The organism is Burkholderia sp. Ax-1719 (assembly GCF_011753055.1).
In the GTDB taxonomy this organism is placed as follows: Bacteria; Pseudomonadota; Gammaproteobacteria; order Burkholderiales; family Burkholderiaceae; genus Paraburkholderia.
In genome coordinates this window covers 458,832-574,174 of the sequence record NZ_VWWJ01000001.1, presented here as the reverse complement: position 1 = coordinate 574,174, position 115,343 = coordinate 458,832, and the positions used below count along the sequence as shown (strand labels likewise).

The window sequence follows — 115,343 nt, the reverse complement described above, 5'->3', positions numbered from 1 at the left end:
CTGGTGACGAAATGCAGTGAAGGCCATCTTTGGCCGACGCCGCTCAGGCATGGCCTTCAGGCTGAGTGGCCGCCGTCGCCAGTTGCGCCAGTTCTCCGCGCAGTTTGTCGGACAGACGCTTGTCTTTCAGGACCTTCTCGAACTCGCGGCGGAAAGTGGCGTTATCGAGAAGGTTGGATTTCAGGTCGCGCAGCAGGTTGCGCATCGCGAGCAGCGCCTGGAGCTCTGGAATCTGGCGGGCGACCTGCTCCGGCTCGAAGTCCTTCATCGAACGGAACGAGAGATTCACCGGCAGTTCGGAGCCGTCGGCGGCCAGCGTATTCTCCGCCGCGAACTTCAGGTCCGGCGCGTAGTCCGCGAGCACTGAATCGAAGTTGTTCTTGTCGATATTGACCTTCCTTCGCTCAGCGAGCGGCGCCTGCTCACGGCCTGCGCTGAAGTCGCCCGCGACCAGCAGCTTGAGCGGCAACTCAACCTTTTTCTGCGCTCCGCCGGTGTGCAGATCGAGCGTTATCGAGACACGACTTTTAGGAATTTCTCTCTGAAAGCTATCCATCAGTTATCCTTACAAATAACGTTGAAACTCTCCGCAGAAATCAACCGTAGCGACAGAAAAGCATTCCGCATACGCACTGCGAATGCTCATCCAGAGTGCTCTTCGTGACCGGGTTTCATTCATGCGACCCTATTGGCGGATCCTATTAAACAGGTTTACCAGCACTCCGTCAAAGCCTTCTCGCAGAGAACGATAAAAATATAATCTTGAATTAAAGCGAGCAGCATCTTCAATTAGATTCTTTGCGACAACGCACAATTTTCAGAGATTTCTTTTAATTCCGCAGATGCCTTAGACATTTCACGTAAGTGCAAAAACTCGTCATACAGCGAAACGCCATCCAGATTCATCGATAAATTATTGACAATTCTCAATATAAACAACGAGGCTCATGCGCAATGAGCCACAAAAATTCAATCAATATTTTGATATAGCTATCTTTGAATAATTAATCTGATAAGACGTCAGATAATTCACTACATCTAGTCGAAAATTGGCATATAGAATCTTCCGCGTAACGGAAAAAATAACCCAAACCTGCACCAGACGTTGGCGCGCATGATCACATTGACCTTGGGCCGCAACAGGCTCCCACTTACGAACCCTGTCTCCGGCATAGCACGCCCCGAAGGCGTCGGCATGCGCGATCTGCTGCACGGTACCGCGCTGCTAGTGACCTCGCTGAGTGCAGGGGGAACCGTCCAGAATGCCGCACGATTTCGCGAGCGCTGCGCACAGCTCGTCTCTCAGTTCGCAGATGCGCTTGCGCGGGGGGACTACCCCGAGAACGTCCAGCACGAAGCGTTGTTAGCCCAGTGTGGGCTGCTCGACGAAGTGGCGCTGCGCAACCTTCCCGCTGACACACGGACAGCGTGGGAGCTGCAACCAATGCAGGTTGAACGCTTCTCCATCCATGACGCCGGCAGACGCGTCATTGACGCCATCGAAATGCAGTTGCATACCCCATCGCCGCACGTCGGATTGCTTGAATGTTATGCCGCGATTCTCAGCCTGGGATTTATGGGTCGTTATGCGCGCGAGGGCGAGACCAGGCGCGCGGCGCTGATAGCGGCGCTCGATGCGCGGCTTCAGTCGCTTCGCACTACCGTTGACACCCCCTTTGTAGTCGATGCGGCTGAGTTGCGGCTTCCCGGCAAACTCCGCCAGTCTGCACCGTGGATATCAGTGGCATTCGGATTCCTGGTTGTACTGACCGTATGGGTGATCGGAAGCAGGATGCTGGATACGCAGCTCGCTCAGATCATCCCAGCGAAGGTCAAGACTGGAAGCATCCGGTCATGAGATCGGATCTATCGATGCTGACGGCCGGAACCCATGCAGCACCGGCGACGGGCCATGATGGCTTGGGATATCCCCTGCGCGCTATGGTTTTGTTTGCCGTCGCACTCGCACTCGCCGTCATCTGGCTGGTGAGCCGATTGCCTGCCGGACTGTCAGCCGCGCTGGCCGGCGCTATCCTGCTCGCCGGATCAGCGCTGATGTTCTGGCGTACGCGGCTCGTAACGGTGGCACGTCGGGACTACGCACACGTGCTGGCCGCACTGGGTTCGGCAACTGCCGACATTCCGCTGCGCCTGCGTACCCGTATGCCGCTCGTGCTAGTCACCGGCGACGATCTACCCGCGCTGTTCGACCGGCACAACGGAGCGCGCTTTGCGTATGTCGGCGATGGCGCGATCTGGCTGCGCGTGGACCGCTCCCAGGATCTCCCACGCATTGCTACGGCGGTCAGGCAATGGCGCGACGGGCGGGTGCCAGACGGAATCGTGCTGGTGGTCTCCCCCGCCCGCTATACGGACGAGGACACGCTCTCGCAGTCGCTGCGCGTGGTGCGGCAAGCCACTGCGGACGCAGCACGCATGCTGGGCTCGCGCCCGCTTCCAGGCTATGTCGCGGTCTATCAACGCCTCTCGTCCGGCGGCCTGCGGGGTTTGACGCAGGGACTTGTTCACGGGCACAGCGCCACGCCGTCGGCAGATGCTCCCACACCGCAGTGGTATGGCGTGTCGTCCGGCACCCAAGGTCTGGATACGCAACATTTTACGACGGTGATTCGTGCTGCTAACAATGAAGCCATCCGTGACGCGGACGGTATCGTGTCGGCGACTCGCGCGGCCGCCCTCGCGTCTATTATGGGCTGGACGCAGCGCGTCGTGATCCACGCACTCGTTGACACGCGGCAACCCGCTGCGCCCTGGGCGCTGTATGGCGTTGGCTGGATTGACTGTGGACCGGCGTGCGGACCTGGCCGTCCCTGGGAAAGCGACGTCCAGAGGCACACCGAAGTCTCGCGCGTGCCCGCCTGCGCATCGCCCATGCCATGGCCACTCCCTCAGCCGTTGATCCGGGCGATGCCCCGACGATTCTGGATGTCGCCACGCGTGCTCGCGCTCGCTCACGCACTGGTGCTAGTGACCTGCGCTGCGGCCGCCGCCTGCCTCCTCTCGACGCAGCACAACCAGACGCTGCTTGCACGCATCGCAGCGGATCTAAACCGCTACGCGGCGATTCCTGCCAGTCACGACGCGGCGAAGCGCGACGCGTTGCAGGCGCTCGTTGCCGACCGCAATGAGCTTCAGCGTTACGCAAGCACCGGCACGCCCTTGCCCCTCTCATTCGGTCTGTACCGGGGCGCCAGGCTTATCCCTCCGCTCAACGAAGCGATTACCTCGTATCAGCCGCCACCGCCGCCGCCCCAGATCGTGACGCTCGACAGCATGTCGCTCTTCGACAGCGGCAAGGCTCAACTCAAGGACGGCTCGACCCGGGTCATGGTGAGCGCGCTCGAAATGATCAAGGCGCATCCGGGCAAGCGGATCCTCGTGGCAGGCCATACCGACAACGTCGGCGACCCCGGCAGCAATCTGAAGCTCTCGACAGCTCGCGCCGAAGCCGTGCGCAACTGGCTTATCGAGGCCTCCGGGCTGGTGGCTACCCAGTTTGCAATCCAGGGCTATGGCGATACCCGCCCGCTTGCGGATAACAGCACGGAAGCCGGCCGGACAAAAAATCGCCGCGTGGAAATCACACTCGTCCCTGATGCGCAAGCAGTAGCCACGCCGGTCGCCCCGGCATCAGGTGCACCCCATTCAGCCGGATAACACGGTTTAGTCCCCGAAGCATGGGCTTCGGGATTGTGTAGCCCAGCGGATGACGCCGGGCGATTGTCGCAGCAAGAAGAGGAAGTGAAAATGGCAATTCCGTCATACATGTGGCTCAAGGACGATGGTGGCGCAGACATCAAAGGCTCAGTCACGGTCCAGGGTCGCGAAGGCAGCATCGAAATCACGAAATTCGATCACAGCCTGCACATTCCAACCGACGGTAACACGGGCAAGCTGACGGGTACGCGTGTGCACGCGCCGATCACGCTGATCAAAGAAACCGATGCGTCGACGCCGTATCTGTACAAGGCCGTGACCAGCGGCCAGACGCTGAAGTCGGCCGAGATCAAGTGGTACAAGATTGACGACGCGGGCAAAGAGAAGGAGTACTTCAACACCAAACTCGAGAACGTGAAGGTCGTGGCAGTGCGTCCGAAGATGCTCGACATCAAGATCCCCGACTACGAGAAACACAACCACCTCGAGGAAGTCGAACTGCGCTACGAGACGATCACCTGGTCGTACAAGGACGGCAACATCATCCACAAGGATACCTGGAACGAGCGTTCCTGATTTCCGGTGGTCTGAGGGTCGGTCCGCGGATCTTTTTCCCTGGTAATGCCGGCCCTCCCTTGCCGGTCCGCTGATGTTGCGGGCTGGCCTTTATATACACAGGTCAAGGGGTGGTGACTACTATCTTTTCGCCTGCGCGAGTGGCCCGAACATGAACGTGCACTACGACCGAAGCCCTTCCTTCCGTGATACGAACCAGCTTCTTCAGCGACTCAATCCTCACTGCGCTAGGGCGCTTGAGGCTGCGGCAAGCCTGTGCCAGGGGCGTCTGGCGGACGAAATTTCAGTCGAGCACTGGCTGCTCAAACTGATCGAGTCTGGGGACGGCGATATCCCGGCCATCATGAACCATTACGAACTGGACGTCGATGCCATATGGGACGTGCTGCTAAGGGCGATCGATCACAGGCCGCGTAACCTGCGCGGGCGCCCGAGCCTCTCCCCGCAACTGGCCGCTGTGCTCCACGACGCCTGGTTTCATGCGTCGGCTGGGAACACGACAGGCGACCCGATGATCCGCTCCGGCCACGTCCTGCAAGCAATCATCGAGGCGCCGCACGTCTTGCGTGCAAATAACGCATGGCCACTACTCTCCATCAGCAGCGCGCAGATCCAGCGCCTGCTACCGCGCCTCGGAAACCGGACCTGCGAGAACCCGGTGGACAATCTAGAAGCGCTGCCTGAATCATCCTCGGGGGGGACGGCCGGCGCAGATCAAGCGCCACAGGAAGCCGCAGTAGCCGCCGCACTCGCAAACCGGCGCCAGGCGGAAGGCGACGCGCTTGAGCGCTTTGCGATCGACATTACGGCCAAAGCGCGCGATGGCAAAATCGACCCGGTCTTCGGACGCGACCGCGAAATCCAGCAGATGGTCGACGTGCTCGCGCGCCGGCGCAAGAACAACCCGATCCTCGTCGGTGAGCCCGGCGTAGGGAAGACCGCACTCGTCGAGGGTCTCGCGCTGCGTGTGGCCGACGGCACGGTGCCGAACGTGATCCGCAATGTGCGCATTCTTACGCTCGACTTGGGGCTGCTCCAGGCGGGTGCGGGGGTAAAGGGCGAATTCGAGCAACGCCTCAAAACCGTGATCGAGGAGGTTCAGGCTTCAAATGTGCCGATCCTGCTCTTTATCGACGAGGCGCACACGCTAATCGGTGCGGGTAACGCTGCGGGTGGCGCCGATGCTGCGAACCTGCTAAAGCCCGCGCTCGCCCGCGGCGAACTGCGCACTATCGCCGCGACAACCTGGTCGGAGTACAAGGAATACTTCGAGCGCGATGCCGCACTGGAACGGCGCTTCCAGATGATCAAGGTCGACGAGCCCGACGACACGGCCGCCTGCCTGATGTTGCGCGGTCTGAAGGAGCGCTATGCGAATTTCCACAACGTGCATATCCGCGACGAAGCACTGGTCGCCGCAGTCCGGCTCTCGCGCCGCTACATTCCCGCCCGGCAACTGCCCGACAAGGCCGTCGATCTGATCGATACGGCGGCCGCTCGTGTGCGTATGGGCCGCGAATCGCCCCCGGCAGAACTGCAACGTGCGCAAGCTGAAGTCGCTGCGCTTGAGTTGGAACTTGCGATGATCGAGGATGACGAGCGCGCGGGTATCGAGATCGTTGAGGGGCAGCACGGCTCATTGGACACCGCGCTCACCGAGGCAAAGACCCGGCTGGACGGTCTCCAGCAACGCTACAGCCAGGAACTGGAACTTGTCCAGGCGCTGCTTGAACAGCGCGAAGCTGTCGCTTCCGGCAACCATGCATCACTCACGCCCACGCGCGAGGCACTCGCACTCGCACAAGGCAAAACGCCGCTGATCTTTGCAGACGTGGACGCCCATGCAATCGCGCGCGTAGTAGCCGAATGGACGGGTGTGCCAGTCGGCAACCTCCTCGAAGACGAACTGATAGGACTTCTGACGCTGGAAGCACAGCTCGCGAAGCGCGTCGTCGCCCAGGACGAGGCCTTGGCGGCCCTTGCGGAAAGCCTGCGCACAGCGAAGGCCGGACTGAAAAGCGAGCACGCGCCGCTCGGTGTCTTTCTGCTCGTTGGTCCATCTGGTGTCGGCAAGACCGAAACCGGACTGGCACTGGCCGACCTGCTCTTTGGGGGTGAAGCCGCGTTAACCACGATTAATATGTCGGAGTACCAGGAATCGCATACTGTCTCGCAGCTAAAGGGGTCACCGCCTGGCTATGTGGGTTACGGCCGCGGGGGTGTGCTAACCGAAGCGGTACGCCAGCGCCCGTACAGCGTCGTGCTGCTCGACGAAGTCGAAAAGGCTCATCGCGACGTACTTGATATCTTCTATCAGGTGTTTGACCGAGGAACAATGCGCGATGGCGAAGGACGCGAGATCGATTTCCGCAACTGCGTCATCCTCATGACGTCCAATCTGGGCAGTGCGCAGATCGACGAGGCGACAACCGACAGGCCGGAGATGGCGCAGGCCGCGCTCCTCGAAACCATTCACCCGCAACTCGTAGAGCACTTTACGCCAGCGCTGCTCGCGCGCTTCCAGACGCTCGTTTACCGTCCTCTCGGCGTCAACGCGCTTGCCACCATTGTCCGTCTCAAGCTCGCGAAGGTAGCTGAGCGCCTACGCCGACAGCACCATGTCGAACTCGTCTGCGACGACACGCTGATCGCAGCAATGGCCGAACTGTGTCTCGCGCGCGAATCGGGGGCACGCAACGTCGACGCGTTCCTCAATCAGCGAATCCTGCCTTCCGTGTCGCGCGAGTTGCTCACACGCATGGCGAGCGGTGGTGCACCCGCGACCATCACCCTCTCAAGTTCACCCGATGGCAATCTGACCATCGACTTCGTAGACCACGAGGACAATCAGGCACCCGCTGCCTAATCCGTTCGAGCAGCCATGGCCGGACGCAAAAATCAGTCGATTGCGTCCGGCCATGGAGAAGTCATCAGAGTCGGCTATTAGATTCTGCGAAGAACTGAAAAGGCGCTGCGTGCCTCTTCCACCTCACCCCCTCAAATATCCGCTCACCCTCCCCTCCTCAAACGGCCGCGCCTGAATCTCCATCCGCGCAATACTTTGCAGATGCACTTCATCCGGACCATCTGCGAAGCGCAGCGCGCGCCCCCACGTCCAGCTATCGGCCAACGGTGTATCCGGGCTCAACCCCATCGCGCCAAACACCTGCATCGCACGCTCGCAAACCGCGGTATGCACAGTCGGCACTAGCGCCTTGATCATCGAAATCTCCTTGCGCGCGGTCTTCGCGCCCACGGTATCGATCATCCACGCTGCCTTCAACACGAACAGACGCGCCTGATCGATTTCAATGCGCGACTTCGCGATCCACTCCGCCACGGATCCATGTTCATGCAGACGCTTGCCGAACGCCGTACGCGCCTGCGCGCGCTCGATCATCAACTCCAGGGCCAGTTCCGCCGCGCCAATCGAGCGCATGCAGTGATGGATACGCCCCGGTCCCAGCCGCGCCTGTGCGAGCGCGAATCCACTGCCTTCCGCTCCCAGCAGATTCTCCTTCGGCACCCGCACGCCCTTGAACTCGATTTCGCAATGCCCCTCAGGCGCCGTGTGATTCACCACCGTGATATTGCGGATGAGGGTGACGCCCGGCGTATCGCGCGGCACGAGGATCATGCTTTGCTGGCTGTGGCTCGACGCATCGGGATCGGTCTTGCCCATCACGATGAAAATCTGGCAGTTCGGATGCGCGGCATTCGTGATGAACCATTTACGCCCGTCGATCACGTAGTCGTCGCCATCGCGGCGAATACGCGTCGTGATATTCGTCGCATCCGAAGAAGCCACCGCCGGCTCCGTCATCGCGAAGGCCGACCGGATCTTCCCATCGAGCAGCGGTTCGAGCCATTGCTTGCGTTGCTCGGGTGTAGCGAACATATGGAGCAATTCCATATTGCCCGTGTCCGGTGCATTGCAGTTAAATACTTCGGATGCCCAGGGAACGCGTCCCATGATTTCGGCGAGCGGAGCATATTCCAGGTTACTCAAGCGCATGCCCGGCTCGTCGTCACGCAGATGCGGCAGGAAAAGATTCCACAGTCCTTCCGAGCGCGCCTTGTCCTTCAACGCTTCCATGAATGACACAGGATACTGTCCTGCATTGACTTCTTCATGCCATTGATGAATGCGCGGCACGATGTGCTTGTCCATGAACGCGTTCAACTGGGCGCGCAGCGCCTCGACTTTCGGGCTATAAGCGAAGTCCATACTGCTCTCCTCTATCGGGTTGATTGCCGCTAATGGCAACGTTCAAATCGTCAAACCGCCATCCACGACGATGCACTCGCCGTTGGTATAGCTCGACGCATCGGAGACGAGATACAACACCGTGCCGGCCATTTCGCGCGGCTCGGCGTGGCGGCGCATCGGAATCTTGCTGATCGCATGTTCATAGAGCGCTTCGTCCGCAAACAATGCACCCGCGAAGCGCGTTTTGGTGAGGCCCGGCAACAGTGCATTCACGCGGATGCCCAGCGGACCGCATTCCTTTGCGAATGCGCGCGTCATGTTCACCACACCAGCCTTGGTGATCGAATAGATGCCTTGCCGGTCGCCCGGTTGCAGCGCGTTGACGGATGCGGTGTTGACGATCGCGCCGCCGCCATGTTCGCGCATCAGCTTGCCCGCTTCCACTGACATGAAGAAATAACCGCGCAGATTGACTTCAACGGTCTTCTCGAACGACGCAAGATCAGTGTCCAGAATATGGCCGAAATACGGATTTGCCGCAGCGTTATTGACCAGGATATCGAGCCGACCATGACGCTCACGAATATGGCTGAAAATCGCGTGGATATCCTCGATGCGACCTACGTGGCAAGCAAAGGCCTCGGCGCTGCCGCCACTTTCGCGAATGCTTCGCGCCACGGCCTCGCAATCGTCGATCTTGCGGCTCGATACGATCACATGCGCGCCCTGCTCCGCCAGCAGTTTCGCAATTTCTTCACCGATACCGCGGCTAGCACCCGTCACCAGTGCGATTTTCGATTTCAGATCGAACAGATTAGTCATCTTAATTAACCTCGATATTGCTTGTTCGGATTGAATAGTGATTTGCTTTTAAATCAACGCAACGCCCATTTGCGCCAGCGCGCCCGCCATTTCGCCGACCTGCCGTGCCTTGTCGTTCGATGCGTTGCCGCCCAGTGCGCGCTTTTTCACCCCTTGTGCAATCGAGGCGAGGCGGAAGAAGCTGAAGGCCAGATAGAAATTCCAGTTCCCGATCGCGTCGATACCACGCAACTTGCAGTACTGCGCGACGATCGCCTCTTCGTCGGGCACACCCAGCGCCGCGCGATCCAATCCCGCCAGCCCCGCGATATGGCCGTGACGCGGCAAGCGCAGGCACATGCAGAAGTACGCCAGATCGGCGAGCGGATTGCCTAGCGTAGACAGTTCCCAGTCGAGTACCGCGCGCACACGTGGCGTGCCGCGCTCAAAGATAAAGTTGTCGATACGGAAGTCGCCATGCACGAGCGTGGGCTTGCCGGATTCCGCCGGACAATGTGCTGGCAGCCAGGCGATCAGCGCTTCCATGGCCTCAAGCTCACCCGTCTGCGCGGCGCGATATTGTGTGGTCCAGAGATCGATCTGGCGTGCGAAATAATTTCCTGCACGTCCATAATCCGCCAGACCAACGGCATCGACGTTCACATCGTGCAGCACCGCCATGGTTTCGATCAAGGCATCGTAATACGCGCCACGGCGTTCGACGCCTACTTCGGGCAACGCCGGGTCCCAGAATGTCTCGCCATCCTCGAAACTCATTACGTAAAACAGGCTGCCGATAACGTCGCGATCCTCGCACAGATGCAGCGCTCGCGCGACCGGAACTGGCGTCTCATGCAGCGCTTTCAGCACCCGGTATTCGCGGTCCACTGCATGCGCGGATTTGAGCAGCGCGCCTGGCGGCTGGCGTCGCAGGACGTAGCGCCCACCAGGCGTTGTCAGCAAAAAGGTGGGATTGGATTGGCCTCCCGCGAACTTCTCGAAAGTCACCGGTTCCTGAAACCCCGGCACGTGCGCCACCAGATAGCGCGTGAGTGTGTCGATGTCGAATTGAATTGGGCTATTCATGCGTGAAGTGCAAATCAACCATAAGTGACGAGCTTGCGGCGCTCGGTGCGTTCGAGATGGGGCAGCGCGTTGAAGCCAACCAGCGACATCGCGCTTTCGTTGAAGACGTACTGGCTCACGCTGCTGTTGCGAATCTGCATATTGAGCGCGATAGCAGCAGAAGCCGGCGCCTCCAGAATCTGTTGCGTGAATACGGCGATGGCGCCGCCCGAGCTGACCGCCAGCACGCGCTTGCCGCCCATGCGCTGGATCGCCTCGCGAGCACGCGCCACGCGCGCCTGAAACTGATGCCAGGTTTCAGGCAGCGCGCCCGGCAAGCGGTCTTCCGACCACAGCAGCAGCGCGTGTTTGAGGGCTTTATAGAAGTGCTTGAGGTTGCCGTCGGCGGGCGCGGGCGGCATCAGGCCGCTCGATTCGAGCGCTTTGAACAGCGCGTGAAAATCGTATTCGTTGAGATCGGCGTCCTGCACGACGTCGACCCTCGGCGCACGCATGCCTTCGAGCAGCGCTTCGGCGGTCTGCTCATGGCGACGCATCGTGCCGGTGACGATGCGGTCGAACTGCATGTCCGCCTGCGAAAAATATTCGCCGAGCCACGTCGACTGAATGCGCCCGGAGGGCGACAACGCGTCGTAATTCTGGGCGCCCAGCGACGCCTGCCCGTGCCGTACCAGATAGAGATCCGCCATGCCGTCCTCGCGTGAAGATTGCTGAGACGATAACGGGCCCCGCGGCATTCAGGAAGTTTATTCTATTTATACGCCACCATAACTAACGGTGATGGTCGAACGGCTGAAGGTTCTTCTTGCGCATCAGGCTGGCGATCTGCTCGCGCAGCCAGCGATGCGCGGGATCGCCAGCCACGCTGCGGTGCCAGTAGCCGTGCGACTCAAGGCCCGGCAGGTCGAACGGCAGTTTCAGAATGCGCGCGTCATAGCGTTGCAGCAGCGTGAGCGGCGCGGTCAGCGCGAGGTCGGTGCGCATGGCGATCAGCGGCGCGACCAGATAGTGCTGCACGCGCGTGAGAATGTTGCGGCGAAGCCCGAGCCTCGTCAGTTCGGAATCGACCAGGCCCGGCCCCTGGCGGCGGCTGGAAATGTGGATATGGCCCAGGCTCAGATAATCGTCGAGCGTGAGCTTTTTCTTCGCGAAGGGATGATCCTGGCGCACGAGACACGCATAGTGGTCGCTGCCCAGCGGCGCCTGTTCCAGTTGCGGATCGTCGATCAGCGGAGCGTCGATCGCCAGTTGGACCTCGCCGCTCGCCAGCGCCTCCGGCACTTCACGGCGCGTCGTGAAATAGCTCTCGATGCGGATGCCGGGCGCAAGACGCTGCAACACCTCTTCGAGCGCGGGCAGCAACATCGCCTCGGTGAGGTCGTTCATGCTCAGGCGGAACGTGCGCTGCGAGGTCGCCGGATCGAAGCGCTCGCCCGCATGCGTGCTCGAATCGAGCAACTGCAACGCTTCGCGCACCCGGCCGATGATGTTCTCCGAAACGGGCGTGGGCACCATGCCCGCCGGCGTGCTCACGAAGAGCGGATCGTCGAAGGTCTTGCGCATGCGCGCCAGCGCATTGCTCACGGCGGGCTGGGTGATGAACAGCAGTTCCGCGGCGCGCGTGAGGTTGCGCGTGCGATAGACCGCTTCGAAAACGATGAAGAGATTCAGGTCGATCCTGGAGAGCGGCATGCGGGGTTCTTCCGGCGCGGGGCGGGTGAGCAGGCAAGTTGAGCGCGACTATACCGCGCGCCGGATCACGGCATTTGACTTCTATTTTTACCCGGGTAAAAATAGGCCCATGACTCCGGAATGAGTTGACGATGATGACGGACAGAATTCAGGCCAATGGCGTCGACCTCGGCTACGACACGTTTGGTGATGAGCATAGCGAGGCGATGCTGCTGATATCGGGGCTCGGCACCCAGCGGCTGCGCTGGAGCGTGCCGTTCTGCGAAGCGCTGGCCGCGCGCGGCTATCGCGTGATCCGCTTCGACAATCGCGACGCGGGCGCATCGACGCATTTAAGCCACGCCACCGCGCCCGATATCGGCAGCCTGGTCGCGATGCTGACTAGCGGCCAGCGTCCGGCGTTGCCCTACACCCTCTACGACATGGCCGCCGACGCCGTGGCGCTGCTCGACGCGCTCGGCATCGAGCACGCACATTGTGTCGGCCGCTCGATGGGCGGCATGATCGCCCAGATTCTCGCCAGCGAGCATCGTGCGCGCGTGCGTTCACTCGTATCGATCATGTCGGGCACCGGCAATCCCGCGCTGCCGCAGGCCGCGCCCGACGTCATGGCGCTGATGATGCGGCCCGCACCCGATCCGCGCCCGGCGGGATTGCCGGCCGACGCCGCGTTCGTCGAACACAGCCTGACGTTCGCGCGCCGCATCGCCGGTACGGCCTTCCCCTTCGACGAGCAACGCCATCGCGACCTGCTGCGTGAAGAGCGCCGATACGCGCACGATCCCGGCGCGTTCGGCAGGCAGCTTGCAGCGCTGGTTGCCGCGGGCGACCGGCGTTCGCAACTTGCAACCATCGATGCACCCACGCTCGTCATCCACGGCGCGGACGATCCGCTCATCTTGCCAGCATGCGGCTCGGACACGGCCAATACGATCCCAGACGCCGATTTCCTGCTGATCGACGGCATGGGTCACGACCTGCCCGAAGCGCTGAACGATACGCTCATCGACGCCATCGACCACAACGCGCGCCGTACACGGTCGCGCTAGCATTTTCGCGCGCCCGGTATCCTATGCGCCGTCCGGTCGCGCGGCGATGCGCGCCGCTCTACCAGGATCTCCCAGAATTCCCAGGAGCCACGCGATGCAAATGGAAACCGGGTTTATCGGGCTGGGCGTGATGGGCACGCCGATGGCCCTCAATCTCGCGCGCGCGGGCACGCCGCTCGCGGTCTGGAGCCGTTCGAAGGAGCACTACGACGCCCTGCGCGAGGCCGGCGCGCGCACCGCCGAACATGCGGACGCCGTGTTCGCCACCTGCAGCACCGTCATCCTCATGCTGGCCAACGATCAGGCCATCGACACGGTGCTCGGGCGTGGCACGCCCGCGTTCGGCGCGCGCGTGCGCGGCCACGTGATCGTGAATATGGGAACGAATTCGGCGGACTATTCGCGCACGCTGGGCGGGGCCATCGAAGCCGCAGGCGGCCGCTATGTCGAAGCGCCGGTTTCCGGTTCGCGCAAGCCTGCCGAGGCGGGGCAGCTCGTCGTCATGCTCGCCGGCGCAAACGACGATGTGCAAGCGGTGCGCGCGCTGGTCCGGCCGCTGTGCCGCGAAAGCTTCGTGTGCGGCGCCGTGCCCGCCGCGCTGACCATGAAACTCGCTGTCAACCTGTACCTCATCACGATGGTCACGGGTCTGAGCGAAGCGACGCATTTCGCGCAAAAGCACGGCATCGATCTCGCCTTGTTTGCGAACGTGCTCAATGCGGGTCCCATGGCCAGCGACGTTTCGCGCATCAAGATCGACAAACTCGCCGCACAGAACTTCTCCGTGCAGGCCGCCATCACCGACGTACTGAAAAACGCGCGCCTCGTGGCTGAAGCGGCGCGCAGCGCGAACATCGCCTCGCCGCTCCTCGATATCTGTCACGCGCTTTACGGTGAAACGGAAGCGCTGGGTCTCGGCCAGCAGGACATGGTCGCAGTCGTACGCGCGATCGAGCAACGCACGGCGGCCGTCGATCCTCATGCGCGATCCTGACAGCTACAGTCTCACCGCTTCATCCCACACTCCATGATTACCCTTCGCCCCTCCACACCCGCCGACGGCGCACGCGTGCTGCAAATCTGGCGCGACGCCGTCGATGCGACCCATCATTTCCTGTCGCCCGAAGACCGGCTCGCCATCGACGCCGAAGTTGCGACGTTTCTGCCTTCTGCGCCGCTCGAGCTTGCAGTCGATCAGGATAACCAGGCAATCGGCTTCATGCTTTTGAATGGTAGCCACATGGAAGCGCTCTTTGTCGACCCGGCGCATCATGGCGCTGGCGCTGGGCGGAAGCTAGTAGCGTCCGCGCTCGCCCGTCATCCCACGCTGACCACCGACGTCAACGAGCAGAACCATCAGGCGACGGCTTTTTACGAGCGGCTCGGCTTTGTGCGCCGCGGCCGCTCGGAGCGCGACGGCCAGGGCCGCGCCTATCCGCTGGTGCATCTGCGCTTTTCTGCGAATCCCGCGCCTGCTTCATCAACCAGTCGCGAAACGCAATGAGTCTGGGCAAGCTCGCACATTCGGGCCGATACACCACGTAGTAAGCCAGCGAAGAACCGTACGCAATCTGCGGAAACAGACGCACGAGGCGCCCGGCGGCCAGATCGTCACGCGCCATCACGCTGCGCGCGAGCGCAATGCCCTGCCCGTCGATAGCGGCCTGCAATACCGCCGCAGAGTTGTTGATCTTCATTCCGCGCCGTGTGGCCGCGTCCTGCACGCCCGCAGCCTCGAACCACGCGTCCCACGTTGCAAAGCCCGCATGGCTGTCCACCGAAAGATCGTGGATCAAGGTCTCGCGCGCCAGGTCGCGCGGCGCGCGCCATTTGCCTTGCCTGGCCAGCGCTGGCGAGCACACGGGATAGATCTCCTCCTCCATCAGCTTTTCCGCCGTCAGTCCGGCCCACGAACCCGCCCCATAGCGCACGCCAATATCGATTCCTTGAGCGGCGAAATCCATCAGCTTCAGGCTGGTATCGAGCCGTACGTCCGTGTCCGGATACTGCGCATGAAAACCCTCGATACGCGGCAACAGCCATTTCGCCGCGAACGCCGGGCTGACCGTCACCGTCAGCACGCCGTTCGCCGCGCCTTCTTTCAAGCGCTCCAGACCCAAGGTCAGGCGATCGAAACCCGCGCGGATATCGGGTAACGCACGCTCGGCAACTTCGGTGGCGACGAGTCGCGCGCGGCCACCTGTGCCCCGCGCAAACAGCGGCGTGCCGAGCCACTCCTCCAGACTGCGCACGAGTTGTCCAACGGCAGCAGGCGTGACATGGAGTTCTGCCGCCGCGGCGGAAAAACTCTGGTGGCGCGCGCTCGCCTCGAAGGCGCGCAACGCATTGAGATAGACCGGCGTCGCCATGTTTGAAAGATTTTCTATCAGATAAGCGCAGATTATCTCATTTGAGTCTCGTCGTGCAGCCGCCCAGAATACGCTCAATGCAGAGATCAAATCTTTCCTCTCTGCCCCCTGAAAAAATTCGAGGAGTTGGTCATGAGCAACAGTTTTTCTAATCAGGTCGCTATTGTCACGGGCGGCGGATCGGGCATTGGCAAGGAAGTCGCGGCGCGACTCGTGAAAGCAGGCGCGAACGTGGTGATCGGCGGACGCGACGAAGGCAAGCTCAAGGTCGCTGCCGCGCAGATCGACCCGAGTGGCGCACACGTGCGCTATCTGGCCGGCGATATCGCGCTGCCCGCAACGGCCGGCGCGCTGGTCGCGCTCGCCACGCAGGCGTTCGGCGGCGTGGATATTCTCGTCAACAACGCGGGCATTTTCCGGCCCAAGGCCTTTCTCGACGTGACCGAGACCGAATACGACGGCTTTCTCGACACGATTCTCAAGGGCAAGTTCTTCATGGCTCAGGCGGCAGCCAGGGCGATGCAACTGCGCGGCGGCGGCGCGATCGTGCAGACCGGTTCCCTGTGGGCCTTGCAGGCGATTGGCGCGACACCTTCAGCGGCCTATTCCGCCGCCAATGCGGGCGTTCATGCGCTCACGCGCAATCTGGCGATCGAGCTTGCGGCATCCCATATCCGCATCAATACCGTCGCGCCGGGCGTGGTGGAAACGCCGGTCTACAACACCTTTATGAGCGACGACGAGGTGAAGGCCACCCTGCCCGCGTTCAACGCGTTCCATCCGCTCGGGCGCAACGGCCAGCCCGCCGACGTCGCCGAAGCCATCCTGTTCCTCGCCTCGCCGCAGGCTTCGTGGATCACGGGGACCGTGCTGCCGGTGGACGGCGGCGTCATGGCAGGACGCCACGCGTAAGCGCTTCTTTGAAGCCCTTTAATCACCTACTGGATTCGACCATCATGATGCAGGACTGGAATAGCTACCGCGACGCATTGCTCGAACGCGTTGGCGACTACGCGAAGATTTCTCCCGATGTGGTGCGCGGCCTGATGACCATCGACAACGCCGCAGCCAAAACCGCAAAGCTCGAACCGAAGATCCACGAGTTGATCGCGCTGGCCGTCGCCGTGACCACGCGTTGCGACGGCTGCATCGCCGTGCACACAAAAAAGGCCGTCGAACACGGCGCAACGCTGGAGGAAATTTCCGAAGCGCTTGGCGTAGCCATTGCATTGAACGCGGGCGCTGCGCTGACCTACTCCGCACGCGTGCTTGACGCGCACGCTGCGCTTCCTGCTAATTGATCGACATCCGGCGTCGGCACACTCGCTGCCGGCGCTGCGCCCTGGAATACGCTCATGCTTGTCAACGCCGACTTTGCGCGCCGCGCGATTATCGCGGGAGACCGCTACGAATGGGTACGCTCGCCGCAAACTGGCGTCGAGCGCGTGATGCTCGATCGCGTCAGTGCATCAGGCAATCACGAAAAAGCACGCGCCACGAGTATCGTGCGCTATGCGCGCGGCTCGCACTTTCCACGCCATACGCACGATGGCGGCGAGGAAATTCTCGTGTTATCCGGCTGCCTTTCCGAAGGCGACCAGCACTATCCCGCCGGATGGTATCTGCGCAATCCGCCGGGTTCCTCTCATCAGCCCGCCAGCGAGGCCGGAGCCGTTATCTTCGTCAAACTCAGGCAGATGGCGGCCACTGAAGCACAGAGCGTGCGTATCGACACGCACGCGCCCAACGCATGGATACACGAACACGGCCGTGCGATATGCCCGCTCTTTGAAGACGCGGAGGAGCGCGTTGCGCTCGTGCGGATATCTGCTCATGAACGGATATTTGCCGATGCTGTGAAAGGCGCTGAATTGTTGGTGCTCGACGGTGAAGTTTCCGTTCGCGATATCACGCGCCTTGCGCAAGGCAGCTGGCTGCGTCTGCCCGCAGGTGTGCATCGCGATGTGAAGGCTGGCGCTGAAGGCGCGACGCTATATCTGAAAACGGGCGCGTTTCGCGGACTGCCGGAAGGAGGCGCGCAATGAACGCACGTATTGGCATCATCGGCGGCGGGCTTGCGGGACTCTATGCGGCGCTGCGTCTGCAAGCGCGCGGCATCGAGGACTTCGTGCTACTCGAAGCGGCTGGGCGATTCGGCGGACGCATTGAAACCGTAACGGCGGGTCATGATGACGCCCGCTTCGATCTGGGTCCGACCTGGTTCTGGCCTGAAATCCAGCCAGAACTCGATCATCAGGTGTGTGAACTCGGGCTGGAGCGCTTCGCACAGCACGAGACCGGCGATACCTTGATCGAACGCTCGCCTGACATACCGCCCACGCGCACGCGAGGCTATCCGGGCGCGCCTACGGCGATGCGACTCGTGGGCGGCATGTCTGCGCTCACCGAAGCGATACAAGCGCGGCTCGCACCTCAACGCTTGCATGGCGAGCAGCGCGTCACGCGCATCGCCGCGCAGCGCGATGGCATCGACATCCACGCAGCGAATCCGCAAGGTCGAGTAACGACATACCGTGTCGACCGTGTAATGCTGGCCTTGCCGCCCCGTCTTGCTGTGGCGTCGATCGAGTTCAGCCCGGCGCTGCCCGATGCCCTGACAAACGCATGGCGCGAGACGCCAACATGGATGGCGCCGCATGCGAAGTATCTCGCGGTCTACCCGCGCGCGTTCTGGCGCGAGCGCGGCCTGTCTGGCGAAGCGCGCAGCGCGAGCGGCCCGCTCGCCGAGATTCACGACGCTGCTACAGTCAAGGGCGACGCCGCGCTGTTTGGCTTTATCGGTCTTCCCACCGATTTGCGCGCCAGAGTGGGCGAAGCAGCGCTTCTGGCCGCTTGCCGTGCGCAACTGGTGCGGCTGTTTGGCAAGGAAGCCGCCGAGCCGCGCCTGGAAGTTATCAAGGACTGGGCGGCGGCCAATCTCACCGCAACGGCGGCGGATCGATCCGCTACGCCCCATCATTGGGGTGCGCCGGAAAGCGCCCCGATCAGCGGCGCATGGCGCGGACGCCTGGCAGGAATCGGTAGTGAATGGTCAACGCGATATCCAGGCTATCTCGCCGGAGCCATCGACGCCGCCGAAGCAGCGATCGGTACGATGTTCATGGAAAGCGCATCATAAAATCCGCTTACCGCGCGACGCAGATCGCATAACCCGGCGTTCTCGAACGCGTCGAGCGTCACAAGCCCCGTGCCCTGCGACGGCGAAGTGCTGATGTCGATTGACAACACAAGTCGGCGATTTAAAAGCCGCCCTCATGGCGGCCTTTAAATCGCGTTGAACGCCTTACTTCTGGATCAGCCGCCCAAGCGGCGCAAGCGGACCCACCGGCGTCATTTCGAAAGTCATGAAGCCGCCTGCTGCGAGCGGCAACGCCTGCACGGCGGCGCGCGCCTCCTCAACGCTTTGCGCATCCATCAGAAAGAACACCCCCGGACGATCCTGGCGAAACCAGAACTGTTCGATTTTTCCGTCGAGATAAAGCTGCAAGGTGGCAGGGACCTCTTTCGCCATGACCTGCGGTTGCTGCTCCGGCGAGGGCGGCTTGGTGATCGAGCCAATCGCGAATACCTTCATGAGTCTTCTCCGTTGTTTATCGGCGTTGCGGCATGCAACGGGAAGCAATGTAGCTTTCGGACCGGGAAAGAGGTATCGTCGCAAATGACAACTTTGTGGTCATTTACGCCATGAAAATCTGTGTACTCGCGCTGGAAGGATTGTTCGATACGGGCCTGGCCGTCACGCTCGACGCGCTGCGCGCGGCCAATGGCCTCTCGGCACGCGCGCTGGGCGGCACGCCGCGTTTCGACGTGATGGTAGTGGGTGTGCGCAAAAGGGTCCGTTCGGGCCACGGTTTCACGATTCCCGTGCAGGCCATCACGCCCGCGCTCAAACCGGATTGGGTGGTCGTGCCGGCGCTCAACGCCACGACGCCCGAATTGCTGCTCCCAGCGCTCGCAAGACCCGATGTCATCGATGCGCAGGCGCAATTGCTCCAGTGGCGCGAGCAAGGCGCGCGCATCGCCGCTTCATGCATTGGCACCTTCGTGCTGGCCGAAGCGGGTCTGCTCGACGGACGCGAAGCCACCAGCACCTGGTCGCTCGCGCCGCTGTTCCGCCAGCGTTATCCGCTCGTCAAGCTCGACGAATCGCGCATGCTCGTTGTCAGCGATATCGGCGTGACGGCGGGCGCGGCGATGGGCCATCTCGATCTCGCGCTCTGGCTGATCCGCCAGGCCAGCCCGGAACTGGCTGCGCTCGTTTCGCGCTACTTGCTGGCGGATATCCGTAGCTCGCAAGCGCCGTACATCATCCCCAATCATCTCGCGCAGCACGATCCGTTGATCCAGCGCTTCGAGCAATGGGCGCGCAAGGCGTTACGCAATGGCTTTTCGCTCCAGGACGCGGCCGAAGCGCTGGCGACAAGCCCTCGTTCGTTGCAGCGACGCTGCCAGGAAGTGCTGGGTAAATCACCGCTCGCGTACTTTCAGGATCTGCGCGTCGAGCGCGCGCAATCGCTGCTGCATGGCAGCGGGCTGGATATCGAAGCGATCGCCACCGAAGTGGGTTATGCAGACGGCGCAACCCTGCGCACGCTGTTGCGCCAACGGCTGGGACGCGGCGTGCGCGACCTTCGGGCGGATCTGCTTTGAGTCAGCCTCAGTAAAGACCTGTTGCGCTATCTGGCTCGAACACGGGCGTCTGATTGGCGACGATCATGTTGTAGCTCAACATGAACGGCACGCCGCCATCGGACTTCAAGACCTGATCGACCCAGCCGACAGGATTGGTAAACAGAGAGTTGTCGTGATTGAGCACGCCAATCGCACCGTTCTGCTCGTCGAAATCCCAGACCACCGATCCCCAATGCCACTGCAGACCGCGAACATACTGGCTGCCCAGGAGCGCGCCCAGCGCAAATACTTCGTCATCCGGAATAGGTGAACGCTTGTCTTTGCAGTCGCGCACAAAATCGGTAATCGCGGCAACGACGGCTTCCGGCTGGCTCGCACTGTCCAGTTTCAGCAACGTGAGCGCGATGCTGGCGAGTTCCGCGATCTCGTTGTTGACATCGGCGGGGATGGGTTTGATTTCGGCCATGATGGGATTTCCTGTCGATCTAAACGGCTCGATTCTGCTATTGCACTAAGGCAGCAATACGACACGGCGACGTCACCGCGCGCCCAATTTCCAGACCGTCGTTTCATGCAACGTCTCGCCTGCTTTCAATTCAGTCGTCGGAAATGCAGGATGATTCGGCGAATCGGGGAAATGCTGCGCCTCCAGCGCAAATGCATCGGTTTGCCGGTAACTCACGCCTGAACGCCCCACCGCGCCGCCATTCAGGCTGTTCGACGTATAAAACTGCAAACCGGGCTGCGTCGTGTACAGGTCGAGCATGCGTCCTGATGCCGGATCATACGCGCGCGCAGCGAAGCCCGGCTGCGCCCGAGCACCGTGGTCGAGCACCCAGTTCTGATCGTAGCCGCGCGCAATGCGCATCTGCTCGAACGACGAGCGCAGTTGCGCGCCAATCGGCGTAAGCTCGCGCAAATCCAGCGGCGTGCCTTGCACCGGACTGATCTCGCCGGTCGGAATGGAGGTCGAATCCGTGGGCGTATAGCGTTGCGCGGCGATCTGGATCATCTGATGCTCGACGCTGCCCGATCCCTCGCCCGCGAGATTGAAATAGCTGTGATTGGTGAGATTGACGACGGTGTCCTTGTCGGTTTGCGCGCGATAGTCGATGCGCACCGTATCGTCGTTGCCCAGCGTATAGGTCACATCCACCGTCAACGTGCCGGGGAAGCCGTTCTCGCCATCGGGACTCACGTAGCGCAGCGTCACGCTTGCGTGCTGGCCATCGCCGCCGGATTGCATCGTCCTCCACAGTTTCGTATCAAAGCTGTCAGGTCCGCCGTGCAACGTGTTCGGCCCATCGTTGACGGGAAGCGTCCATTCGCGTCCGTCGAGCGTGAAACGCCCCTTCGCGATGCGGTTCGCATAGCGGCCGATGGTCGCGCCGAAATGAATGTCGCCGTTATGCGCTTCGTAATCGGCGAGCGAACCGAAACCCAGCACGATATCGGCAACCTGGCCGTGACGGTCGGGCGTATCGAGTTCAGTGACGATTGCGCCGTAATTGATGACCTTGAGCTTGATGCCGTGGGCGTTGCTCAAGGTGTATTGCGTGACGGCCTGGCCGCTTTTCGTGGAGCCGTAAGGCGCCTGGGTCAGCGCGACGCTGGAAGCGGCTGCGGCAGCGTCGGCAGCGAATGCCGCACCGCATGAGGCGCAGGACAGCAGCGCAGCGGCACACGCGCGACGCATGAGAGCGCAAGAATGCTCCATCGATGTTCTCCGGGGTTAGTCCCGCGATGAAGCAAGCGCCACGCCTGACCGGGAAACTACGACTTTGCGTTACGCGCCCGAAGATTTCCCGGCCCAAGCGCATCAGGCCGTGTCACCCCGAGCAGCGCCATATTCCGCCGCATTTCCGCCGCCACGATCGCGAACGCATGCAGCACTCCGGCATCTCCTGCCACCGCGCCCGCGTAATTGAACGGCCTGCCGATAAACACCGCCCGCGCCCCTAGCGCCAACGCCATCAGCACATCGCCGCCGCGCCGGAATCCGCTGTCGATCATCACCGGACAATCAGCGTCCACGGCGTTGACGACCGCAGGCAGCGCGCGCAGTGGCGCAATCGACCCGTCGAGCTGACGTCCGCCGTGATTCGACACGATCAGCCCATCCGCGCCGAGTTCGCGCGCGCGGCGTGCATCGTCGGGATGAAGAATGCCTTTTACCACTAGCGTGCCTCGCCAGCGCTTGCGGATCAGTTGCAGATGCTCCCAGCTCAGATGATCGCGCGCGCCAAAGTCGCGCAACACGCTCGATGAGAGAATCGGCGCGCCGCGTCCCACGCGCGAGTTTTCGAAATGCGGCATACCGTGTCGCCACAACGTGCGCAGCGCCGTGCCAAACAGCCAGCGCGGGTGCGTCAGCCCATCCCACGCGAGCCGTGGACCCGGACGCAACGGCGTCGAAAAGCCCGCGCGCAGATTGTTCTCGCGATTACCCGAGACAGGCACATCGGCGGTCAACACCAGCGTGCCGAAGCCCGCCTGCGCAACACGGTCCACCAGCGCCGCGATGGTCTCAGCGTCGCCCGGCACGTACATCTGGAACCATGCCTGGGGGTTGACGGCTGCAATGTCTTCCATGCGGATCAGCGAAGACCCGCTCATGATCATCGGCACATTGGCGAGCGCGCTCGCCTGCGCCTGGATCAAATCGCCGCGATACGCCGAAAGCGCGCTGATCCCCATCGGCGCAATGCCGAACGGCGCGGCATAGGTATGACCGAACAACGTCGTATCCAGCGTGCGGCGCGACGTATCCACGAGCACGCGCGTCACCCAGTCATAGTCCTCGAACGCCGCGCGGTTCTGGCGCAGCGAGCGATCGGTTTCGCAGCCGCCGCTCACATAGGCGAAAATCGGCCGTGGTAGATGGCGGCGCGCGGCCACTTCGAAATCGGCGAGCGAAAGCACGCTTGCAAGGCGGCGCGGAATGCGAGCAGACGTCCCCGTGCGCGGCGCGGAGTGATTCGCGAGCGGATAGTCGCTCAGGCTGAAGGCGGCAGTCATGGCACACCCGTTCAAGGCAGACGAGGCAACGCGATACCCGGGTGCTCCACGTCGGCGACGAGGACACAACCGCTCTTCGATTCGGTGATGAATATCTGCCGACGCTGCGGGCCACCGAACGCGAGATTGGTCACCGTTTCGCCCGCGCACGATTTCACGCGCGCGATGCACACACCGTTGGGCGCGAAAACGAACACCTGCCCAAGCGAAGCGTGCGCAACATACAGATTGCCCGCTTCATCCATCGCCAGGCCGTCCGGGCCGCTCGTGCCGAACAGCGAGCAGAAGCGCCCCACTTTCGCAGTCCCGCCGCTATCGAGCAGCGGCACGCGCCAGACTGCGTTGTCACGGGTCATCGCCACGAACAGCGTGCGCCCCGACGGATCGAGCACGAGACCATTCGGACTCACGCCGTTCGATATCAGGCAATCGAGCCGCCCATCGGCGCGCAGGCGATAGACGCGGCCTGTCGGGTCCTGAAGACCCGTTTGCCCTTGATCGGTGAAATAGATATCGCCGTTGGCCGCGATCGCGAGGTCATTACAGCCCTTGAACGACTCGCCATTGCGTGAGACCAGCAACGGCTCCACGGTTCCGTTTTGTGCATCGAGCTGCATGATGCCGTTGCGATAGTCGGCGATCAGAATGCGGCCGTCAGGATGAAACTTCAGACCGTTCGGCTCGCCATCGTATTGCGCCACGAGTGCCCATTCGCCTTCTCGGTCGATGCGGAAGATACGGCCAAACGGAATATCCACCACATACAGCCGGCCCTGCGCGTCGAACGCCGGGCCTTCAAGGAAGCTATCGACGCTCTGCCCCGCCTTGTTGGCGTTGGCCCAGGCCGAGCCGACGCCGTTCTGGCGAAAACTGCCGGGCATCGAGGAAAATACGCGCGTTTCGATAACGCGCGGCGGTTGATCGAGATAGAACATGCAGTGCCCTCAAACGCGGCGATATCAAGCGGAAATCTGTTCGAGACTGAGACCACGCGAGCGTGGCCCGAACAGTCCAATCGTCAGGACTACGACAAACATCGACCCGGCGATCAGCGAGAACACGCCGCCCACGCCCAGGTGACGCAGGAAGAAGCCAATCAGAAAACCCGAGAGCATCGCGCTGATACGGCTCGCCGAATAAACCAGGCCGATGGCGCGCGCACGCATGCGCGTCGGGAACAATTCGGCCTGATAGGTGCGGTACGAAAACGTCATGCAGTTGCCCGCGAGCGTCATCAGCAGCCCCATGGCGACCAGCAGCATAGGCGCGCGCTGCTGTGCGAAGACGATGCCGAGCACCGCCATCGCCACGGCCGAACCGACAATCAGCCATTTGCGCTCCACGCGGTCGGCGATCAGCATCGAAAGCAGCGGCCCGATTGGACTTGCGATTGCGATCAGGAACGAGTACCAGAGACTATGCGTGAGCGTGACGCCTTTTTCTGCGAGCAGCGTCGGCACCCAACTGGCAAAACCGTAATAGCCGATCGACTGGAAGAAGTTGAACACCAGCAGCATGATCGTGCGGCGGCGAAAGCGCGCGCTCCACGGGCTGTCGTCGGTCGAAGCCACTGGCTGTGCAGATTCCGTTGCGCTCGCAACCTTGACCGCTTGCAACGGCTTGCCGGTGGCGCGCTCGATGCGTTTTTCGAGCCGCGCGACGATTGCTTCGGCTTCCGTCGTGCGGCCGTGCTGGATCAGCCAGCGCGGGCTTTCCGGCAAGCCCAGACGAATCAACCAGACGAACACCGCGCCCGAGCAACCGATCCACACCACCCAACGCCAGCCGTCCTGACCGAATGGCGCAATCGGCACGAGTTGCCACGAGAGGAAAGCGATGGTCGGAATCGAGGTGTACTGGATCGCCTGCACGAAGGCAAACGCGCGGCCCCGCAGACGCGCGGGCACGAACTCGGAGACATAGGCGTCAATTGTCACCAGTTCCGCCCCCACGCCAATGCCCGCCACCACCCGCCAGAACACGACCCAGCCCGGCTCGCTTTGCAGCGACATCATGACGGCGGCGAAGGTGTAGCACAGCAGCGCGCCGACAAAGACGCGGCGGCGTCCGAGTTTGTCGGCAATAAAGGCCACGCCAATCGTGCCGATAAAGAGCCCCAGAAACAGCGCCGCGACAAATGCCCCCAGGCCGCCGAGATCGAACAGCGAAGCGGTCGTCTTCGTGAAGATGCCCGCTTTGACAAGCCCTGGGCCGATATAGGCCGTGAGGAACATGTCGTAGATCTCAAACCAGCCGCCGAGCGCCAGCGCGCCGATCAACAGCCACACAGGCGCACTCGGCGGCAGCCGATCAAGGCGCGCCGAAATCTGGCGAGCGTGGACCTCAGGCGTCAGATAAGCCGCTGGTGCGGCGACGCGGCGTGTATCGTTTGAATCAAGCGATGTATCCGGCTCACACGCGCCCGCGACGGGGGTGCTCGATTGCATAGCCTTGTCTCCTGTTTTGTATTTTGCCGACGCTCTGGCTGCAGTTCTCACCTCAACCGCATCTAGACCGGACAGCCCTTCTTGCGCAGCAGCGCATTGAAGCGCTCGGGGTCAGCCGTGCCGGCAGCATTGGTCGCGCGGATGGTGTCTTCCTTGTCCGCGTGCGCGCGCACTAGCGGCAGCAGCGCATCCAGGCGATCAACCGGCACGGCGATCACGCCATCCGCATCGCCCAGGATCAGATCGCCCGGATTCACCACCATGCCCGCGCAGGCGATCGGCACGTTCACCTCGCCTGGGCCTTCCTTGCTCGGCCCGCGAAACGTGTGGCCGCGCGCGTAGACCGGCATGCCGCCCTCGGCCCACTCGGCCAGATCGCGGATCGCGCCGTCGATCACGAAGCCGCCGATCTTCTTCGCAAGCGCCGATGTGCGCATCAGGCCGCCAATCAACGCCTGGGTCAGATCGCCTCCGCCATCGACGACGATCACATCGCCTGGCTGCGCCAGTTCGATCGCCTTGTGGATCATCATGTTGTCGCCGGGACGCACGCGTACCGTGATGGCCGGCCCGCACATCGTCAGCGTGACCGAATGGTGGTAGGCGTTCAGTCCATATGCGCCCGTGCTGCGGCCCATGCAGTCGCCCGCATGCGCGACTGGCACGCTGCGGAAGGCCTCAATCTGCGCAGCGGCCGGCAGCGACGTGCGTTGACCAACAAAGAAGCCTGCGGGCCAGCCGGCCCGGTCCTGCGATGCGTTCGTATCGTGGTTCATGCGATGACCTTTGAATCAACTGGGGAAACATGGAAGACGGCGGGATTGACGCAGGCGGCCGCGTCGACAGGCTCGCCGCGCAAAAATCGCAGACAGGTCTCAGCCGCGGACACGGCGACGGCATCGAGCGCATCGGGCGTCGATCCGCCCACGTGCGGTGTGAGCACGACGTTGGGCAGCGTGGCGAGCGGATCGGTGGCAGGGACCGGTTCATTGCGGAAGGTGTCGAGACCCGCCGCCGCCAGCTTGCCGCTGCGAAGGGCGGCCACAAGGGCCGCTTCGTCGATCAGTTCGCCGCGCGCCGTGTTGATCACGATCGCGCCATCCGGCAACCGCGCGATGGCGTGTTCGTCGAGCAGGTTGCGCGTGTGCGCGTTCACGGGGCAATGCAGGCTCAGCACATCGGCGTGTGCGAACAGATCGTCCAGCGCGCGTTCGAGCGTGACGAAGGACTGCGCATCGGCCTGCTTCGCCACGGGATCGAACGCGCGCACCTTCATGCCGAGCGCGTGCGCAATCGCCGCGACCCGCTTGCCGATCTGCCCATAGCCGACAAGTCCGAGCGTGCGCCCATGAAGTTGCCGACCATCGCCGGTGCGCGTCCAGCGACCGGCACGCAGTTCGCTATCGTAGAAGGGGATCTTGCGCGCTGCCGCCAGCATCAGACCAATGGCGAGTTCGGCCACCGAATGCGTGTTGGTGCCGGGCGTGGTGAAGACGGGAATGCCGCGCTGCGAGGCGGCATCGACATCGATATTCGTCACGCCCACGCCGTGCTTGCAGATCACGCGCAACGTCGGGCAGGCGGCAATCGCCGCGCCGGAAAGTTCGACCGTGCGCGAAATAACCGCGTCGATGGGCTGCGTAGCGAGCATGCGCGCGACCTGCGCGGCGTCCTGGGCGTCGTCGATATAGACGGTCTCGCACTGCGCGGCCGCCAGCACGCGCTGGCCAGCCGGCGCGAGGCGCGGCGCGGTGACGAGGATGCGGTAGGACATGGGGTGTCTCCTTGTTGATCTCTTGGGCTTCGTGCTGCCTGACGTCATTGTTGACACCGCGACTCATAATGTCTATTTTCGATTTTTCATCTTTTCATTCCTGTTAGCTATGGATTCGTCATGGTCATGAATCTGCAGGTGCGCGATCTGATGTATTTCGCGAAAGTCGCTGAACTGGGGCATCTGGGACGTGCGGCCGAGGCGCTGCATGTGACGCAGCCTGCGCTGTCCAAATGCATTGATCGGCTGGAAGAGACCTACGGGGCGGCGCTGTTCGAACGCAGCGGACGCGGAATCCGTCTGACCGATGCGGGGCGTTTGCTGCAGGAGCGTGTGCGGCTTGTCGAGCGCACGCTAGATGAGACGCAGCGCGAGATTGCTTCGCTTGGAGCGGGATTGTCGGGGCTGGTGAAAGTCGGTGCGGCCGCAACCATCGCCGAATTCATCATGCCAACGGCTTGCCGCGTACTGCATGAGGAAGCGCCCGCCGTGGTAGTGGAATTGCAGATCGGGATGAATGACGTGCTGCAGGAGGCCTTGCGCAAGCGCTTGCTGGACGTGGTGATTGGGCCGCTTGGGGCGCACGACGAGACGCTGGTGCAGATTCCGATTCTTGCTGACGATGTGGTGGTCGCAGCGAGCGCTTCGCATCCGCTTGCGGGGAAGAAGGCAACGCTGGAAGCGATGGCAAAGTGCGGCTGGGTACTGCCTGCGCAGTCGGTGGCTACGAGGCAGTGGCTTGAGGCAGTGTTTGCGACTCACGGCCTGCCCGCGCCGAAGGCCGCGGTGATGACGAGTTCGATTGCGGCTGTGCCGCGATTGATTGCCGAGACCGGGCTTTTGAGCTTTATTTCAAGGCGCAATCTGGAGGCGGGGAGGTTTACGCCTGCGTTAGTAGAACTGCCCAATCCCGCCACGACGATGACACGCGAGTTTGGCGTCGTGCATCGCAATGATGGATATCTTTCGGCGGCGGCGCAGCGATTGATCGAGATCGTGCGCCAACAGAATCAAGCTGTGCCGATAATTGCGCCCAGACGCAGCGGATCGCAGCGACGCCCGGCCTGAGCAAGCTAACGTCCTTGGATTAGCTGGCCGCCGGTCGGACTGTCATTGCAGGCCGCACTCGCGAGTGCAATCGCAGCCAGTAGCGCTAAGCAGGGGAATCGAAAGACGATCCACCCCAAAATACAAAAGCCCGCTCCGGCACAAACCGAAGCGGGCTTTCCAGACTCAAACCAGCCAACTACCGAAAACTTATTCCTTATCCGTCTTCAGCAGCGGCAGCGCCGAATTATCACCACCCTTCAGCAGGCCCACCTGCGAGTACACACGCAGCTTGTCGCGCGTATCGGTGATGTCCAGGTTACGCATCGTCAGCTGACCAATACGGTCGCGCGGCGAGAACGTCGACGCCACCTTCTCCATCGACAGGCGTTCCGGCTGATACGTCAGGTTCGGCGACTTCGTGCTCAGCAGCGAATAATCGTTGCCGCGGCGCAGTTCGATCGTCACTTCGCCCGTGATCGCGCGCGCAACCCAGCGTTGCGCCGTTTCGCGCAGCATGATGGCTTGCGGATCGAACCAGCGGCCTTGATACAGCAGACGGCCGAGGCGGCGGCCGTTTTCGCGGTATTGCTCGATGGTGTCTTCGTTATGGATACCCGTAACGAGACGCTCATACGCGATGTACAGCAGCGCCAGACCCGGGGCTTCGTAGATGCCGCGGCTCTTCGCTTCGATGATGCGGTTTTCGATCTGGTCGCTCATGCCCAGACCGTGACGGCCACCAATGCGGTTCGCTTCGAGCAGCAGTTCCACGGCGTTCGGGAAGGTCTTGCCGTTCAGTGCGACCGGCTGGCCTTCTTCGAAGCGGATCGTCACTTCTTCGCGCTCGACCTTGACGTCGTCGCGCCAGAACGCCACGCCCATGATCGGGTTGACGATCTTGATGCCGCTTTCCAGGCTTTCCAGATCCTTGGCTTCGTGGGTCGCGCCGAGCAGGTTCGAGTCCGTCGAGTAGGCCTTCTCAGCCGACATCTTGTACGCAAAGCCTTGCTGGTTCATGAACTCCGACATTTCGGCACGGCCGCCGAGTTCGTCGATGAAGGTCTGGTCGAGCCACGGCTTGTAGATCTTCAGATCCGGATTGACGAGCAGGCCATAGCGATAGAAGCGCTCGATGTCGTTGCCCTTGTAGGTCGAACCGTCGCCCCAGATGTTCACGCCGTCGTCCTTCATCGCGGCGACGAGCATCGTGCCCGTCACGGCGCGGCCCAGCGGCGTGGTGTTGAAGTACGTGACGCCGGCCGTCGAGACGTGGAATGCACCGCTTTGCAGCGCAGCGATACCTTCGGCGACGAGCTGCGCGCGGCAGTCGATCAGACGCGCGCCTTCTGCGCCGTATTCGGTCGCGCGGCGCGGGATCGCGTCGTAATCTTCTTCGTCGGGCTGGCCGAGGTTAGCGGTGTAGGCGTAGGGCACGGCGCCCTTCTTGCGCATCCAGACCAGCGCGGCGCTGGTGTCAAGGCCGCCGGAAAACGCGATGCCGACTTTCTGGCCGGTCGGAAGAGATTCGAGAATCGTGCTCATGGTTGTTCATCCAGTCTATGCATTGACCCGCCGCCGCGAGTGCCGCAACGGGTGTGAAAGTGGTCGGACAGACCGTGTCGGACTGACCGTGTCGGACTGACCTCATAGTGCCGTCGGTGCCGTCGAATCCGGTCGCGCAAGCCCTACAGTTTAGCCGATCGCGCCCCGCCCTCCGGCGCTGCAACGGCGCTTCGCGCCGCGTCCGACGGTTCCGGCAGCCGCCTCGATACGTCCCCATCAAACCTTTCGCGTCCTGACGGGCAGAAGAAAAAGGCCGGGATCAGTACGGCGATCCTGCGCGGAACGGGAGATTTTAAGGCCTTTCGGCCGTTTCCCGAACCATTTCAACGTTTTCGGGCAAATCGGGCAGTTTGGGGCGCGTTTTTGAGCGCAAAAGCGCGTTATCCCCAACCGATAGAGAAAGGTCGCAATCGCGGCGCAAACAAAAACGGCCGACGCTACACGCGCCGGCCGTTCGTTCTCCGCAATCCATCCGGATGCTTATTCAGCATACTCCCGCACGCGCTGCACCGGGCGCATGCCTGCCGTTTCCTGCTCGTCGCGCTTGCGGGCCGGTGCGGCCGCAGCCCGTGCCGTCACCGGCGCGGGAGTCGCCGCAGCCGCCGCCCGGCCGCCGCGCACGAAACGGCGTCCTTGCGGACCGTACACGCCGTCCGGTTCCGGAGCCAGCCACAGCAGCGCCAGATACAGCATGCCGCCCACGATGAACGACACCGGCACGCTCAGATCGCAGCCGCCTGCAAGGTTGCCCAGCGGCCCGACGAACTGGTCCGGCAGATTCACGAAGGACAGGCCGAGGAACGCCGCCGGCAGCCACGCGCCCATTGCGCGCAGGTTCCAGCCATGCGTGAACCAGTAGTGACCGCCGCGACCGCCGCGATTGAAGACCTGAAGGTCGTCGGCGAGATAGAAGCCGCGGCGCTGCATGTAGCCGATCACCATGATCGCCATCCACGGGCAGCTAAACGTGCAGATCAGCGTCGAGAACGTCGACACGCTCTCCACCAGATTGAATGCGAAGCGGCCGATAAAGATAAAGGCAATCGCCAGCGTACCGATCAGCAGCGTGGCGCCCACGCGGTTGAGGTACTTGGGGAACATGCTCGACATGTCGAGGCCCGTGCCATACAGCGCGGTCGTGCCCGTCGACATCCCGCCAATGATGGCGATCAGGCACATCGGCAGCAGGAACCAGCGCGGCGACACCGCCAGCAGACCACCCACGTAATCGTTCGAGGTGATGAAGCTCGGTGCGTGCGTGGCGATGATGGTCGCCGTCGCGAGGCCGAAGAAGAACGGCACGAAGGTGGCGATCTGCGCGGCGTACACCGCGCCCATGACGCGATAACGCGGCGTGGTTTGCGGGATGTAGCGCGCCCAGTCGCCCAGCGTCGAGGCGAACGACACCGGATTGCTCAGCGCCACCAGCGTCGCGCCGATAAACGCGGCCCAGAAGCCCGCACCACCGTGGTGCAAGGTGCCAGCGTAGTGGATATCGAAGGTGCCCTTGAACGCAAACGCGCCGACCACGAACATCAGGCTCGCGGCCCACACGGCGATCTTGTTCACCCACAGCATGAAGCGAAAGCCATAGATGCAGACGACCAGCACCAGCACGGCGAACACCATGTAAGCCGAGCCCAGCGTCCAGCCGTTTTGCGGCATGCCGATCATGTTGTGCGCGCCGCCCACCAGCGCGTCGCCCGAACTCCACACCGCGAGCGAGAAAAACGCGATGGACGTCAGCAGCGCGAGGAAGGAACCGACGATCCGGCCATGAATGCCGAAGTGCGCGCCCGACGAAACCGGGTCGCTCGTGCCGTTGCGCGGGCCGAACGAACTCATCGGCGCGAGGATGAACGTGCCGGCAAGCACGCCGATCACGATCGACCACAAACTCGCCTCGAACGACAGGCCGACGAGCACCGGGAACGCGCCCAGCACGGAAGTCGAAAAGGTATTGCAGCCGCCGAACAGCAGCCGGAAAAGATCGATGGGCCGCGCATAACGCGACTTGTCGGGGATACGTTCGAAACCGAAGGTTTCAATCTGGGTGATGCTGGTGTTGTCTGCCATGGTGTCTCACTCCTTGGGGCTTGGGCGTGGCCTACGTATGTACTGCGCCTTGCCGTTATCCCGTCACGCGGTCAGAGCCGCGCACTGTCCTCAACTCTGGCGGTCACTCTAAAGCACTCGAATGCACGCCATATTGCGTATTTCAAACGTTCACTTCATGCGCGGCCAATGTATGTTTGTGCGGATATTTTTCGTTGCGCGCGCATCGACATCGGTTACTTTTCCTTGCTGTTCTTTTATGTCTCTCAGGCGCACACGCGCTCTTCCTCCATGCTTTGCGCGCCATACACGTTGAGCAGGTCTTCGCAGAAAGCGCGCACGATGGGTTTATCGCCAGCGCCGCGTTTGGTGGCCAGATGCAGCGGTACGTCAAAGCCAAAAGCCGTGCGCCCCAGCACGCGAATCAATCCGCGTTGCTCGAATGGCTGCGCATGATGTTCGGGTAGATAGCCGATATGGCTGCCGGACAGAATCAGCACAGTGGCCGCGTCGATGCTGTCCGCGATCGCCGTGACCTGGCGCTCGCCGATGCTCGCCAATTCCTCGGGCACCGGGTAGCTGCGCCAGATCCAGTCGTGCGCGCGCAGATCGTCCAGCGTGACGTGCGGCCCTTCGTGAAAGAGCGGATGACCGCGTCCGCAGCAGATTACCTGGCGCTCGCTGAACAGCTCGGTATACGACAGTCCCGCCACGCGATGCCAGAAATAGCCGATGGCCAGATCGAGCTGCTGGTTGACGAGGCTTTCCTCAAGCTCCTGTGGCGGCGCTACGCGCATGGCGAAACGCACCGCCTCGTCGCGCTTGCGAAACGCGCCGATCGCTTCCGCCAGGCGGGCGTTTTCGACATGCGAAGCCTGCCCGATCAAGCCGATCGAAAGCGTGCCCACGAGCTTGCGGTCGATATCGCGCACCTGGGCGACGAACTGCGAAGTCGCGGCCACCAGCGCACGCGCCGAGCTGACGAAACGCTCGCCTTTCGAGGTGAGGCGAAAGCCGCCGCGCCCGCGCTCACATAGCGTAAAACCCACACGCGCTTCCAGTGCGGAAAGCTGCGAGCTGATGGTGGACTGGCGCACGCCGAGCGTCGCTTCGGCGGCGGTGATGCCGCGCGCGTCCACCACGGCGAGGAAGACCCGCACGAGGCGCAGGTCGAGATCGGAGGTATTGGAGAACATGCCGCTTCTTCTGACTGCGGCGGCGTCTGGCCGATGCGAGACGCCGCCTGGCGCTCACATCACATCGGGAAACCCAGGGCCTTGATGCCCTTGATCCACGCCCGCTTCCAGCCGCCTTCGGCATCCGCGCCGTCGAAGGCGTGAAAGGTCACCTTGGCCGCCAGCCAGCGCACCGGCTCGGGCGGAATATAGGTCGGGCTGAGTTTGGCGATATCGAGTTCGCGCTCGGGACTATCGCGATCGAACAGCAGGTTCAGGCCCATGAAGGCGCCGAAGCGGCTCGCCGCCACGCCAAAGCCCGTATAACCCGCGACAAACACGGCCTTCTCGCCGAGATAACGCTTTGCGAACACGGAGCCGCGCGAGCAGTAATCGATCGGACCGCCCCACGCGTGCGAGAAACGCACGTCTGCGAGTTGTGGGAACGTGTTGTAGAACGCCTGCGCGAGACGGTAATAGGTTTCGCGCTTTTCATCCTGCGGCGGATTGGGATCGCCGTCGAAGTGATAGCTCACCAGACCGCCGAAGATAATATTGTTGTTCTTCGTGAGGCGGAAATAGTTGAGCTGCGTGCGCGTATCGTAAATGCCCTGGCGGTTCTTCCAGCCAATGCGCGCGAGTTGCTCTTCAGTGAGCGGTTCGGTGGCGAGCACGTGATCGCGCACCTGCAACACGCGACGGTTGATATCGGCAATACCCACTTTCGCGGTGCCGCTGCCGAACAGCACGCGCGGCGCGCGCACGCTGCCTTCCGGCGTCTTGACGAACACGGTCTCGCCTTCGTCCTTGACTTCGATCAGCGGGGTGTATTCGTAGAGCCGCACGCCCAGCGAAAGCGCCGCACGCTTGAGGCCCCAGGCAAGCTTGGCCGGATGCACGATACCGCTACGGTTACGCGACCAGAGCGCGCCCGCGAACAGCGGCGAATCCAGTTGCTCGCGCGTGGCTTTTGCGTCGAGCAGTTGCACGTTGTGGCCGTATTCCGTGTGCAGATCGTAGTCGGCCTGCAGATGCTCGACGTGGTCCGGGTCCACTGCTACCGTCATCTCGCCGTTCCATTCGATATCGGCGTCGATGTTGTAGCGCTTGAGCGTCTCTTCGAAACCATCCAGATTGCGGTGGCCGAATTCTTCCAGTTGCGCGATGTCGTTCGGGAACACGCGCACGGCGTTCGGCAGACCGTGCATCACCGAAGTCGAAATGATGCCGCCCGCGCGGCCCGACGCGCCATGCGCCACGCGCCCGGCTTCGATCACCACGACGTCGAGATCGGGCATCTGTTCCTTGGCCTGCACGGCAGCCCACAGGCCCGTGAAGCCGCCGCCCACGATCAGCAGATCGGCGCGGGTGTCTTGCGTGAGTTTCGGCTCGGCGGGCGGTTGCGCCGGATTGTCGAGCCAGTAGGGAGAAAGCTTGGTGCGCGAAAGCGCTTCTTCCACGCCCAAGGCAGCAGGATTACGCGTCGATTCGCGTTTGGCGGCCGGTGCGGAGGCACCCATGCCGGCTTCGTAGAGTTGCGCGCTATCGCTCATGATGGCTTCACTGCATAAAGCGGGGGGACGGCGCCGCGCTGTTCGCCCGAGGCGGGCAGCGCGGCTTGCGACGAGGAATCGCTGCGGGTATTACTGTTGCGGTTCGAGCAGGACGTAGAACTTCTTCGCATCGGCGATGGTTTCCCACTTGCCTGCGAAGCCCTTCGGCAGCAGGTAGCCCTGGCCAGCCGAGAATTCCTTGCGCGCGCCGTTCACATCGGTCAGCGCAACCTTGCCTTCGACCAGCCAGCAGGCTTCGTCCGCGCCCGTTTCCGGAAATTCGACCGAGCCGACCTTGCCTTCCCAAAAGCCGATTACGTAGTTGCCGTTCGTGCCTTCCGCCGCGCGCCAGTCGCCTTCGTCCATGCCGTATTCCAGCTTGGTGAATTCGCCCAGACCTGCGCCCAGTTCCTTGATGTCCTGAATCAGCTTGCTCATGGTTGTTCCTGTGTCAGACGTCGTTTTGACGTGTTCATTGAATCGGTGCGGCCATGTTGCCGGGTCGCGCTGCCCCGGTATGCCCCCCCTCAAGGGGGGCAAGATGCGTTTTGTGTGTGTTTTGCGCTCGTCTGGCGCGCGTCTGGCTTGATCCCGCCGATTCGATCTGACGCTTTTTGGTGCATGCATGGCCGAGCCAGCGCGTGGCGCGCGCCCGGCGGATAAAACCCCTGAAAACCCCGTCTAACGGGGCATGCGGCCCTTCGGCTATAATCGTTTAGCCTTCAAATCTGGGGCACGCCATGCTGATTCCCGTACCCCCTCAAGAACAATCCAATTTCCCGCTGTCGTTCAAAACGCTCGGCAATGTCATCGAAGCCGTCGGCACGCCCGATTTCGTGCCGCGCCTCACGCTGCTGCTCAACGAAGTCGTGCCGCTGAACGTCGTCCATATCGAACGCTCGCGCGCGGACAGCAACATGCCCAACGGCTTTCGTTGCGAGTGGGTAGGCAGCGGCGGCGTAGGCATGGACTCGGGCACGATTTCAGACGTCATGACGCTCTACTACGACCGCTTTTACGAAAGCGATCCGTTGTTTGCGGGCATACGCGGCAAGATCGGCACGATGCTGGTGGTGCGCGACATCGGCGCAATACCACCCGGCGAATTCCGCCAACGCCTTTTCGACGAAGCGCTCATTGCACACGAATGCGTGCTCGCACGCGGCACGCGCCACGCCCAGCATTCCATCGCACTCGAACGCGCGCTGCACGCACCGCCGTTCTCGCTCGCGGAAATGAACCGCTTTCGCCACGTGAGCGACTTCCTGTTTCCGCTGCTCGAACTGCACGCTTCCACCAGCGCGGCGCGGCGCGTGGCGCATCCCACCTCGTACCTGCATCCGCTTGCGCAGTTCGACGCGCGCATCGCGGCGGACGGCGTGAAGCTGTCCAAACGCGAATACGAAATCTGCGCTCACCTCATCACCGGCAAGACCGTGCCCGAAGCCGCGGAGATCCTGGGCGTGCGCACCGCCACGGCGGAGTCGTACGTGAAGCGTGCATTCGCGAAGCTCGGCGTGCGCACCAAGCGCGAACTGATTGGCTGGGGCCATGCGTCCCCACGTCTCGCAGCGTTGTAAACCCGCCTCTTGCATCGATTACCGTCGATGTGAACATCTCAACTTCGTAATTCGCGCAGCGCCCGCCTCGCCTACCATCGGCCGATCGCTTCACCAGCATCACTGGAAAGCACCCAACGATCGGAGACACCCCACATGGAACGCGAACTCAACCAGCCGCTCGGCGGCAACGACATGCCGCGCTTTGGCGGCATTGCGACGATGATGCGCCTGCCGCAGGCCGACACAACCGAAGGCCTCGATGCCTGCTTCGTGGGCGTGCCGCTCGACCTGGGCACCTCGAACCGCTCGGGCGCGCGCTTCGGGCCGCGCCAGATCCGCTCGGAATCGGTGCTGCTGCGTCCGTACAACATGGCGACGCGCGCTGCGCCGTTTGATTCGCTGCAAGTGGCGGATATTGGTGACGTCGCAACCAATCCGTACGATTTGAAGGATTCGATCCGGCTGATCGAAGAGGCTTACGACGCGATCGTGGCCAATGGCTGCCGGCCGATTACGCTGGGTGGCGATCACACGATTGCGTGGCCGATTCTGCGTGCCCTGCACAAGAAGTACGGCAAGGTGGCCGTGGTGCATATCGATGCGCACGCTGATGTGAACGACACCATGTTCGGCGAAAAAATCGCTCATGGGACGCCGTTCCGACGTGCTGTTGAAGATGGGCTGCTTCAGTGCGATAAGGTCACGCAGATTGGCTTGCGCGGTACGGGTTATCACGCGGATGATTTTGATTGGTGCCGGCAGCAGGGTTTTACGGTCGTTCAGGCTGAGGAGTGCTGGAACAAGTCGCTCGCGCCGTTGATGGCTCAGGTGCGTGAGCGTGTGGGCGATACGCCGGTTTATCTGAGCTTTGATATCGATGGGTTGGATCCGGCTTTTGCGCCGGGAACGGGGACGCCGGAAGTTGGTGGGCTGACCGTGCAGCAAGGGCTTGAGATTATTCGCGGGATGAAGGGGCTTAATGTTGTGGGCGCTGATCTTGTTGAGGTGTCGCCGCCTTATGATCAGGCTGGGACTACTGCGCTTGTGGGCGCTAATCTGGCGTTTGAGATGCTTTGTGTTATGCCTGGGGTTAAGTATCGGTAAGCCTTGGTTTTAGGCTTTTTTAGGCTTTTTTTGGCATTTCCTTGACTTCTTGTCGGTCTATTAGCGTTGCCCCTGTGCGGGGCGGCACCTACTTTTCTTTGCCGCGGCAAAGAAAAGTAGGCAAAAGAAAGCCGCTCACACCGCTAATTTGACACCGTCCACCACTCGCCCATCAACAGAGTGGTAACTGGGCATTGCTCGCGCCACGCGCCCAATAACGAAGTGACAAGGCAGTCATTCATCCCGTTGCTCGCTGCGCTCGCAACGGTTGGGTTTGCAAAGGAAGGCGCAAACCACCGGTTTTGAATATACCCCACGGGGCGCGTAGCGTCCCCGGATGTGCGGATGGCACCACTCCGAAATTCGGCGAGTGGTGCGGGCGCTGCCCGGGCGCCACTCCGTTTTATAGGCTGTGGGTGTACGGCGAAGCACTGGCGGTTTGAGCGGCTTTCTTTTCCCCCCTTTTCTTTGCCGCTGCAAAGAAAAGGGGGTGCCGCCCCGCACAGGGGCAACGCGTGCTTACCGACACGAAATCAGGCAATTCACGAAAGAATCACAAAGGAGACACCCTCAATGTCAACCGCAGAACTCGATCAAAAAATCCTCACATTCCCTGCAGCAACAATTGCAGGCCAACCGCACCACAGCGCGACGCCCCAAACCTCAACCCCGATCCACAACGCCTCAACAGGCGAGCAAATCGGCTGGCAAGAACAAGCAACGCCAGAGCAAATCGACAAAGCAGTAAAAACAGCGCACAGCGCCCTCGCATCATGGCGCGCCACCGCGCCCACCGCCCGCGCGAAGCTACTCAAAAAAATCGCAGAACTAATCGAAGCCGACCGTACCAGCCTCGCATCAATGCAAATGCAGGTCAGCGGCAAGCCTCCCTTCGAAGCAAACCTCGACGTCAGTGACGCCGCCGCAACCTTCGACTACTACGCCGGCCTGTGCGAGCAAGCCAGCACCTTCGCCCCCGAAACCCTCACACTTCCGGACAACACCGTCACCGGCGAGCGCTTCTACGAAGCCGTAGGCGTAGCCGCCCTGATCGTGCCGTGGAACTTCCCGATGGTCACCACCGCCTGGAAGATCGCCCCCGCGCTCGCAGCAGGCTGCACCGTCGTCCTCAAGCCATCGGAATTGACCTCGCCGGTTGAGCACATGCTGGCCGCGATCATCGCCGAAGCGGGCGTGCCCGATGGCGTCGTCAACCTCGTCAACGGCGGCGGCGCAGTCGGCGCGCAACTCACCGCGCATCCGCTGATCGACAAGATTTCGTTTACCGGCAGCACCGCATCGGGCAAGAAAGTGATGCAGGCCGCCGCGCAGGACATGAAGCGCGTGACGCTCGAACTCGGCGGCAAATCCGCGCTGATCGTGCGCGCCGACGCCGATATCGAACGCGCAGTCTCGCTAGCCGTAGGCGGCGCATTCACGAACGCCGGCCAGATGTGCTCGGCAACGGCGCGCATCCTCGTACACGACGAGGTCTACCGCAAATTCATGGCCGCGTTCGAAACCGCTGTGCGCGCAATCCATGTTGCCCCTCCCGCCGAAAACGTGGCAATGGGTCCGCTGGTCTCGGCAGCGCAGCGCGAACGTGTGCAGGCGCTGGTCGCGCAAGGCGTCGAAGCGGGCGCATCGGTGGCGTTTTCCGGTCAACTCGATACAGCCTGCGCCGAGGGCTTTTTCATGGCCCCCGTCGTGGTCGCGGAACCGTCCGTGGACAACGTGCTATGGAACGACGAAGTGTTCGGCCCCGTGGCCTGCGTGAAGTCGTTCCGCACCGACGATGAAGCCATCGCCCTGGCCAACGACACACGCTATGGCCTGGTCGCCACCGTCGTGACCGCCGATAACGACGCCGCGCGCCGCTACAAGGCGCAACTGCGCGCGGGCCTCGTGTGGATCAACACGCCGCAACTGATCTTCCCGCAAGTCTGCTGGGGCGGCCTGGGTCTGAGCGGTATCGGCCGTGAACTGGGGCTGGCCGGCCTGCGCAGCTATCAGGAACTGCGCCACGCGCTGACCGATGCGGCTTGACGCGCGCGTGTCCTGACGACGACGCGTTAATCCCGCGCCAGACCGGCTTGCCGTTCCGGCGCGGGCGTCACCAGCGTCGCGCAGCACGGTACGATGCAAAGCAGTCCTAGCAGCATCCAGAACGAGGTGTCCAGACCCACCGCCCTGGCGACGAATCCAACGGCGGCAGGGCCGACCAGCACGCCCGCATAGCCCGTTGTCGTGATCGCCGCGATGGCGAGCGCAGCGGGCATCGTCTGCTGCGCGCCCGCACGGCGGAACAGCACCGGCACGATGTTCGACGCGCCCAGCCCGATCAGCAGGAAACCCGCGAGCGCCAGCATGGCTACGGGTGCAACCAGCACCACCGCAAAGCCCGCCACGGCCACCACGCCACCCCAGGTCAACGTTGCACGATCTCCAATGCGCGCCGTCACGGCGTCGCCGGTCAGTCGCCCAAACGTCATCGCAATGGCGAACAACATATAGCCCAGACCGCCCTGCGCCGCGCCCACCAGCCCTTTGCCCGTAATCAGCAGCGCACTCCAGTCGAGCAACGCACCTTCCGCCAGAAACGCGATGCAGGTCAGCGCCGCGATCAGCAGCACGATCCCGCGCGGCACGACGAAGAGCGGTCCCTTTGTGGCCTGCGCGGCGCGCATCAGCCGAGGCCGCGCGAGAAGCATCGCCATCAGCATGAGCACCGCGCAGAGCGTCGTGCTTGCAAACGCGCCGAGATGCAGCGATAGCAGAAACGTCATGAAGGTCGATCCCGCGAAGCCGCCCACGCTAAACAGCGCGTGAAATCCCGACATCAGCGGCTTGCGCGCTGCACGCTCCACCTCGACCGCATGCACGTTCATGGCGACGTCGAGCGAACCGAGCGCCGCGCCGAACGCGAGCAGCGCGATCCCAAGTGCGACCGGCGTGGCGGCCACGGTGAGCAGCGGCAGGATCAGTGCAAGCGCAATGCCGCTCGTGACGATAATCGGCTTGCTGCCATAGCGCGCGCTGAGCGCCCCCGTGACCAGCATGGCAACCACCGAACCCAGACCGATACACAGCAAAAGCACGCCGAGCGTGCCGTCATCCACGGCAAGACGTTGCTTGGCGAAGGGCACCAGCGGCGCCCAGCAGGCGATGCCGAAGCCGGCCACCAGAAAGGCAAGACGGGTCGCGAGGCGCGTGGCGGGACGATCAACGGATTCCATCGGCGTGGGCTCCTGAGTCAAGTTTAGTTGGGCGCGCTTTCAGCGTTCGCAGGACGCTGCGCCTGCAGGACGGTGGTCCCCGCCTTCTTGAGCGCGGCAAGCTGCGCGCGCGGCGCATCGTGCTCGACGACCACGCAGGCGACGGCATCCAGCGTCGCGACGCGATGCGATGCGCGGGCATCGAGTTTGTCAGTGGTACTGAGGATCAATGTGTGACGGCTACACGAGACCAGCGCGCGCTTGAAGGAGGCATCGGCGAATTCATAGGCGCTCACGCCCTCGCGCGCCGACAACGCGCATGCGCCCAGAAAGCAGCGATCGATATGCAGATTCAGCACGCTCGCGACGGCGGCGGCATCGACGCTGCCGCCCACCACCGGGTCGACCTGGCCGCCCACCATGATGAGGCGGATATCGGCGCGCCGCAAAAGCGCGGCGGCAATGTCGATGGAATTGGTCGCAACGGTCAGTTCGAACTCTTCGGGCAGTGTTTCGACCAAGGCAAGATTGGTGCTGCCACTGTCGAGAAACAGCAGTTCGCCGCGCTGCACCTGAGTAGCGGCGGCGATGGCAAGGGCCTGCTTGCGCTCGCGCGCCTCGTCCATGCGCGCGGCCATGGGTGCCGACGCCGCAGAAATGGGCAGCGCGCCGCCGTAGACGCGCCGGCAGCGCCCTTCGGCGGCGAGCGCGCGCAGGTCGCGGCGGATCGCGTCTTCCGATACCTCGAATTCGACGGCGAGCGTGGCCGCCACGACGGCGTGCCCAGCGGCAAGGCGTGAAGCGATCAGTTCGCGACGGGCGATAGGAATGTCATCGGTCATGGCCCATCATAACGTGCACGAACAAGAATGTAAACGTGCACAAACGTGCATTCAGGGAACGCACGTTTGCTAGCGGCGGGCGTGGCCGTCACGCACTATTGCCGCCATTGCCCCGTCAGCATGAGATCCAGGTTCTGAACCGCAGCCCCGGATGCACCTTTGCCAAGGTTGTCCAAAACTGCAGCCAGCAGGACCTGCTCGTTGTCCGGGTCGTGAAATACGCTCAAGTGCATGTCGTTGGTACCGTTGAGCACTTGCGGATCCAGCGTTTTCGGCGCACTGGATTCGCCCAGCGGCAAGACCCGTACGTGAGTGGTTCCCGCATAGTGGCGTGCGAGGCATGCATGCAACGCGGCGCCATTCACGCCAGGCGCCAGCAGCCTCAACGCCAGCGGCACGGTCAGCACGATCCCCTGGCGGAACGATCCGTACGCTGGGACAAAAATGGGGCGCAGTGCAAGCGCGGCGTGCCGCTGGATCTCCGGCGTGTGCTTATGCGCGAGTTCCAGACCATAGACCTGATATGAAGGCGCATTGGCTGCGTTCGTTCCCTCATGCTCTTCCACGCCGGCACGCCCGCGTCCCGAGTAGCCGGATACCGCGTGAATGCTGATCGGGTAGTCGTCCGCTATCAGTCCGGCCTGCACCAGTGGACGCAGCAGGCCGACTGCGCCCGTCGGATAGCAGCCGGGATTGGTGACCCGACGCGCGTTCGCAATCTGCTCTGCCTGCCCCGGCGCCATTTCCGGAAAGCCATAAGTCCAGTCCGGCTGTGTGCGGTGCGCGGAACTAGCGTCGATCACGCGCACAGCGGGATTGACGATGGCGCTCACCGCCTCACGCGCGGCGGCATCGGGCAAACAGAGGATGGCGATATCGCAGGCATTGATGGCTTCGGCGCGACGCCGCGGATCTTTACGGTCCGCAGCGGTAAGTGTGAACAGTCTGATGTCCGTCCGGTTACGGAGCCGATCGTGGATCTGCAGTCCGGTGGTGCCTTGGTCGCCGTCGATAAACACTACGGGAGAGTTCATACGTGGATGACTCCGCTGACTGGGGGGTTGTATCAAGCAAAGAGGGATCAGGTAAAACGAGTCGCCATAATGCGCGGATGGCTAGAATAGGAAAAGTTGAATTTCATAACGACCACCTTCAGTTTTTCTGAATCAGGATTCGGACATGCGAGAGATCAGCCTGGACCGCCTGCGCACTCTGGTCGCCGTTGCCGATCACCGGTCATTTGCGGAAGCTTCTCGTTCATTGCACCTGGCGCCGCCAACGGTCAGCCTCCACATCGCAGAGCTCGAAGCACGCATTGGGGCTCCGCTCCTGTTGCGCAAGCGTGGACACGTAGGGCCGACGTCCATAGGCGCATTGCTGGTGGAGCGCGCGCGTCGACTGCTGGCCGACGCCGAGCAGGCGTTAGACGATATTCAACGCCAGGTAGAAGGGCTCGAAGGGCGGGCGCGTCTTGGTGCGTCCACGGGGGTGATTGCGCACCTGCTGCCTCAGGCGCTCGAGGTCCTGCGCGAGCACCATCCCGCCATCGACATTCAGATCGCAGTCCTGACGTCGCAGGAAACCTTGTCCCGGCTGGTGGATGGCACGCTGGATGTCGGGCTGATCGCGCTGCCGCAGCCACCGGTGGCCGGACTGGTGATCAAGCCCTGGCGTCGCGACCCTGTCATGGCCTTCGTACCGGCGCATTGGCGGTGTCCCGCCCGTGTGACGCCTGAATGGCTCGCCGCCCAACCGCTTATTCTCAATGACGCAAGCACGCGTCTTTCGCGCCTGACTGCGGAATGGTTCGCGACGGGTGGACAACACCCCGCACCGCGCATTCAGCTCAATTACAACGACGCGATCAAGAGTCTGGTAGCGGCAGGATACGGGGCAACGCTTTTGCCCCACGAAGCCACGACGCCGTCCCCCGACAGTCGTATCGTCATGCGTGCGCTGCGCCCGGCGTTGTGGCGGCGCCTGGGTATTGCATATCGCGCGGGGTATGTCGAACGTTCGACGCAACACGTACTCGATGTGCTGTGGGATTTGCGATTGGCGTAGGCGTGCCGCGGGAGTATTTCATTTCACTTCCTTACTCAATCCGGTCGCGGTAAGCCTTCGGGTACGAGCGATGCGATAAAGTCGCAGCTCTGCGCCACCCGCTCAATATCGATGCCATCGCAATCACTCAAACCCGAAACGTCCGCCCCAACACCACTGGACGAAGCGCCGACCTTGCCGGACGCCAGGCGTCGGCGCGTGTTCATTGGCCTGCTGCTCGCCATGTTTCTCGGCGCACTCGATCAAAGCATCGTCGCCACGGCGTTACCCGTCATCACGACGGAACTCGGCGGACTTGACCATCTCACCTGGGTCGTCACGGCGTTCATGCTGACCTCGACAATCAGCGCCCCGATGCTGGGCAAACTGTCGGACCTGTACGGCCGCAAGCCTTTCTTCGCGTTGAGCGTGGTGATATTCGTAGGCGCATCGCTGCTATGCGGCCTGGCGCATTCGATGATCGCCGTGGTGCTTGCGCGTGGCTTGCAAGGCATCGGCGCGGGCGGCCTGATGACGCTGTCGCAGACGCTCGTTTCCAGCATCGTTCCGGCGCGCGACCGGCCGCGTTATCAAGGCTTTTTCACCGGCACGTTTGCGGTCAGCAGCGTGGCGGGCCCGCTTCTCGGTGGGGCGATCACGACGCATCTGTCGTGGCGCTGGATCTTTCTGATGAATCTCCCGCTGGGCATCGCGTCGCTGTTGCTGGTGCTCGGCGCATTGCCACGCACGCCGCGCGCGGGCGAGGCCAGCGTCGACTATGTCGGCGCGGCGCTCATCACAGCCGGTACGTCCGCCCTGCTGCTGCTCTTCAACGCGGCGGATATTCCCGCCGTCGCCAGCCCGCTGGCGCGCACGATGCTGGGTGTGTCCGCCATCGGCGCGTTCGCACTGCTTTACTTCGTCGAACGCCGCGTGCGGCAGCCCATCATCGACCTCAAGCTCTTTCGCATCGTGCCGTATGCGGCCTGTGTTTCGGCCTCCGGCATCATGTCGTTCGCGATGATGGGCTCGCTGGTCTTCATGCCGCTTTATTACCAGCTCGTGCTGGGCGAAAGCCCCACGCAATCCGGCGCCATGACGCTGCCCCAGGTGGCGATGATGATGCTGACGTCGATTGTCGGCGGTCGTTTCGCCAGCAACGGTCGGCGTCTCAACACGATTCTCGTGCTCGGCGTAGGCCTCGAATGCGCGGGACTGGTGCTGCTGGCCTGGTTCGCGCATCGCGGCGCAAGCGCGGGCGCCTTCCTCCTGACGATGGGTGTGCTCGGGTCGGGGATGGGCATGGGCATGTCCACCGCGACCGTCATCGTGCAGAACTCGGTCACCGACGCCGTGCGCGGCTCCGCAACCGCCACGATGTCGTTCGTGCGCTCGCTGGGCGGCTCGCTTGGCGCCGCCGTATCGGGCGGCGTGATGGCGTTCGTGCTGAACGCGCAGCTGGCCACGCTGGGCACGCAATTCGACGTGCGCGCCTTTCTCGATCACGGCCTGAGCGCAATCTCTGCATTGCCGCACGCCCAGCAGTCCTTGATCGTCGAGGTCTATCGGGCGGCGATCGGCGCGAGCCTCGTGGCGGGCGGCGTCATGATGTTCCTCGGGTTCCTGATTGTCCTGCGTCTGGCCTCATTGACAGCGCGGGCAAAAGATCGCGCCTGACATTTAAAAAGTAATCCGAACTAATTAAACTGGCTTTGTCGACCGTTTGCCCGCGCATGACTTAAAACGTGTAGCGCAATGAAGCCGATCCGGCGAGCGAAGCCGCGCCGTGATGCCCCGCGGTACCCGATACGCGGATTTCTGCGCTGGTCGGGCCTTTGCTGGCCGCAAGTCTGAGCGCCGCCACGCCCAGATAGCGCGTGTCGTAGGCGGCGATCTGACTGATGCCATAGCCTTCGATCGAACCGTTGCTAGTGACGGTCGGCGAATTCAGCGCTTCTTCGTAGCCGAGCGTCATACCCGGCGTAAGCGTCCACTTGCCCAGTTCCAGAGCGTTGATATCCAGATCGACAAGCGCCCGCGCGGTTAGTTGATCGTGCTTGACGGCCTGCATGTCGAGCGCGAGTTCGCTGCCGGTTTCCTGGAAGCCGTTGATGCGCGCCTGGGTATAACGCAGCCCGATCTGTGGCGTAACGGTCAGCGACCTAAGCTTGAAACTCTTGCCGAGCATGCCCGTGGCGCTGTAGAGCCATTGATGCGAACCGCCCGTTGCGGTGCCGAGATTGTCGCCCAGCGCGCGCGACGAATCGTAGGTGCCTTCGCTCGCCATCAACATGCCGCTGACGAACGTACCGCTGTTGAGCGCGCCGATTGCGAGCCGCGCGCCGCCGGCGATCTGAACGCTGTCGAGCGTCGCCGTCGCGCCAGCGCTTTCGACCCGCTGGTTTTCGCTGCCGATCGCGCCGTACACGGTGAGCCGCGGCGAAACGCGATGCGTCGTGCCAATCAAAATGCCGCTGTCTTCCGATTTGCTGTTCGCGCTGCCGGTGGCGCCCGAGGCCGAGGTGATGTCGCTCCACACCGACACCCAGACCGGATGCGCAGGCTTGCCTTCGGCACTCAGCGAACCGAAATCGCGGATCGCGGATTCCACCGCGAGCGGCTGGTTCATCAGATATGCCAGCGCGTCGGCATGAACCTGCCCGCCGATGCGATTCTCCATGCCGTCCAGCGTGCCCGCGTCGATGGCGGACTGCAGGAAATAGTTGAATGCGGTGTAATTTCCGGACAACGAACTATTTTGCAGATTCTGCAGAAGCGCCGCACCCGCTGCCGCATTGCCGTGCATCGCCGCCTGACCCGGCAGCGAGTTGTAATAGACCATCTTCGCGCGCAGCACGTAGATATCGGCCATCGAAAGGCCCAGACCTTCGGTCAGATAGTTCGTCATCGACCCATATTCGGCAATGACCTCACTGAGCGCCGAAGTGAGCCAGCTCGAATTGACGCTGTAGATTTCCTTGATCGCCTCTGCCATTTGCTCGCCGACGGTCGCGCCGTACAGCGCGGTGTAGGTCTTGAGTGCCGCTTCGTAATACGCCTCGATGGTCGCGGCGGAATAGGAATTGGTGGCCAGATAGTCGGTCATGATCTGGCTCGACGACACGCCCGCGATGCTCTCCAGCAACACCGCCGCCCAGCCCGTGCGGTCCTTGCCCGAGGTGCAGTGGATCAGCGCGGCGCTGTCGCCATGCGCGAGCGCGAGCAGCAGTTGCGCGAATTCGCTGCGCTCGCTCGCATCGGTCACGAAGCTGTCGTACATCGACGTCATGTACGCATCGGCGCCCGTCACCGAGGTGTAGGCGCTGCTCGTCGCCGTGACCGTGGTTGAGGCCAGGATATTGATGTTGGTGTCAGTCGCGCCGGAAACGCTCGCATCGGGCGCGGCAGCGATTTCGCTGGTGGTGCGCAAATCGTAGATGCTGGTGATGCCGAGTTCGGCGAGCGTGGCGGCGTCGGCGGCGCTCAGGCTCGATAGCGCGCTGGAGCGATAGAACACGCCCGTACGCATGACGCCGTCATAGGCGACGCTGTTGCTATAGCCCGTGCCGCCGTACAGCGTAGAGATACCCGCGATGTCGCGAAAGTTGGCAAGCGTCGAGAGAATCGGTGTGTCGATCACGTAAGTGACGTCGGTCGCATGAGCGCCTTCGATCGACAGACATAGGGTGGTCACCGCGCACGCCATGGCGTTTCGTAGTTGCATATTGTTGTTGTTCCTGTCTCTTGAAATGTTCCGCGCACCGCTATCGCCCTGCTGCCACGGCGATCCGCTCGATACGCGGCCGCCATAAAAACATACAGATATGTATGTTTCATGAAAAAATACAGTGTTGTATTTTTCGGGCGAGGAATTCGTGGTATCGGCGGCGGCCTGAGGCGCGAAAGAATCGGCAAGAACTGGAAAGAAAGCCGGGCCGCTGCGGCGGGATAAGGCTTGCGCTCTAGTAGAATCGGGCTTTCCGCTTGATGTTCCATAAGTGGAACCAGCCCATATCGACATGCCCGATCACGAGTCTTCAGAGCCCAGACCACTCAGCCCGAAAGCCCAACGCACCCGAGCCCGGATGTTTCAGATCACCGCGGAAATCATCGGCCGTCAGGGGTATAGCGCGTGGAGCGAGGAATATCTCTGTGAGTTGTGCGAGTGCACGCGGGGGGCGTTGCGCTATCAGTTTCCGCAGGGCCGATACGATCTGCTGCCGGCATTCATCGCGTCCGCGCTCGACCACGATGCCGCGATGATGAGCGCGATGAGTGCGCTAACCACCAGGGAGCGGCTCTATCTGATCCTCAGCAGTCTGCGCGAGCGGCCGCCGTCCGAGATGACGGTGGCGATGCTCGAAATCTGGATGGCCGCGCGCGGCGATGCGCGCTTGCAGGAGAAAATCCAGCCGATGATGTCGGGCGCGGACGGCCGCTTGCTGGGCCTGCCCGATGGCGAGCGCGATCCTGAAGTGCTGGCGCTCTTCAATATCCTGTTTGGCATCAGCCTGAGCAGCGTGCGCGACGATTTCGATCCCGCCGCATTGCGGGCATCGCTTGACTGGCTGCTGGCGCAATTGCCCGTGCCGCCGTCGCTGGCTGAAAAACGCGCGGCGCTCACGAGGGCGCGCGAGGCGAAGCGGTTTGAATCGGCGAAATAAAGGCGCGTACGGTACGGTAGTGCTGGCTTCTGGTCGGTTAGGTGGCGGCCCTGCCTACGCGTAGCACAGAGGTGCGGTGCGTAGGTGCGATCTGTAGAACCTGAAACGCTGCATCAGCAACCGACCACAGACCGCCTGGCTACTCAGTCGGAGGTTTTCTCCCTGACCGCGTTGTGCAAGTGCAGCTTCATGAAATCGGCTGCCGCCTCTCTCTGATCAGACAGCAGCAAGTCGATCAGCGTAAGGTGTTCGCGACACCTGCGCTCCGCCTGATCACGATCCACCGCTTTGCGGTACTCCATCAATCTGCGCAGCCGGTCGAGCCTGCGCAGGCCATCGAGAATAAATACGTTGCCCGAGCACGCCGCAATGGTCTCGTGCAGGCGGCTGTTCGCATCGAATAACGCCGCGGGCGACGCCGTTCTCGCGCCACCGTTGGCGAGCACTTCCTGTTCGGCCCGGCAGCGCAGCAGCGCCTCACGCTGGAGCTGGAAGGTCGGCTCCAGAATCCCCGCAGCTTCGATCAACAGTCGATATCGATAACCCTGTCGATACGTCTCCGACGACGTGAGCACCGACTGGAACTGCCAGCCGTGACCAGGCCGACGCTCGATCCATCCTTCCTGCACCATGCGCCGAAGAACCGCGTTGAGTTGTGCGCGCGTGATGCCATAGCGCCGCATCAACTCGTTTTCGGTGATGCGGTCTTCCAGCCTGCCCGCGAGCCGGTCTTCGGCGATGGCCAGATAGGTCTGCTCGCCCGCATCGGCATTTTCCACTTCGCTGACTTCGGCCTCTGAAACCGGTTCGACGCCTTCCGCGACCGCGTAGCCGCCATCCGGATGCGGGGCGACCACCGCCTGTCCCGCCAGACGCTTGAGCGCCTCGCGCACGGGCGAGCGCGAAACATTGAACCGCTCGGCGAGCAGACGCTCCGGCAAACGCGTACCGGGCGGCATGCAGGACTGGGTGATGTGCTGGTGAATATTGGTCGCGAGCACATCGGCTAAGGCGCGGGGCATGGCAGTCGGAATGAGGGGAATTTGCCTCAATCGTATCACATGCACGCAAATGGACTTTTAAAACATCATAAGACCATTCGTAATTCGCTATTGGTATGAGTCATACACGCGGCCCCCCGTCACTCAATTTGCCGCCAAAACTCGCCTGACTCGGGCTTTCACACCTCTTCGCTGCCGTTTTCTATCACCTGTCGTTTACCCTGGATGGCCTTTTAAAACCACAAAAAACCCTTTACTTGGTTTCGTGCATGCATAAAATACCAACCAACGCAGCCTCTAAGCATCGGGAGACACATGTATCGCAGGAACCTTCTCGGCGCGAGCCTCGCAGCAGTCGGCGGCCTTGCGCTGTCGGGCGCATGCTCCGGCGCCAGCGCATCCGGCGCGCTTGCAGCGTCGACATCCGCCGCCGACGCCAAGGCCACGCCGCACGACCATCCCAGCGCACTCGCCTCCGCGCTCCCGCCCGGCAGTTGCGACTGCCACGTCCACATCTTCGACGCCGCACGTTATCCGTTCGCTGAGAACCGCTCATACACACCGGGTCGCGCACTGGTTTCCGACCTGCTCGACTTCGAAGCGCGGCTTGGTATCGAACGAGTGGTGATCGTGCAGCCCAGCGTCTACGGCACCGATAACGCCGCCATGCTGGCCGCGCTGCGCGATCTCGGCACCTTGCGCGCACGCGGCATCGCCGTGATCGATCCGCAAACCGTGACACAAGCCGAACTGCACGCCATGCACGACCAGGGCGTGCGCGGCGTGCGTCTCAATCTCGAAGTGAAGGGGCAGCGCGACCTGAGCGTGGCGCTCGCTCAGCTTCAACGCGCTGCCGAAACGGTCGCACCGCTTGGCTGGGCGATCCAGATTTACGCCGATGTCGATATCGTTGCCGCACTCGCGCCCACGATTGGCGCGCTGCCGGTCCATGTCGTGCTCGATCACTTCGCGGGCGTGCGTGTGCCGAAGCAGCCCGAGCAGAAAGAGGCTTTCGATACCGTGCTCGCGCTCGTGAAGGGCGGCAACGTCTACGTCAAGCTTTCCGCGCCCTATCGCGCTTCGCGCCAGGCCCCCGACTACGCCGATATCGCGCCCTTCGCGCAAGCGCTCATTCAAGCGCGTCCGGATCGCATGCTGTGGGCGTCGGACTGGCCGCATACGGGCAGCGCCAGCCATCGCGACGGCGATCTCTCGCGCGTCGAGCCGTTCCGCAACGAAGACGCGGGCCGCGCGATCAACCACGTACTCGCATGGGCCGACACGGCCGCCGTGCGTCAACAGATTCTGGTCGAGAACCCTGCTCGACTGTATGGCTTCGCCGCCCAGACGAGCTAATTCAAATTCTGATTAATAAGGATACCTTTATGTTTCGCACCCTGAACCCCGCCACCGAAACGGTCGTGGCCAGCTTCGATGCCGCCACGCCCGACCAGATCGAGCAGGCGCTCGCCAACGCGCACGTCGCCCAGCGCGCCTGGGCAAAGCAGCCGCTGAGCGTGCGTACCGCAGCGGTCGCACGCCTCGGCGAAGTCCTGCTGCGCCGCAAGGCTGAAATCGCTGCGCTCATCACGCTGGAAATGGGCAAGCCCATCGCCGAAGCCGAAGCGGAAGTCGAAAAATCCGCATGGACTTGCCGCTTCTACGCTGAGAACGCGAGCCAATACCTGGGCGACGAAACCGTCTCCAGCAACGCCAGCGAAAGCTACATCGCCTATGACCCGCTCGGCGTGGTGCTGGCGATCATGCCGTGGAACTACCCGCTGTGGCAGTTCATCCGCTTCGCCGCACCCGCGCTGTGCGCCGGCAATGGTTCGATCCTCAAGCACGCGGGCAACGTGCCGCAATGCGCGCTCGTCATCAACTCGGTGTTCGCGGAAGCCGAAGTGCCTGACGGCCTGATGACCTCGCTGCTCATCGAGCCGGAAAACGTCGCCGCCCTCATCGACGATCCGCGTATCGCCGCCGTCACGCTGACGGGCTCGACGGCCGTCGGCAAGCTGGTCGCCGCGCAGGCGGGCCGCGCCATGAAGAAGCAGGTGCTCGAACTCGGCGGCTCGGATCCGTTCATCGTGCTCGCCGACGCCGACGTCGAAGCCGCCGCGAAGGCCGCAGTCAAGGCGCGTTTCTCGAACACGGGCCAAAGCTGCATTTCGTCGAAGCGCTTCATCGTCGATGAAAAAGTCGCAGACCGTTTTGTCGAACTGTTCTGCGCAGGCGTCGCGAAGCTCAAGGTCGGCGACCCGACGCAGCGCGATACGACGATTGGCCCGATGGCGCGCGGCAATCTGCGCGACGAACTGCATCGCCAGGTCGAACGCACGGTCGAAGCCGGCGCGGTGCTGAAGACCGGCGGTCACGCGATCGAAGGCGCGGGCTTCTTCTACGCGCCCACGGTGCTGGACCACGTCGCGCCGCATATGGCGGCGGCGGTCGAAGAGACTTTCGGCCCGGTCGCTGCCGTTCTGCGCATCACGAATACGGAAGAAGCCGTGGCCCTCGCCAACGCAACCGAATTCGGTCTGGGCGCGGCGCTGTGGACCGGCGACCTGCAACGCGCAAAGACGCTCGTGCGCCAGATCGAAGCGGGCGCGGTGTTCGTCAACGGCCTCGTGGCCTCGGACGCGCGCCTGCCGTTCGGCGGCATCAAGCAGTCCGGCTATGGCCGCGAACTCGGCGCCGCCGGCATCCGCGAATTCACCAACGTCAAGACCGTCTGGATCGGGCCGTCCGCCTGAGCCGTCGCCCACGACCGTCCCCACAGGAAACCATCATGACCATCAAGACTCCCTCGGGCGCAGCCCTTCTGAAGCCCGACCAGATGCCCGTGTACGACCGTGGCGGCGGCGCGAGCACCACGCCGCTGGTCGGCAAGTCGCTCGGCTCGGACAGCTTCATCACGGGCTACACCTCGTTCGCGCCTGGCGTGAAGATCCCGTTCCACAGCCACAACTGCCAGGAAAGCGTGGTGCTGGTAGAAGGTCACGCGATTCTCGACATCGACGGCCTTGAATTCGAGCTTCAGCCACTTGATACGACCTTCATTCCGCCGAACGTGCCGCACCGCTTCCGAAACATTTCGGATACCGAATCGATGAAGATCCTCTGGATCTACGCGAACCAGGACGCCACGCGCACGCTGTCCGATAGCGGCGAAACGCGCCCCGTGTCGGCTGAACACCAAACCCCTGCGAATTAAAGCGAGTTCATCATCATGCGTATTCTTGTTTGCCCCGGCGACGGCATTGGTCCCGAAATCATCGCTGCATCCATCGACGTGTTCGGCAAGGCCGACCAGGTCTTCGATCTCGGTCTTCAGTACGATTACGAAGACATCGGCTTCGCAAGCCTCGAAAAATACGGCACGACGCTGCGCCCGGAAGTGCTCGAAAAGGCCCCGACGTATGACGGCCTGATTCTCGGCACCGTCTCGCACGCCGACTATCCGCCGCCGGAAAAAGGCGGCCGCAACGTGTCCGCCGCATTCCGCTGCGATCTCGACCTGTACGCCAACGTGCGCCCGTCGCGCACCCGCTCGTTCCTCACGTCGAACATGCGCGAAGGCAAGAGCATGGATCTCGTCATCATGCGCGAGGCGACCGAAGGCTTCTATCCCGACCGCAACATGCATCTGGGCTGGGGCGAGATGATGCCGTCGCCGGACATGGCGCTTTCCGTGCGCAAGATCACGCGTCATTGCAGCGAACGCATCGCGCGCCGCGCTTTTGAGCTGGCGATGAAGCGCAAGAAGAAGGTCACGGCCATCCACAAATCGAACAGCTTCCATATGACGGACGGCCTGTTCCTCGAATGCGTGCGCCACGTCGCGAAAGACTTCCCTGAAGTCGAACTGAACGACCTGCTCGTCGATGCGTCGACCGCTCACCTCGTGCGCAATCCGGAGAAGTTCGACGTGCTGGTCGCGACTAACTTCTACGGCGACATCATCAGCGACCTCGCCGCAGAACTCTCGGGCAGTCTGGGCCTCGGCGGATCGGTGATGGCAGGCGACAAGCTCTGTTGCGCCCAGGCGCAACACGGCTCGGCGCCCGATATCCAGAATCAGGACAAGGCCAATCCCACGTCCATGATTCTCTCGGTCAGCATGCTGCTGCGCTGGATCGGCGAGCATCGTCAGAAGCCGAATTTCAGCGCCGCGGCAGACGCCATCGACACCGCAGTCGATGCCGTGCTGGCAAACCCGGAAAGCCGTACGGCCGACCTGGGCGGCACGATGGGTTGCAAGGCCTTCGGTCTGAAAGTCGCGGAATCGGTACAGAAGTCCTGATGCACTACGCCGGCGGAGATCCAACCTCCGTCGGCCTACAAGAACAATGAAGGAGACATTCGATGATCGCCAGGCGTGCGCTGGCGAATACCGTTCGTTCTCCTCATGGTGAAAATGGCATGCGGGACGCTTGATCGTTCCACGCATCGGTCACTCCATCAGGACACCCACGGCTTCGACCTGTCGAGGCAATCATCGAAGGATTTAACATGCATTCCGAATCTTTGGCCATGGAAGCACAGCCAGAGGAACATCCTGGCAAAATCGCAATCCAGAAGCGCGCGCTGCGAAAAAATGCCTGGCGCCTGCTTCCGCTGCTCACGCTCGCCTTCGTCTTCAACTACATCGACCGCACCAGCGTAGGCTTCGCCGCGCTGACGATGAATCAGGATATCGGCCTCACGCCCGCGCAATTTGGCTGGGGCGCGGGCGTGCTATTCGCAGGCTACTGTCTCTGCGAAATCCCGAGCAACCTGGCGCTTTACAAATACGGTGCGCGGCGCTGGCTCGCGCGCATCATGATCACCTGGGGCCTTGCATCGGCGGCCACGGCAGTCGTGCAGGGGCCGACGAGTTTCTACATCCTGCGACTGCTGCTCGGCGTCGCCGAAGCGGGCTTCTTTCCCGGCGTAACGTTCTTTCTGGCGTGCTGGTTTCCGGCGCAATATCGCGTGCGAGTGCTCGCGTTCTTCATGCTCGGGGTGCCGCTGTCTTCGATTCTCGGCGGCCCGATGTCGGCGTTGCTTTTGCAGATGGAAGGTCTCGGCGGCTTGCACGGCTGGCAGTGGATGTTCCTCGTGCAAGGACTGCCCGCAGTCGTGATCGGATTCGCCGTGTTCGCCCTGCTGCGCGACGATCCCAAAGACGCGTACTGGCTCACGCAAGAGGAGCGCACCGAACTCATCCACATGCTGGAAAGCGAACCACGCCAGAAGCCGAAGAAGGCGCTCTTTTCTGCGCTCAAGGACGGCCGCGTGCTGCTACTTGCCGCGGTCCAGTTTGGCTTCATTCTCGGTTCGTATGGCATTGGCATCTGGCTGCCGCTCATTCTCAAGGGCCACGGCTTCAGCCTCGTCAACGTCGGACTGCTCTCCACTATTCCGTACATCGCAGCGGTAATCGGCATGCTGATCTGGGCCCGCGCCGTGGACCGCAGCGGCAAACGTATCTTCCATCTCGTCGCGTCGTGCCTCGCAGGCGGCTTAGGACTTGCGCTCTCCGGACTGTCGAACGGCATCGTGCTCGAACTCGTGGGCTTGAGCCTCGCGGTTGTCGCAGTGAGTTCGGCCCGCGCGATCTTCTGGACCATTCCTACGCGCTTTTTAACCGGCATCGCGGCGGCGGGTGGACTGGCGTTCATCAACTCCATCGGCACGCTTGGCGGCTTTGCAGGCCCTTATCTCGTCGGTCTGCTCAAGCAGACGACAGGGACCTTCTCTGCAGGCATCTGGGCGATGGCAGCGATTCTAGGCGTCTCTGCCGCGCTCGCCTCCGCCCTGCCGCTTCTGGTGCGCCGCGACTGAACCGGCCTCCCTTTCGCTTTGCCATCCTTCGACACTGGAGAATCCATGATTTTTGAACTGGCAGATATCGAAGTCCTCCCCGGCCACGAAGCCGAATTCGAAGCGGGCGTTCGTACGGCTCTTCCGCTATTCGCGCGCGCAACCGGATGTCACGGCGCGGCCTTGCATCGCGTCATCGAAAAGGAACGCCACTACGTGCTGCAAGTGGGCTGGGAGACAGTCGACGACCATATGGTTCACTTCCGCGAATCCGCTGATTTCCAGACGTGGCGGGCGCTGGTCGGACCGCACTTCGCGCGTGCGCCACAAGTCGTTCATGCGACGGTTGTTATCGAATAAGCCACGACTTTGCGGAGGTCTCGTGAGCCGAGACCTCCTGTTCATGCCGCCAGATTATCGGCGCCCGGTAGTTCGCCCGAACTGCACCGGGAACCACGATGCGCCATTCCAGCCATCGACAATAAACATCATAATCAGGAGACTTAATCATGTGGAAAGCGACCGCAGCGTTGCTGGCTTTGCCGTGCTCGTGTGCTTTGGCGCAAAGCAGCGTCACGCTCTATGGAATCGTCGATGCCGGCGTGAATTACGTGAGCAATGCGCAGACCGGGCGCACGACGACCGGACTCAAAGGCGCTAGCCAATGGTCTGTCATGGATGGCGCAAGCGGCGGCATTCAGGGCAGCCGCTGGGGCCTCAAGGGCGCTGAAGATCTGGGCGGCGGCTACAAAGCGGTCTTCCTGCTCGAGAACGGCTTCTTCGTGAACAACGGCACGGCTGCCCAGGGCGGCTCGCTGTTCGGGCGCCAGGCCTGGGTTGGTCTGGCGACGCCCTACGGCCGTGTGACGATGGGGCGCCAGTACGATGAAGTCGTCGATTTTTTTGCGCCGTTACTGGCCGCGCCTCAGTGGGGTGGCTATATGGTCGAGCACCCCAGCGACCTCGACAATGCCTCGAACACACGGCGCAGCAACAATTCCATCAAGTACACGTCGCCCACGCTTTCCGGCTTCAAGTTCGGTGCGCTGTACAGCTTTGGCGGAACGGCTGGATCGTTCGGAAAGAATAGCATCTGGTCTGCAGGCGCAGGCTATTCGTACGGACCGCTGAGCCTGGGCGCAGGCTATCTGAACGCGCGCAACCCGAATACTTCGTTTTTCGGCAATAACCCCAATTCGGGTGCGGCCACCACCAATAATCTCGGCGGCATTGGTTCGGCCACCTCCGCGCAGAGCAATCCGATTTTCGCCGGATTTGCCTCCGCTCAATCGCTGCAAATCATGGGTATTGCCGGAAACTGGAATTCTGGAAAAGCCACGGTCGGCGTCGGCTACTCGAATACGCAATTCCAGGATCTGGGTTCGTCTTCAGGCCCAAACCCCTTCCACTACACGGGCACTGCGACTTTCCACAACGCCGAATTGAACGGTCACTACCAGTTCACGCCTGCGTGCTCAGCGGGTCTCGCGTTTGACTATACGACGGGCGGCGGAACTGCACAAAAATCCAGTGCAAAGTACGAACTTGCGAGTATAGGCCTTGATTACGCGCTCTCCGCGCGAACCGATGTCTATTCGCTCGTCGTCTATGAGCACGCGAGCGGGACGGATTCTCTGAACCAGTCCGCTGTTGCGACCATCACCGGCATGACGCCTTCCGCCAACAGTTCTCAGGTTGCAGTTCGATTGGGGGTTCGGCATAAGTTCTAGCATTTAGCGCTGCGTCACGGTGTCGTCAAAGAAGTCACTACGACCGAAACGATGGCAACCGTAGATAAGCGCGGGCTGCCTGACGTTGCCGCGGGACACGCCGCTACGCCTAGAAACTATGTCGCATCCCCACAGTAACCGCGACTTGCGTGGAACCCGACGAAGGCGAAAAACCATTCAACATCGCGTGTGCGAGCACTGAATCTGCGGGTGCACCGTGCACGTTCTGATACACGCCTTCCACATAGAAGTCCGTGCGCTTGCTCAATGCGTAGTTGGTCTGGATCATCGCCGTATTCCACCCCGGCGATGATCCGTTGTAAGCACCATGCGTATAGGTATAAGCACCAGAAACGCTCAATGCTGGAGTCAACGTGTACTTCACGTTGGCTTCGTAATTGTCGAACCGTAGCGAACCTTGCAACGTGCCGCTCGATGCATCGGAACTTCCCAGATATGTACCGGTGCCGAATGAAAGCACACCCGTCGATTCGTCGAGCTGCGTGTGGCTCCAGACCAGCCCAAGCGTCAGCGAACCCAACGCGAAATTGCCACCGAGCGACCAGATGCGCTGGCGCTCAGCCAGGAAGTTCGCGCTACCATCATTAGTCGTCACCGCACCAGCGCCCAGGCCCGGATTGTTGAACTGAAGATAGCCGGCCGCCAGACTGAGCGGCCCATGTTCGTAGGCCAGTGCGAAGCCGTAAGCGCGATTCTGCCCGAACCGTCCCGGGGCGTTACCAAACGCATACATCCCCTCCAATGTCGCGCCACGATATGTCTGACTCGTGAATTTGACGGTGTTGTTGACGATCGCGGAATTCGCGGCCAGGTTGTCGTTCTCAAACGGATGCGCAGCAATGCTTCCACCCCATGCATTCCATTCGGCTGTCAGCGGACCCACCAGGTCGTTGACCACGTCGAACTGACGCCCGAACGTCATCGTGCCGAAGGCATCGCTCTGCAAGCCGAGCCACGCCTGCGAGCCGAAGGCGTCGCCAGACAGCGCCTGCGCGCCGTTGTTGAGTACAAAGGCCTGTTCGAGCTTGAACACGGCAGACAGGCCGCCACCAAGATCCTCCGTACCTTTAAGCCCGAATACGGTGTTCTGCGTTGCACTACTGGTCGTCTGCCAGGCGGTATGGCCAAGTTGATTATTCGTGTATGCAATACCTGCGTCGACATATCCGTAGAGCGTGACGCTGGATTGCGCGTGTGCAACCATGGCAAACGGCGCAAGCGAGATCACAACGGCTAATTTTCTTTTCACATCTCTCTCCAAATTATATTTATTAATTAGTTATCCGATTTAATAAAAATACGCGAAAGCAAACGACGCAATCCGGGGAACCCGTTACGCCGTCATCTCACTGGAACGAAATAGATGTCGAATTTGAAAACAGCTTGCCAGGTTTCCGCCGGCGAACAACATCGCTCACTGCCGCGCCTGGCATGTCTGCAGATCGACGGCCGCCCTGGATCGCGCGGCCGTCACACAAGATCAAATTGGACGCGAGGGCATATCGCCTGCGAGAGGAACCTGACTATTCGACTTCTTGAACAACGGATGACGGCGGGCAAGCAAGAAGTAAGTCACGCCGGCGAGCAGCAATCCGGCTTCGAAGCTCAGATCACCCCAGCCCAGATAGTTATGCATCAACGGGCTGACATAGGTTGGCGAATTGGAGAACGCAATACATGCCAGCGTGCCTAACACCAACGCCACCACGCCGGGCCAGAAAATCCCGCCGTCGTACCAGTAGGCGCCACTTCCCCACTTCATCCAGTCCTCCGTGCGATATCGGCCATTGCGCATGAAGTAGTCGATTACGACGATCGCGGCCCACGGGGCGGTCCAGAACACCATATAGTTCAAGAATACCTGGTACATATCGAAGAACTGGCCGTAGAACACCGTCACCACCCGAAATCCCAGCGTAAAGAGCGCGATGATGGTGAGCGAAGTCACGCGATTGATCGGAATGCGTAGCGCCAGCAGACCAAGGCCGGCGGTATAGCCATTCGGCACGTTGGCCGCGATTCCGCCAAGAATAATGGCGAACAGCAACGGCACGATAAACCACGTCGGCAGGAAGCGGCCAAGCTGGCTCACAGGATCATCACCCAGCGTGCCACCCAGCGCCGTGGCGAACAGCACGCCAATGACCTCGCAAAATACCAGCGCAACGAACTGACCGCCCCCCGCTGCGAGCGCGATTTTTTTCCAGCTCGTCTCGGCCGGAAAATAGCGGCTATAGTCCGACGCGAAATTCGCCCAGCCAATCGGGTATGAGAAGACGATACCCAGCGCGATCAACCACGTGCTGAACGAACCGCCGCCATGATTGATGGCGCTCGCCGCCGCGAAGCTGGTGTGCGGCAGCACGAACGCCGCGAGTCCGCCAAACAGGATTGCCAGCGCAAGTGCGATCCACTTCTCCGCTGCGATGATGGTCGCGTGGCCGAAAATCGCGAGCAGGATTTCCGCCGCAAGAATGATGGCCAGCGAAACCCACACCACCGCATGGCTTTGAAAGCCGCCCATTTTGAGCAGCGTTTCGAGCGCCTGGGTTGCCACCACCGAATTGATGGAGAACCAGCTCAGTGCGGAAACCAGACTCACTGCCTTGGGTAGAAACGAGCCGAGCTGCCCGAAAGAACTGCGCGAAGTCATGATGCCGGACGTGCCTGTGCGCGGTCCCATAATCGTCGTGAGACCGAGTACGAAGCAACCGAACAGATTGCCGAGCAGAATTGCGCCCAACGCCTGCCACAGGGACAACCCTTGCGAGAGCGCGAGCGCCCCCGTTACCACAACAACGTAATTGGTATTTGCGCCAATCCACATCTTGAACAACTCGGCGGGCGTGCCGTGACGGTCGCGCAACGGAATCGGATCGATGCCATGCTGCTCTACGCTCCACGCCTTATCGGCCGCCACCGCGCCGTGCGGCGCGTTCTGCTTGTCATTCGCCATATCGCTCTCCGGTTATCGGGCCGCCTTTTCGCGGGCGTCGAATGCCTCACCCATCGCGCTCGTAATGCCCGCCACGCAGACTTCGTGCAGCAACGCGCCCTTTTCCGCCGAAGCCGCCGCCGCGGAGGATAGACAACCCGAAGCGGGCGTCCATTCTGGAATCGGCGGAAAGACGTCATACGGTGCAAACGTCGCGGCGGCGTGTTGCGGCACGCAAGACATATCGACGAGATGCGGATGCAGATGCAGCATCAACGATGTCTCCAGCACGCCGCCATGTTCGACCGCCCAGCCGGGAAAGCCTTCCGGATAGATCTTCGCGATGGTCTCCTCGGTCACGAAGTCCCAGTACGACAACATCACGACCTGGAAGTCGTGAATGCCTTCCCAGCGCAGTTCACGCAGTGCGAGATCCACACCCTCGACCGCGAACATCGAGTTTTCGAAATGCCCGTTCACAAGACAAAGTTTGCGCGCGCCGTGACGCGCAAACTCCTTAAGCACGTCCTTGACCGTGAGCGACAGCGTGTTTCCATCGAGACTCGTGGTGCCGCAAAGATGATTACCGCCGCCGCTCTTTTGCTGCGACTTGTAGCCGTAGGCGATGGCAGGCGCCACCATTGCGCCGATCCTGCGCGCGACGGCTTCCGAAATCGCCGTGGGCAGCAGCACGTCCGGGTTCATCGACATATGCGGACCGTGCTGTTCGAGCGCGCCGATCGGAATCAGGATAATCTGCGCCTCTTCTTTCACGCGCCGCGAGTATTCAGGCCACGCTAGCTCGCCAATGCTTACCTTCGCTTCCATCTGCCCATCTCCTTGTCGTAATCGTCGTTGGTTTTCGTCAAAGCGGGCCCTTCGTCGCAGTTGCGCTCAGTCGTCGGCCAGCGGTCTGCGAGAGGTCTCCGCGCTCGCCAGCATGGCAACGAGAGCAACGCCCGCCGCACCCACCAGATACCATGCCGGCGCGAGTTTGTTGCCGGTTGCGCCAATGAGCCAGGTCGCAACGAGCGGCGCCGTGCCGCCGAACAGCGCGTTGGCAGCGTTAAAGCAGAAGGCAAAGCCGCTGTAGCGCACCCGCGTAGGAAAGATTTCAGCCAGAAAGCACGGCAACGTCCCGTCGTTGAGCGTGAGTAGCGCGCCGAAAGCAATCTGGATCAGCACGATTGTTGCGAAGCCCGATCCCGGTAACGCCTTGAAAAGCGGCACCGTGAGCAGCGCGAACAGCACCGACGCGGCAATCAGCATGGTCTTGCGGCCCACGCGATCTGACAACGCCCCCATCAGGAAGATCAGGCCAATGTAAGCGGCCAGCGAGATCGTCGCCGCCACGAACGATTCGGTTTCGCCCATGCCCAGTTCGGTCGAGAGATACGTCGGCATGTAGCTGAGGACCAGATAGAACGCCACGGCATTCAGGCACGTCACGCCAAACGCAATGAGCATCCTCCCACGATAGCGGGTCAGGAGTTCCGCCGCCGGAGCCTTCGCAACATGCTGTGCGCCTTCTAGCGCCTTGAACTTCGGCGTGTCTTCCAGACGCAGGCGGATGTAGCGTCCGACCAGCCCGAAGGGCGCAGCCAGCAAAAACGGCAGGCGCCAGCCGAAGTCGTGCAGCTGCTGCGTGCTCAGCACCGCGTGCATGACGGCGACGAACACCGATCCGAACAATAAGCCCGCCGCCGTGCTGGCCGGCACGATACTCGTGTAGACCCCGCGCTTGCCCTGGGGCGCGTATTCGGCGAGAAACGCCGATGCGCCAGCATATTCGCCAGATGCCGAAAACCCCTGCACCACCCGCACCAACAACAGCAGTACCGGCGCAAGCATGCCAACCTGCGCGTAGGTGGGCAAAAATGCGATCAGGAAAGTCGAGCACGACATGATCAGGATCGACAGCGACAGTGCCGCGCGACGGCCATGCTTGTCGCCAAAATGCCCCCAGATCACGCCGCCGAGCGGCCGCACGATAAACGAAATCGCGAACACGCCATAGGCCGCCAGTAACCCGCTGGCCGCATCGGTCTTCGGGAAAAAAATCACCGCGATAACGGTGGCGAGATAGCCATAAGAAGCGTAATCGAACCACTCGACGAAATTGCCAATGAAGCTCGCCATTGCTGCGCGTTTGAGCAATCCGGCGGCGTCCGCTCGCGAGTGCGTTGCGTCTTCTACCTGCCGCCATTCACCGGCCGTCGTCATGCCGCCCGGCACTCCTTTTCTGGTACTCATGCGATTCTCCAAAGGTGCTGCTGGTTCACGCTGACGTCATCGAAATTCCGCGGGTTCAAGCGAATGGTAGAAGTTGCAGCCCGCGGAAAATTTCAGTTTCCGACATGCGACTTTCTCGATTCGACATCGAGGGTAAACACCTTCAACGCGCATTTCGCGCGCAATAGCGCCTGCATCGCCAGTGGGCATGGACGCAAAAAAAGCGCACCGACAAAGGGCGCGCCACGCTGCTGAACCGTGCACAGGAAAAGCGTCAGGAATGGGGATTAAGCGCAGGTGTGGGCCGTCAAACGCCGGTCGCATGCGCATGCGCGCGAACTAGACGTGCGGCGAGAGAGGACGCTGTGCCGCTGCAAACAGCGCACCCGCAAGCAGGACCGCTGCAGAATAGCCAAGCCCGCGCGTGAGGCTGGTGGTGTCGGAGACCCAGCCAATTGCAATCGGCCCCGCGATCTGGCCGAGTGCGAACACGATGGTGAACGCGCTGATGCCGCGCGTCCATTCGTCGGAGGGAAGATTGTGGCGCACAAATGCCGTCGTGGAGGCGACTGCCGAAAGAAAGGTCGCGCCAAAGATAATGCCGGACACCGCTGCCGCCAAAGGATGCGCCATCACGGCGGGCATCGTCGTGGCGAGCGCAAGCAGCGCGTTGAAGGTCGCGAGCGCCATGCCGCCGCGCGCGCGATCGAGAAAGCCGGACCACAGGCGCGCCGACCCGATCGTTGCGACACCGAGCGCGAGATAGAACACGCACACGACACGCTGGCTCAAGCCTTCCTCGCGCAACAACGCCACGATGAAGGTCATATAGCCGATATAGCCCACGCCGAATAGCCCGTACCCCGCGAGCGCAAGACCGATGCGACGCCACGCCGTAGCATGTCCGGGCCCGGTAGAACGCGGGCGCATCATGGCCACACAGGCCGCCTCGATACGCCGGGCCGCGCCGCGCGCGATCAACGCGCAAACGGCACATGCCGCTGCCAGGGCGAGCCACGCAGGTTGCCAGCCATGCGGCGCGGCGCTCGCGACGGCGGGCACGAGCAGCGACGACACCACAATGCCGTAACCGGTCCCGCCGTAGTAAAGCCCGAGAATCAGTCCGCCCTGACGCGGCGCGGCCGTTGCCAGCCGCGCAGCCAGCAGGCCGCCGCTCACGAACACCAGCGCGCTGCCGACACCCGCCACAAGACGTTGCGTCAGCAGCACGGGCGTATTGGAGACGAGTCCGCACAACGCCATCAGGACGATCGTGACATACGCCCCCGTCGCAAAGAGCGCAGACGGCGTATAGCGTCGGGCCAACAAAGGAAAGATTGCCGCGCCGATCAGATAGCCAACGGCGTTTGCCGTATTCATCGCGCCGGCCTGGGCGAAACTCCAGCCAAGATCGGCCTTCATCGCGGGCAACAATAACGCATACGAAAAGCGCACAAAGCCGAGCGCAATCGCGCTGCCTAGTGACAAACGCACAGCAAGAGACAAGGCGCGAATCGGCCCGTCGTCGGCAGACGGCTGGGCCGGAGCAACAGGACCGGCTCGGTCGACAGAATCGACGCTCCGTCTTTTTGTATTCGCCTCCATGCCTCGCGCAGTCTCCCTGTTATATTCGCGCCGTCAGCCGCGGCGCGTACCAGCTCCCGTTGCCAGCCGCCACAATCGCGATACTGCCAGAAAAGCGCTCATCGTTGGCGACTAGCACAACACCACGCGCACCGCGTCAGTTCGCGCGAACCATGGCTGCTCGCGCAAACGGGCAGCAAAGCGGCACGCGGCGATCATCGGGATCACGGTGTGCGAACTGGACGGTCCAATACCGATCTTGAACAGATCGAAAGCACTCACGTTCATCGCGACCTCACAAATCCCGGTAGACCGGATAACGGGCGCACAAACGCCCGACCTCTTCGAGCACGCGTGCCTGCACCTGCGAGTCGTCCGGATGGTCAAGCACGTCGCAGATCAAACTCGCAGTGGCTGCTGCGTCGTCGCAATCGAAACCGCGTGTGGTGATCGCCGGCGTGCCGATGCGGATTCCGCTCGTGACGAATGGCGATTGCGGATCGTTCGGCACCGCGTTCTTGTTCACGGTGATATGCACGCGATCGAGCGCCGCATCGGCGTCCTTGCCTGTCATGCCCTTTGCAACCAGGCTGACGAGAAACAGATGATCGTCGGTGCCGCCGGACACGATCTCATAGCCGCGCATTTTGAACACTTCAACCATCGCGCGTGCGTTGGCGAGCGTGCGCTCCTGATAGGCCTTGAATTCCGGACTTTGAGCCTCTCTGAACGCAACCGCCTTCGCCGCGATCACATGCATCAGCGGGCCACCCTGTGTGCCAGGAAATACCGCTGCGTTGAGTTTCTTTTCGATGTCCTCATTGGCACGCGCCAGAATCAGGCCGCCGCGAGGACCGCGCAGCGTCTTGTGCGTCGTGGTCGTGACGACGTCCGCGAAGGGTACGGGGTTCGGATACAGCCCCGCTGCCACCAGCCCGGCAACGTGCGCCATATCGACGAACAACCATGCGCCAACCTGATCGGAAATCGCACGAAAGCGCGCGAAATCCAGTACCCGCGAATACGCCGAAAAACCCGCCACGATCATACGCGGCCTATGTTCAAGCGCAAGGCGCTCGACTTCTTCATAGTCGATCAGGCCGCTTTGCGCATCCACGCCGTACTGCACGGCCTGAAAAATCTTGCCGGAGAAAGACACCTTCGCGCCGTGCGTCAGATGGCCGCCATGCGCAAGGCTCATGCCGAGAATCGTGTCGCCGGGCGAAAGCAACGCCAGATAGACAGCCGCGTTCGCCTGCGAGCCGCTATGCGGCTGCACGTTCGCATAATCGGCGCCGAACAGCGCCCTGGCGCGTGCGATGGCCAGCCGCTCGACCGTATCGACGTGCTCACAGCCGCCGTAATAGCGCTTGCCGGGATAGCCCTCGGCATACTTGTTGGTCAACACCGAACCTTGCGCTTCGAGCACGCGCGGACTCGCGTAGTTTTCCGAAGCAATCAGCTCGATATGCGCTTCCTGTCGTGCGCGTTCCTGGCGCATGGCATCGGCGAGATCCGCATCGAATCCGGCAATGGTTTGTTCTCTGGAAAACACAGTAGCGTCTCCTGCCACAGCGAATGAGACCCGCGGCGCACGCCGCGGGACTGCGTTATCCGGATCAGCCCTTGATGATGTTGTGTTCGGGGCCGAACGGGAATGCGGTGATGTTGGTTGCGCCGCTCTGGCCGACGACGAGAATGTCGTGCTCGCGATAGCCGCCTGCGCCGGGCTGGCCTTCCGGCAGCATGATCATCGGTTCCATCGAAACGACCATGTTCGGCTCCAGAATCGTGTCGATATCTTCACGCAGTTCGAGCCCCGCCTCGCGGCCGTAGTAGTGCGACAACACGCCGAACGAGTGGCCATAGCCAAACGTGCGGTACTGAAGCAGCCCATATTCCGCGTAAATCTTGTTGAGTTCGAGCGCGATATCTCCGCAGCGCATGCCCGGCTTGATGAGTTTGAGCCCGGCCTCGTGCACTTCGACGTTCACCTTCCACAGACGCAGATGCTCGTCCGGGCAATGATCGAAGAACATCGTGCGTTCCAGCGCCGTGTAGTAACCGGCAATCATCGAGAAGCAGTTCAGGCTGAGAATGTCGCCCTTTTGCACCTTGCGCGTCGTGACCGGATTGTGCGCGCCGTCGGTATTGATGCCGGACTGAAACCACGTCCACGTGTCCATCAATTCCGAATCGGGAAAGCGGCGAGCGATTTCCCGCACCATGGCCTGGGTCGAGGCAAGCGCCACTTCGTGCTCGGGAACGCCTTCGCGAACGGCGGCCGCCAGCGCCGCGCCGCCGATATCGCACACATTCGCACCATGCTTGATCAGCGCGATCTCTTCGTCGGACTTGATCATGCGCATGCGCATCGTTTGTGCGCCGATATCGACGAACTCCACCGAAGGAAGTGCCGCCTTGAGTTTCGAAAGCACTTCGATGGGCACGTGATCGAACTCGATACCCACGCGTCCCTTGTTGTCGATCTCCGCCTGCACCGCACGGAAGTAGTTATCACGCTGCCAGTCCGTATAGACGACGTTGTAGTCGCCAACGGTACGGCGCCACGGCTGGCCGCCGTCGATATTGGCCGAAATCGACACGACCTTCGACGGCGTGACCACGAGACCGTACTTTCTGCCAAACGAGCAATAGAGAAAATCTGCGTAGTAATTGATGTTGTGATACGACGTGAAGAGCACCGCGTCGATGTTTTCGCGTGCCATCAGCTCGCGCAATTTGTGCTGACGTGCCGCGTATTCCGCGTCGGAGAAGGTGTGCTTAACCTTCTCGCCGTTTTCGATTCGAATCAGGTTTTCCATCTTCATCAGCTCGCTCCTGGTTGAAAAAAACAGGGTGGGTGTGAGCAAATGGTAAAAGTTCGACGTTTTTGAGAATTTTAGAAATGGACAGCGTATTCTCTGATTTGGCCAAATCGGGTTAACCATGAATCTGTTCAGAATTCGACTCGCAGGATCGCGCGATGTGCCCGGCGCTGGGACACTGAATCAGTGAATAGGGACTTTGCCGAAGCGAAGCGGCGGTTGATGTCGCGCTTACAGCGCGTTTTGATAGCGACGCCGATCGGCCATCGGCGTGATCTGGAAATGGGCCTTATATCGCGTGGAAAAGTGCGTGGTAGAAACAAAGCCGGTGCGCACACATACTTCTTCGAGCGGGGTCGCCGTTCGATAGAGCAACTGGCGCGCGCGCAGAAGGCGGATCTCAAGATACGCTTCGGCGGGCGATTTGCCTAACCGTTCGAGAAACCAGCGCTGGAGTTGTCGCTGTGAAACGCGCAGATGAGACGCGATTTCCGGCACGGAAAGCGGCTCCTCGACATTGCTCTCCATGATCTGCAACGCCTCGTCCAGCTTGGCATGATCCGCGCCGATGTACTGCCGCAACGAAGTCTGCTGACGATAGTCGCGGCTGCGCGGTTCGGCGAGCAGTAGTTCAAGCACGCGGGCCGCCAGTGCCTGACTGCCCGGCGGACTGGCCAGCAAATGCACGATCAGGTCGAGCGGCGCCACGCCGCCGCTGCACGTATAGCGGTTCCGGTCTATTTCGAACAGTCGCGTGGACACAGTGAGCCTGGGAAACTGCTCGGTGAGCACATCCTGATCTTCCCAATGAATCGTGCACCGATAACCGTTCAGCAATCCAGCGCGCGCCAGAAAATAGCTGCCGGTATCGAGTCCGCCAAGCGCCGCGCCCTCGCCTGCCTGGCGGCGCAGCCAGTCCACGACCGCGCCAATGCCCCGGCGCGGAATGGGATTCGGCCCGACAACGAACACCACGTCAAAGCGTTCCGTGTCGGCCATCGCGACATCAGGAACCACGCGAATACCATCGCTCGAACACACAACCTCGCTACCCGGCCCAATCAGCTTGTAGTCGTACACGCGCCGACCGACCACCATATTGGCGATCCGTAACGGGTCGATGGCCGCGCTCAGCGCGATCAGGGAGAAATTATCGAGCAGCAAAAAGCCGTAGCGCGTGACGCGCAGATCATGCAGACCGTCGCGCGAATTCGACGCCTGGAGCGGTTTTGGCGAAAGCATGGGTACGGAAATCCTGCTGCAAGCGAAGGCATGGCCGATGGGTTATCGCATCATATCGTCGCCGCCTGGGCGAGGCAATTCGCATTGCCCGACCAGGCGCGCCGCTCACCGGCCATCGACGCTGTGCGCCCAACCGCTCTAGCAGTCCGCCTAGATCGCCTGCTGGGCCACGGAACGCGGAGCATGATCCGAACGCCGCGACGGCAGCACCAGCCACACAATGATCGCACCAAGCACATCGAACAACGCCAGACACACGAACAAGGGGTTGTACCCGATCGTGGTCGCAACTGCGCCGATGATCAAGGAAAACGTCAGGCTGCCAAGCCATGCCGCCGTCCCTGTCAGACCGTTTGCAGTGGCGACCTCATTTTTACCGAACACATCCGAGGCGAGCGTAATCAGCGCACCGCTTAGCGCCTGGTGAGCGAAGCCGCCGATGCAAAACAGAAGCACCGCCGTATGTGCATCGGCAGCGAGCCCGATGCAGGCGGGACCGAACATCAGCAACGCACCCGTGGTCACCACAAGTTTGCGCGAAGATACCACCGACACGCCAAACCAGCGCATGAAGAGCGGCGACAGATAACCGCCGACGATGCTGCCCAGATCCGCCGCAAGAAACGGCAGCCACGCGAACATCGCAATCTCTTTCAGGCTCATATGCCGGACCGTCGAGAGATACAGAGGAATCCAGAAGTTGAACGTTGCCCACGCAGGATCGGCAAGGAAGCGAGGAATGGCGATACCCCAGAATTGGCGCGAAGCCAGGATCGATTTCCACGACGCCTTGTCAAGCCGCGTATTATCCTGCCCTTGTTCGATGTACTGACGTTCCTGCGGTGCCAGACGTGCGTGTTGGCGTGGACTGCGATACGCCAGCAACCACACCGAAACCCACACGACGCTCAGGCCGCCCGTCACGACGAAAGCGACCTGCCATGTCGTGTGAAGGATGCACCAGACGACCAGCGGCGGCGCAATCATCGCGCCAATTGCCGTACCGGCATTGAACCAGCCGGTTGCGACTGAACGCTCCTTGTCGGGAAACCATTCCGACACCGTCTTCAAGCCCGCGGGAATCACCGCTGCTTCGGTCAAGCCGAGCAAACCGCGGAAGATGGCGAGTGACAGCCACCCCGATGCGAAGCCGTGCAGCATGTTGGCCAGCGCCCAACCGAGCGCGAAAATCGCGAAGCCGATCTTCGTGCCCAGCATATCCAGCACATAGCCGGCCATCGGCTGCATGATGGTGTAGGCGCCCTGGAACGCCGCGACGACGTACGAATATTGCCGCGTGGAGATATCCAGTTCTTTTGTCAACGTCGGCATGGCGACCGAAAGCGAACTGCGGGAGAGGTAATTCAACGCCACCCCGCACATCACTAATGCGATGATCCACCACCGCAAACCCCTGATGTATTTTCTTTGCATGAAACTGTCTCCTGTTGATTTGTTCCGCGCAGGCCTAGCGCGCGATCGTTCCCGCCAGCGTGAGATTGCGCGATGAATTCCCCACATAGACCGAATACGAGCCTGCGGGAACCGTCCATTGCTGCGCGTTGGTGTCCCAGACGCCTAGCGGATGATTCATCGCCGCTGGATCGATGGTGAGGTTGACGGTCTGGGAAGCGCCAGGGGCGAGCGTCACTTTCTGGAAGCCGACGAGACGCTTCGGCGGCTCTCCGGCGGACGACGGCAGCGCGATATAGACCTGAGCGACCTCCGCTCCCGCCACGCGGCCCGTATTGGTCACCACGACATTTACGATGTAAGTGCCGCCCGATCCCGACGTCACGCTCGCGCCTGTCAGTTTGAACGTGGCATAGGAAAGCCCGTACCCAAACGGAAAGGCAGGCGCTTTAGCCATCGCGTCATACCAGCGATAGCCGATATTCAAACCCTCGGTATAAGTTACGGTTGGCTTGCCGTCGACCGATACGCCGGGATACTGGTATGGCGTGATCGCATCCATAAAGCCCTCGCCCGCCAGAGGGAAGGTCACGGGCAGTTTCCCCGACGGATTGGTCACGCCGAACAGCAGATCGCCAACAATGTGCCCATCCTCTTCGCCCGGAAACCATGCTTCGAGAATTGCGCCGGGCGCCGATGCAGCACCGCTCATCAGGGCTGCGTCGAATGGTTCGGCTGCGCTGTCCTTGAGAACGAGCACGGTGTTGCTGTTGGCGGCGACGACGCTCTTGATCATCGAAAGCGTATTGCTATTCTTCGCGATATTGCTCGTCGTAATCAGGCTCGATTTCGGGGAATACCAGTCGAGCGTGTTGAGGAATTTGCCGGTATCGAGCGTGAGACCCGTTGAGTCCGCGAATGTGGCCTGATCCGCGCCTTCCTCCGACATCGACCCGGCCATGACGATGACCGCATCCGCGCTGGCGGCCGCAGTGGTGACATCGCTGAATTTCGCCGCGACGCCGTCGATGGTGGCAGTTGAATTGGCGTCATCGACCAGCGCAAGATGGACCTGCGCCGACGTATTGCCGAAACTCGTCAGCACGTCCTTGATACCCTGCACCGGCGTCACCGTGTAGAGCGCCGCGACGTCCGAACTACCGCCGCCCGAACCCATTGGATTGCCCACGGAACTGCCGCCTGCAACGGCCTGCTGTGCATAGACCTGGGTTGTCTTGCCGATCACCAGCACGTTGTGCACATTCCGGCCAAGCGGCAATACACCATTGTTCTGCAGCAGCACCGCCGCCTGTTCGCCGATCTGCCTTGCCGCCGATCCGCCCGCATTCGCATCAATGCTCTTTTGTACGAGTGGCCGGTCGAAAATGCCCGCGCGGAACATCTGCGTATATCGACGCTCAAGCGCCTGATCGATATTCGAGGTCTGGATTTGCCCGGCAGCGACAGCTGCGTCAAGATTCGCCGGCGACCAGTTCACCGGTGTCGGCATCTCGTTGTCCATGCCTGCCAGAAGCGTCGGCGCGACGCTGTGGGCCGCGAAGAAGTCCGATTGGACGTAGCCGGTGAATCCCCATTGGCCACGCAATATGTCATTCAGGATGTGCTGGTTCTCGCACATCGAAGCGCCGTTCACAGAGTTATACGAACACATCATCGCGCCGACGCCGCCCGATCTCGCGGCCATTTCGAATGGCAACAAATAGAGTTCATGCAACGTGCGATCGTCCACATTCTCCTGAATCGTCATGCGGTTCGTTTCCTGCTCATTGGCCACGAGATGCTTCGCCATCGCGATCATGCCGTGTGCCTGTACCGCCTGCAGTTCCGCGATGCCCATCGTGCCAGTCAGGTAAGGGTCTTCGCCCATGTATTCGAAATTGCGTCCGCCAACGGGAAGACGCGCGAGATTCAGTCCGGGCGCCTCGAAAACGTGCAAGGCGAGATTACTGCCTTCCGTACCGACGACATTACCGAACTGCGTTGCAACCGCCGGATCGAACGACGCTGCAACTGCGATCGCCGAAGGCAACGCCGTCGCTTTGGCCGAACTGGAATCGGAATACACCGCGTTGCCGCTGGCCGAAGGCGACACGCAATCGTTCTGCCCGATCCCGACAGGACCGTTGGTCACGCGCAAGGTCGGAATGCCGTATTTCGACAAACCTGTGACATGGCGCCCGCCGAAGCATTGGGGAAGTTCGGGAACGATGCCGGGATTCGCGCCTGCCAGTTGCTCCTTCTTGTCGGCGAGCGTCATCGCGGGAACGAGTTTCGCCGCTCGCTCGACAGCGGTCAGAGCGGTATCCATCCAGGGCATGGCAGACGCCGCGGTCTGACCGGCTGAGCTGTTCGCGTTTGTTCCGCCGCAGGCGGCCAGCAGGAACAACACGCTCGCGGCAACGGCGGTCTGCCGGGCAACACATCTTGCATGCATTTCTCTCTCTCCGGATATTATTTGTTGTGGACGCAACGTTTTTTTCGCGGAATTTCGCCTTGTTGCGTAGCTTCAATTGTCAGAAACGGTGGATGATGCCGGCCCCTACGGCGACCATGCTGCGCGATGAGGAAGGTGACGTCTGGAAACCATCGCCAATCGTGGCAGTTGCGTCGATGATGTGAGCGCCGCTCGAGCTGGGCGCGAGCGTCTGGCCGTTGGCGCGCTGATACGCCTGAAGCGCATACAGGCCAGTACGCTTGGAGAGCGCGTAATACTCGGAGAGATTGACTTGCTGATATTGAGCGCTGCTGGCGATGCCGTTGGCTTTCGTCGCGCGCGTGTAGCTATAGCCGGTTGCGAAGTCCCACGCCGCGGCGGGCTTCCAGTGCAACACGATGCCACCGGTGTTGAAGATAGCGGCATCACGAAACGCCGATCCACTGCCGGGCAAATACTGCACGTTTGAGTACGTCGCCGAAATATCGAATTGACTGTTGAACGTATAACCGAATCCCACAGCAAAGCGCTGTTGCGCCCTGGCCGTTTGATAGCCGTTTGTCACGGCCGAAACACCGGCTTGAGCACCCGCGCTGGACGTGGTCGAATCGGCGCCGAAGGCACCGCCATTCACAGTCGAATTATTGATGCGCGAGAAACCCACCGCCACCCCTACCGGACCCATTGCATATTGGACGGCGGTCGACCACGTCGAGCCCTGATTGACGCTGCCGGGCACTCCGGCAAACGAATAGGAACCACTGAAAGTAAAGCCATGGATCTTCGGCGACATATACAACAGCGTATTGTTTGCCCGATAGATGGTGTCCAGCCCATCCAGATCGCCTGGGTGCGCGCCATAAAAGCCGGTTAGCCAGTTGGTCGGACTATAAGGCGCCAGCAACTGGTAATAGGAGGCGTATTGCCGCCCTGCCGTAAGCGAACCATAGACAGGGTTGGTTACGCCCACGAAGGCCTGCCGGTTGAACATGAGCCCGTTGGTGGACTGCGCGCCGGTCGCGCTATTGAAGCCCTCTTCAAGCTGAAAGATGGCCCGGGTATTGCCGCCCAGATCCTCGCCGCCTTTCAGCCCGAAGCGGCTGCCTGCCCAGACGCCGTTGACCATCTTGACCGCAGAATGGCCACCCGAGACAGAGCCCAGCGTGGTTTGACTCGATTGATAGCCTATGCCGGTATCGACGATACCGTACAGCGTCACACTGCTTTGCGCGAACGCAGGCGTGATTCCCGTCATCGCCATGCCAATCACGATGGCTTTCAGCCGGGATGTTTCTGTGTGCATTCTCCGATCTCCTGTTGTTATTCGTAGGTCATGTTCTGGAAAACGTTTTCCTAAATCTAAACAGTTCTTCCCACGGTGCCTAGTAGGTAATTACGCGAACGCGCGAGCCGCGATCGGCCTTAAAGCCCGCAGATCGGGGCGTCAAACGTTTCCGGAGGCTTTAAGGGAATTGCCCCGCCAGGAACGCGCGTGTCGGGCAAGAACAACAGGAGGCACGCAAAAAAGCGCACAGAGTGTCGTCGTCGCCATCAGGCGAGGAGAACCGTCAAACCAGGGAAAGAGGAAGTAATGCGGAATTCAGGCGCAACGCGCAGTCGAATCGCGGACGACGAGGCGCGGCTCCAGGGTCACATGTGCATCACCCGCGCGCCCGTCGAGCACGTCGATGATCTTTTGCATCGCAAGCTCACCCATTTTCTCGCCTTGCGTGTCGATGGTGGTCAAACGCGGCTCAACATACTCGCCGTAGGGGACATTGTCGATGCCAGCCACGGAAACGTCTTGCGGCAGACGAAAGCCCAATGACTTCGCCTCTTTCATGAAGCCAAGCGCGAGCAGGTCGTTGTAGCAGATAACTGCCTGCGGGCGCTTCGGTCCAAGCAGGATGCGCGAGCAGGCAAGCTCGCCCGCCAGCGCGGTTGGCTCCCTGGTGTCGAACACATCAAGCGTGAGGCCGGCTTCGGCAAGCGCGTCGCGCGCGCCGCCGATACGCTCTTCGTCGATAGTCGCGCCGCCAAAGCCGAGATAGGCGATATGACGATGCCCGAGATTCAGCAGATGCCGCGCGAGCATATAGGTGGCGAGCCGGTTATCGAAACCAATGTTGGGTATCGCGAGGCCTTGCACGCGCCTGAGCAGGACAACCGGCTTGTCCAGTTCGTGCATCCACGTCGCCGCATCTTCGGAAGCGCGCGAGCTGATGATGAGCCCGTCCACGCGGGGCGCGAGAGCCTGGATCAGTGAGCGTTCGCGCGCGGGATTTTCCTCTGTATCCACCAGCAGCAAGGTGTAATCGTGCGCTAGCGCAACGCGATTCGCGCCTTTGACTACGTTCGTGAAATGCGGATTCGCAATGTCGAGAATGACCACGCCAATTGTCCGTGTGCGCCCCGTAATCATCGAGCGCGCCAGCGGATTGGAACGGTAGCCAAGTTCGTCGATTGCGCCTTTCAGACGCGCCTCGACCGCTGGCGAAAAGCGCTGTGTGCCGTTGACGTATTTCGATACCGTTGCGACCGAGACGCCTGCCAGCGCCGCAACATCGCGAATCGTAATCGTAGGAGAGCCGCTTTTCATGACAAGTAAGGAATGGACGGGCCGACGGCGGGAATTGTCGCAGAAAAAGCCGGCTGCCGGACTCTCTCAATAGCACCCGCTTCCCGATTGACGCTGGGCCGTCCAATCGCTATATTAGGTAAACGTTTTCCTTAGATAACAGGCGCTTTCCATGTCTCAACATCCACTTCCCCGCAAGCCATTCGGCCGCCTCCTTATCACGGGTGCGGGCGGCAATCTGGGACACCAATTGCGCAGCCATGTCGCGAATTGGGCCGACATCGTGCGGATTAGCGACGTGGTTGCGCTACGCGAGGTCGCTGCGCATGAAGAGGCCCGCGAACTCGATCTGTCGAATCGCGAAGCTGTCATGCAGCTGGTGGAGGGAGTTGACGCGATCGTGCATCTGGGCGGCATCTCTGTTGATGCGCCGTTCGACGATCTGCTGGATGCAAATATTCGAGGGACCTATAACCTGTATGAAGCGGCGCGCAAACACGACGTAAAACGCATCGTATTCGCCAGCAGCAATCACGTGACCGGTTTTCATCCCGTCACGGAGGTGCTCGACGCAGATGCCCTGCTCCGCCCGGACAGCCTGTATGGCGTCACAAAATGTTTTGGCGAGTCTTTGTCGCGATACTATTTCGACCGTTTTGGCATCGAGACAGTGTGCCTGCGCATTGGCTCATCGTTCGCGGAGCCCAAAAATCCGCGCATGCTCAAAACATTCCTAAGCTATCGGGACTTCGTCGAACTCGTACGCTGCTCGCTATTCACGGAGCGAGTCGGTCACGCAATCGCCTATGGCGTTTCGGACAACCCAGTCACGTGGTGGAGCAACCACAAGACTAACTTCCTGGGCTATCGTCCGCGCGATACATCAATAGCCTTTGCCGACCGGTTTCCCGTTAGCCGCCCCGAGTTCAAACACGACGATCCATCGCTGTTGTTTCAAGGGGGAACGTTCGTGCTGGGCGAGCCGATGGAAAGTGCCGACCGGTAATTTCTGAACCTGGTTAGTGGTGGAGTCCTGATATTCCTGAACGCAGTGCTGCTGACGCGGTTCGGGGTGCCTGGTCACGGGCTCTCCCGCAAGCGCGACTTGACTGAGATCCGGGTGGTTGATAGGATGGATCCACTTTCAAAACGCCCTCCCGGTTCGCCGGGAGGGCGTTTCGTTTTGGTTCCCCTAGTCACGATGGAACCCTGGAATGAAAGTACCCGCTCAAAACCGCCCCGGATCTAAAGAGATCCTGGGATATGCGCAGTATGGCAATGGCCCCGTCCGTGTGCTGGTCATGCATGACTGGCTAGGCGACCACTCCAGCTACGATGCAGTCACGCCCTGGCTTGATGGCCACGCGTTCACGTATGTCTTTGTCGATTTGCGTGGCTACGGGCAGTCCATTGAATTGGCCGGTGAATACACAGTAGAAGAGATCGCCGCCGATTGCCTCACGCTCGCGGACCACCTCGGTTGGGAACATTTCCACGTAGTGGGTCACTCGATGACCGGGATGATCACTCAACGCATCGCTGCAGACGCTCCGTCTCGCATCACGAGCGCGATCGCCATATGTCCCGTTTCGGCTGCTGGTAATCGGCTGAGTCCGGATGCCCGCGCTTTCTTTGAAAGCACGATAGAAAGCGATGAGGCACTAATGCGTCTGTTCAAATACGTCGCCGGCGGCCTTTCCGATGCGTGGGCGGATCGCAAGGTGCGACAAAGCCGCGACACAGTCGCCTTGGCCTGCCGGGTGAGATACCTTGAAATGCTGACTACGGCCGACTTCGTCGATGATATCCGGGGGCTTGAAACGCCCTTTTTGGTGATTGTCGGTAATAAGGATCCCGGACTCGATCCGGAAGCAATGAAGCGAACCTTTCTCGCGTGGCATCCAAACGCGGAACTACACGTCATCCCCAACTGCGGTCACTACCCAATGCAGGAGTGCCCGCCTTATTTCGCAACCACTATCGAGGGCTTCCTGAAACGCAAACTCCCTTGAGCTGATCGCTGAAGAAAAACTGAAAGCGGACATTTTTGAGCGCGGGCTCGGATTGTCCGCTTCGGGACGCAAGACGACCGTCCACTTTGCGATCGATCGCCGCATCATTGATGTGCGATTGGCCTAATCAGCCAAAGCCAGACGCATCCGTTCGATCGCGGCAGCAACCAAACCAGCGGCATCATCGATGTTGTCGGTGACCTGCGCGACACCGTCGAGACGACCATCAATCAGCAACGTGGCCAGGCCATGTACGTAGGCCCAGCCCGCCGTCATCTCGACCGCCCGCGCAGTGTCGATGCTCGCTCCGGCACTCGTCGGCGCACTCTCTCGACCGATCGTGCCGGCAAGTGCGCGAATCGACATCCGCCTTGCAAGGCCGAGCGCCTCATTCGACTGGTCGAGCAACTCGTTGCGAGACATCAGCCTGAAGAGATCTGGCTGCTCCACGGCGAAGCTGATATAGCCCCGCGCAATCGCCTTGCGACGTTCCAGCTCGTTCCCGATCCCTTCGGCCTGCCTGGCCATCGATGCCGCGAGTCGATGGTGCCCGATCGCTGCAAGCTCACTCAGCACGCCGGCCGTGTCGTTGAAATGGCGTTGAGGCGCCGTGTGTGACACGCCCACCTCCCGGGAAATCGCCCGCAGCGTTAAACCGCGCAGACCGTCCCGGCGCAAAACCAGTTCAGCCGCTTCAAGCAGCGCCTCGCGCAAGGCGCCGTGATGGTATGGCCGCGCCAGTGCTGCCTCGTCAGTACCGGCGGGTGACTGCATCTGTTCCCCCGGCTCTCGCCGCAATTTGCGATTTGTTGTTCGCGCTTCATTCATTCGGACGATCTTTCTTTTAAGTGTTTCCAGTGCAAACACATGTTGACGCTTCGGAGGAACAAAGTCAAAATGTTTCCACTGGACACATATCACGGATGGGCAGGAGGCAACATGGACGTGCAGGTGCTGTCACCTTATCGGGCGAATCTCGCGCCGATCGATTTCGAAACGAAGATCGAATCGCTCCCGGTACACGGCGTGATGCCTGCTGGACTCCAGGGCGCACTGGTACGCAACGGTCCCAACCCGCTCCACGCTGATCCCGCTAAGCATTGGTTCGCCGGTCACGGCATGGTGCATCGCCTGACTATTGCGGATGGCCGCGTGAGCTACGCGAACCGCTGGATACGCACCCAGCGCTGGATCGACGAGCGCACGGGTAGCGCTCCAAGTGCTGCATCCAGTCGCGATGGTTTGAGCCGCATGACGTCTCATCCAGGGCTCGACGACGGCGTGGCGAACACAAATGTGCTGGCTCACGCCGGGCATCTGCTTGCGCTGGAAGAACTGCATCTGCCGATCGAACTCGATGGCCACACGCTCGGCACGCGCGGTACATGGAACGCAGGCGGCGCGCTCACCGGCGCGTTCACAGCACATCCGAAGCTCGACCCGCGTACCGGGGAGTTGATCTTCTTCGGCTACGGTGGCCCGGATGGGCTTGGTGCGCAGATGAGCGCAGGCAGTCTCGACGTGCATGGACGCCTCGCGCATATATCGCGATTTAAGGCGCCGTACGCAAGCATGGTCCACGACTTTGCAGTGACGCCGGACTACCTGCTGTTCCCGGTGTTCCCGCTGACCGCAAGCGCAGCACGCGCGCAGGCAGGTCTCCCCGCTTATGCATGGGAGCCGTCATTTGGTGCATTTGTTGGCGTCCTGCGGCGCGAAGACATGGGAAAGACGGATGCCGACGTGAAATGGCTGCGCGCGCCCACGTGCTTTGCCTTCCACGTCATGAACGCCTGGGAAGAGAACGGGCTCGTGTACATCGACGTCATGCAGTCGGATACGCCATCGGGTTTCACGTGGCCCGACGGTCAGCCCGTCGGACGCACATCGGGGACGCGCCTTTGCCGTTGGACGATCGACCCGGCACGAAGCGACGCGCGCGTCGCGAGCGAAGCACTGAGCGATCTGACGGGTGAGTTTCCGCGCATTGACGATCGCATGATGGGGCAGCGTTATCGCCACGGCTGGATTGCCGCGCATGGTGACGAGGACGGCGCTTTGTTTTCGCGAATCGCGCATATCGACCATGAGCATCCGTCATGCACGGACATTTACGCCCTGCCCGAGGAAGACGCGACTTCCGAACCCGTCTTCGTGCCGCGTACGGCTGACGCGCCAGAAGGCGATGGCTGGATTCTCGCGATTGTCTATCGCGGGCAGTCCGAGCGTAGCGACCTGCTCGTCCTCGATGCAATGCGTGTTTCCGCCGGGCCGATTGCAATAGCGAAACTGCCGCATCGCATTCCGAACGGCTTTCACGGCAACTGGATCGATGCGCGCGACATTGCGCTTATTCAGGTTACCTAACTTTTTATTCGCTGGAGTTTTTCAATGGACATGCTGTTGGCGTTTTCCCCTTTTATCGCGTTTGTGGTGATCGAGCGCACCGTCGGCGTATCAGCGGGTCTGGCAGCGGGCGCACTCGTTGCAGCCGTGTTGCTGGCGCGCGATTTTATGTCGAGCGGACGGCGTGTGAAGATTCTTGAAATTGGCACGTTTCTGCTGTTCGGCGCACTGACGCTGTACTCGATCGCGTACGGTGCATCCTGGTCCGTGGCAGCGGTGAGACTGCGCGTCGATGCAGGGCTTTTTCTGATCGTGCTGGCGTCGATCGCTTTGCGTCAGCCGTTCACGCTCCAGTACGCACGCGAGAAAGTCGCGCCCGACCTTTGGGCTTCGCCTGACTTTGTTCGCGTGAACTATGCGATAACCTTTGCCTGGGCGCTAGCGTTTGCCGTGATGGTGGCAGCAGACCTGCTGATGACTTACGTGTCGTCGGTGCCGCATTCAGTGGGCATCTTCATCACCGTGATTGCACTGTATGGTGCGATGAAGTTCACGGGCTGGTATCCGCAACAGCAGCGTGCAGGCCAGCAGGCGTAATCCGCGTATTGGAATGGCTCAGAAGCGGTCAGAGGCTGTGGGTCGCCTCGCTGTCAGTGTACCGGTCGTTGTCCGATTTTCGCGTTGCCGAGCGCGCATCCGGTTCACGACAATGAATGGATAAAAAATGAAGAGGATCATGGATTTCTACGGGCTGTCCGCGCTAATCGTCGCGCTTGGATCCGTGTTGCTATTGGCACACGCGGCTCCTGCCGCGGCCCAGGAAGGGTTCGAAGACAGGACCGACGGATACAACCAGTGCGTGATGTGGGCGGTACGAAACACGCGCAGCCTCACAGCCGTGAGAATGATGCAGCACGCCTGCCAGAAGGTCTGGTCTGAGGGATCGATGATGCGTGATTCAGACAAGGAAGCCTATGTCTGCCTGCTGCAAGAGCTTCGCGGCGTGGACAACGACTACGCTGCGCAGCTTGTGTATGCGTCCTGCACCAACCAGCGATAGACGGGGAAAGACATGAAACGCGAAGGCGTGACCTACGAAATCCACCACATTGGCATTCCGACCAGCGAAATCCGACCCGGTGAACGCTACGCCGCGTCAGTCGATATGTACACGACTGACGATCTTACTGGGCCGCTGCCTATCCAGTGGCATCGATTCGGCCCGAACTGCAAGCTGGCCGAGCCGATGCGAAGCGAGCCCCATGTCGCCTACAAGGTCGACAACCTTGAGGCCGCAATCGCAGGCCATGTGGTCATCCTTGGCCCTTACGAGCCATTGGATGATTTCCGCGTTGCCGTCATCGACAACGGCGGCATGCCGATTGAACTCATCGAAACCAATCTGACGAACGCAGAGATCTGGAACCGTGCGGGCGATGGTGCAAAGTCGCAGCTCTACCGCTGACGAAGTCCATGAGTGAGCGTGAGCCTCGGCTCATGAACTTTCCGCGCTACAGCGGGAGGCATGCGCCACGCGCTTGTCGCGCTGATCGGTTTTCTCGATCCCGAACTGGACAGAAAGCTTGAGCAGTACGAGAGTCTGCCAAACCTCACAGCCGTGCGGGACCATCTGGTGTGGGATGGCTTCCCTCGGCCGCTGGCGACAACACCATACGTGTTCGCTAGCCCGGCACGGGGAAGCGCCGCCGCGCTACCTTTCCACTTATTGCAGACGCGTCTTCAAAGCCGTCGCCATCTGCTGCATGGCGGCGCGCGTCGGAGCGTCGGTGGCGAGCACGTTGAGCAGGCCGAAATCGTGGATCGTGCCTTTGTACTGCGTGGTCGTCACGTCGTTGCCCGCCTGGTCGAGCCGGTGTCCATACGCTTCGCCTTCGTCGCGCAGCACGTCGAATTGCGCCGTCTGGATCAGCGCGGGCGGCAAGCCCTTCAACTCGTCGAGCGTGGCGCGCAGCGGCGATGCGTAGCGCTGGTTGCGCTCGCCTGCGTCGGTCGCGTCGGTGATATAGGCGTTCCAGAACCACTTCATCATGTCACGGCTCAGGAAGTAGCCGTTTTCGAAAGCGTCATACGAAGCGTTGTCGAATGCGTGGTCCGTCACCGGCCACATGAGGCCCTGGAAGCGGATCGCCGGGCCTTGACGGTCCTTCGCCATCTGGCTGACGACCGCCGCCATGTTGCCGCCGACGCTGTTGCCAACCACCGCCAGCCGCGCGCCATCGACGCCGATTTCCGCGCCATGTGCCGCGACCCACTTCGTTGCGGCGTAAGCCTGATTGATCGCGACCGGATAGCGCGCTTCGGGCGAAGGCGTGTATTCGACGAACACGGCCGCCGCGCCTGACTGCACCACGAGGTCACGCACGAGGCGCTCATGCGTCGGGTAATCGCCGAGAATCCAGCCGCCGCCGTGGAAGAACATGAACACGGGCAGCACGCCGCGCGCATTCTGCGGCTTGACGACGACGAGCGGCACGCTCAGACCGTCCTGCTCGATCGTGCGGCGCGTGACGTCGATGCCCGACACGTCCACTTCCACGCTGCGCTGCGCGCCTGCCAGGACTTCGCGCGCCTCGGCAGGCGTGAGCGTTTCGATCGCCGGGCCCGTGCCGCTGTTGAGTGCGGCGAGGAAAGCGACGGTTGCGGTGTCGGGCGTGTTCGGGGTGGCTTGCGTGTTCATCGTGATTCTCCTTTCCGGTGGTTGAGTGGCTGTCGACCTGATGGCGTGCAGCCGATGGAGAGGAGAATACGGATCCGACTCGATTTGCGAAATAGAAGTGTTTGCAATCTATCATTGCACAAATGCAATGATAGAGCGTCCTTTTATTGCTTCGGCCATCGCCATGCGGGATCGGAAAGATGCTCGGCGAAGTAATCGGAAAGCGCCGCTACCTTCGCCGGCCGCGCACGCGCTGATGGCGTGACGAAGTAAAGACCGCCCTTCGTCAGCGACCAGTCCGTAAGGATCGCTTCGAGGCGACCATCGGCCAGATACTCGCCCGCGATGAATTCGGGCAGCTCGGCAATCGCCAGGCCATCGAGCAGAGTGGGCAACAGCGCATCGGAGTTTGTGACGCGTAGCGGGCCGGTCGGCATCACCGGTTCTTCTTCGCCCGCATCGTTCGTGAAGCGCCAGGCGTCGCTACGCGCGCGATACGCATACGTGAGACAAGGCCGATCCATCAGTTCACGCGGATGCTGGGGCCGCCCTTCGCGCGCCAGGTATTCGGGCGACGCCACCACGAACTGCGTGACCGCGCACAACCGGCGCGCCACCAGCGACGAATCCGGCAACGCGGCAATACGCAGCGCGGCGTCGAAGCCATCGGCGACCAGATCGACCGACGCATCCGATAGATGCAGGTCGATCGACACCTCCGGATACATGCGGAAGAACCCCGGCAGCAGCGGCGCGACCCAGCGCAAGCCGAACGACATCGGCACCGCCAGGCGCACCAGGCCGCGCGGCTGCACCGACATTTCGCGCGCGGCGCTTTCCGCTTCCTCGGCCTGCCGGTAGATCTCGCCGGCCTTCTCGCAGATCGTGCGGCCGAACTCGGTCAGCGCGAGTTGGCGCGACGTGCGGTTGAAAAGGCGCGCGCCCAGCCGGTCCTCCAGCCGCGCCACGCCGCGCGAGACCGTCGCCACCGACACGCCCATCACGCGCGCCGCCGCCGCGAACGATCCCTCCTCCGCGACCTTCGCAAACATCGCCAGTCCTTCGAAATCAGGCAGCTTAGCCATTTCCCCTCATCTTTTCATTTATGCAACGCTGGATTGCAATCAATTCTATTTCGAAAAGACCGGCCCGTCGATATTCTCCTCACATCGCAGCACGCAACACCGAACCAGCTAACACCCACTTCCACTGAACGAACCGAAAGGAGCATCACCATGGCACGCAAACTCGACAACAAGATCGCACTCGTTACCGGCGCAACCAGCGGCATTGGTCTCGCCACCGCACAACGCTTCGCCGACGAAGGCGCGCACGTCTACCTCACGGGCCGCCGTCAGGCCGAACTCGACGCCGCCGTGAAGAGCATCCGCGAAGCAGGTGGCAAGGCGACCGGCGTACGCGTCGATTCCACGAAGCTGAACGAACTCGACGCGCTCTATGCGCAGATCCAGGAAGAACACGGCCGTCTGGATGTGCTGTTCGCCAACGCAGGCGGCGGGTCGATGCTGCCGTTCGGCAATATCACCGAAGAGCATTTTGACGACACCTTCAACCGCAACGTGAAGGGCGTGCTGTTCACGGTGCAGAAAGCGCTGCCGCTGCTGGCCAAGGGCGCATCAGTGATCCTCACGGGTTCGACGGCAGGCAGCGCGGGCACGGCGGCATTCAGCGTGTATTCGGCATCGAAGGCCGCGGTGCGTTCGTTCGCCCGCAACTGGATTCTCGACCTCAAGGACCGCCAGATCCGCGTGAACACGATCAGCCCCGGTGCGACCCGCACGCCTGGCCTGCTCGACCTGGCCGGTGACGACGCCGCCCAGCGCCAGGGTCTCGCCGATTACCTCGCCGCGCAAATCCCGATGGGACGTCTGGGCGAGCCGAACGAAATCGCCAGCGCCGCGCTGTTCCTCGCTTCGGACGATGCGAGCTTCGTGAACGGCATCGAACTCTTCGTCGATGGCGGCCAGCAGCAGATCTAAACGGGCGCGTGCGGGGCGCGGATGGATTCGCGCCCCGCACGCTCGTATGGAATATCACCATGATCGAACATCGCCCTTTTCTTACGCTTGGCGTTTTGCAGAATGACTGGCTCAAGGCACGGCTGCATTTTCGCGTCGGCGAAACGGGACGTGCTGAGCATACGCCGCTCGGGCCGCTTTACGTCTGGAATGACGATGAATTCGCGCCGCGTTCCGGCTTTGGGCTGCATGCTCATCGCAATGTCGAAATCGTCACGTGGGTGCGCTCGGGCGCGATTACGCATGAAGACGACGCGGGCAATCGCGCACGCCTGGTCGCCGATTCCGTGCAGGTGATGAGTGCGGGCGCAACGATTTATCACGCCGAGCGCAATGAGGAAGATGCGCCCGCGCGGCTGTTCCAGATCTGGTTTCGTCCGCGAACGACAGGCGGCACGCCGCGCTGGGCAACGCGCGTCTGTTCGCGCGAATCTCGCGAAGGTCATTTTGTTACGCTGGCGAGCGGCGATCCTCGGGATGTGTGCACAGGCGCGCTGCCTATCAATGCCGATGCGCGTGTGCGGGTCGCTACACTACGCGAAGGCACGACCATAAGGCACGTGTTGCCCGTGCCTGGTGCAGCGTATCTTGTTGCGGATCACGCGCGGCTCGACGTGAGATCCGTCCAGCTCGCGCCGCGCGACGGCTTAGCCGTCCGGGAAACGGCGCAGCTAGATTTGACGGCGCATGGCGATACGGATGTTGTGATCGTCGAACTTTTGGGCCAAGGCGACGAACCTTCATGAGGCGAGTGACTGGTTTCGGGCCAGAAGCGGTCCTTCGGGCTTGATCGTGCTCCAGACACTGGCCACGTGGCTGACGCCCGATGCGCTTGAATCCTGGTGTTCCCGTTGCGCATTTGGCACAGGCCAGGAGAAGATTCTACGCGTGGCAAATCATCGTGTTCAGCGTTACACCGACCCCGTTCAGCAAGAGAAGGATTATGCCGACGTCATGACCAAACTCTAATGAAAAAAGATAATCCAACGCAAACTGCCGTCCTCCTGAAAGGCGTCATCTCGAATCTGCAGCGATCGAAGCGCGGCCATGATTTCGTGCTAACCGAAGTCCAGCATCAACAGATTGGCGCAACCGCCATTGCGGCCTCTGCGCTGGGCGCAGGCGCCGCTGGCATCGGCCTGATCGGCATGGCCGGCAATTCCGATGAGGAAGCCGACTGGGTCGAGTTCGAACTCGATGGCAAGCGCATCAAGGGCTGGCTCTGGATGATGCCGATGCGCAACGGCGACCAGGTGGAAGTCGTCGCCGATCAGATTGGGACCGATCGTTATGTCGCCTATGCCGTCAAGCGGGAAAGCGACGATCTGCTCGCTGTCTATCCTCACTCGACAGCGGGCCGGAACGTCCATTACAAAAAGTCCCTCAAGATCTGGCTCTGGAGCGCATTGTCAATCTTTGTCGTGGGAATGCTTGTCGTACTGATCCAGCAAGGCATTCAGTTTTTCATGAGCGCTGATATTCTCAAGTTTGCCATCGTGCCAGGACTGGCTTTCTGGCTGCTGATTTCCGGGCTGATCGCATTGCGCATTTCACGGAAATTCATGGGCTTCGTGAAAATCGCCGAGACCGTATTCAGGACTTTCGGTTGGCCCGACGTCGAAAATATCGATCTGCGCAAGACGTCCAGCGAGGCGCGCGGCGAGAACAAGCTGCCTAACTTTGGCGTTCTGTATTTCCGCTACAAATGATACTGAATCATTTTCGAAGAGCTGAAAATTGATCAATCTGCTCCGCGTCGACGACGACACCGACCACGGCGGAGAAGTCATCACCGGCTCTTCGAGCATGCATGTTGATGGACGTATCGTGGCACATAAAGGCAATCAAGCAATCACCAAGGACAAGCCGATGCAAACCGCCGTCCTCCTGAAAGGCGTCATTTCCAATCTGCAGCGATCGAAGCGCAGCCACGATTTCGTGCTGACCGAAGTCCAGCATCAACAGATTGGCGCAACCGCCATTGCGGCCTCTGCGCTGGGCGCGGGCGCCGCTGGCATCGGCCTGATCGGCATGGCTGGCAACTCCGATGAGGAAGCCGACTGGGTCGAGTTCGAACTCGATGGCAAGCGCATCGAGGGCTGGCTCTGGATGATGCCGATGCGCAACGGCGACCAGGTGGAGGTCGTCGCCGATCAGATTGGGACCGATCGTTATGTCGCCTATGCCGTCAAACGGGAAAGCGACGATCTGCTCGCTGTCTATCCTCACTCGACGGCGGGCCGGAAAGTGCATTACAAAAAATCCCTCAAGATCTGGCTCTGGAGCGCGATGTCGCTCTATGCAGCGGTGATGATCGTTCTGCTGATCCAGCAGGGATTCAGCTTTTTTACCGCCGACACTCTCAAGTTCGTCGTCTTGCCAGGAATTGCCTTCTGGCTGCTCATTTCCGGCATCATGGCATTCCGTATTTCACGAAAATTTATGGGCTTCGTGAAAATCGCTGAGACTATATTCAGGACTTTCGGTTGGCCCGACGTCGAGAATATCGATCTGCGCAAGACGTCCGTGGAGGCCCGCGGCGAGAACAAGCTTCCAAACTTTGGTGTTCTCTATTTCCGCTACAAGTGAAAGCAATATCTATTTGAAGAGTGAAAATTGATCAATTTAATCCGCGTCGGCAACGACACTGACCACGGCGGAAAGGTCATCACTGGTTCTTCGAGTATGCGTTTCGACGGTCGATACGTGGCGCGAAAAGATGACGAGGTATCGTGCCCGCAACACCCCGACGTCAAGCCAAACGTGATTGAGGAGGGCGATGGACGATCACTGACAACGGTGTGCCGATCGCCCGGCACGGCCACCGTGCAACTCTCGCCAACATGCCTGAAAGGCCCAAACTGCGATCGGCCATTGTGAGAAAATCGCGGCACAAGCAATCACTCCTTCGTGACGCCTCCTCGACTGAGCTGTCTGCGAGAAACTCCTGGCCAGCATAACGCAACCTTGAAAACGCCACTCACCAACCGAGCCCCAGTGCTCCACACATTGCTTAACGACGCAATCTCGCTGCTCTCCCGCGGAGAAAATCGCGAGGCGTTAGCCAAAACGATGAAGGCACTGAAATTGCACCCGGGAAGTGTGGCGGCGCTCAATATCGCCGGGGCTTGTTCCCATAGGCTTGGGAAGCTGAAAGAAGCGGAGATGCATTGGCGGCGGGCATTGAAGGAGGATCCAGACTATGCCGACGCCCACAACAACCTTGGCATTCTATACAGCGAGACAAAGCGCTTTTCCGAGGCGGAGACCGCCTGGCTGCGCGCCCTGAAGATCCGGCCGGACCATGCTGACGCTCACAACAACCTGGGCAATCTGTTCAATCAGACACGGCGCCTGGCCGAGGCGGAGGCGGCCTGGCGGCGAACCATAGAGATCCGGCCAGACCACGCTGATGCCAACAACAATCTGGGCAATCTGCTCAATGAGACCAAGCGCGTTCCCGAGGCCGAGGCGGCCTACCGCCGTGCCCTGGAGATCCGCCCAGATCATGCCAATGCCCACAACAACCTGGGCAACCTGCTCAAACAGACGAAACGCTTCCCCGAAGCGGAAGCGGCCTATCTCAATGCGCTGACGTTTCAGCCGAACCATGTCGATGCACTCAATAACCTGGGCACTCTGCTCACGCAGTTAAAGCGCTTCCCCGAGGCCGAAGCGGCCTACCGCCGCGCCCTGGACATTCGACCGGACCATGCGGAGGCCTGCTACAACCTGGGCGCGCTCTTGCTCCAGATGGGGCGCCTGGTCGAAGGCTGGCCCCTTCACGAAGCGCGTTACCACATGAATATGCCTGGACGTATCGTCAGGCCTTCGCTTGTCTATCCGCAGTGGCAGGGCGAATCGCTGGAAAACAAATCGATCCTGGTTCATTGTGAGCAGGGTTTTGGCGATCAGATCCAGTTCGTGCGCTACGTTGTCGGCCTCAAGGAGAGGGGGGCCAGTCGCGTGACCCTGATCTGCGCCGCTCCCTTGCAAGCGCTTTTTAACGACATCCCCGGCGCCGATGTTGTGCTGACTATCGACGAGCTTGTGAAGGCAGCCTCCCATGATTACTGGACCTTCCTGCTCAGCCTGCCGTTGCACTTCGGCACTACCCTCGATTCAATTCCCGCCCGGCTTCCCTATCTGCGAGCGGCACCCGATCGCCTCAACGCCTGGAAACCCCGCCTGCCGGACGCGGCACTGCGCGTCGGCTTGGTCTGGGCGGGCAACGCCGCTCAACAGAACGACTCGAACCGTTCGCTGCCAGGCCTGGCGGCATTGGCACCGCTTTGGGACACGCCTGGTGTTCACTTCGTCAGCCTGCAAAAGGGCCAAGGTGAAGTAGAGGCGGCAGCACCGCAATCCGGGCAGTTGCTCACGCACTTAGGGGGAAAAATCAGGGACTTTGCCGACAGCGCAGCCATCGTTGCCCAACTGGATCTGGTGATCTGCGTTGATACAGCCATCGCACACGTTGCCGGCGCACTGGGAAAGCCTTGCTGGATCTTGCTGCCGTCTGTCAATACGGGCTGGCGCTGGCTAAACGAACGCACTGATTCGCCGTGGTATCCGGGGGCGGTGCGCCTTTTCCGCCAGCGCCATCTGCATAACTGGGCACCCACCATCCTTGAGGTTGCACAGTCATTGCATCATTTTTGTCAGGAACACCGGATCAATTGACGTGCCGATTGGGCAGCATCACTTGGCGTGCGCACGGTCATATTCCGCGAGTTCTCATTGCTACCGGAGCAGTATCGAGCCAACGTAACCCGTCGCTACATCGATCATGCGCGTGTGTCGGCTTCGAGTCTGCTGTCCACTTGCCTCGATACTTCCTGGTTCCTTGACGCGTACGCGCCACTGGCTATGACGCGCGGATATTACTTCTGGAATGCACGCTGGATTCGACGCGACGGGCTAGAAGTTGTTTTCGAGGCTTCGGATTACGGTGAGATGCGTCAGCAAGAGGATACTGGGCGCATCTACAAGCTGGTCTATTTTGCAAATGGAAATCTGTGTGCTGGCTGGCAACCGGAGCAACAGGTGCTCTGGAGCGCCAATGCAAACGAATAGCGGGACGCACCTACAATCCGCCGTTCACCTCCATGCCCGGACGGACATTCAGGCGGCAGCTTTGCCCAGCTAATCGGCCATCCGATTAGCCAGAAGTCCGATGCTGGGGGCTCACGTCAAGCGCCCCTTCATCGGCCACCGCCCCATCACAAACGAACTGTGAGTCCCCGGGAAACTACGCCATTCCGACAATAGCTACCCGCGATCGACCGCACGCCAAACCACCTGGTTTCGTCCCTCTCTCTTTGCACGATAAAGATGGTCGTCAGCCGCCTTTAAAAGGTCGGCCGCAGGTTCGTCCGTATCCGGTTTCAGCGTAGCGCCCCCAATACTGACAGCCACGTGTGCGGTATCGGTCGCGTCGGGATACGGCATGGCTAGCTTGAGCTTGCTAACCGCCTCGCGCAGTTGATTGGCTAACGCCACGGCGCCTTGAACATCGATGCCCGGCATCAGCAAGGCAAACTCCTCGCCACCATAGCGTGCCACCAGGTCGGTTGAGCGTTGCATGCCGCCAGCCAATACCGAGGCAACGGCCTGCAGCACCCTGTCACCCATCGCGTGCCCCGCCCGGTCGTTGTAGTCCTTGAAGAAGTCGATGTCGAGAATCGCCACCGACAATGCGTCGCCATTGCGTACCGCACGCGCCCATTCGCTCGCGTAACGTTCGTCGAAATGGCGTCGGTTAGCGATCTCGGTGAGTCCGTCGATATTGGCAAGCGTTTCCAGCATGCGGCGCTGCCTGGCTAGCTGCAGGTGGCACCGCACCCTGGCGCGTACGACAGCGAGGTTGAACGGCTTCGTGATGTAGTCGGATGCACCAAGCATTAGCCCATTTTCCTCGTCCTCCGGCGTGTCCAATCCAGTAATGAAGATCACCGCGATCGCTGCAGTTCGCGGATCGGACTTCAATTGGCGCAGCACGTCGTACCCATTGATCTCAGGCATCACGACGTCCAGCAATATCAGGTCAGGCTGGTGCAGGGCCGCGAGCGCCAGTGCCTGTTCACCGCTCTTGGCGAGGATGACCGTGTGCTCGGCCTTTAGCAGTTCAGCCAATACCTGACGGTTGATGGCTGCATCATCCACCACCAGAACCTTTTGCATGTCATTCGTGGTCAAGCGATACTCCCAGTTGAATTCCTGCATTTGCTGCCAGTGCTTCGAGCTGCTTTAGCGCCGCTCCATATTCAATGTCGGCGACCGAACGCCTGAGTGTCTCAAGTTCACTGCCTGGGAAAATTGTTCCCATCGCCGGCTCCAGATCTGCCAGTGCCTCCTCCGCACGGGCGTCATCCGCCCGCAGCAGTCCGGCAAGCCTGTTCATCAGCGCGGTAAGCCTGGCAGGATCCGGCAGGTCGCTGGAGCTGGATACGGGGATTTCCAGTTGCCCGAATCCATCAACGACTGCCGCCAGCGTCGCGGCCAGATCGGGAACCAGCGCCAGCGCCTCATCGTTTGCACCACGACGTACAGCCTTCTCGACCTCGCGTGCAAGCCATGACAGGTTTCCCGCACCAAGGTAGGCCGAGGCCGATTTCAGCCCGTGCGCGATATGCTCGATCGCTTTCATATCGCCGCCGTTCTGCGCTGCATCGAGAAGCACCTGCGCAGAATGGGCATAGTCCGCCCGGAAATTTTGAACGAGCTTGTACAGCAATGCCGGGTTGCGATTGGTCCGCTGCAGCGCGAGCTGCCAGTCGACGCCCGCGAGCTGTGGCAACTGGCCAGGCTGGCGATGGACAGCAGCATGTGCCGGGCGTGCGGCGTCGGGGATGGGTGCGGTGCGCTTCGCGGTTTGCGGTCCGATCCATCTCAGCAATGCGTGCATCAACTCAGCAGAGTCGATCGGCTTCGTGATGTGGTCATTCATCCCCGCCGCGCGGCTCGCGTCCCGATCACCCGACATCGCGTGCGCAGTCATTGCAACAATCGGCAACGAACCGAAACCCGCCATCGCGCGGATCTTTCGGGTGGCGCTCAACCCATCCATGACGGGCATCTGTATATCCATGAGCACCAGATCGTAGTGAGCCTGCTGTATGCACTCGATGGCTTCGCTGCCATTGCAGGCGACGTCGACCTCAACAGGCGCCTGCCCAAGAAACTCCAGCGCCACTTCCCGATTGATTGCGTTGTCCTCCACCAGCAGCACTCTCGCACCCGCCAGCCTTGCGAGACGGCTGGCGCCGTCGGGCTGCTGCGTTTCGTGTACATCGGCTGATCTGTCATTGCGCAGTTCCGGGTACAACGCATTCAAGAGCGTGTCATGCAGATCCGAGGGGCTGACAGGCTTGGAAAGGAACCCGTCGACGTGAACGCCCTCTGACTCTGCGACAACGTCGTCACGCGAGTAGGCGGTAACCATGAGGATCGCTGGCGTCGAGGAGATGCGGGCATCGTCTCGAATGCAACGCGTCGTCACCACGCCGTCCCAGCCAGGCATGCGCCAGTCCATCAGCACCAGGTCGATCGGCTTTCCGGCGCTGGATGCGACAACGAGAGCGTCAAGCGCTGCAATGCCGGACGAGGCCGTCGTCACCTGCGCCCCGAACGAGCTGACCATCTCCGCGAGCACTTCGCACGCGACGGCGTTGTCGTCGACGACCAGCACCCGGCGGCCGCGCAACGAAAGAATCGCGTTCCGGTCGCGAGCGGTGTCTGCGCTACTGATCTCCAACTGGGTCGTAAACGTGAAGCGAGTTCCAACGCCCAGGGTGCTCTGCACATCGATCGTCCCGCCCATCATTTCGACCAGCTGTTTGCTGATGGCGAGTCCGAGACCTGTTCCACCGTACTGGCGGGTGATTGAGCCGTCGGCCTGCGAGAAAGACTGGAACAGCATCGCGAGTTGCGACTCAGTCATCCCGATGCCTGTATCCGCGACCGAGAACTGCAATACCGCGTGCGACCCGCTCACCTCGAGCAGCACGACACTGACCACGATCTCGCCTTGCGGGGTGAACTTCGCCGCGTTCACGCCCAGATTGACCAGCACCTGACTGAGGCGCAGCGGATCGCCCAGCAGCGTTGGCGGAATGTTGTCGCCCACCCTGAACACGACCTCGACGCCAGTCGCCTCCGTGCTCAGCACAATCAGGCTGGACAGGTTGTCGAGGATGTCATCAAGCCGGAGCGGCACCTTTTCAAGAACGACCTTGCCTGCCTCGATCTTTGAGAAGTCAAGGATGTCGTTGATGATGCGCAGCAGGCTCTCCGCAGAGGCGGCAATTTTTTCGACGTAATTGCGCTGCTTCGGATTGAGATCGGTCTTCAGCGCAAGCCTGCTCATGCCGATGACACCATTCATCGGCGTACGGATTTCATGGCTCATATTGGCGAGGAATTCGGACTTCATCCGTGACGCCTGCTCAGCTTCTTCTTTCGCCATGCGAATCGCTTCCTCGGCGCGCTTTCGCCCAGTCACGTCCAGCGCTGTCCACACCGAGCCTTTGCTCACATCCTGCGGGTCGAGCGCCGCACCGTGATCGGCGCACCAGAGCTGCGTGCCGTCCTTGCGCACAAACTTCGCATCACCAACATAGACATGGTCAGCGATGATCTTGTAGTCGGCGCCTGCCGCCTCCCACTCTTGATCGGTCGCATAGAGGATGCGTGTCGACTTGCCAACCGGCTCACCCTTGTCGTAGCCGAAAAGCGTCTCGAAACCGCTGTTACAGCGGACGATTGTTCGATCCTTCACGAAGCAGATGCCGACCGGTGTGTGCTCCAGCACCGCGTTCTGTTCCAGCAACGCCTGCTCAAGTTCGGCCTGGGCATTCGCTGTCGCCTCGTGTGCTGCCTGCACGCGAACGTCAGCGTCCGCGAGTGCTGCAGCAAAGTGCTTCTCGCAATCCGCCAGCGCACGGCTAGTCCGAGCGTTGTGCCGTGCTGTGAGCACGACCGCCCCAAGAAGTCCAGCCGACACCAAAGTAAGGACGATTTCCAATGCAGATTGCATCATCGATTCAATTCTTTTCGTTGGATTGTTGACGACAATGTACTTCAGAAAATGCCCCGACACTCACCCGACTTTGGGCCACCGCCACGAAGCGCCGAAATTCAGGATCGCAACCGCTTACACTGGTCATTAATACGTACGCTTACGACGTAAAAATGTCCATAGTGTCCCCTTGCGGCGATAAAAAGCCGCCCATCGCTGGGAGTCGTTGCCATGTCGTTTGCCCACCTGATTCTGTCCAAGGTGCGTTCACACCACGTGACCGCAGTTTTCGCTAGCGCGCTGGCAATTGCCTTGGCGGGATGCCAGAACATTCCGCCTTCGGCGCCGCAACGCATCGGGATCGATGCGCGGCCAAACGGCATTGCATCTGGCGAGAACGGCGAGGCGATCTTTGTCACCGACGATCGTGGCAACGCGATCTTGTGGTCACATGATCGCGCGACGTTTTCCACGTATATGACGGTGCCAGGCGTCCCCGGTCAGCCCAACAGCCTTGGTCAGATCGTCGTCACGGCGTCAGGTGAGCTACTCGTTGCGCGCTTTGGATTTGGCGAATCCGGCGCACTGTTCATCTCGACATCGGCCGGCGACGCCCAGCAGCTTACCGGGCTCGCTACCGACAGGCGAAGGCTGGGCCTGGCATCGGTCGGACCCGCCCGCGTGCTTTCGAGCTGGTTCGTGAAGCAAAAGGACGCGCCCCTGAAGGGCGGCGTCAGTCTCGTGAGTTACGATCCGGTCACACATGCGGCGAATGAGCGGGATCTGGTCGTGGGTTTTGCCAAACCTGTCGGCGTTGCCGTTCAAGGTGACGTCCTGCTCGTCGCCGATCAGGACCGCAATACGGTTCTGAGGTACAGCCTGACTGCTCTGCTTGCCGCTCAAACGCCTGCGACGGTTGACGGCGGTAGCGTCTTCGCGAAGATCGATCATCCCGATCTGCTCGCCATCGACGATTCGGGCACGGCGTACACAAAATGCGGCGCGACCGCCTTCTGCCGCCTCGCGCCAGACGGCACGGCGACGCCGATCGCGAACGATTTCCAGGATGCGCGAGGCGTGGCTATCAACGAAGCGACCCATACGATCTATGTCGTCGATCGCGCCAAAGCGTCGCCCGCCAGCGGCAGTGCGATTCGCACTTTTCCACTTGACGCCAGTCCTGCCTCTGCCCATTGAGTCCGCGCGAAGCGCTGGACTTCACGCCTTGAGCGGCACGCGCGCTGGCGCGGCGTCCAGTTCAAACCGGAATGTCGCGCCGCGCGGCTCACGCTCAAGCAGTTCGATGCGGCTGCCATGCAGTTGCAGCATCCGTTGCACGATCAACAATCCCAGACCACCCTGGCGGCGCAGATCGCCCGAACTGAACGCACGCCGGAACAGATTCGCGCGAAGCTCGGGCGCGATTCCCGGCCCTGTGTCGCTCACCACCACACTCACCTTGTCGCCTTCGCCCGCCAGCTCGACGCTGACCTCGCCGCTATCGGGCGTGTGGCGGATCGCGTTATCGAGCAGGTTGGTCAGCACGCGCTCGATCATGCCAAGATCGGCGCAAACCGGCGGCAGGCGCGCTGGAATGTCAGCCTGCAAGCGGATCTGCCGCGACTGCGCCGCCAGCTCGAACTTCTGGAACACGTCCTGCACGACATCGGCAAGCGGAAACGTTTCGAGCGTCAATGGCACGTTTTCATGTTCCAGCCGCGCCAGTTCGAACAGCGATTGCGCGAGACGCCCCACCTTCGCGCTTTGTGCGAGCGCGACCGCCAGATAACGACGACGTTCGCCGACCTGCAGGCTCTCGTCCTTCAAGGACAAAGTCTCAAGATAGCCATGCAGCGACGTCAACGGCGTCCGCAGATCGTGCGAAATCGTCGCGAAGAGTTCGCGCCGCTCCTGATCCTGTCGTTTCAGTTCACGCCATTGCAAGCCGATGCGATCGGCCATCTCGGCAAACGTGCGTTCAAGAATGGCGATTTCGTCGCGCGTATCCGTGTAGGCGGCCCGCTGGCTGAGCGCAAGCGGCACCGGTTCCGAACCCGCGCGAATCGATGCATCGAAGCGGCTCACGGTGTCGGTCAGTTGGCGCAAGGGGCGCGTAACCAGACCAAACGCGAACAAACCGGCCACTAGCCCAAGCAAAGCGACCACCGCCATCAGCCCGAGCGTCGTGCGCAATACAGTGCTCTGCGCCAGCCGCGAAGCCAGCTCATCGCGCGCTTCGCCAATCAGCACGACATAGATATATCCCGCGGGTTGGCCCTGCGCGCCCGGGACGGTGGCGACGCTAAACACCTTGCGGGCATCGCTGCTGCGCGGATCGTCGCCCAGAATCGGCAATGGTTCGTTGGCCAGAAAGCGCCGAACCGGTTGCAGGTCGACCTGCGTGCGACGGATATGTCCTGGCGGCGCGTCATCGCCGGTGATGCGGCCGTTTGCGTCGAGCAGATAGACTTCGACACTCGGATTGACCGCCATCAGTTGTCCGAACAATGTACGCAGCGCCGCCGGTCTGGGTCCGTCCGCGCCCATGAGTGCGGAGTTGCGGACGATGTGCGATGCGAGGTCGTGGGAAAGCGCCTGGATGACCTCCTGATCGTGCAGATCCGATGCCCGTATCTGCAGCCACGCCGACGCCCCACAGCACGCGAGCAACAACACCGAAAACACGATGGATACACGCTGCGTCAGCGAAAGTCTCACGACGCATCTCCCTTGAGTTCGTCGCGCGGCGCGGCGTTGCCCGAAGTCGCGAGCGGATCGAATTTGTAGCCGCGTCCCCAGACGGTCAGGAGGCGCACCGGCTGCGCGGGGTCGGCTTCGATCTTGGTGCGCAGGCGGTTGATATGCGTGTTGACCGTGTGCTCATACCCTTCGTGCTGGTAGCCCCAGACGGCGTTGAGCAACTCCATGCGCGAGAACACTTTGCCGGGATGGCGCGCAAAGTGATAAAGCAGGTCGAATTCGCGCGGCGTCAGCTCGATGCGTTTGCCATCGACCTGCGCTTCGCGCGTGACCGGGTCGATCGAAAAGCTGCCCAGCATCAGCGTCCCGCCTTCGAGGCGCAGATCCTTTGCCATCGCCTCCACGCGTCGTAGCAAGGCCTTGACGCGCGCGACGAGCTCAAGCACCGAAAACGGCTTCGCGAGGTAATCGTCGGCGCCGAGTTCGAGTCCGAGAATGCGGTGCACTTCGCTCGAACGCGCGCTCGTGATGATGATGGGCGTGTAGCGCGTCATGGCCCGCGCGCGCCGGCAGATTTCCAGGCCATCCACACCCGGCAGCATCAGATCGAGAATCAGGGCGTCCCAGCCACCTTGTTCAAGCAAGCGCAGCCCTTCTGCGCCATCGGCGCTGTGTACGACCTCATAGTGCTCGTCACGCAGATGCAGCATGAGCACGTTGGCGATATCCGCGTCATCCTCGACGATGAGCACGCGTTTGGTCTGATCCATGTGTCGTTCGACTCGTTCGATAAGGCGTAGCGCCCCAGGTTGCAGCGCAATCACAGAAAACCATTGTGCAGAAATTCCCGCACGGAGTTATCACAATTAATTTTACTTTTCGTGAGGACTTCGATATCAGCCGCTGCCTATGCTTTGTGTAACGGATGCCTGTCGCCGGACCCGCCTGCCCTGGGCGGCGAAGCATCGCACAAGGAGCGCACGATGAATATCCGCAGAAGGATGCTGCTATCGGGTAGCGGCGCGCTGGCCGTCATGGCCGCGCTCGGCCAGTGGCGCGCGAGAGCGGCGCAGCCGGGCGGCGACGCCGCGATGGCCATGAGCGCCGGGCCCGCTGAACACTTCGCCGTGGCCCACAGCGACGCCGAATGGCGCAAGCTGCTCACGCCCGCCCAGTACGAAGTGCTGAGAAATGCGGGGACGGAACGTCCCTTCACAAGCCCGCTGAACAACGAACACCGCTCCGGCATCTTCGCCTGCGCGGGCTGCGCGACGAACCTGTTCGCGTCGAACACGAAATTCGACAGCGGCACGGGCTGGCCAAGCTTCTATGCGCCGCTGCCCCATGCCGTCATCGAGCATGAGGATCGCTCGTTCGGCATGGTCCGCACGGAAGTGCGTTGCAGTCGCTGCGGAGGGCACCTCGGCCACGTCTTCGACGACGGCCCGCAACCGACCGGCCTGCGCTACTGCATGAACGGCATCGCCATGACCTTCAAGCCCGGCGCGGCCTGAGCGCTTCGACTATTCCCACACCATCATGTTACTCATCGTCCTGGCGTATCTCGGCGGCGTGCTCACCATCCTGAGCCCGTGCATCCTGCCCGTGCTGCCCTTCGTCTTTGCGCGCGCCGATCAGCCCTTCGTGCGTTCCGGCCTGCCCCTGCTCGGCGGCATGGGCGCCACCTTCGCGGTGGTCGCCACGCTCGCCGCGGTCGGCGGCGGCTGGGTCGCGCAGGCCAACCAGTACGGCCGCTGGCTCGCCATTGCACTGCTCGCCGTATTCGGCCTCACCCTGCTGCTACCCCGCTTCGCCGATCGCGTCATGCGTCCGATCGTCAGCGCGGGCAACCGCCTCTCCAATGCGGCGCAGCATGACGGCACGCGCGGCATCGGCTCGTCGTTTCTGCTCGGCGTCGCCACGGGGCTTTTGTGGGCGCCCTGCGCCGGCCCGATTCTCGGTCTCGTTCTGACTGGCGCTGCGTTGAAAGGCGCAAGCATCGGCACGACTTTCCTGCTGCTGGCGTATGCAGCAGGCGCAGCGACTTCGCTGGCCGTCGCGCTGCTGCTGGGCGGGCGCGTTTTCGCGGCGATGAAGCGCTCGCTAGGCGCGGGCGAATGGATCCGGCGTGGCATTGGCGCGGCGATGCTCGCCGGTGTTGCGGCCATCGCGCTCGGGCTGGACACTGGCGTTCTCACGCGCATTTCGACGGTGGCAACCGGCGGTCTGGAACAACGTCTCGTCGATACGTTTGCGCCGTCGCGCGCGCCCGAAATGGCGATGACCGGCTCACCGAGGGCGGCGAACACGATGACGGCCTCCGGCGGCGCCATGATGCGCGCCTCCGAAACCATGCGGCCCGCGACGACGCCCGCGCTGCCCGTGCTCGGACAGTTGCCGCCTCTGACGGGCGCCGTGCAATGGCTGAATTCGCCGCCGCTGACCGCCCAGGCACTGCAGGGCAAGGTCGTGATCGTCGACTTCTGGACGTACTCGTGCATCAACTGCCTGCGCTCGCTGCCCTACGTGAAGGCGTGGGCAAACAAGTACCGCGACAAAGGTCTCGTGGTGATTGGCGTGCATGCGCCCGAGTTTGCCTTCGAACGCAATATCGACAATGTGCGCAAGGCTGTTCACGACCTTGGCGTCGATTATCCCGTTGCCATCGACAACGACTATGCGATCTGGCGCGCGTTCGACAACCAGTACTGGCCTGCCCATTATTTCGCCGATGCCCAAGGGCGGATTCGCTACGAACACTTTGGCGAAGGCGAATATGACCAGTCCGAGCGCGTGATCCAGCAATTGCTCGTGGAAGCGGGCCACGCGGATGCGGCGAACGTCCCACTTGGCCTGGACGGCGCGGCCCAGCGCGGTGTCCAGCTTCAGGCCGACAACGCCGATATGCGCTCGCCCGAAACCTACGTCGGCTTCGAACGCGCCGAAGGATTTGCATCGCCAGGCGGTGTCGCGCAGGATCGCGCCCACGACTATCGCGCGCCTGCTCACCCTGAACTGAACCAGTGGGGATTGAGTGGCGACTGGAGCGTGGGCGCCGAGCACGCGACGCTCGCCAGGCCCGGCGGCGCGATCGTCTACCGCTTCCACGCGCGGGACCTTCATCTGGTTCTGGGACCCGGCCCGGACGGCACGCCGGTGCGCTTTCGCGTGAAGGTGGACGGCAAGGCGCCGGAGAACGCGCACGGCAGCGACGTGACGCCCGACGGCGCCGGCACGGTGACGGGACAACGTCTCTATCAACTCGTTCGCCAGTCCGGCGACGTTGCTGACCACACCTTCGCGATCCAGTTTCTCGATCCCGGCGTGCAGGCGTTTGCCTTTACGTTCGGCTGAGCCCGCGTTTCCTGTTGTATTTGCAAGGATGACATCGTGAATCCACTTTTTATGAAACCCGGCAAGATCGCCCGCTTTGGCGCCCTGGCGATCGTGATGGCTGCCGTCGCGCTCTGGCAGCGCAGCGCTCATTCCGACGAACGGGCGGTCGCCATTCCCGCCCCACTACAGGACGAGCATGCGAGCAACGCGCATTCGGAAACCGCCGTGGTGGCGGGCGGATGTTTCTGGGGCGTTCAGGGCGTGTTCGAACACGTACGCGGCGTGACGCAGGTGGCGTCCGGCTACACGGGCGGCGCGGCCGATACGGCGCAATACGAACGCGTGAGCGATGGCGATACGGGGCACGCGGAATCGGTGTCGATCACGTTCGACCCCGCCGAAATCAGCTACGGGAAAATCCTGCAGATCTTCTTCTCGGTCGCCCACAATCCGACCGAACTCGATTACCAGGGCCCCGACCACGGCACGCAGTACCGCTCGGCGATCTTTCCGACGAATGCGCAACAGCGCAATGTGGCGCAGGCCTATATCGCGCAATTACAAGGCGCGCATGTATTTGCAGGCCCGATCGTGACGCGTGTCGAAACCTTCAAAGGTTTTTATAACGCCGAGGACTATCACCAGAACTTCCTCGTTCTGCATCCCGACTATCCGTATATCGCGATCAACGACATGCCGAAAGTCGACGCATTGAAGGGTCTGTTCCCCACGCTTTACAGGAACAAGCCGGTACTGTTCCAGACGGCGGCTAGCGGAAAATCCTGATCGCGGGACAACTGATACATATCCGGGAGCCTCTGATAGATACACGCGCCTGGCGACGAAGACGCGCGATATGCACCAAGGAACAGCAAGCAATGTGGAGTAGTCTTCGGTAGTGTTGCCGCTTCTATCGGACCCCAACGCCTGGCGTCTGGATGCCGCATATGCAATGCACGGCACGGGCAATATGTGCGACGCGACCGGAGAGAATCAGGGAAATGGAACGCGACAGTTTCAGGCCGTTGATCTGCCAAAGAAGCGGCATCGAAGCCGTGGAGGCGGACACTACGTTCGCCTTTGGCCGACACACCCACGAACAGTTTGGTGTGGGTCTGATCGAGCGCGGCGCACAGAAATCGGCGAGCGGCCGCGGTCTTGTCGAAGCCAGCGCGGGTGACGTCATCACGGTGAACCCCGGTGAAGTGCACGACGGGGCACCCATCGGCGACGGCGGACGCTCATGGCGAATGCTGTATATCGATCCTGCAATCGTTGCCGAGCTGGCCTTGGACATTACGGAAGGCCGCAAAGGAGCGGCTTGCGAGTTCAGCCAACCGACAGTCCGCGACCCACGGCTCGCAGCGCAATTCGTCCGGCTTTTTCGGGCAGTGACGGGCAACGTTGCCGACCCGCACGGAGTCCGGGCAGAGGAGACCTTACTGCTCGTACTGGCGGGCTTGCTCCAGCCAGCAGCCGCCACACACCGGTCCATTCCGGCCCGCATTGCGTCAGCCCGCGCCCTGATCGACGACGATCCCATGGGGCTGGTGACGCTCACGGCGCTTGCAGACGAAGCCGGACTGAGTCGCTATCAATTCCTGCGCGCTTTTGCGAAAGCGACCGGCCTAACGCCCCACGCCTACATCCTGCAACGTCGCATTCATCACGCACGCCAGTTGATCCGCCATGGCGCGCGCCTCGCCGAAGCAGCAGCGCAGAGTGGTTTCTCCGATCAGAGCCATATGACGCGGCTGTTCGTCCGTAGTTTTGGCATGACGCCGGGTGCGTATGCCACGGTAGTTCGCTGACCGGGCTGCATCTGCAATTTTGTTCAAGACCGGCCGGCCGCACGCGTCGAGAATCGAGGCTCAATCTCTTTCCCGGCGTGAGGCACCCTCTTGCTAACTCTCCTTTCACCCTCTCCAACTCTCGACCTTCCAGCGCGATATATACACGTGCGCGTGCTTTACGCATTCATGACGGAGGGGCGATGAGTATCGAATTTCTGGTCACGTCGCTGATCGTCGTAGCTTCGCCCGGAACCGGCGCACTCATCACTGTGAGCGCTGGTTTGTCGCGCGGGACGCGTGCAGCAATCGTCGCGGCTTTGGGCTGCACGCTCGGCATCCTGCCGCATATGGCGGCCGCGATCACGGGTCTGGCAGCGCTCCTGCATGCGAGCGCTGTCGCGTTCTCGGCGATCAAATATGCGGGCGTCGCCTACCTGCTCTTCATTGCATGGAAAACAATTGGGGAGAAAGGACCGTTGAAAATAACGCCCGACGGCCCCACACGCGACGACCGGGAGATCATCTTGAACGCCATCCTCGTGAATATCCTCAATCCCAAACTCTCGATCTTTTTCTTCGCATTCCTGCCGCAATTCATCGATCGTGGCGAGAACCAGCCGGCGCTTCGCATGCTGGAACTATCACTCGTCTTCATGGCGATGACGTTTGTTGTGTTCGTGGCATACGGCGCTTTCGCAGCGAGGGTCCGTGACCGCATTCTTTCCCGGCCCGATGTTCTCAAGTGGATGCGGAGAAGTTTTGCTGCCGCATTCGTGGGGGTGGGCGTCAAACTTGCCTTGGTGCAGCGGTAGGTTTCCTGTCCCGACATGACGTAGAGGTTTAGATACCACGATCTATCCGCACGCCGGGGTTGCAGACGCGCGGTCGTCGCGTCTGGTTGCATGGGTCCCCTATGAGAAACGCATCCGGCCAACGCCGACCAGGAACGAATTTACGACCCGGCACTCGCGACGGTCTGAAACTTAATCAAATAAGACTCTAATTGTGGTCATCGTCAAGTTGCATGTAGAAGTCGCGTGTCGTGTGCGCTACATCACGGCTGAACACCTTCGAGCGCGCGTCAAAGAAGAATCGCACGAAGGCCATCACGGCGACCTGCTTGTCGCGACCCGGCGTGATATTGATGTCCGCCAGCGCGCCAGCCTGCGCATGCGGCGAGAGCTTGATGGTGCCGGCCAGTTGCGCATGCGCATAGGGACCATGATCGTGACTACCCGCACAGGTTTCGCTCAGCAGCGACTGTCCAAGTGACGCATCGAGTCCAGCGGCTGCGAACGCCTGCGTCGCAATCGATCTCCCCGGAAAACAGGACACGGTATCTTGCACACTATCGTTCCAGCCGCCTTCCAGCGCTGCCCGCCACTGGAAATTTCGACCCTCCTCAGAAAGCATCTGCACCGCAGCGCCCGTCGCTACCGACCATTGCGGACTGTAGTACCCGCCTTGGCCAGGTACATAGAAATTTTCGTTGCGGCGATACCCCAGATAGTGGAGAGCAGGCCCGGCGCTGAAATAGTCAAAGCCGGGTACGCGCAGATCGTAGTCGGCGGAGAGATCAGCAGTCACGCCTTCGTTGCCCACGACGTTCGTTCCCGTCAACCACTGATACTCGGCCGCGCTGCTTACACTCCAACGCGGCAAGATCTGCCAGCGCGCACTCGCGCCGCTCGCCATACGGCGCACTGCGCCCCAACTCCAGTCGGTGCCCGGCAGCGTCTGGCCGCGCCACGACAGCAGCGAATCACGCACCGGGTCGACGCCGACCCACGCGCTCCACGCGCCCCACGGTCCTTGCTGACCGACGCGCGCCTGACCGTCGAGCATCACGCCCGTCGGCGGCCCCTGGGTTGCACCGAACGACACACTCCAGTCGATCCTGCGGTCGCCGCCGAGCTTCACGACATCGGCCATCATCCCCTGCACTTCCTCGCCGCTCACCGAGCCGCCAAACGGAATGGCCGCATAGCGGTTCAGCTGGTTCTGCGCCTCCGAGGCGCCGGAGCTGCACGAACCGTCGGACGACACCTGCGCTGAAGTACAGCCCTGCGGAAATTTACCCGGCAAACGCTGGCTAAGCGATGCGCTGCCCGAACTCAGGAACAACTGCCGATAGCGCAATTCAAATTGCTGTGTGCCGTTGATCCATTCCGCGCGCGTCTCCGGCGCAATGGTATTGAGGCGTCCCTGTCCGGCCGCGCCGATATGGTCCGACCACGTGAGGCCCGCCGCCACCGAAGGCGAATCGATGCCGGTGAGATCGGCGGGCACATAGCGCGCGATACGCTGCGCGTCGTCCGCACCCTGCGTAGCCGCGTCGAGTTCGGCCTTCGCGGCGATAAACGATTTGTCGTAATAGAGCCGTTGCGCCGCCAGTGCATGCGCGTAGTTGCGCAACGGACCGGGCGTGCCGGGCAACGCATCCTCCACGCTCTTGCCTTGCGCCGCGAGCGCGAGTGCGAGACCTTCCGCGCTGTCGTCGTCGCGGCTTTGCAGATAGCGTTCGCGGAAGATCTTTTCCGCCTGTGCATAGTGCTTCTGGCTGTAAAGGGTCCAGCCACGCAACACGCCGGTCGAGGCTTCATCGACGCCGAACGAAGCGGCCATATCCAGTTCGCGCAGGCTTTCGTCATAACGATGCTGCCGGTATGCCTCGTTCGCGCGCGCCATGGCGATCTGGCCGCGCAGCTTGCGCGCGCGTGGATCGGCCGCGACAGCGGGCGGCGTAAGCAGGGCGTCGGCAGACTGAAGGTCGCCTCGCGACAGTCGCGCCTGAGCGAGTCCAATCGTTGCGTCCACATCATTCGGCGCGAAGCTCAAGGCCGTCTCGAACCAGTTGGCGGCGTCGTCGGGGCAATGTTGCGCGAACATGAGCCAGCCCGCCTGGGTCGCCGCCTTCACGTCACGGTTGGCGCGAATAGCAGGTGCGAGTGCGTCCAGTCTTCCGCCAATGCTGGGATCGTCAGGCGGCAATGCAGCGAGCACGGCCAACTCGCGCTGGTAGCGCAGTCGTTCGAAGGCAAGATCCGTATCGCGGTCGCGCGTGCCCTTCTGCGCTTCCAGCTGAATCAACTCATCGGCTTGCGCAGCAGGTAACTGCCGCTGCGCCAGATAGAGCGTCGCAATGCGGTTGCGCGCGGGCTCGCAGGCGGGAATCAGCGTTCGATAAAGCGAGAAAACAGCACGCGTATCGCCCGCCTTCGCAAAAATCTCAGCCGCTTTCCATGCGCGGTCAATGTGCGCGCAACCAAATTCATCGGGTGCACGTGCAAGCATGTCACGCAGTTGAGTGACGTTGCCACTGAGCGCAACATCGATATCGTGGGCCTGCTGCCGGCGCGTACGCTCCGCCACGAGTGCAGCGCCAGGCTGCCACGTCGTGAATTGATGTTCGATACGCTCGACTTGCGCGTCGAACGCATCCAGGCGGTCGGCCTTGAGCAACGCCCACAGCGGACGTTCATCGGGAGCCGAAGGAGCTAAAGAGACCGCGGGCGACGCAGCCGCCGTGTCTGTAGCCGCATTGCGGCTGGCATCTGCACTTGCCTCGCTCGCCGGCAACACCGGCACGATCAGACTCTGCTGGTCGCTGCGCCCGATACGCACGCCGCCGTTTTGCGCGCCCTCGCGCGCAATTGCCTGCTGTTGCGTATGCGCAGCGGTCTCCGCGCCCGTGGAGGACGCCCCTTGTGCGGCGCCGCGGTCAATGGCCAGCAGATTGTCCTGCCCGGCATAGGCAGCACAAGAGAGCGCGGTCGACAACGCCGCGCCCCACCATTTCCAGCCGCCGCTCGCGCGCTGTGCGCGCGCGTCAGTCCTGCGAACCGCCATGGTGCTTCCGATGACGGCGACGCAGCAGCACGGCGGTCAGCACAGCCAGTAACGCGAGCAAAGCCAGAAGGGCCGCGTAGCCCCACCACGGATGCCGCGAGAACTCGAATCCCACGCGGTCATAGGTCGCCAGGCTACCGACGTCGTAACGCGCACCGCTGCGGCCAGTCCAGAGATCGGGACTATCGAAGCTCAACTGACTCACGTCGCCGTCGAGATTATTCCAATAGTTCGGCTCGATAATGCGGCGCACACCATCTGCCAGCTGGTCGGGATTCGCCGCCGTAAATGCCGTCACGGTACCGCCGTTGCCGCCCTTGTACTGCATCACCAGCAACTGGTCCGAGAGCGGCGCATTGGCGTCGAGCACTGAAGTCGAAGGCGGCGCCCCCGCGTCGCCCGAGTTTCCGCCGAAGCCCGCGCGCATCAGACGGCTGAGTGTGCCGATGTTTTCGTGCGCGCGCGGAGCGGGAATGTCAGCGTCATCGGGTTGATACGCGAGCTTCATCACATGACCCGGTTGCCACGGTGCGCCATCCCAGGCCGACCGGGCAAGCGCGCCCACACTGCCGATAACAATCGTCTGGCGTCCCTCGTCGGGCTTGCCGGCTGTCACCTGCGCGGCGGTCAGCGGCCAACGTTGAGTTTGCGCGAGCTTGCCCAGCAGGCTCCATGCGGCCGCAATCGTGTGGTTGTCGGTCGCGCCCACCTGTAATGCAAGGTCCGCGCCATCAGGACTGACGGTATAGGGGAAACCGCTTTGCGCGAATCGGCGCAGGTCGGGCATGGTCGTGAAGTGCGACGCCGGAGGCAGCGTGATCGACGAATCGTCGAACACAGTGAGCAACAGGTTGCGCGTCTCACGCAGCATGCAGTGATCGCTGAGCAGCGGCACGAGCACCGGACGCAACGACAGCACGTTGGCGCCCGGGCGGAAGCTGCGCAGCGGAACGTTCACGCGATAGTGACGCAGCACCGCACCCTGTTGCTGGTCGAGCGCAATGACCTGCTCGAAACGGCCATTCAGATAAACGTTGAGCACCGAGTCCTGGCGCATCTTCGCGCCTTCGGTAAAGTTCAGGTCGAGCGTGACCTGCGCGTCTTCAGGTGCGTAGATGTCCGCAGGCAGTAGCACATCGAGATCGATCTGATCCGTGCCGCCGAGCGTGCGCGACACGAAGCCGAGCGAGCGGAACGTGTGCGGATTCGTGCCAATGAGCGTGCGACGCGCGGCGTATTGCGCGATACGCGCTTCGTCAAGCGTATTGATCGACATTTCTGCCAGATGAGGCAGCACGAACTCCGGATGAGCGAAGCTGCGCGCGGCCAGTTGTACCTGCGCATCGTCCATGCCACTCACGACCAGCACAAATCGGCGCGGATCGTCAGGCTTGGGGTAGATGCCGAGAAACGCGCCCTTGATACGCGCGGCGACATCGGCGGACAGATAAGGGCGCAGCGCATCACGCGTGCCGAACAGCAGCACATCGGTGCTCGCCAGTCTGGCAAGCGACAGCCCCGGCAGCACACCGCCCCCCGTGCCCGCCTGGGCATCCTGCACGCGTAGCGTCGGCGTGAGATAGCGCAGGCGCAATGCGGCGCCTTCTGCAAGCAACGCGCCGGTGCCCAGCGCCGCGTCGCCGTCCGGATGCTGTGCAGCGACGATGGCAAGCGCGCGGCCCTGTTGCTGCTTTGGATCGATCAAGTCCGGCAGATCGGCCAATTGCGGCGTGAGGGGCTTGAGTTCCGTCTGCAATTGCAATGTCGAGGCGTTGGTATCGATCTCGGACCAAAGCTCGGGCGAATCCGGGTCTTCGCAGTTCTCGGTCGAATGTTGAGCGGCAACGAAGGTCAGTGTGTTATAACCGGGGCGCAACAGGTCGGCTGGCACGCGCACATCGGCGGTGAGCTCCGGTTGGCGCGAAGAAAGCTGCATCTGCGCGATAGTACGGCCGTTCACGCGCACCGCAAGCGCGGATCGATCACTCAATAAGGATACCGAATTGGTCGCAACCAGATGAAGCACCGCCGAATTCACCTTCTCGCGCGCCGATAGGGGTACGCTCAACGAGCGCTCGCCAGATTCGCCGACGAGCCGTATCGGTCCCGCGAGATTACCGAGGGTCGCGAGCGTGACAGGCTGCACAATGGGCGTTGACACTGCGGGCGTTGAGGACGCGACAGAGGGCACCGGCGAGGCAGTCGTCGAGTCGGCACCCGCTGTCAAGGCAAATACGGGCCGCGCAGCAAACGTCGCGAGCACGAGAAAAGCGCAAGCCGTGGCGCGTAGGAAGGAGGTGAGCGTCATGAACGGGACAGGTGCGAAGAGAGAGAGCTTCGGAGCGCGCGCGACGAGGCACGCAGTTGACGCAGCATGAATGCGGCCATGCCGACGAGGAAGAAACGGTAATGCCCGAACGCGTGAACCGTGCCGAGATAGACGACCATTGCGAGGCTGCGCAGAATGCCGATACGACGGTTACGGCTCTCCCGGAAGGCACGCCAGCGCGCGCTATCGCCGTAGACCAGCGCAACACGCTCGGACAGACCTTCGACGCTGGCATCCGAGAACTGCGCGCCGACCGAATGCGTGCCGTCTGGTGAGGCAAAGATCATCCGCAGCGAAACCGGAATGCGGCTCATGCGCGCCCGTGCCGCGTTGAATACTTCGAGCACAGCGGGCGTGCTGGTCGAAAGCGGCGCTTCCGAATCGGCAGCAAACCCCAGTTTCACCCCACCCGCCGACATATCGACGATCCGGCAATCCAGTCCGCCTTCCACGCCTTCGATATGCAGTTTCGCAACCAGATCGGTTGGAATACGCGGTGTCGCGCGGCGCTGCTTGCGCTCGTAAAGCACGCCGATGCAGGCATTCAGCAGCACGAGGTTCAGCACGCTCCAGCCGAGCGATGCGCCGATCACGTCCGCGTGAGGTGCGCCATGCACGAGTTTCCAGACTCCCACGACCGCCGACGCCAGCACGCAGAGATAAACCACATAAAACGGCCCTGCGAGTTCGGAGATCGAGTCCTGCTCCATCTGCTCGCCCTTGGGCGTGACATTGAACGTCGGTGCGCGCGGCTTCGCCAGCACCGAGATCACACCGCGCAGCGAAAACATCGAGACCAGGAGTTCGTAGACCTCGGAAATCAAGGTCCAGCGATGACGCCCGAACAGATAGTCGGTCGTGAGAATCGCGCCAATCATCTGCGGTAGCCCGTACGCGAAGAATTGCGGAATCGTCGCGTGATAGAACTGCAAACCAAACAGCAGATACATGGCGGGCGCCACCAGAAACACCACGCGCGCATAGCAGAAAAACCAGAAGAACGCGTTCGAGAAGTAGCAGATGCGCTGCGGCAGCGAAAGTCCCTTCATCGCCAGCGGATTGCGCAGCAAAAGCAGCTGGATCATGCCCTGCGCCCAGCGCACGCGTTGCACCACGAAACTCGCAAACGTTTCCGGTTGAAGCCCGGAAATTAGCGGCTCATTCAGATACAAACTCCTGTAGCCGCGCGCATGCAGCGTGAGCGCGGTCTCAGCGTCTTCTGTAATCGACTGGCCAGTAATGCCGCCGATCTCCATCACGCAGCGCCGGCGCAACACCGCAGCCGATCCGCAAAAAAACGAGGCGTTCCAGAAGTCCAGGCCAGGCTGGATAACCGAGTAAAACATCTCGCTCTCGGGCGGCATCTTGCCGAACAGACCGAGGTTCTTTTCCAGCGGATCGGGGTTGGTGAAAAAGTGCGGAGTTTGCACGAGGCAAAGCTGCTCGTCGCGCTGAAAAAAGCCGACCGTCTTTTCGAGGAAATCGGCCGTCGGCACGTGATCGGCGTCGAAGATAACAACGAGGTCGCCCTGCGTTTGATCGAGCGCGGCGTTGATATTTCCTGCCTTCGCATGCTCGTTGCGTACGCGCGTGAGATACCGGCCGCCATGACGCTCGCACATGGCGCGCAACGCCTGCGCGCGCGCGAGCGCATCGGCAGCCTTGGTTGCGTTGTTCTGCGAAAGCTTTTGCTGCGTGCCGCCGTCGTCAAGCAGATAGACATTGAAGCGTCCACGCGGATAACGCATGTCGAGCGCCGCACGCAGCGTCGTCTCGAGCAACTCGGGCGATTCGTTGTAAGTGGGAATAAACACGTCCACGGACGGCACGGGTCCGTCACTCGTAATGAGCGGCGCTACCCTGCGGTCAAGCGGACGGCTGTTGACGAACAGGCCGATCGACGCGACAACAATGCCGTAAATCTCCGCACCATATAACAGCATGGAAAAGGTGAAATCCGCCAGTCCGTAGTAGTCAAGCGTCGATGTCGTTCGCCAGTAGAGATAGCGAAACGTAAGGAATGCTGAGCAGAGGAGGAAGAATAGCCGGACGTGCTCGAAGCGACCGGTTCGTCGCAACAGGATCATGACCGCGAGCACCGAGTACGACAGTGTGAACTGGGCGCTCAGATCGATCTTGAGCGCCACCACAAGCGCCACAGCCACAAGCGTAAGGCACCACGCAAGCGCGACGCCCCATCCCCGTAACGACAACCGGGAGGACGCGCCGGGATGCGGCGGTAATCCGCGCGCCTCCCCGGCTCCCTCCGTTTGCTTACGCGCGCTCGCGCTCGAAACCGTATCGACGAGTTTTTCCACAATTATGCGCAAACGCAGCGGTAAAAATGGCTTGAAACAAACGTACCGAGATTTAAATAACGGAAAAATATACCTGACAAATATTCTTTCATTGCCTTTCCGTGATCTCGACGTTCGGTTAATGGCCGATCAGAAAAAACCAAAGCGGATTATACGTATAACTCGGGTCAAATGTATCCTGTTCAATTCATCGAAATTGCATGACGTGGTGATGACAACAGCACTCTCGCAAAGCAATGAAATGTGACCGGTACGTTCGTCTCACGCGCGCTGCCTACTCCGTTAGGCGCCATGCATGGCGGAAGATTGGACTCAAAATTACCGCATGAACTTGCAGGGCTTTCATTCAATTCAATTGGGAAAAATTTCCGACAAATCTGAAAGCGATTCCCCCTCGCAACTCTCCGTCTATCACTCAACAACCATCATTGGCAGTTTCCTTGGGCACAAGAAGTCATGTGGACCTTGTGTAAATTCGCTACTACAGCGAGTGAGCAACAATTGCCGATATAACCCGACATCAGTAAGGTTGGCGATCTTTCGCAAGCTATCGCGAACTCTGGACAAGTGCCAGCCCATCGAAAATGACCGCACTAGTTGTAGTGAGCCAGCGCGGCGGCGAGCAGCACCTCGTCTCGTAGCAGTTTCCCGGTATGATCGGCTGGCACGCGGGGACATTCATGGGAACAACGCGCATGATCCAATCGATTCGTAGAGGATGCCAAGGCCTGCGCCTGGCAAGGCAGCGCGCTGTGGCTGTCGCGACGGTGCTTGCCGGTAGCGTTGCGTTTTCGTCGGCCCAGGCCCAGGAGCCCGTGCCGGGCGCGCTACAGCCCGCGGGCGTGACCCACGCGGTGGCTTCGCTCAAGGCATCGGGCGTGCAGATCTACGTTTGCAGGCGCGACGCCGCCAATCAACTGGTGTGGACCTTCCAGGCGCCGCAAGCTGATCTCTACGACGCCTCCGGCCAGCTCGTCGTCAGGCACGGTGCGGGACCGTCGTGGGAAGCGCTGGACGGCAGCCGGATCACTGGCAAGCTGCTGCAGCACGCCGCCAATCCCGACGATAGCGCGGCGATCCCAATGCTGCTCCTCGCGGCCACCAATGCAGGCGGCCCTGGACTCCTGAGCTCGGTGCACTACGTCCAGCGGCTCGCCACGCATGGCGGCGCGGCCCCCGCGCACGCCTGCGAGCACGAAGGCGAGGAGGGGCGTAGCCCCTATCTGGCGGAGTACGTTTTCCTCGAATGAACTGATGCGGGCGCACCTGTACTGTGGAAACGCGTCACAGCGCGTGTGCGGCCGCTGGCGCAGTCGACCTGAAAGCGAAATCGCACGCGGCGCTGCCCTTTGGACCGGCTTCGTCTGTTCAAATCAACAGCGACTATTCACCCACCGCCAGCGTGACCACAGGATCCCGCTACATCATTCATCTACAGCGGAAAACTAAACTGAACCCATAACTTGTCGCCTTGCGGACGATTACGTACGGCAAATTCACGCTGGTACTTCACGACAACCCCCGACGCAGGCCCCCACATATAGCGCAGTTGCGGCCCGAGCGCGACGGTCTGTGCGCGAAATCCGTCGGCGCCCACCCTTACGCCGTTCTGTGTGTCGTCGGTGAACTGCTTGAGGAATGTGCCTTGTACGCCAAGCTGCCAGCGCTGGCTAACCGAATAGCCAAGCAGATAATCGAACATGGCAACTGCTCCCGAGTGGTAATGGGTTGCATGATTCGGCGAGTTCATTTCCAGCAACGTAGTCGTCGATATTTCCCAATCGGGATGAGGAAACCACGTCACGCTCGCATAGGGCAGAAAGGCGTAGGTGTTAAGCCCGGTATTCGCAATCCGGTTGACCGAATAAGCGCCGCTCGGTACCGCAAACGAGGGTGAGAAAAACGCAAATAGCGTTTTCGACTGATTGGCATAACCCAGCATCAGGGGTTCCAGAATCATGTCGCCAGGCGATGCCCGGTTGCCAGTGCCGCCCGGCGTCGACAGACGGGTGTATAGAAGCGGTACGATCGTGCTGCTGGAGAGCGTGAACGGCCCCAGCGTCTCAGCCCATGTATGCACCACACGAGGCGTTTGCGCCACTACACTCAGATGAAAACCCGGAACGGCGCTGCCGCCGTCTGATCCCGCGAACTTGCTCGATGAATAGTAGAGCGAATAGTTGAAATACTGCGTGCTTCCCGGCGGCGGCAACATGCCATTCAATACCGTGTTGACGCCAAATGGATAACTGACCTGCCCGTTCTCAGTCGCATGAACTGGAAATGTGATCGCGGACGCGATCAGGCCTGCGCCAAGCAGGCGCAAATAGTTGGAATTCATGCTGTCTCCAGAACCCGTATTAGTTTGTTGTGCCTGGTGTCGCCCCTCAGCCGCTTCCGGCCAGTGAGGGGGATTGCCTCGATGCGCTTGCGGTGTGATTCCGTAATGATCGAGGCAGGCGCAATGTAGAACGAGTGCCGGTGGAGAAAAAGATATCCTGGGGGAGAACAGTTCTACACGAAGCGGAGAAATAACGGAGAAGGCGCCCAGGCGCCTCAAGGCATGATGATGATGATTACCTGATCAAACTAAAATGCACCGAAGTTACTAGGCAATCTCATTCCATCGCCGTGCAAGCCCGAGTTGTTCGAAACGCTTGATCAGGAATTCCGTGAACACGCGAATCTTCGCCGGTTGATGGCGTCGACTCTGATACGCGATGTTGATCGTGAGCGCCGGCAATTTCCAGTCGGTGAGAATGGGCACGAGTTTGCCGGCAACGATGTCGCCATGGATGATGTACAGCGGCTGAATCAGAATGCCGAGATCAGCCAGCGCCGCTGCGCGGATCACTTGTCCCTCGTTTGCGTCAAGCACGCTTTTGATAGCAACCGACTGACTCTTCGCGCCACGCTGGAAGTGCAGCACATACGGATCATTGGCGAGGTTGTAGACCAGCATGTCGTGCCCGGCCAGAGCGTCCGGCGTCATCGGCGTGCCGCGCCTGGCCAGATAGGCGGGAGTAGCGGCGAGCACGCGTCGCGTCTCGGCGAGCTTGCGCACCGTAATGCCGGAATCCGCCTCGTGCTCGCGCGTGCGAATCGCCACGTCGATGCCCGCTTCGATGAAGTCGGGATAACGATTCGCCGCGACGATCTGCACGTTCACGTCTGGATAGCGCTGATGGAATTCACGTAGCGCAGGGGCAATGTAAATCGAAGCGAATGACACCGAAGCTGTCACGCGCAGCGTGCCGGTGGGATTCACGGTTGCCTCGCTGACCGCGGCGTCGGCCTCGCTCAACTCGGCCATGATGGCAGTGCAACGCTTGTGATATTCGTGCCCGGCGTCGGTCAGCCACAAGCGGCGCGTGGTGCGCTCAATCAACCTCGCGGACAGTCGCTCCTCAAGCGCATTCAGACAGCGGCTTGCCGCGGCGCTGGACATGCCTAGCCGCTCGGCGGCTTTCGAGAGACTGCCCAGTTCGGCGACCTGCACAAAAAATTCGATCTGCGCCCACTTGTCCATCGATTTGATTTCTCCATCTAGCGGAGAACAAAACTCCGCAAAACCCTATTTTTTCCTTCCACAGAAGTAATTAATCTTACTCCTACAAGCCATTAAATGGCATCAGGAGACAATCAACGTGCGCAACATCAACGAAGACACCATCACACAGGCCGTGATCGCCGCGATGATGGACTGCAAAAATCCGCGGCTGCTGACGATCATGACCAGCCTCGTGCAGCACCTGCACTCCTTCGCACGCGAGGTCAATCTGACCGAGGCAGAGTGGGAACTGGCGATCCGCTTCCTGACTGAGACGGGCCATATCACCGACGATAAGCGTCAGGAATTCATCCTGCTGTCCGACACCCTGGGTTTGTCCACCCTCGTGACCGCACAGAACAACGCCAAGCCGTCGCCCTGCACCGAATCGACCGTGTTCGGGCCGTTTTTTGTCGAAGGCGCGCCCGAGTTGCCGCTCGGCGCCGACATCGCCAATGGCGCGCGCGGCGAGCCCTGTTACATCAGCGCCCAGGTACGCGGCCTCGACGGTCGGCCCGTAGCGAACGCTTCTGTAGACGTCTGGCAGTCGGACGAAGAAGGTCACTACGACGTACAGATTCCCGCCGCTTCCGGCGAGCACACGCATCGTGCGCGAGCCCACTTGCGCACTGACGCCGAAGGGCGCATCCACTTCCGCTCCATCGTGGCGGTGCCGTATCCGATCCCGCACGATGGTCCGGTGGGGCGCATGCTCGAAGCGCTGGGACGGCATCCCTGGCGGCCCGCACACCTGCATTTCATGATTGCAGCGCCCGGTTACGAGCGATTGATCACTCACATCTTTCGCGATGGTGGCCCCTACCTCGACTCGGACGCTGTGTTCGGCGTGCGCTCGACGCTGATCGCCGACTGGGTACGACACGAGGCGGGCTCCACGCCAGACGGATCGCAGTCCGAAGTACCTTTCTACACGCTGCAATACGACTTCGTGCTCAACCCCGCGGCGATCGACGAGGTGCAGGCGTGATCCGGCACATCGTAATGTGGCGCCTCGCTGGCGAGACCGCAGATGAACAGAGGCAGGCACGCGAGCGCGTCAAGCAGGCCTTCGAAACGCTGCGCGGACGGATTCCCGGTCTGCGGGACATTGAAGTCGGCATCGATCTGAGCGCGGCGGCCTACGCCTGCGATGTCGTGCTGGTGGCGGATTTCGAATCGCAGCAGGCCCTCGACGGCTACGCCACCCATCCCGAGCACCTGCGTGTGCGCGAAGAACTGGCGGCGCTGCGCATCGCGCGGCACCAGGTCGATTACCAGCGTCTTTGAGACCGGAGCATTTCATGCCGCAAGCGTTTGTCTATCAGGCACAGCCTGGCCGCGTCGTGTTTGGCGCTGGCGCCCTGCAACAACTCGAAGCCGAACTCGACGCACTCGGTGCCCGTCGCGCCCTCGTACTGTCCACGCCAGAGCAGCGCCCCGGCGCCGAAGCGATCGCCCGCCGCTTAGGTGAGCGCTCTGCCGGCGTGTTCGACCGGGCGGTCATGCACGTGCCCATCGAAACCGCCCGCGAAGCCCGCGAGGTAGCGCGCGAGCGCGGCGCCGACTGCGCCATCGCCCTGGGAGGCGGCTCCACCATCGGCCTGGGCAAGGCCATTGCGCTGGATAGCGGCCTGCCGATCCTGGCCGTGCCGACCACCTACGCCGGCAGCGAAATGACGCCCATCTATGGCATCACGCAGGACGGCGAGAAGCGCACTGGCATCGATGCGCGCGTGCTGCCTCGCACCGTGATCTATGACCCCGAGCTCACACTCACACTGCCAGTGGAGATGTCCGTGACCAGCGGCATCAACGCCATCGCCCATGCGGCGGAGGGGCTTTACGCGGCCAACGCGAACCCGATCACGAGTCTGATGGCGCTCGAAGGCATTCGTGCGTTGGCCGTCGGGCTGCCCGGCATTCACGCGAATCCGCTCGATATCGAAGCGCGTGGCTCGGCTTTGTATGGGGCATGGCTATGCGGCACGGTGCTGGCCAACGGCGGGATGGCGCTGCACCACAAGCTGTGTCACACGCTGGGCGGCAGCTTCAACCTTCCACATGCGCAGACGCATACCGTCGTGCTGCCCTACGTGCTGGACTTCAACGCCCCCTGTGCGGAAGACGCCATGCGCCGCATGGCCGCAGCACTGGGCACGCCAAACAGCGCGGCAGCCGCTGTGTGGGACCTGGCCCATCTCAACGGCGCGCCCACCTCGCTGCGCGCACTGGGCATGACTGAAGCCGACCTCGATCGCGCGGCCGACATCGCCACGGAGCGGCCGTACTGGAACCCGCGCCCGCTCGATCGGGTGGCCGTGCGCGCCCTGCTGCAGGCGGCATTCGATGGCGCCAGACCGGCCTGACCCAGGTCGCCGATTCACGGGACCGCGAGCGGCGCTTTACATAAATACATGCAAGGAGACACGATGATGTCGAATCAACAACACAACCCTGCCGATGACGTGCAGGCGTTCTATGACGTGGCCGTCATCGGCTATGGCCCAACCGGTCTGGTGGCGGCTTCTCTGCTGGGCCAGGCGGGTTACCGTGTGGTGGTGGTCGAACGCTGGCCCACCATGTATGGCCTGCCGCGCCTGACGCATATCGACGGCGAAACTGCCCGCATCGTCCAGGCCTGCGGCGACATCGATCAGGCCATGCGCGATTCGCTTGCGCTGCATACCTACCACTACGTCAACGCCGCCGGAGAGTTGCTGCTCGAACTGGAGTGGAAGGGCAAGCAATGCGGCTACACGGCGCACAATTCCATCTATCAGCCCGACATCGAGGACGCCATTCACGACCGCGTCGCTACGCTGCCGAATGTCGAGTTGCTGCGCGGCTGGGAAGCCGTGTTCCTCAAACAGACCGACGACGGGGTCACGGTGGCGATTCAGCGCACCAACACCGCAAAGGATGGCGCGCAGGCGGCGAAAGACGGCCAATGGGCTGAGCCGGCGAAATCCTTCGGCGCCCGCTACGTGATCGGCGCAGACGGCGCCAACAGCTTCGTGCGCCGCAGCCTCGGCATCGAGCGCAACGACTTTGGCCACAAGCACCGCTGGCTCAATCTCGACTCGGAGAATATCTCCGACGCCGCCGAACGCTTCAAGCTGCTGACCATCTTCTGCGACCCGGCCCGCGGCCACATGTACATGCCGATCGGCGACAACCGCACGCGCTTCGAAGTGCGCCTGCTGGATGGCGAAAGCATCGAGGAATGGGAAGACCCGGCCACGGGCTGGCGCTGGCTGCGGGAGAAGTACGGCGTCGGTCCCGAAGACTTCAAATTCCTGCGCAACGTGGTCTATACGTTCCAGACCCGCATGGCTGAGCGCTGGCGCGAAGGCAATGTGCTGCTAGGCG

Annotated in this window: 98 protein-coding genes and 4 pseudogenes (1 of these 102 only partly in view); 52 read left to right on the top strand and 50 right to left on the bottom strand. The window is 61.6% G+C overall.

The annotated features are described in order from the left end of the window. Positions 1-43: 43 nt before the first annotated feature. Entirely contained in the window at positions 44-556 is a 513-nt protein-coding gene (gene tssB, locus F3J17_RS02485; RefSeq protein WP_167053438.1) for a type VI secretion system contractile sheath small subunit, read from the bottom strand. A 639-nt stretch (positions 557-1,195) separates the two neighbouring features. Here tssB and F3J17_RS02480 point away from each other — a divergent pair. The 4 genes from F3J17_RS02480 to tssH all read left to right on the top strand — a co-directional run bounded on the left by F3J17_RS02480 (position 1,196) and on the right by tssH (position 7,120). Next, positions 1,196-1,858: a DotU/TssL family secretion system protein gene (locus F3J17_RS02480; protein ID WP_240160724.1), complete on the top strand. Its 663-nt coding sequence runs from the start codon at positions 1,196-1,198 to the stop codon at positions 1,856-1,858. Positions 1,859-1,872: 14 nt separating this feature from the next. Further along, positions 1,873-3,678, top strand: a complete 1,806-nt coding sequence (locus F3J17_RS02475; RefSeq protein WP_240160723.1) for an OmpA family protein — start codon at positions 1,873-1,875, stop codon at positions 3,676-3,678. A 90-nt stretch (positions 3,679-3,768) separates the two neighbouring features. Beyond that, positions 3,769-4,254, top strand: a complete 486-nt coding sequence (locus F3J17_RS02470; protein WP_167053432.1) for an Hcp family type VI secretion system effector — start codon at positions 3,769-3,771, stop codon at positions 4,252-4,254. 151 nt (positions 4,255-4,405) lie between these two features. Continuing rightward, on the top strand, positions 4,406-7,120 hold the full coding sequence (gene tssH, locus F3J17_RS02465; protein WP_167053430.1) for a type VI secretion system ATPase TssH: 2,715 nt from the start codon (positions 4,406-4,408) through the stop codon (positions 7,118-7,120). 123 nt (positions 7,121-7,243) lie between these two features. Here tssH and F3J17_RS02460 read toward each other — a convergent pair whose 3' ends face one another. The 5 genes from F3J17_RS02460 to F3J17_RS02440 form a co-directional block, all read right to left on the bottom strand. Then, a complete protein-coding gene (locus F3J17_RS02460) occupies positions 7,244-8,482 on the bottom strand; it encodes an acyl-CoA dehydrogenase family protein (RefSeq protein WP_167053428.1) in 1,239 nt (412 codons plus the stop codon). Positions 8,483-8,524: 42 nt separating this feature from the next. Beyond that, a complete protein-coding gene (locus F3J17_RS02455; protein ID WP_167053426.1) occupies positions 8,525-9,286 on the bottom strand; it encodes an SDR family oxidoreductase in 762 nt (253 codons plus the stop codon). A 48-nt stretch (positions 9,287-9,334) separates the two neighbouring features. After that, positions 9,335-10,351 (bottom strand): phosphotransferase, encoded by a 1,017-nt coding sequence (locus tag F3J17_RS02450; protein WP_167053424.1) that lies wholly within the window; start codon positions 10,349-10,351, stop codon positions 9,335-9,337. Positions 10,352-10,365: 14 nt separating this feature from the next. Beyond that, positions 10,366-11,040 carry a histidine phosphatase family protein gene (locus tag F3J17_RS02445; protein WP_167053422.1) on the bottom strand — a complete coding sequence of 225 codons (675 nt, stop codon included), beginning with the start codon at positions 11,038-11,040 and terminating at the stop codon, positions 10,366-10,368. An 82-nt stretch (positions 11,041-11,122) separates the two neighbouring features. Beyond that, a complete protein-coding gene (locus F3J17_RS02440; RefSeq protein ID WP_167053421.1) occupies positions 11,123-12,043 on the bottom strand; it encodes a LysR family transcriptional regulator in 921 nt (306 codons plus the stop codon). Between the two features lie 131 nt (positions 12,044-12,174). Here F3J17_RS02440 and F3J17_RS02435 point away from each other — a divergent pair, with 131 nt between their 5' ends. From F3J17_RS02435 to F3J17_RS02425, 3 genes are all read left to right on the top strand, one after another. Further along, on the top strand, positions 12,175-13,092 hold the full coding sequence (locus F3J17_RS02435) for an alpha/beta hydrolase (protein WP_240160722.1): 918 nt from the start codon (positions 12,175-12,177) through the stop codon (positions 13,090-13,092). Between the two features lie 94 nt (positions 13,093-13,186). After that, on the top strand, positions 13,187-14,086 hold the full coding sequence (locus tag F3J17_RS02430; RefSeq protein WP_167053419.1) for an NAD(P)-dependent oxidoreductase: 900 nt from the start codon (positions 13,187-13,189) through the stop codon (positions 14,084-14,086). A gap of 33 nt (positions 14,087-14,119) precedes the next feature. After that, positions 14,120-14,596, top strand: a complete 477-nt coding sequence (locus F3J17_RS02425) for an acetyltransferase (RefSeq protein WP_167053417.1) — start codon at positions 14,120-14,122, stop codon at positions 14,594-14,596. Here F3J17_RS02425 and gcvA read toward each other — a convergent pair. After that, positions 14,562-15,461 (bottom strand): annotated as a pseudogene (gene gcvA, locus F3J17_RS02420) (transcriptional regulator GcvA); the annotation flags it as partial. The gene F3J17_RS02425 and the pseudogene gcvA sit on opposite strands and share 35 nt — an antisense overlap. Before the next feature lie 132 nt (positions 15,462-15,593). Between gcvA and F3J17_RS02415 the strand changes: the two are divergent. From F3J17_RS02415 to F3J17_RS02400, 4 genes are read left to right on the top strand one after another with little or no spacing between them, the layout of a single operon-like run. Then, positions 15,594-16,373, top strand: coding sequence for an SDR family NAD(P)-dependent oxidoreductase (locus tag F3J17_RS02415; protein ID WP_167053415.1), 780 nt, complete (start codon positions 15,594-15,596; stop codon positions 16,371-16,373). Positions 16,374-16,417: 44 nt separating this feature from the next. Further along, the gene (locus F3J17_RS02410) at positions 16,418-16,762 is read left to right on the top strand and encodes a carboxymuconolactone decarboxylase family protein (RefSeq protein WP_167053413.1); all 345 of its coding nucleotides are present in this window, start codon (positions 16,418-16,420) and stop codon (positions 16,760-16,762) included. Positions 16,763-16,816: 54 nt separating this feature from the next. Further along, complete coding sequence (locus tag F3J17_RS02405) at positions 16,817-17,506, top strand: cupin domain-containing protein (RefSeq protein ID WP_167053411.1); 690 nt, start codon at positions 16,817-16,819, stop codon at positions 17,504-17,506. After that, complete coding sequence (locus F3J17_RS02400) at positions 17,503-18,600, top strand: FAD-dependent oxidoreductase (protein ID WP_167053409.1); 1,098 nt, start codon at positions 17,503-17,505, stop codon at positions 18,598-18,600. The genes F3J17_RS02405 and F3J17_RS02400 overlap by 4 nt, the downstream gene beginning before the upstream one ends. Positions 18,601-18,765: 165 nt before the next feature. Here the strand turns inward: F3J17_RS02400 and F3J17_RS02395 are convergent, their stop codons facing one another. After that, entirely contained in the window at positions 18,766-19,056 is a 291-nt protein-coding gene (locus F3J17_RS02395) for a muconolactone Delta-isomerase family protein (RefSeq protein WP_167053407.1), read from the bottom strand. Positions 19,057-19,166: 110 nt separating this feature from the next. On the opposite strand from F3J17_RS02395, the gene F3J17_RS02390 reads away from it, so the two are divergent. Next, complete coding sequence (locus tag F3J17_RS02390; protein ID WP_167053406.1) at positions 19,167-20,132, top strand: helix-turn-helix domain-containing protein; 966 nt, start codon at positions 19,167-19,169, stop codon at positions 20,130-20,132. A gap of 7 nt (positions 20,133-20,139) precedes the next feature. Here F3J17_RS02390 and F3J17_RS02385 read toward each other — a convergent pair whose 3' ends face one another. The 7 genes from F3J17_RS02385 to F3J17_RS02355 form a co-directional block, all read right to left on the bottom strand. Beyond that, complete coding sequence (locus tag F3J17_RS02385) at positions 20,140-20,580, bottom strand: hypothetical protein (protein WP_167053404.1); 441 nt, start codon at positions 20,578-20,580, stop codon at positions 20,140-20,142. Between the two features lie 72 nt (positions 20,581-20,652). Continuing rightward, the gene (locus tag F3J17_RS02380; RefSeq protein ID WP_167054439.1) at positions 20,653-21,810 is read right to left on the bottom strand and encodes an aldose epimerase family protein; all 1,158 of its coding nucleotides are present in this window, start codon (positions 21,808-21,810) and stop codon (positions 20,653-20,655) included. 77 nt (positions 21,811-21,887) lie between these two features. Beyond that, positions 21,888-23,132, bottom strand: a complete 1,245-nt coding sequence (locus tag F3J17_RS02375; RefSeq protein WP_167053402.1) for an alpha-hydroxy acid oxidase — start codon at positions 23,130-23,132, stop codon at positions 21,888-21,890. 11 nt (positions 23,133-23,143) lie between these two features. Further along, on the bottom strand, positions 23,144-24,067 hold the full coding sequence (locus F3J17_RS02370) for an SMP-30/gluconolactonase/LRE family protein (RefSeq protein WP_167053399.1): 924 nt from the start codon (positions 24,065-24,067) through the stop codon (positions 23,144-23,146). A 24-nt stretch (positions 24,068-24,091) separates the two neighbouring features. Beyond that, positions 24,092-25,579, bottom strand: coding sequence for an MFS transporter (locus F3J17_RS02365; protein ID WP_167053397.1), 1,488 nt, complete (start codon positions 25,577-25,579; stop codon positions 24,092-24,094). Between the two features lie 62 nt (positions 25,580-25,641). Beyond that, positions 25,642-26,355, bottom strand: coding sequence for an RraA family protein (locus F3J17_RS02360; RefSeq protein ID WP_167053395.1), 714 nt, complete (start codon positions 26,353-26,355; stop codon positions 25,642-25,644). Next, on the bottom strand, positions 26,352-27,353 hold the full coding sequence (locus F3J17_RS02355) for a hydroxyacid dehydrogenase (RefSeq protein WP_167053393.1): 1,002 nt from the start codon (positions 27,351-27,353) through the stop codon (positions 26,352-26,354). The genes F3J17_RS02360 and F3J17_RS02355 overlap by 4 nt, the downstream gene beginning before the upstream one ends. Before the next feature lie 120 nt (positions 27,354-27,473). On the opposite strand from F3J17_RS02355, the gene F3J17_RS02350 reads away from it, so the two are divergent. Further along, entirely contained in the window at positions 27,474-28,421 is a 948-nt protein-coding gene (locus tag F3J17_RS02350) for a LysR substrate-binding domain-containing protein (RefSeq protein ID WP_205194588.1), read from the top strand. A 189-nt stretch (positions 28,422-28,610) separates the two neighbouring features. Here the strand turns inward: F3J17_RS02350 and argG are convergent, their stop codons facing one another. The 5 genes from argG to F3J17_RS02325 all read right to left on the bottom strand — a co-directional run bounded on the left by argG (position 28,611) and on the right by F3J17_RS02325 (position 35,187). Next, positions 28,611-29,945, bottom strand: a complete 1,335-nt coding sequence (gene argG / locus F3J17_RS02345; RefSeq protein ID WP_167053391.1) for an argininosuccinate synthase — start codon at positions 29,943-29,945, stop codon at positions 28,611-28,613. A gap of 501 nt (positions 29,946-30,446) precedes the next feature. Next, on the bottom strand, positions 30,447-32,042 hold the full coding sequence (locus F3J17_RS02340; RefSeq protein ID WP_167053389.1) for a cytosine permease: 1,596 nt from the start codon (positions 32,040-32,042) through the stop codon (positions 30,447-30,449). 245 nt (positions 32,043-32,287) lie between these two features. Further along, complete coding sequence (locus F3J17_RS02335; RefSeq protein WP_167053387.1) at positions 32,288-33,217, bottom strand: LysR family transcriptional regulator; 930 nt, start codon at positions 33,215-33,217, stop codon at positions 32,288-32,290. Between the two features lie 59 nt (positions 33,218-33,276). Next, positions 33,277-34,716, bottom strand: coding sequence for an FAD-dependent oxidoreductase (locus tag F3J17_RS02330; protein WP_167054436.1), 1,440 nt, complete (start codon positions 34,714-34,716; stop codon positions 33,277-33,279). 123 nt (positions 34,717-34,839) lie between these two features. Then, on the bottom strand, positions 34,840-35,187 hold the full coding sequence (locus F3J17_RS02325) for a cupin domain-containing protein (RefSeq protein WP_167053385.1): 348 nt from the start codon (positions 35,185-35,187) through the stop codon (positions 34,840-34,842). A gap of 302 nt (positions 35,188-35,489) precedes the next feature. Between F3J17_RS02325 and F3J17_RS02320 the strand changes: the two genes are divergently transcribed. From F3J17_RS02320 to F3J17_RS02310, 3 genes are all read left to right on the top strand, one after another. Next, positions 35,490-36,329, top strand: coding sequence for a helix-turn-helix transcriptional regulator (locus F3J17_RS02320; RefSeq protein ID WP_167053383.1), 840 nt, complete (start codon positions 35,490-35,492; stop codon positions 36,327-36,329). Between the two features lie 135 nt (positions 36,330-36,464). Further along, positions 36,465-37,415, top strand: coding sequence for an agmatinase (speB, locus tag F3J17_RS02315; RefSeq protein WP_167053381.1), 951 nt, complete (start codon positions 36,465-36,467; stop codon positions 37,413-37,415). A 573-nt stretch (positions 37,416-37,988) separates the two neighbouring features. Next, complete coding sequence (locus F3J17_RS02310; RefSeq protein ID WP_167053379.1) at positions 37,989-39,461, top strand: aldehyde dehydrogenase family protein; 1,473 nt, start codon at positions 37,989-37,991, stop codon at positions 39,459-39,461. Positions 39,462-39,487: 26 nt separating this feature from the next. Here F3J17_RS02310 and F3J17_RS02305 read toward each other — a convergent pair whose 3' ends face one another. The 3 genes from F3J17_RS02305 to argC all read right to left on the bottom strand — a co-directional run bounded on the left by F3J17_RS02305 (position 39,488) and on the right by argC (position 42,506). Next, complete coding sequence (locus tag F3J17_RS02305; protein ID WP_167053377.1) at positions 39,488-40,651, bottom strand: MFS transporter; 1,164 nt, start codon at positions 40,649-40,651, stop codon at positions 39,488-39,490. Between the two features lie 23 nt (positions 40,652-40,674). Next, on the bottom strand, positions 40,675-41,472 hold the full coding sequence (locus tag F3J17_RS02300) for a DeoR/GlpR family DNA-binding transcription regulator (protein ID WP_167053375.1): 798 nt from the start codon (positions 41,470-41,472) through the stop codon (positions 40,675-40,677). A 95-nt stretch (positions 41,473-41,567) separates the two neighbouring features. Beyond that, entirely contained in the window at positions 41,568-42,506 is a 939-nt protein-coding gene (gene argC / locus F3J17_RS02295) for an N-acetyl-gamma-glutamyl-phosphate reductase (RefSeq protein ID WP_167053373.1), read from the bottom strand. A 145-nt stretch (positions 42,507-42,651) separates the two neighbouring features. Between argC and F3J17_RS02290 the strand changes: the two genes are divergently transcribed. Continuing rightward, a complete protein-coding gene (locus F3J17_RS02290; protein WP_167053371.1) occupies positions 42,652-43,536 on the top strand; it encodes a LysR family transcriptional regulator in 885 nt (294 codons plus the stop codon). 111 nt (positions 43,537-43,647) lie between these two features. Further along, on the top strand, positions 43,648-45,192 hold the full coding sequence (locus F3J17_RS02285) for an MDR family MFS transporter (protein ID WP_167053369.1): 1,545 nt from the start codon (positions 43,648-43,650) through the stop codon (positions 45,190-45,192). A 61-nt stretch (positions 45,193-45,253) separates the two neighbouring features. Here the strand turns inward: F3J17_RS02285 and F3J17_RS02280 are convergent, their stop codons facing one another. Next, entirely contained in the window at positions 45,254-47,239 is a 1,986-nt protein-coding gene (locus F3J17_RS02280; RefSeq protein ID WP_167053367.1) for a tyrosine-protein phosphatase, read from the bottom strand. Between the two features lie 361 nt (positions 47,240-47,600). Between F3J17_RS02280 and F3J17_RS02275 the strand changes: the two genes are divergently transcribed. After that, the gene (locus F3J17_RS02275; protein WP_167053365.1) at positions 47,601-48,179 is read left to right on the top strand and encodes a TetR/AcrR family transcriptional regulator; all 579 of its coding nucleotides are present in this window, start codon (positions 47,601-47,603) and stop codon (positions 48,177-48,179) included. A 143-nt stretch (positions 48,180-48,322) separates the two neighbouring features. On the opposite strand, the gene F3J17_RS02270 is transcribed toward F3J17_RS02275, so the two are convergent. After that, positions 48,323-49,201 (bottom strand): GntR family transcriptional regulator, encoded by an 879-nt coding sequence (locus tag F3J17_RS02270; RefSeq protein ID WP_167053363.1) that lies wholly within the window; start codon positions 49,199-49,201, stop codon positions 48,323-48,325. Between the two features lie 294 nt (positions 49,202-49,495). Here F3J17_RS02270 and F3J17_RS02265 point away from each other — a divergent pair, with 294 nt between their 5' ends. The 7 genes from F3J17_RS02265 to F3J17_RS02235 all read left to right on the top strand — a co-directional run bounded on the left by F3J17_RS02265 (position 49,496) and on the right by F3J17_RS02235 (position 56,718). After that, positions 49,496-50,536 (top strand): amidohydrolase family protein, encoded by a 1,041-nt coding sequence (locus F3J17_RS02265; protein ID WP_167053361.1) that lies wholly within the window; start codon positions 49,496-49,498, stop codon positions 50,534-50,536. 29 nt (positions 50,537-50,565) lie between these two features. Continuing rightward, on the top strand, positions 50,566-51,936 hold the full coding sequence (locus F3J17_RS02260; protein ID WP_167053359.1) for an NAD-dependent succinate-semialdehyde dehydrogenase: 1,371 nt from the start codon (positions 50,566-50,568) through the stop codon (positions 51,934-51,936). Positions 51,937-51,971: 35 nt separating this feature from the next. After that, positions 51,972-52,397: a cupin domain-containing protein gene (locus tag F3J17_RS02255; RefSeq protein WP_167053357.1), complete on the top strand. Its 426-nt coding sequence runs from the start codon at positions 51,972-51,974 to the stop codon at positions 52,395-52,397. Between the two features lie 15 nt (positions 52,398-52,412). After that, positions 52,413-53,486 carry an isocitrate/isopropylmalate dehydrogenase family protein gene (locus F3J17_RS02250; protein WP_167053355.1) on the top strand — a complete coding sequence of 358 codons (1,074 nt, stop codon included), beginning with the start codon at positions 52,413-52,415 and terminating at the stop codon, positions 53,484-53,486. 209 nt (positions 53,487-53,695) lie between these two features. After that, the gene (locus F3J17_RS02245; protein ID WP_167053353.1) at positions 53,696-55,009 is read left to right on the top strand and encodes an MFS transporter; all 1,314 of its coding nucleotides are present in this window, start codon (positions 53,696-53,698) and stop codon (positions 55,007-55,009) included. A gap of 45 nt (positions 55,010-55,054) precedes the next feature. Continuing rightward, entirely contained in the window at positions 55,055-55,348 is a 294-nt protein-coding gene (locus tag F3J17_RS02240; RefSeq protein ID WP_167053351.1) for an antibiotic biosynthesis monooxygenase, read from the top strand. A gap of 149 nt (positions 55,349-55,497) precedes the next feature. After that, complete coding sequence (locus F3J17_RS02235) at positions 55,498-56,718, top strand: porin (RefSeq protein WP_167053349.1); 1,221 nt, start codon at positions 55,498-55,500, stop codon at positions 56,716-56,718. Between the two features lie 109 nt (positions 56,719-56,827). On the opposite strand, the gene F3J17_RS02230 is transcribed toward F3J17_RS02235, so the two are convergent. The 13 genes and pseudogenes from F3J17_RS02230 to F3J17_RS02170 all read right to left on the bottom strand — a co-directional run bounded on the left by F3J17_RS02230 (position 56,828) and on the right by F3J17_RS02170 (position 74,027). Further along, positions 56,828-57,967 carry a porin gene (locus F3J17_RS02230; protein ID WP_345891116.1) on the bottom strand — a complete coding sequence of 380 codons (1,140 nt, stop codon included), beginning with the start codon at positions 57,965-57,967 and terminating at the stop codon, positions 56,828-56,830. A 252-nt stretch (positions 57,968-58,219) separates the two neighbouring features. Continuing rightward, positions 58,220-59,695 (bottom strand): cytosine permease, encoded by a 1,476-nt coding sequence (locus F3J17_RS02225; protein ID WP_167053346.1) that lies wholly within the window; start codon positions 59,693-59,695, stop codon positions 58,220-58,222. A gap of 12 nt (positions 59,696-59,707) precedes the next feature. Continuing rightward, positions 59,708-60,502 (bottom strand): creatininase, encoded by a 795-nt coding sequence (locus F3J17_RS02220; RefSeq protein WP_167053345.1) that lies wholly within the window; start codon positions 60,500-60,502, stop codon positions 59,708-59,710. A 66-nt stretch (positions 60,503-60,568) separates the two neighbouring features. After that, positions 60,569-61,927 (bottom strand): MFS transporter, encoded by a 1,359-nt coding sequence (locus F3J17_RS02215; RefSeq protein WP_205194586.1) that lies wholly within the window; start codon positions 61,925-61,927, stop codon positions 60,569-60,571. 318 nt (positions 61,928-62,245) lie between these two features. After that, positions 62,246-63,412 (bottom strand): YbfB/YjiJ family MFS transporter, encoded by a 1,167-nt coding sequence (locus F3J17_RS02210; RefSeq protein ID WP_240160720.1) that lies wholly within the window; start codon positions 63,410-63,412, stop codon positions 62,246-62,248. 216 nt (positions 63,413-63,628) lie between these two features. Beyond that, positions 63,629-63,778: pseudogene (locus tag F3J17_RS02205) on the bottom strand (serine dehydratase beta chain); the annotation flags it as partial. A gap of 7 nt (positions 63,779-63,785) precedes the next feature. Beyond that, positions 63,786-65,045, bottom strand: a complete 1,260-nt coding sequence (gene glyA / locus F3J17_RS02200; RefSeq protein ID WP_167053341.1) for a serine hydroxymethyltransferase — start codon at positions 65,043-65,045, stop codon at positions 63,786-63,788. Positions 65,046-65,109: 64 nt separating this feature from the next. Further along, positions 65,110-66,321 carry a M24 family metallopeptidase gene (locus tag F3J17_RS02195; RefSeq protein WP_167053339.1) on the bottom strand — a complete coding sequence of 404 codons (1,212 nt, stop codon included), beginning with the start codon at positions 66,319-66,321 and terminating at the stop codon, positions 65,110-65,112. Positions 66,322-66,549: 228 nt separating this feature from the next. Beyond that, a complete protein-coding gene (locus tag F3J17_RS02190) occupies positions 66,550-67,560 on the bottom strand; it encodes a GlxA family transcriptional regulator (protein WP_167053337.1) in 1,011 nt (336 codons plus the stop codon). Between the two features lie 150 nt (positions 67,561-67,710). Next, positions 67,711-68,994 (bottom strand): MFS transporter, encoded by a 1,284-nt coding sequence (locus F3J17_RS02185; RefSeq protein ID WP_167054430.1) that lies wholly within the window; start codon positions 68,992-68,994, stop codon positions 67,711-67,713. Between the two features lie 34 nt (positions 68,995-69,028). Beyond that, positions 69,029-71,464: a glycoside hydrolase family 3 C-terminal domain-containing protein gene (locus tag F3J17_RS02180; protein ID WP_240160719.1), complete on the bottom strand. Its 2,436-nt coding sequence runs from the start codon at positions 71,462-71,464 to the stop codon at positions 69,029-69,031. A 43-nt stretch (positions 71,465-71,507) separates the two neighbouring features. Further along, positions 71,508-72,731 (bottom strand): porin, encoded by a 1,224-nt coding sequence (locus F3J17_RS02175; RefSeq protein WP_167053334.1) that lies wholly within the window; start codon positions 72,729-72,731, stop codon positions 71,508-71,510. A 297-nt stretch (positions 72,732-73,028) separates the two neighbouring features. Then, complete coding sequence (locus F3J17_RS02170) at positions 73,029-74,027, bottom strand: LacI family DNA-binding transcriptional regulator (RefSeq protein WP_167053332.1); 999 nt, start codon at positions 74,025-74,027, stop codon at positions 73,029-73,031. A 151-nt stretch (positions 74,028-74,178) separates the two neighbouring features. Here F3J17_RS02170 and F3J17_RS02165 point away from each other — a divergent pair, with 151 nt between their 5' ends. Both F3J17_RS02165 and F3J17_RS02160 read left to right on the top strand, forming a co-directional pair. Further along, the gene (locus tag F3J17_RS02165; RefSeq protein WP_167053330.1) at positions 74,179-75,012 is read left to right on the top strand and encodes an NAD(P)-dependent oxidoreductase; all 834 of its coding nucleotides are present in this window, start codon (positions 74,179-74,181) and stop codon (positions 75,010-75,012) included. Positions 75,013-75,220: 208 nt separating this feature from the next. Continuing rightward, entirely contained in the window at positions 75,221-76,018 is a 798-nt protein-coding gene (locus F3J17_RS02160) for an alpha/beta hydrolase (protein ID WP_167053328.1), read from the top strand. Positions 76,019-76,141: 123 nt separating this feature from the next. Here the strand turns inward: F3J17_RS02160 and F3J17_RS02155 are convergent, their stop codons facing one another. After that, positions 76,142-76,885 (bottom strand): TetR/AcrR family transcriptional regulator, encoded by a 744-nt coding sequence (locus F3J17_RS02155; RefSeq protein ID WP_345891115.1) that lies wholly within the window; start codon positions 76,883-76,885, stop codon positions 76,142-76,144. Between the two features lie 72 nt (positions 76,886-76,957). On the opposite strand from F3J17_RS02155, the gene F3J17_RS02150 reads away from it, so the two are divergent. From F3J17_RS02150 to F3J17_RS02135, 4 genes are all read left to right on the top strand, one after another. Further along, a complete protein-coding gene (locus F3J17_RS02150; RefSeq protein ID WP_167053326.1) occupies positions 76,958-78,385 on the top strand; it encodes a carotenoid oxygenase family protein in 1,428 nt (475 codons plus the stop codon). 24 nt (positions 78,386-78,409) lie between these two features. Continuing rightward, positions 78,410-78,961 (top strand): hypothetical protein, encoded by a 552-nt coding sequence (locus F3J17_RS02145; protein WP_167053324.1) that lies wholly within the window; start codon positions 78,410-78,412, stop codon positions 78,959-78,961. Between the two features lie 127 nt (positions 78,962-79,088). Further along, entirely contained in the window at positions 79,089-79,424 is a 336-nt protein-coding gene (locus tag F3J17_RS02140) for a VF_A0006 family four-cysteine protein (protein ID WP_167053322.1), read from the top strand. A 12-nt stretch (positions 79,425-79,436) separates the two neighbouring features. Continuing rightward, positions 79,437-79,829, top strand: coding sequence for a hypothetical protein (locus tag F3J17_RS02135; RefSeq protein ID WP_167053319.1), 393 nt, complete (start codon positions 79,437-79,439; stop codon positions 79,827-79,829). Positions 79,830-80,087: 258 nt separating this feature from the next. Here the strand turns inward: F3J17_RS02135 and F3J17_RS02130 are convergent, their stop codons facing one another. Then, entirely contained in the window at positions 80,088-81,062 is a 975-nt protein-coding gene (locus F3J17_RS02130) for an alpha/beta hydrolase (protein ID WP_167053317.1), read from the bottom strand. A gap of 143 nt (positions 81,063-81,205) precedes the next feature. Continuing rightward, entirely contained in the window at positions 81,206-82,126 is a 921-nt protein-coding gene (locus F3J17_RS02125) for a LysR family transcriptional regulator (protein ID WP_167053315.1), read from the bottom strand. Positions 82,127-82,276: 150 nt separating this feature from the next. On the opposite strand from F3J17_RS02125, the gene F3J17_RS02120 reads away from it, so the two are divergent. From F3J17_RS02120 to F3J17_RS02085, 8 genes and pseudogenes are all read left to right on the top strand, one after another. After that, positions 82,277-83,041 (top strand): glucose 1-dehydrogenase, encoded by a 765-nt coding sequence (locus tag F3J17_RS02120; RefSeq protein WP_167053314.1) that lies wholly within the window; start codon positions 82,277-82,279, stop codon positions 83,039-83,041. 59 nt (positions 83,042-83,100) lie between these two features. Then, on the top strand, positions 83,101-83,826 hold the full coding sequence (locus F3J17_RS02115; RefSeq protein ID WP_167053312.1) for a pirin family protein: 726 nt from the start codon (positions 83,101-83,103) through the stop codon (positions 83,824-83,826). Between the two features lie 96 nt (positions 83,827-83,922). Then, on the top strand, positions 83,923-84,789 hold the full coding sequence (locus F3J17_RS02110) for a putative type VI secretion system effector (protein ID WP_345891114.1): 867 nt from the start codon (positions 83,923-83,925) through the stop codon (positions 84,787-84,789). A 28-nt stretch (positions 84,790-84,817) separates the two neighbouring features. Then, a pseudogene (locus F3J17_RS36420) lies at positions 84,818-84,928 on the top strand (PAAR domain-containing protein); the annotation flags it as partial. 21 nt (positions 84,929-84,949) lie between these two features. Beyond that, positions 84,950-85,669 (top strand): putative type VI secretion system effector, encoded by a 720-nt coding sequence (locus tag F3J17_RS02100; RefSeq protein WP_167054422.1) that lies wholly within the window; start codon positions 84,950-84,952, stop codon positions 85,667-85,669. A gap of 27 nt (positions 85,670-85,696) precedes the next feature. After that, positions 85,697-85,914, top strand: a pseudogene (locus F3J17_RS36110) (PAAR domain-containing protein); the annotation flags it as partial. 163 nt (positions 85,915-86,077) lie between these two features. Then, a complete protein-coding gene (locus tag F3J17_RS02090; RefSeq protein WP_205194585.1) occupies positions 86,078-87,763 on the top strand; it encodes a tetratricopeptide repeat protein in 1,686 nt (561 codons plus the stop codon). Between the two features lie 27 nt (positions 87,764-87,790). After that, entirely contained in the window at positions 87,791-88,156 is a 366-nt protein-coding gene (locus tag F3J17_RS02085; protein ID WP_167053307.1) for a hypothetical protein, read from the top strand. A 195-nt stretch (positions 88,157-88,351) separates the two neighbouring features. On the opposite strand, the gene F3J17_RS02080 is transcribed toward F3J17_RS02085, so the two are convergent. Then, entirely contained in the window at positions 88,352-89,305 is a 954-nt protein-coding gene (locus F3J17_RS02080; protein WP_167053305.1) for a diguanylate cyclase, read from the bottom strand. Then, positions 89,265-92,120, bottom strand: coding sequence for a response regulator (locus F3J17_RS02075; protein WP_167053303.1), 2,856 nt, complete (start codon positions 92,118-92,120; stop codon positions 89,265-89,267). The genes F3J17_RS02080 and F3J17_RS02075 overlap by 41 nt, the downstream gene beginning before the upstream one ends. Before the next feature lie 210 nt (positions 92,121-92,330). Here F3J17_RS02075 and F3J17_RS02070 point away from each other — a divergent pair, with 210 nt between their 5' ends. Then, positions 92,331-93,296, top strand: coding sequence for a hypothetical protein (locus F3J17_RS02070; protein ID WP_167053301.1), 966 nt, complete (start codon positions 92,331-92,333; stop codon positions 93,294-93,296). 21 nt (positions 93,297-93,317) lie between these two features. Here F3J17_RS02070 and F3J17_RS02065 read toward each other — a convergent pair whose 3' ends face one another. Both F3J17_RS02065 and F3J17_RS02060 read right to left on the bottom strand, forming a co-directional pair. Beyond that, positions 93,318-94,817 carry a HAMP domain-containing sensor histidine kinase gene (locus F3J17_RS02065; RefSeq protein WP_167053299.1) on the bottom strand — a complete coding sequence of 500 codons (1,500 nt, stop codon included), beginning with the start codon at positions 94,815-94,817 and terminating at the stop codon, positions 93,318-93,320. Continuing rightward, on the bottom strand, positions 94,814-95,569 hold the full coding sequence (locus F3J17_RS02060; RefSeq protein ID WP_167053297.1) for a response regulator transcription factor: 756 nt from the start codon (positions 95,567-95,569) through the stop codon (positions 94,814-94,816). The genes F3J17_RS02065 and F3J17_RS02060 overlap by 4 nt, the downstream gene beginning before the upstream one ends. 213 nt (positions 95,570-95,782) lie before the next feature. Between F3J17_RS02060 and msrB the strand changes: the two genes are divergently transcribed. The 5 genes from msrB to F3J17_RS02035 all read left to right on the top strand — a co-directional run bounded on the left by msrB (position 95,783) and on the right by F3J17_RS02035 (position 100,740). Then, positions 95,783-96,313: a peptide-methionine (R)-S-oxide reductase MsrB gene (gene msrB, locus F3J17_RS02055; protein ID WP_167053295.1), complete on the top strand. Its 531-nt coding sequence runs from the start codon at positions 95,783-95,785 to the stop codon at positions 96,311-96,313. A 25-nt stretch (positions 96,314-96,338) separates the two neighbouring features. Then, positions 96,339-98,153 (top strand): cytochrome c biogenesis protein DipZ, encoded by a 1,815-nt coding sequence (locus F3J17_RS02050; RefSeq protein ID WP_167053293.1) that lies wholly within the window; start codon positions 96,339-96,341, stop codon positions 98,151-98,153. A gap of 96 nt (positions 98,154-98,249) precedes the next feature. Further along, on the top strand, positions 98,250-98,921 hold the full coding sequence (msrA, locus tag F3J17_RS02045) for a peptide-methionine (S)-S-oxide reductase MsrA (protein WP_240160786.1): 672 nt from the start codon (positions 98,250-98,252) through the stop codon (positions 98,919-98,921). A gap of 215 nt (positions 98,922-99,136) precedes the next feature. Further along, complete coding sequence (locus F3J17_RS02040) at positions 99,137-99,946, top strand: AraC family transcriptional regulator (RefSeq protein ID WP_167053291.1); 810 nt, start codon at positions 99,137-99,139, stop codon at positions 99,944-99,946. A 182-nt stretch (positions 99,947-100,128) separates the two neighbouring features. Next, a complete protein-coding gene (locus F3J17_RS02035; RefSeq protein WP_167053289.1) occupies positions 100,129-100,740 on the top strand; it encodes a LysE family translocator in 612 nt (203 codons plus the stop codon). 187 nt (positions 100,741-100,927) lie between these two features. Here F3J17_RS02035 and F3J17_RS02030 read toward each other — a convergent pair whose 3' ends face one another. The 3 genes from F3J17_RS02030 to bcsA form a co-directional block, all read right to left on the bottom strand. Beyond that, positions 100,928-103,777 (bottom strand): cellulose synthase subunit BcsC-related outer membrane protein, encoded by a 2,850-nt coding sequence (locus F3J17_RS02030; protein WP_167053287.1) that lies wholly within the window; start codon positions 103,775-103,777, stop codon positions 100,928-100,930. Continuing rightward, positions 103,758-105,938, bottom strand: coding sequence for a cellulose biosynthesis cyclic di-GMP-binding regulatory protein BcsB (locus F3J17_RS02025; protein WP_345891113.1), 2,181 nt, complete (start codon positions 105,936-105,938; stop codon positions 103,758-103,760). Before F3J17_RS02025 ends, F3J17_RS02030 begins: the two co-directional genes overlap by 20 nt. Before the next feature lie 143 nt (positions 105,939-106,081). Further along, positions 106,082-108,271: a UDP-forming cellulose synthase catalytic subunit gene (gene bcsA / locus F3J17_RS02020; RefSeq protein WP_345891112.1), complete on the bottom strand. Its 2,190-nt coding sequence runs from the start codon at positions 108,269-108,271 to the stop codon at positions 106,082-106,084. Between bcsA and F3J17_RS02015 the strand changes: the two genes are divergently transcribed. Together F3J17_RS02015 and F3J17_RS02010 are read left to right on the top strand one after the other, a co-directional pair. Continuing rightward, entirely contained in the window at positions 108,243-108,671 is a 429-nt protein-coding gene (locus F3J17_RS02015) for a hypothetical protein (protein ID WP_167052570.1), read from the top strand. The two genes, bcsA and F3J17_RS02015, sit on opposite strands and share 29 nt — an antisense overlap. A 505-nt stretch (positions 108,672-109,176) precedes the next feature. Continuing rightward, positions 109,177-109,674 carry a DUF3455 domain-containing protein gene (locus tag F3J17_RS02010; protein WP_345891111.1) on the top strand — a complete coding sequence of 166 codons (498 nt, stop codon included), beginning with the start codon at positions 109,177-109,179 and terminating at the stop codon, positions 109,672-109,674. 182 nt (positions 109,675-109,856) lie between these two features. Here F3J17_RS02010 and F3J17_RS02005 read toward each other — a convergent pair whose 3' ends face one another. Continuing rightward, positions 109,857-110,765: a transporter gene (locus F3J17_RS02005; protein WP_167053278.1), complete on the bottom strand. Its 909-nt coding sequence runs from the start codon at positions 110,763-110,765 to the stop codon at positions 109,857-109,859. Between the two features lie 267 nt (positions 110,766-111,032). Continuing rightward, the gene (locus tag F3J17_RS02000; RefSeq protein WP_167053276.1) at positions 111,033-111,953 is read right to left on the bottom strand and encodes a LysR family transcriptional regulator; all 921 of its coding nucleotides are present in this window, start codon (positions 111,951-111,953) and stop codon (positions 111,033-111,035) included. A gap of 118 nt (positions 111,954-112,071) precedes the next feature. On the opposite strand from F3J17_RS02000, the gene F3J17_RS01995 reads away from it, so the two are divergent. The 4 genes from F3J17_RS01995 to F3J17_RS01980 all read left to right on the top strand — a co-directional run. Further along, complete coding sequence (locus F3J17_RS01995; protein ID WP_167053274.1) at positions 112,072-112,962, top strand: intradiol ring-cleavage dioxygenase; 891 nt, start codon at positions 112,072-112,074, stop codon at positions 112,960-112,962. Beyond that, a complete protein-coding gene (locus F3J17_RS01990) occupies positions 112,959-113,261 on the top strand; it encodes a Dabb family protein (RefSeq protein WP_167053272.1) in 303 nt (100 codons plus the stop codon). Before F3J17_RS01995 ends, F3J17_RS01990 begins: the two co-directional genes overlap by 4 nt. Positions 113,262-113,275: 14 nt before the next feature. Next, positions 113,276-114,340, top strand: a complete 1,065-nt coding sequence (locus F3J17_RS01985; RefSeq protein ID WP_167053270.1) for a maleylacetate reductase — start codon at positions 113,276-113,278, stop codon at positions 114,338-114,340. 63 nt (positions 114,341-114,403) lie between these two features. Next, positions 114,404-115,343 carry the 5' portion of a bifunctional 3-(3-hydroxy-phenyl)propionate/3-hydroxycinnamic acid hydroxylase gene (locus F3J17_RS01980; RefSeq protein ID WP_240160717.1) on the top strand. It continues 746 nt past the right edge of the window, so only the first 940 of its 1,686 coding nucleotides appear in the window; its start codon is at positions 114,404-114,406; the stop codon falls past the right edge of the window.

Bases quoted from the DNA above. Each gene is read 5' to 3' on its own strand.
- tssB (WP_167053438.1), bottom strand. From the start codon at position 556: ATGGATAGCTTTCAGAGAGAAATTCCTAAAAGTCGTGTCTCGATAACG.
- F3J17_RS02480 (WP_240160724.1), top strand. From the start codon at position 1,196: ATGCGCGATCTGCTGCACGGTACCGCGCTGCTAGTGACCTCGCTGAGT.
- F3J17_RS02475 (WP_240160723.1), top strand. From the start codon at position 1,873: ATGCTGACGGCCGGAACCCATGCAGCACCGGCGACGGGCCATGATGGC.
- F3J17_RS02470 (WP_167053432.1), top strand. From the start codon at position 3,769: ATGGCAATTCCGTCATACATGTGGCTCAAGGACGATGGTGGCGCAGAC.
- tssH (WP_167053430.1), top strand. From the start codon at position 4,406: ATGAACGTGCACTACGACCGAAGCCCTTCCTTCCGTGATACGAACCAG.
- F3J17_RS02460 (WP_167053428.1), bottom strand. From the start codon at position 8,482: ATGGACTTCGCTTATAGCCCGAAAGTCGAGGCGCTGCGCGCCCAGTTG.
- F3J17_RS02455 (WP_167053426.1), bottom strand. From the start codon at position 9,286: ATGACTAATCTGTTCGATCTGAAATCGAAAATCGCACTGGTGACGGGT.
- F3J17_RS02450 (WP_167053424.1), bottom strand. From the start codon at position 10,351: ATGAATAGCCCAATTCAATTCGACATCGACACACTCACGCGCTATCTG.
- F3J17_RS02445 (WP_167053422.1), bottom strand. From the start codon at position 11,040: ATGGCGGATCTCTATCTGGTACGGCACGGGCAGGCGTCGCTGGGCGCC.
- F3J17_RS02440 (WP_167053421.1), bottom strand. From the start codon at position 12,043: ATGCCGCTCTCCAGGATCGACCTGAATCTCTTCATCGTTTTCGAAGCG.
- F3J17_RS02435 (WP_240160722.1), top strand. From the start codon at position 12,175: ATGATGACGGACAGAATTCAGGCCAATGGCGTCGACCTCGGCTACGAC.
- F3J17_RS02430 (WP_167053419.1), top strand. From the start codon at position 13,187: ATGCAAATGGAAACCGGGTTTATCGGGCTGGGCGTGATGGGCACGCCG.
- F3J17_RS02425 (WP_167053417.1), top strand. From the start codon at position 14,120: ATGATTACCCTTCGCCCCTCCACACCCGCCGACGGCGCACGCGTGCTG.
- F3J17_RS02415 (WP_167053415.1), top strand. From the start codon at position 15,594: ATGAGCAACAGTTTTTCTAATCAGGTCGCTATTGTCACGGGCGGCGGA.
- F3J17_RS02410 (WP_167053413.1), top strand. From the start codon at position 16,418: ATGATGCAGGACTGGAATAGCTACCGCGACGCATTGCTCGAACGCGTT.
- F3J17_RS02405 (WP_167053411.1), top strand. From the start codon at position 16,817: ATGCTTGTCAACGCCGACTTTGCGCGCCGCGCGATTATCGCGGGAGAC.
- F3J17_RS02400 (WP_167053409.1), top strand. From the start codon at position 17,503: ATGAACGCACGTATTGGCATCATCGGCGGCGGGCTTGCGGGACTCTAT.
- F3J17_RS02395 (WP_167053407.1), bottom strand. From the start codon at position 19,056: ATGAAGGTATTCGCGATTGGCTCGATCACCAAGCCGCCCTCGCCGGAG.
- F3J17_RS02390 (WP_167053406.1), top strand. From the start codon at position 19,167: ATGAAAATCTGTGTACTCGCGCTGGAAGGATTGTTCGATACGGGCCTG.
- F3J17_RS02385 (WP_167053404.1), bottom strand. From the start codon at position 20,580: ATGGCCGAAATCAAACCCATCCCCGCCGATGTCAACAACGAGATCGCG.
- F3J17_RS02380 (WP_167054439.1), bottom strand. From the start codon at position 21,810: ATGCGTCGCGCGTGTGCCGCTGCGCTGCTGTCCTGCGCCTCATGCGGT.
- F3J17_RS02375 (WP_167053402.1), bottom strand. From the start codon at position 23,132: ATGACTGCCGCCTTCAGCCTGAGCGACTATCCGCTCGCGAATCACTCC.
- F3J17_RS02370 (WP_167053399.1), bottom strand. From the start codon at position 24,067: ATGTTCTATCTCGATCAACCGCCGCGCGTTATCGAAACGCGCGTATTT.
- F3J17_RS02365 (WP_167053397.1), bottom strand. From the start codon at position 25,579: ATGCAATCGAGCACCCCCGTCGCGGGCGCGTGTGAGCCGGATACATCG.
- F3J17_RS02360 (WP_167053395.1), bottom strand. From the start codon at position 26,355: ATGAACCACGATACGAACGCATCGCAGGACCGGGCCGGCTGGCCCGCA.
- F3J17_RS02355 (WP_167053393.1), bottom strand. From the start codon at position 27,353: ATGTCCTACCGCATCCTCGTCACCGCGCCGCGCCTCGCGCCGGCTGGC.
- F3J17_RS02350 (WP_205194588.1), top strand. From the start codon at position 27,474: ATGGTCATGAATCTGCAGGTGCGCGATCTGATGTATTTCGCGAAAGTC.
- argG (WP_167053391.1), bottom strand. From the start codon at position 29,945: ATGAGCACGATTCTCGAATCTCTTCCGACCGGCCAGAAAGTCGGCATC.
- F3J17_RS02340 (WP_167053389.1), bottom strand. From the start codon at position 32,042: ATGGCAGACAACACCAGCATCACCCAGATTGAAACCTTCGGTTTCGAA.
- F3J17_RS02335 (WP_167053387.1), bottom strand. From the start codon at position 33,217: ATGTTCTCCAATACCTCCGATCTCGACCTGCGCCTCGTGCGGGTCTTC.
- F3J17_RS02330 (WP_167054436.1), bottom strand. From the start codon at position 34,716: ATGGGTGCCTCCGCACCGGCCGCCAAACGCGAATCGACGCGTAATCCT.
- F3J17_RS02325 (WP_167053385.1), bottom strand. From the start codon at position 35,187: ATGAGCAAGCTGATTCAGGACATCAAGGAACTGGGCGCAGGTCTGGGC.
- F3J17_RS02320 (WP_167053383.1), top strand. From the start codon at position 35,490: ATGCTGATTCCCGTACCCCCTCAAGAACAATCCAATTTCCCGCTGTCG.
- speB (WP_167053381.1), top strand. From the start codon at position 36,465: ATGGAACGCGAACTCAACCAGCCGCTCGGCGGCAACGACATGCCGCGC.
- F3J17_RS02310 (WP_167053379.1), top strand. From the start codon at position 37,989: ATGTCAACCGCAGAACTCGATCAAAAAATCCTCACATTCCCTGCAGCA.
- F3J17_RS02305 (WP_167053377.1), bottom strand. From the start codon at position 40,651: ATGGAATCCGTTGATCGTCCCGCCACGCGCCTCGCGACCCGTCTTGCC.
- F3J17_RS02300 (WP_167053375.1), bottom strand. From the start codon at position 41,472: ATGACCGATGACATTCCTATCGCCCGTCGCGAACTGATCGCTTCACGC.
- argC (WP_167053373.1), bottom strand. From the start codon at position 42,506: ATGAACTCTCCCGTAGTGTTTATCGACGGCGACCAAGGCACCACCGGA.
- F3J17_RS02290 (WP_167053371.1), top strand. From the start codon at position 42,652: ATGCGAGAGATCAGCCTGGACCGCCTGCGCACTCTGGTCGCCGTTGCC.
- F3J17_RS02285 (WP_167053369.1), top strand. From the start codon at position 43,648: ATGCCATCGCAATCACTCAAACCCGAAACGTCCGCCCCAACACCACTG.
- F3J17_RS02280 (WP_167053367.1), bottom strand. From the start codon at position 47,239: ATGCAACTACGAAACGCCATGGCGTGCGCGGTGACCACCCTATGTCTG.
- F3J17_RS02275 (WP_167053365.1), top strand. From the start codon at position 47,601: ATGTTTCAGATCACCGCGGAAATCATCGGCCGTCAGGGGTATAGCGCG.
- F3J17_RS02270 (WP_167053363.1), bottom strand. From the start codon at position 49,201: ATGCCCCGCGCCTTAGCCGATGTGCTCGCGACCAATATTCACCAGCAC.
- F3J17_RS02265 (WP_167053361.1), top strand. From the start codon at position 49,496: ATGTATCGCAGGAACCTTCTCGGCGCGAGCCTCGCAGCAGTCGGCGGC.
- F3J17_RS02260 (WP_167053359.1), top strand. From the start codon at position 50,566: ATGTTTCGCACCCTGAACCCCGCCACCGAAACGGTCGTGGCCAGCTTC.
- F3J17_RS02255 (WP_167053357.1), top strand. From the start codon at position 51,972: ATGACCATCAAGACTCCCTCGGGCGCAGCCCTTCTGAAGCCCGACCAG.
- F3J17_RS02250 (WP_167053355.1), top strand. From the start codon at position 52,413: ATGCGTATTCTTGTTTGCCCCGGCGACGGCATTGGTCCCGAAATCATC.
- F3J17_RS02245 (WP_167053353.1), top strand. From the start codon at position 53,696: ATGCATTCCGAATCTTTGGCCATGGAAGCACAGCCAGAGGAACATCCT.
- F3J17_RS02240 (WP_167053351.1), top strand. From the start codon at position 55,055: ATGATTTTTGAACTGGCAGATATCGAAGTCCTCCCCGGCCACGAAGCC.
- F3J17_RS02235 (WP_167053349.1), top strand. From the start codon at position 55,498: ATGTGGAAAGCGACCGCAGCGTTGCTGGCTTTGCCGTGCTCGTGTGCT.
- F3J17_RS02225 (WP_167053346.1), bottom strand. From the start codon at position 59,695: ATGGCGAATGACAAGCAGAACGCGCCGCACGGCGCGGTGGCGGCCGAT.
- F3J17_RS02220 (WP_167053345.1), bottom strand. From the start codon at position 60,502: ATGGAAGCGAAGGTAAGCATTGGCGAGCTAGCGTGGCCTGAATACTCG.
- F3J17_RS02215 (WP_205194586.1), bottom strand. From the start codon at position 61,927: ATGAGTACCAGAAAAGGAGTGCCGGGCGGCATGACGACGGCCGGTGAA.
- F3J17_RS02195 (WP_167053339.1), bottom strand. From the start codon at position 66,321: ATGAAGATGGAAAACCTGATTCGAATCGAAAACGGCGAGAAGGTTAAG.
- F3J17_RS02190 (WP_167053337.1), bottom strand. From the start codon at position 67,560: ATGCTTTCGCCAAAACCGCTCCAGGCGTCGAATTCGCGCGACGGTCTG.
- F3J17_RS02185 (WP_167054430.1), bottom strand. From the start codon at position 68,994: ATGCAAAGAAAATACATCAGGGGTTTGCGGTGGTGGATCATCGCATTA.
- F3J17_RS02175 (WP_167053334.1), bottom strand. From the start codon at position 72,731: ATGCACACAGAAACATCCCGGCTGAAAGCCATCGTGATTGGCATGGCG.
- F3J17_RS02170 (WP_167053332.1), bottom strand. From the start codon at position 74,027: ATGAAAAGCGGCTCTCCTACGATTACGATTCGCGATGTTGCGGCGCTG.
- F3J17_RS02165 (WP_167053330.1), top strand. From the start codon at position 74,179: ATGTCTCAACATCCACTTCCCCGCAAGCCATTCGGCCGCCTCCTTATC.
- F3J17_RS02160 (WP_167053328.1), top strand. From the start codon at position 75,221: ATGAAAGTACCCGCTCAAAACCGCCCCGGATCTAAAGAGATCCTGGGA.
- F3J17_RS02150 (WP_167053326.1), top strand. From the start codon at position 76,958: ATGGACGTGCAGGTGCTGTCACCTTATCGGGCGAATCTCGCGCCGATC.
- F3J17_RS02145 (WP_167053324.1), top strand. From the start codon at position 78,410: ATGGACATGCTGTTGGCGTTTTCCCCTTTTATCGCGTTTGTGGTGATC.
- F3J17_RS02140 (WP_167053322.1), top strand. From the start codon at position 79,089: ATGAAGAGGATCATGGATTTCTACGGGCTGTCCGCGCTAATCGTCGCG.
- F3J17_RS02135 (WP_167053319.1), top strand. From the start codon at position 79,437: ATGAAACGCGAAGGCGTGACCTACGAAATCCACCACATTGGCATTCCG.
- F3J17_RS02130 (WP_167053317.1), bottom strand. From the start codon at position 81,062: ATGAACACGCAAGCCACCCCGAACACGCCCGACACCGCAACCGTCGCT.
- F3J17_RS02125 (WP_167053315.1), bottom strand. From the start codon at position 82,126: ATGGCTAAGCTGCCTGATTTCGAAGGACTGGCGATGTTTGCGAAGGTC.
- F3J17_RS02120 (WP_167053314.1), top strand. From the start codon at position 82,277: ATGGCACGCAAACTCGACAACAAGATCGCACTCGTTACCGGCGCAACC.
- F3J17_RS02115 (WP_167053312.1), top strand. From the start codon at position 83,101: ATGATCGAACATCGCCCTTTTCTTACGCTTGGCGTTTTGCAGAATGAC.
- F3J17_RS02100 (WP_167054422.1), top strand. From the start codon at position 84,950: ATGCAAACCGCCGTCCTCCTGAAAGGCGTCATTTCCAATCTGCAGCGA.
- F3J17_RS02080 (WP_167053305.1), bottom strand. From the start codon at position 89,305: ATGCAGGAATTCAACTGGGAGTATCGCTTGACCACGAATGACATGCAA.
- F3J17_RS02075 (WP_167053303.1), bottom strand. From the start codon at position 92,120: ATGATGCAATCTGCATTGGAAATCGTCCTTACTTTGGTGTCGGCTGGA.
- F3J17_RS02070 (WP_167053301.1), top strand. From the start codon at position 92,331: ATGTCGTTTGCCCACCTGATTCTGTCCAAGGTGCGTTCACACCACGTG.
- F3J17_RS02060 (WP_167053297.1), bottom strand. From the start codon at position 95,569: ATGGATCAGACCAAACGCGTGCTCATCGTCGAGGATGACGCGGATATC.
- msrB (WP_167053295.1), top strand. From the start codon at position 95,783: ATGAATATCCGCAGAAGGATGCTGCTATCGGGTAGCGGCGCGCTGGCC.
- F3J17_RS02050 (WP_167053293.1), top strand. From the start codon at position 96,339: ATGTTACTCATCGTCCTGGCGTATCTCGGCGGCGTGCTCACCATCCTG.
- msrA (WP_240160786.1), top strand. From the start codon at position 98,250: ATGGCTGCCGTCGCGCTCTGGCAGCGCAGCGCTCATTCCGACGAACGG.
- F3J17_RS02040 (WP_167053291.1), top strand. From the start codon at position 99,137: ATGGAACGCGACAGTTTCAGGCCGTTGATCTGCCAAAGAAGCGGCATC.
- F3J17_RS02035 (WP_167053289.1), top strand. From the start codon at position 100,129: ATGAGTATCGAATTTCTGGTCACGTCGCTGATCGTCGTAGCTTCGCCC.
- F3J17_RS02030 (WP_167053287.1), bottom strand. From the start codon at position 103,777: ATGGCGGTTCGCAGGACTGACGCGCGCGCACAGCGCGCGAGCGGCGGC.
- F3J17_RS02005 (WP_167053278.1), bottom strand. From the start codon at position 110,765: ATGAATTCCAACTATTTGCGCCTGCTTGGCGCAGGCCTGATCGCGTCC.
- F3J17_RS02000 (WP_167053276.1), bottom strand. From the start codon at position 111,953: ATGGACAAGTGGGCGCAGATCGAATTTTTTGTGCAGGTCGCCGAACTG.
- F3J17_RS01985 (WP_167053270.1), top strand. From the start codon at position 113,276: ATGCCGCAAGCGTTTGTCTATCAGGCACAGCCTGGCCGCGTCGTGTTT.